This is a genomic window from Pedobacter sp. GR22-6, assembly GCF_037402555.1.
Lineage (GTDB): Bacteria > Bacteroidota > Bacteroidia > Sphingobacteriales > Sphingobacteriaceae > Pedobacter.
This window is the reverse complement of record NZ_JBBEUC010000001.1, coordinates 115,343-230,685: the sequence shown is the minus strand read 5'-3', so window position 1 is coordinate 230,685 and position 115,343 is coordinate 115,343. Positions and strand designations below refer to the sequence as shown.

Here is a 115,343-nt window from a genome sequence, read left to right as displayed (position 1 = left end):
CTGCTGTAACTTCCAGTTCACCTTTCAATAAGTCATTACCCTTCCATCCGTTTGCGGAAGTAAAGTCCTTATCGAAATACATGACGAAGTAATTTTTAAAGTTTGCAGGGAGCGGTCCGCGCGCATGCTTGGTGCTATAACCTACAATTTTACGCTCGGCAGGAATGATTTTGATGTAAGAACCTTTGTCCAAAGCATCAACAACGACATAAGCATCTTCTGTTTTGGGAAATGTAAAACGGAATTGCGCTGCACGCTCAGTTGGCGTGATTTCAGTGGTCACATCGGCATCAGCAAGGTAAACGCTATAATAGTAAGGTTTTACAATTTCAGCTTTATGGGAGAACCAACTCGCACGGTCATCTTGATTGAACCTTAATTTTCCGGTTACCGGCATCACAGCAAACTGGCCGTAATCGTTCATCCATGGTGATGGCTGGTGGGTCTGTTTGAATCCGCGGATTTTGTCTGCATCGTAAGTATAGGCCCAGCCATCGCCCATTTTACCGGTTTGTGGAGTCCAGAAATTCATTCCCCATGGCAATGCAATGGTTGGATAAGTATTGCCATTCGATAAAGAAGGCTTACTTTGAGTTCCCATCAAAGGGTTGATCCATTCAACAGGATCGGTGACTTTCCCTACTGTTTGGGCATAGCTACCAAAAGATGCCAGCACAAGGGAAGCGGTTAGAAATTGTTTGATCATATCTTATTTTTTGCGTGTGATTAAATTACGGGATTTTCTGAATAAGCTGCCCAGAGTTCATCCAGACTTTTTCCGGTTTGCTGCTTCCAGAAATCCCTGGTGTAGGTATGGTCGCGCATAGCAGCGTCCAGTTTTTGAACAAAATCTTTTGGGCCGTTCTTTTCGATCCAGACAAAGAACCTTGCGGTGATCCTATAGCTATTGTCATATTTGTGCGTAGACTTAAATTCAGGAAGTGCCCATCCGGCCCCTTTATTGTCTACACCAAATTTGTACCTGACATAGTCTGCAATACCTTCAGTGATCCATCCCGGCCCGGAACGACCTTTATAAGCTTGCACAACGTGCATGGCTTCGTGGGTCACTACGTCGATATCCCCTGGGTTCTTTTTGAAATAAGCGGGGCTATAGACAATCCTGCCACCTCCTGTGGCAGCAACGCCATCATAAGCCGGATCAATGACAAAATTGACTTCCTTATCGGCATTCTTGTTGTATTCCTTGATCAGTTTGGGGTAGATAACGAAAAAGGTTTCAATCATACGGGTTTTCAAAGCAGGATCGAAATCCGGATCAAGACTCGTAAAATTCAAAGTGAGTCCCTTCTTTTTGACTGTCTCTTTTTCCTGTGCATTCAGGCGCGGCGTGAACGACAGCAGAACAAAGGCTAAAAGTAATAATGTACTGGTTCTATTCATGTTTGGTTCAAATTTTAAAACGTTTTAGCAAAAACAAATAAACATAATAAAAAACAAAATACAAAGCAAAAAAAGAGACCTTCTATATGGAAGGTCTCTTAAAAATTACGTTTATCGATCTCAAACGATCAAATTTCCGTTCCGGGTGTGGCGCCTGGCTCATGACTGGCTCCCAGTGGTTTATGACTGCGGCCCGTTTTCTTGGTAAATCCCGACCTGTCGAGATCTGAGACAGATGAAGTTTCTCCGCTCGTCTCATTTTCTTTGTTATAATCGGTCTCTTTAATGACCGTCTTTTTTTTCTCTTCCTGATTTTCTTTATTCAAACTGCTCATGATTCATAGGTTAAGTAAAAAATTGAATTCCACTATAGAACATGACAAGCAGCAATATTGTTTAAAAAAGCTTAAGCAGGTACATTTTGACTCACAATCTGCTTCACTTTATCCACCACGAAATCCAGCTCTTCTTTCGTATTGTATTTACTAAAGGAGAACCTTACAGAAGGCCTGTTTGGATCAGCACCAATACCGGTCAGCACATGTGACCCAATGTTGGACCCGGATGAGCATGCGCTGCCACCTGAGGCAGAAATACCATTAATATCCAGGTTGAACAACAGCATGTCTGCCATATCCATTGCCGGAAAAGACACATTCAATACTGTATAGAGACTCTTTTCCGGAGCTATTTCTCCATTGAAGAACAGGTCGGGAATTTCATTGCTCAATTTATCAATCAGGTAAGATTTTAGTTCCTGAATGTGCACTTGATGCGCTGACATTTCAGCATAAGCCAGCTCCAATGCTTTCGCTAAACCTACGATACCGTATACATTCTCCGTTCCTCCCCGCATGTTACGTTCCTGCGCCCCACCAAAGATCATAGGACTGATCTTAATGTTGTGATTTACAAATAAAAAACCCACACCTTTCGGTCCATGTAACTTGTGTGCTGCGCAAACAATAAAGTGTGCTTTCAATTTGCGTACGTCATGTACATAATGCCCCATAGTCTGTACAGTATCACAATGGTAGATGGCATCATAGGTTTCGCAGAGCTCTCCTACCCTTTCCATATCTGTCAGCGTACCCAATTCATTATTGGCATGCATCAGCGAAACAAAAGAACGCTCATTGGTTTTCAATAGTTCTTCCAGGTGCTCTAAATCAATATTCCCTTTGCTGTCTACATTGACAAAACTCAGTTTATCAATCACGCCCTGCTTCAATAGCATCGTCAGGGTATGCTCTACTGCATGGTGTTCTATTTTTGAGGTAATGGCATGTTTGATGCTATAGGCTGCAATACCACAACGGATGGCGGTATTATCGGCTTCCGTTCCTCCGGAAGTAAAGAAAATTTCGGCAGGAGTAGCATTTAAAAGTCCGGCGACTGTCTTTCTGGCTTTTTCAATCAGCGTACGGACTTCCCGTCCCTGCGCATGTATAGAAGATGGGTTACCATAATAGGTGTTCATCACGCCCACCATTTCGGTGATGACGGCCGGATCCAAAGGGGTCGTCGCCGCGTTGTCTAAATAAATCCTGTTCATTTTTTTTACTAAGTCAGTTTTAATATTTCTTTGATGTCCGAAATAATCTTTGAAGCAAGGTTCTCCGCAACTGTCTCTGTGCTTGCTTCGCTGTATATACGAATAATAGGTTCGGTATTAGACCTGCGCAAATGTACCCATTGTTTATCAAATTCTATCTTCAAACCGTCAATTGTGGTATTGGGCTGATCTTTGTAACGCTCCTGAACTTTGATCAGCAGGGCATCGATGTCCATTTCCGGGGTCAGGGTAATTTTATTTTTAGAAATATGGTATTCCGGATAACTCGCACGCAATACAGAAATGGATTTACCAAACTTGGCCAGGTGTGTCAGGAACAAGGCAATCCCTACAAGTGCATCGCGGCCGTAGTGCAGTTCAGGATAGATAATCCCACCATTTCCTTCACCTCCAATGACTGCATTGGTAGCTTTCATCTGGTTCACCACATTGACTTCCCCTACAGCCGAAGCGTTGTAAGTACCTCCTGATTTCTCTGTAACATCCCTCAGAGCTCGCGTAGATGACAAATTAGATACCGTGTTTCCAGGAGTGTTTTTCAAAATATAATCAGCAACTGCAACCAGGGTATACTCTTCACCAAACATGCTACCGTCTTCATTGACAAAACATAGACGGTCTACATCGGGATCTACTACGATACCCAGATCTGCATTTTTGCTTTGTACGACTTTGGCGATCTCAGTAAGGTTTTCGGGAAGTGGCTCGGGATTATGTGGAAAATGTCCGTTTGGCTCACAGTACAATTCATATACTGTCTCCACACCAAGCGCTTTTAACAATGCCGGCACGAAAATCCCTCCTGTTGAATTCACACAATCTATTGCGATCTTGAATTTCGCTGCCCTGATGGCTTCCACATCTACCAGGGGAAGATTAAGAATCACATCAATGTGCTTTTGCAGGTAAGTGTCATTGCTGGTCACCGTACCTAGTGCGTCTACTTCAGCAAATTCAAATTCAGCGCGTTCTGCGATATCCAGCACTTCCTTCCCATCTGCATCACTGATGAATTCACCCTTTTCATTCAACAATTTTAAAGCATTCCATTGTTTAGGATTGTGACTTGCCGTCAGGATAATCCCTCCGCCAGCCTGTTCCATGGGAACAGCAATTTCTACAGTAGGTGTGGTAGATAATCCCAGATCAATTACCTCAATGCCCAGACCCTGAAGCGTACCGATGACCAGGTTATTCACCATTTCACCAGAAATCCGGGCATCGCGCCCCAATACGATCTTTTTGTTGTTGGTTTTTTCCACTACCCAAGAACCATAGGCAGCTGTAAATTTCACGATGTCGATAGGAGTCAGGCCATTACCAGCTATACCGCCGATAGTGCCCCTTATACCAGAGATAGATTTTATTAGTGTCAATTTTTTCAGATTTTTTCCAAACTTATATAAACTGCGCATCAGTTACGAACATTTTGTTAAAAAATGTATGGAGAATAGCTATAAAAGCAAATGCAACATTGTAAAATTACTATCTTTGCCCATTCCTAAAACATCAAAATACTGGCTTTATGCAGCGTAAATGGTTTCAATATTGGTTCAACTCTCCCTTCTATCATATCTTGTACAGCCAGCGTAATGATGCTGAAGCTGAGTTCCTCATTGACAATCTTTCTGCATACCTAAAACCAGCTGCAAATGCAAGGATCCTGGATATCGCCTGCGGAAGGGGCCGGCACGCTATTTACCTGAACAAAAAAGGTTATGATGTGACCGGGATAGACCTTTCAGAGCAAAACATCAAGTACGCACAGCAGTTTGAACAAAAGAGCCTTCATTTTTTCGTGCATGACATGCGTAAACTGGCCTTTATCAATTATTTCGATTTTGCACTGAACCTCTTCACCAGTTTTGGTTACTTCGAGACCGAAAAAGACCATGTAAATGCTTTAAAATCCTTTCGCAAAGGACTTAAAGCAGATGGAGTACTTGTACTCGACTATTTCAATACCCAAAAAATTTTAAAGAACCTCACCCAACAAGAGATCAAAACTGTAGAGGGCATAGAATTTCACCTCCACAAATTCGTTTCGGAAGGAAAGATCATCAAACACATTAATTTTGAACACCGGGGTAAACCTTATGCCTTTGAGGAACGTGTGCAAGCTTTTACACTAGCTGATTTTGAGCGTATGCTCGAAAAAAGCGGTTTGCAGATCTCAAAAACCTTCGGCAGCTACGGTTTGGATGAATACGATGAGACGCATTCTGACCGCTTGATCTTAATCTGTAAAAAAGCATGATCGAGAGTTTACAGCAATTCGATGCAGAACTCTTTCTGAAGATCCATAGGGGACTGGCCAATCCTTTCTTCGACTGGTTGCTGCCCCTGATGCGCAATCGTTTCTTCTGGTCACCGCTTTATCTCTTTATTGTGGTATTTTCTTTTATTGAATACAAGAAAAAAGGATGGTATATCGTCGGTATGGTCCTCTTTACTTTTGCCATTGGCGACATGCTGGCATCAAGGCTCATCAAACCTTTCGTGGCCCGTCTTCGCCCATGCAATGAGCTGAGCCTTGCAGACGACATCATTCACCGGGTACCATGTGGCAGTGGATTCAGCTTCCCTTCGGCACATGCCACCAATCATTTTGCCCTAGCCGTGTTCCTGATCATCGTCTTCTATCCTAAATGGAAGCCCGTATTACCGATCGGACTCGCATGGGCATCTATCATTGCTTTCTCGCAGATTTATGTGGGGGTTCATTATCCCATAGACGTCATGACCGGTACCGTTTTGGGTACGCTAATCGGGCTACTTACGGGTAAACTTTACAAAACATTACAACCTGAATTATAATGGAACTCTGGAAAATATTCATTCTATTTTTTAGCGCATTTCTTGGGGGAATTGCTATTTTCCTTGTGAAAAGTGATAAATCTCAATTGCTCAAACTGATCCTTTCTTTCAGTGGAGCCTATTTATTTGCCATCACTGTACTGCACCTTATCCCTGATGCTTACCACGGGCCGAATCATGAGGATATTGGAATTTTTATCCTGATCGGATTTTTGCTCCAGGTATTAATGGAGCAGTTTTCTGAAGGAGTAGAACATGGACATATTCATAAACATCATGATGGGGCACGTGTTTTTCCTTATGGCATTATGATCAGCCTTTGTCTTCATGCTTTTCTCGAAGGGATGCCTTTGGCGAAAGATCAGCACAATGCCCTGATCTTTGGAATTGCACTACATCATATCCCTGCTGCTTTCGCACTGGCGAGCATCCTGATGCAAAACCACTTTAACCGCGGGAATATCATACTATATATAGGACTATTCGCTGTCATGGCCCCCCTGGGTTTCTATGTCAGCTATGGAATCAGTACAGGAAGTATTGGTGGTATTGAGCAATACTTTAGCCGGATTATGGGTATTGTCATCGGTATTTTCCTACACATCTCTACCACCATTCTGTTCGAATCCAGTGTGGATCACAAAGTTACCAAACGCAAGATGATCGCTGTATTGTGTGGAATAGGCATTGCCTTGATCGGATATTTTAGCTCAGGCTCCGGGCATGCACACATGCACTGATCGCTCTTATCCCCTCATTTTATCCAATAAATTATTCAGGAGCTCTGCTTCTTCTATAGTCAGATTACTGGATACAGGTGCTGAAAGATCGACAGTTCCCTGCATCTGTTTTAACAGGTCCAGGCCATGTTCGGTGATGAGGATGTCCGCTGCCCTTTTGTCTGCCTTACTCATGCTTTTAACCACCAGCTCTTTCTGAACCAGACGATCTACAATCCTGGAAGCATCACACATTTTATCCAGTATTCTTGATTTCAACAAGCTTATCGTACAGGGATTGGGATGTTGTCCCCTCAAAATCCTAAGCACATTAAACTGTTGTGTAGTGATATTATAGGGCATCAAAGCTTGTTTGAGTTGGTCATTGCACCAATTGGATGTATAAACTACATTCACAATTGCTTGTTGATATCCACTTTCAAATCCGGAGGTTTGAATTTCTTTCTGCAGCTGCATCGTTTAGTTTTCTTTATGATCTTCTGGTGGGCTATCTTTCAATTTTGGCCTGCCAAAGCCCCACGGACAGTGCTTACATTTATTCTTACAACAGTAGCCCCTTTTTATGTGATAATGCGCTGTAAAAACCATAAATCCATCTTCATTGAAATAATAGTCTACTCCCAGTTCCATCAGTTAAGCAATTTAACTACCAAACTATTTTCATAGTGCATTTTTAATTGCATTCCATTTCCATGATTGGTCCATACCTGTTTTGGATTAACCTTTCCAATGGTAAAAAGTATGTCGTTCCAATCGGCATGATCAGAGATACAAAGTTGCAGTTCCCGGTTATTTTGAAGGTGTTTCCAACCGGAAGCAAATACCCTGACCACATTTATTGCCTTCAGATAGCTTCGAAATACCATAGGCGGGACGAGGTAAACCATATGCTCCGGGTGGTTCTTCATCACTTTTCTATCATAGATTTCATACTTGCCCAGGCTGATGTCCAGCTGTTCATAAATCTTAACAAAAGGCATCATACTATGGTGCACTAATATCCTTTTTTGTGGACAATATTCATTCATTAAACTGATCAGACGCTGGCATTTACCAAGAGCATAAGCGCCCAGCATAATATTATTATTGGTACTGTTCAGGTTTAAGATTTCCTCTTCGGCCACAGGGTGACGGGTTTCAGGATCAGCAAAAGTTGTTTCTGTAATGAGTACATCCGCTTCCACAAAGACTATGGCTTCACAGGTTTTGTCGGGCTGCAATTTATAATCGCCCGTATATAAATAGCGCACACCTTGATATACCATCAATACCATTGCAGAGCCCAACATATGTCCCGCCGGTACAAAGCTGATCTTCACACCCCCGAGCATAAAAGCTTGCTGATACCCATAAACGTGAAATTCACCGGCAGCAAATTTCCTATAGCGGTGCAGCATGAACAGCGAAGTCGCCTCTGTGCAATAAACTTCCTTATTACCTCCCACAGCGTGATCACCGTGTGCATGGGAAATTACAGCGTGGTTTACGGGCTCTTTTGGATCCAGGTAGAAATTACCATAACTGCAAAACAGACCGATTTTATCGATCACTATAAAATCGTCCAATATCATTATTGTGCTAAATTTAGGAAGAGGTGATGTAGTTTCAGCACCTGATCTATCAAAGAATTTATTTCGTTATTACTGACCAGGTAATCTGCCATTTTTTGCTTCTGCTCATCTGTAAATTGTTTGTCCATGCGTGCCCTTACCTGATCGGCACTTACGCTATCCCGTCGCATTACCCTCGCCAGTTTCAATTCAAGTGGTGCAGTTACGAGAATATTTTTATCGGATGTTTGGTAAGAACCACTCTCAAAGAGTAATGCTGCTTCTTTCAGGGCGTATGAAGTGCCAATGGGCAGCTGAGCAGTCCATGCATCGTAGGCACGAAAAACCGCTGGATGTACCAGAGCATTAAGCCTCGATAGTTCACTTTCATTATTAAATACAATGGATGCAATGTGTTTATTATTTAATCTTCCATCATCAAAATAACTATCCCTTCCAAAAGCCTCACGGACTCCTTCGATGAGCATTGTGTCGCTCATCATTATATTTTTCGCGGCTGTATCTGCATAAAATACGGGAATACCTAGCGTTTCAAAAATCTTACACACAGTGGTCTTTCCACTTCCAATTCCACCTGTAATTCCTATTTTAAGCATTATTTTTCTATGATAAAGTCTACCTTCTCGGGAGAAATCCTGACCAATTTGCAATGATCTGGAAATCGGAGCAGTTTCACACGTAGCTGACTGTGGTTTAAATTTTTCCATTCAGCCAGATCGACTACAGCATCCATAAAATTCTCATTGATCTGCTGATATTTTGACAAAGCCACGAGGAAAGTCACTTTCACTTTTTTAGGATATAATTTGATGCTATAGTACTCCTTGTTGCCAACCACTGTGAGTGGCAGTTCGACTGTTTTCTCCGTAAATTCATCTACCGGCACCTTTATTTCAGCACTGGTAGGGAAAATATTTACATTTTTTAACTTATTTTGGGCCATAGCAACACGTGCTCCGGTAGTGTTTTGCATATTTTTCAATGTCAACGTATCAGTAGGCCATTCTTTGATCTTCGTGAGCTCCTCCTCTGGCCCGGACAAAGTAACATATTCGGGAATAATCTCTATATCACTGGAAACGTCGAATTGCCTGCCAAAGGTGAAATTAGAAACCAATCGAACAGGGACTCTTTTCACAGTTCTTTCAGAAAAATCGAAATAAAGTGTATCCGGACGTACAGAGATAATATTCTGGGAGGTTTCCAATTGCCGGTTTACCTGAAACAGCTGTTCCGAGAAAAGAATGTAGTTCCTGTTGTTCAATTTCTCCAGACTGATACTGATTGACTGCGGCTTGATCCTCAACCTGGCAAATAGCAATTGCCAGCCTGTCCCTTCTACCTGAAGATCTACCGTATCTGATTGCAAAGCATGAAAGGCACGTTTCTGTGGAAAGTTCTTGTAAACCAATACCGTTTTAGCCGTGTACACATATTTATTGTTCAAAGCAAGAAACAGCCATGCTCCAATTGCCATCAATAAACAGGTAATTAAAACAAGGATGCGTTTGCGCTCTATTTTCGTGAGTTTAATAAACGGCATAATGGGTAAGGTAGGCAAACTTACTAAAACAAAAAAGCCGCTCCAAATACTGAAGCGGCTTTTATAGTAAATCGCTGAAAAGGTCTAGGCCTTTGTAGTATCGATTTTCGGAGTTTCTACTTTCGGTACAGCTGCTTTAGTTGCGTCCAGAGAAATAGCGGTTTTATCAAAACGGATTTTTGTTCCGCCTTCAACTTCTATCAGAAAAGTCGTTTCATTCATATCGACAATCCTTCCGTGAATACCTGCGGTAGTTACGATTTTATCTCCTTTTTTAAGTTCTCCTACTAATTTCTTATGGTCTTTTGCTTTCTTAACCTGAGGTCTGATCATGAAAAAATAAAACACGATCATGATCAATACCATTGGTACCAGTGTACCGATCATATTTCCACCACCTGCGGCTTGCAAAATTATTGTTGATATCATACTATTGTTTAATTAAATTATTGACGTTCCTTAATTTCTCCTGTCAAGTGCAATGCGATAACATTAGGTACTCCGTTAGATGTAACTGTGACCTGTTTATCCACTACCCCCATCTTACCTTCACTATTGAATACTACTTTGATCTCGCTCTCCGCTCCCGGTTTGATGGGCTCCTTTGGAACCTCAGGAACAGTACAACCGCAGCTCGCCTCTGCGTTGGTAATAATCAGCGGGCTTTTCCCGGTATTCTTAAATTTATAAGAATAGCTTACACGCTCTCCTTGTGTGATGGTACCAAAGTTGTAATTGAGGTTATCAAAGCTGATTACTGCGGCATCGCCAGGCTTGATTGCTTCAGCAGGAGCAGCAGATGAAGCCATACTCAGCTCAGCATCTGTATTTTTTGAAGTGTTCTGTTGGCACGAAGCAAAGGTCAACGCTGCTAATGCCACTAACAAAGTTTTTTTCATCTGATTAATAATTATTCTTCTATAAGTCCACGACCGATTTTTGTAATGCTGTTCGTTCTTTTCAGATCGCCCATGATTTTGTCCAAGATACCGTTAATAAATGAATTACTTTTCGGCGTACTGTAATCTTTTGACAGATCGAGGTATTCATTAATTGTAACTTTGACAGGGATAGATGGGAAATTCAGCAATTCGCAAATGGCCATTTTCATCAAAATGGTATCCATTAGGGCAATACGTTCTGACTCCCAGTTCTTAGTCCGGTCGGCAATCAAAGCCTGATAGTCTTTGTCATTTCTTAGGGTGTAGGCAAAGAGGTCTTCCACAAACTTGCTGTCCTCTTCCCAATCCTGACTGATTGGAGTCAGTTTATTAGCAAATGGATCTTCGGAAGTAAAATTTTTTAAGGTCTTGGCCACCATCCCCTGCATCACTTCTTTATCTACAGACCAGTTGATAAATTTATCTTCAAATGCCTGGATAATGTTGTGACTTTTCAGGATTACTTTTCTAAAGATATACTTGATGATAGTTTTGGATTCTTCGAGGCTATTGTCCTCATCGGCCAGATAAGCGGCATATTCCGGAGTGACCTTCAGGGTGTTGAAGATCGCTTTTACAAATTCAGGATCAGCCATCCAGTTGATCTTGTATTTATGTACTGCTGCATTGAAATCGGGATTGGCCTTTAATGTCACTGTAAACTTATTGTTTAACAGTTTCATATTGGGATTCAAGTCCTCTGCCGTTGGCAGGTGCTTATTAGCCCTTTCAATGGCGTCAATACTGGTATATTCGGTGACCTCTACCAATAGGGAGAGCATCCAAATGTACATCTCATAGACATTATCTATGCTGAGCATCAGCGCCTTCTTCGCGGAGGCGAGCTCTCTTTTGTCTGTCATGTGCCATGCAAAAATGTTTTGCAAAGCTTTAATTCTTAAGTGCCTTCTGTTTAACATGAATGTAAGAACGAGTGGTAAATTACCTGGTGATTAAAATGATGATTTTATTTTTTTGATGTCGATGATTCTTTGTTCTGCGATGCGATTGGCTGCCCAAACCGTAGGGATATTGTCTTTTTTAGACATTTTAATCACATCTCGTGTAGCATTATATATATTTTCTGTGAGCTGCATTGTCCTTTTTTTACCGAAACCGGTCAACTCTGAATAGCAACTGATTAAACCTCCTGCATTAATCAGGTAATCCGGAGCAAAGAGAATGCCTTTATCCAACAGCATTTTTCCATGCACCTGTTCATCAGCGAGCTGGTTATTGGCGGAACCTGCAATGATGGCAAATTTCATTTTTTCTATGGTCTTGGAATTGACAGTTGCTCCAAGTGCACAGGGCGCATAAATGTCAGCATTGATCCCAAAAATCTTATCGGCAGCAATCGGCTTAGCTTTATACGTACGTGCTACATGTTGTAACCGTTCTTCGTCAATGTCACTAATGTATACTTCGACATTTTCAGCTCTCAGCAATTCTACAAGATGCTCCCCAACATTACCGATGCCTTGTACAACCACTGAACGGCCTGCTAACATATCAGTACCAAAAACCTCTTTTACACAAGCTTTGATTCCAAGAAAAACCCCTTTTGCCGTTGTAGGCGAAGGATCTCCTGCTCCGCCCAGGGATTCAGGTACACCGGTTACATGCTGTGTTTCCATACGGATGTACTCCATGTCTTTGGTATTCGTACCTACATCCTCGGCTGTAATAAATTCTCCGTTTAAGTTTTTGATAAACCTGCCATAACTGCGCATCATCGCTTCCGATTTTCCTTTTCTGGAATCGCCAATAATGACAGCATTACCGCCGCCTAGATTTAAGCCAGTAATTGCCGCCTTGTAAGTCATGGCTCTGGATAGCCTCAAAACATCTTCCAATGCCTCCGCCTCTCCAGAATATCCCCACATTCTTGTCCCACCAATAGCCGGGCCCAAGGTAGTATCATGAATGGCAATTATTGCTTTCAGACCAGTATCCGGATCGTTGCAAAACACAACTTTCTTATGCCCTGAGGCTCCAATTTGATCTAAGACGGAATTCACTGCGGCGCTATTATCAGACATATCAATTAGTTTATCAGATAAGCCGCAAAACTAGTCAAAAAAACATTATTTTACCTAGTATTAACCAATTCTTTAAAAAAATTATCCCCGTTTGTCTAACTTTACCAGCCCATGAAACACCTCCGCTACTTAAACAAATACTTTTACAAATATAAATGGCGAATCATTCCCGGGGTTTTCTTTGTCATCGTCTCCAACATATTCGGTGTAATACCCGCTCAGGTGATTGGACACGCTTTTAATCTCATCACTGAAAATATACAGCTATATGTTCTTTTTGAAGGATTTGAACGAAGAGAAATCATCTACGATATCTTCAGTTACAGTTTGTTGTATTTTGGGGCACTGGTGTTAATTCTTTACTTACTCAGGGGACTATTCCTATTCTTTATGCGACAAACAATCATCCTCATGTCCAGGCACATCGAATACGATATGAAGAATGAGATTTACGCACATTACCAACGCCTAAGCCTTGGCTTCTACCGCAGGAACAATACCGGTGATCTGATGAACAGGGCCACTGAAGATGTAAACAGGGTGCGTATGTACGTAGGACCTGCAATCATGTACGCGATCAATACAGCTGTCCTATTTGCCTTGGTAATCTATGCCATGTTTTCGGTAAATGCAACCCTGGCTATTTTTTGTCTGCTACCACTGCCGGTGCTTGTTATTACCATTTACTTTGTCAATACTTTGATTAATCAGAGAAGCGAACAGATCCAGGAGCAACTCTCTAAATTGTCCAGCTTCGTACAGGAACGGTTCTCTGGCATCCGTGTGATCAAGTCCTATGTCCGTGAAGAATATACAAAAGCCATCTTTGCCAAAGAAAGCCAGGAATACAGAGAAAATGCCATGGGTCTGGTCAAAGTACAGGCACTTTTTTATCCGACCATGATTCTGCTGGTTGGCCTAAGTACCATCCTCACCATTTTTGTTGGAGGAAAACAGGTAATCAATGGCTCTATTACTTCCGGGAACATTGCAGAATTCATTGTGTACGTCAATCAACTCACTTTTCCCGTTTCTATGCTGGGATGGGTGACTACCTTGATTCAAAGGGCAGCAGCATCTCAGAAAAGAATCAACGAGTTTCTGGAACTACAGCCCGATATCAAAAACGAGGAAAACGTGAAGCATACTATCTCGGGCAATATCCGCTTTGAAAATGTGAGCTTCACCTATCCGGATACCGGAATTACAGCCATTCAGGAAGTCAGTTTTGAAATTAAAAAAGGTCAGTTCGTCGCTATTATTGGCCGTACAGGTTCTGGTAAATCTACATTGGCCAATCTGATCATGCGCATGTATGATGCAGATGAAGGTCAGATTAGTGTAGACAATATTCCTATAAAGGAACTGAACATGCAAAGTTATCGCGACCAAATCGGCTTTGTGCCTCAGGAAGTGTTTCTATTTTCAGATACCATAAGAAATAATATTGGCTTCGGAATGGATATTGTTACGGAACAACAAGTCGAGGAAGCGGCAAAAAATGCTGCTGTTTACCAAAACATTTTGGACTTTGAACATCAATTCCAAACCATGCTCGGTGAAAGAGGGATCACGCTCTCGGGCGGACAGAAGCAGCGCGTTTCCATTGCACGTGCCCTGATCAAAGAGCCGAAAGTGCTGATCTTCGATGATTGCCTGTCTGCTGTGGATACAAGAACTGAAGAAGAGATCTTGAATAACCTCGGGCGCGTCATGAACGGCAAAACCAGCATCCTCATTGCGCATCGCATTTCGACGATCAAGAATGCCGATAAAATACTGGTCATGGATCAAGGAAAAATTATCGAAGAAGGCAACCATGAAGAACTGCTGAAACTGTCGGGTACCTACACGGAAATGTATCAGAATCAATTGCTTGAAGAAGAAAGCAAATCTATATGATTTCTATTTTGAACTTTAACAATTATTCCTTTATATTTACCCGAACCAAAACCAAGAGCTATAGCAACCATGGGAGAATTTGACAACAAAGAGAGAGAAGAGGTTTTTTCAAAGAAAGTAAGAGCTGGTAAAAGAACTTATTTTTTCGACGTTAAAGCAACTAGATCAGGAGATTACTACTTAACCTTGACTGAAAGTAAGAAAAGACTGGAAGATGGAGTTTTTGTAAAGCATAAGATCTTTTTATACAAAGAAGACTTTGAAAAATTTGCTGAAGGGTTAAATGAAACTGTTGAATACATCAAAAACCATCAGGAAGTGGTAGAGAAACGCTACGAATATTCTGAGAACCACGAAGGTGTACCCAGCAGACTTCAAAACGACGATTTTTCATTTTAGAAAATATACTTTAAAAAGCCCTGTTTACAAAAAGTAGACAGGGCTTTTTTTATATCCGATAAGCAAGGAAGCTGATTTTAGGTTATCTTCGATATTGAATAGGGCAAAATAATGAAAGGAACCAAACGCTTAATACTCATCCTCACCTCCATTGTCGCACTGGTTTTCTCATTTTCTCAATGCATGAATAGCGAGGAAACTGAGTTTACAGCGACAGACAGCACATATTCAGGTACCCAAACCTGCATCAAATGCCACAAGAAAGTTTATGATGCATTTTTAGTAGATCCGCATTCCCGAGCCTCTGCATCAATTGAAAAAAAGGATTTACTAAATGGAAATCATCTGGCTTCTAAAACTTATGAATTTGATGAACACTTCAAAATTGCAGTGGAAGATAAGGACAGCGGAATGTATCAAACAGTTTACCTGGATGGAATTCCGGAATTTTCAAGACGATTTGATGTAGCTATCGGAGCAGGAAAAAACGCCATTACCTATGGTTCCTGGAATGAAAACCGTCTCTACCAAATGCAGCTTTCTTATTTTGCAAGTATCAACAGCTGGGCAAATAGCCCTGGTTATCCTTATAACAAAATCCATTTTGGCCGTGTGATTACTTCACGATGTCTGGAATGCCACGCTTCCCAAGCCAAACAAACCGTAAAGGAAGAGGGAGGCCTTATACTATCGGAGGAACTGGTTAAAGGTTCATTAGTATATGGCATCAACTGTGAAAGATGTCATGGCCCTTCTGCCAAGCATGTTGAATTTCACACGAAAACGCCAGAAGCAAAGACTGCTAAATATGTAGTGAAATACCAGTCCCTGAGTCGCAAACAAAAAGTGGATGCCTGTGCAATCTGTCACTCCGGAAGTGACATGACGATGAAGTCTACTTTCGGTTTCAGGCCTGGTGATAAACTTGAAGATTACGGCAGCAATTTCGCAGAAACAGTAGCCGATCCTGACGTACATGGACAGCAGTATCAAATGCTTTCCTCAAGTCAGTGCTACACAAAAAGTCAGCAACTGGATTGCTCTACCTGCCACAGTGTTCACGATCAGACTAAAGGAAGCCTGACTGCCTACTCAAAAAAATGTATGAGTTGCCATGCTACGGTTAAACATAGTGAGCAGACGTTAAGCAATGCTATGGTAAAAACCAATTGCATTGATTGCCACATGCCTAAGCAAGCTTCCAAAGTAATCAGTTTCCAAATGGCAGGAAAGTCTGAACTAAGTCCTTACCAATTACGCAGCCACCTGATTAAAATTTATCAGTAATCTAAAGGTTTTAAAAGATAAATCCGTATTTGGTTTTACCCAAATACGGATTTTATCGTTAATCTATTCCTTTAAGAAAAAAGAGGTTTACATAAAGCTGCCATCACCACGACGTCTGATATCACGTCCCCCTCTACCCTGAGCTCCAGACCATTTCTGTAAACGAACAGTTAACCCGACCATAAAGAAGCGGCTTATTGCATTTGATTTGGTATCGGTATACCCTCCACTATCATTGACATCCCGATTTACAAAGTTGTTCTGATTCAATACGTCAAAGGCTTGAAGGGTCACTTTTCCTCTTCTATCAAACAGTTCCTTTTCCAGGGTTGCATTGATCACAAATGGATTATTCGTGATATTTGCGTTAATACCGCTTACATAATTCTTTCTTGCCTCGTAACTGAATATCCAGCTCTTCAGAAAAAACACCCTACCATCGACATTAAAAGCTAAGGTATTCGTTTCAGATTGATTCTTAAGAACGGAGTTTTCAGAAGTCTCCTGATTATAGGAAATATATGGGTTGATTTCAAACCAGTCCGTTGGATTCATTCTCGGTCCAAAGCTTTCTCTGAAATTCTTAACCACATTGATATTCTGCTCCCCATTATTCATGGTAATCCTATGATTGTAATTAGCAGAACCACTAAAAGCCAGATTGTATTTTCTATTGCTCAATTGCTTACTAATATTGTAATTTCCACCAATTCTATATACACCATCCATATTAATAAACCTTGTTTCCCGGATTCTAACCGGCGTCTGACCAGGCAATACTGGAACGTTGGGGTCGATAATATCAATGGAACTTGAAATCACATCATTTTGATTGAATGAAGCATTGACATTTACGGAGTAATTTAATTTGGCATTAGCAATATAGTTGTTATATTCTGACCTTATGGTATGTACAAACCGAGCCTTAAGATCGGGATTTCCAATCACTGGATTGTTGGGATTGGTCACGTCACGCACGGGTTGAATCTGATCAAATGTGGGTTCCGATGCATTTCCAGAATAATTCAGGGAAATCTTATGTTGTCTAGACCACAAATATTCCATCCTGGCGATAGGAATCATGTTGAAGCTGGTTCTGCGGGTGGTGGTACCCAAACTTACTTTAGTACCGGACAGCAATGCCGGGACTGCAGTAATACCTGCTGAAAATCGAATCCTGGATGTACTACTCATTCCATACCTGAAATTTAAAGCAAATCGCGCCTGTGTAAAGGAATAATTAAAAATGTTACTCAATGAATCTATGACTCTGGAAACCCCACCATTGACACGGTTTCTAGTGGTTGCATTATTATCATAACCGTTATAATTGATCTGCGCATTTAATTCGACCTGAGTATTCGTTCCCAGTGGCTCAACGTAGGTCATACTTCCCCTATAAGTTGTACTTAAATTTTTGTTAAGCCTTAACCTATAAACAAGAGAATCGCGGAAAGCAGACTCGTCTTCATTCAAGAAATACCTGATCGCAATATCCTGGTCTGAATCATTGTCGCGGTTATTTGTTCTAACTTCTCCCTCAGCAAAGAAGTTCCTGCGGGGCTTATCGAACCTATGCTGATAACCAATAACCATGCCCAATTGCGGGCTTTTGTTACTCGAAGAATTTGCACCAATTTGGTATTGATGTCTATATCCTGTCTGATAAGAGGTATCTACTGAATTATTGGATGAAGAACTGAAATTAATTGATGGCTTAAAACTCATATAATCGTTACTATCGAGATCAATCTCAATTTCTGCTCTGAAATTGTGTCCTCTGGAATCGTTATTCCTTCTACTACCCCGAGTGGTGAATGTATTCACCAGTGAATCGTAACTTAGTTTAAGAATGTTACGTAGATTAGTCACCGACTTTGAAAAACTACTGGTTAAGTTGAGCTCATCTCTGGAATCATATTTATAGTTGACATTGTAATTGACTTTCTTTCCAATCTTGTCACGGATACTGAAAGAAGCTTCGCCGGTAGTTGTGGTGCCTCCAGTACCCCCTCCACCTACCCCGTTTACGGTGTTTCTGTATTTCGCGTCTACCCCGATAGTTTGATTTTGGTTTATTCTTGTACCATTGATCCCCGCCTCATAGCGATCATTGTTACCAGCCGAGCCATTTAGTCTAACTATATTTCCTACAGACTTATCAGTTCTCGTCGTAATATTTAATATTTTCTGTGGATCGCCATCCTTAACGCCGGTCCTAGCAGCTTGGTCACCATAATCGTCCACAATCTGAATCTTATCGACAATTTCGGCGGGAAGATTTTTAATTGCATTAGCAACATCTCCTCCCAAAAATTCCTTTCCATTCACCTTCGCCCGCAAGACGCTTTCTCCATTATGAACCAGGCTTCCATCTGTGCCTACTTCCATACCTTCCATCTTTTTCAACAATTCATCAACCGAAGCATTTTTTCTCACCACATAATCGCTGGCTTTATACTCTACAGTATCTGTTTTGTAGGTTATAGAAGGTGTTCCATTAATTACTACGGTATTCAAGGTATTTTTCTCTTCCTTCATCATGATAGGATCCATTACGATTCGGGGAAGCAGGTCATTTTGCTTGAAACGCATTGGTGCAGTTGTGGTATATCCTATACTTTGAACAACAATGGTATAAGTCGCAGACTTTACATTTTTGAATACAAATATACCGTCGTTGTTGGTCGATGTCTTTAAAGTATCCTTATCAGAAGTCAAAGAGACAGTAGCCCCGATAACCCCTAGATCTGTGCTATCCTTAACAATACCGCTGACTTCGCGGCTTGGTAAAGGTGGTGGTGGTGTTTTAGCTGGCTGCTGCGCGAAAGAGTTCTGCGCGCCGATAATCATGACGCACAGTAATACCGCGAGCTTTAAAGCCTTGGAAAAATAGTTCATTTGTGTGTTGTGTATTTGGTTTATTTGTGTGTGTGTGTGTGTTGTTAAGCTTTTTACTGGGGCTTCAGCTGTGACAAAATATATTTACCCCAAAAATCAGTAGGGCTCATCATCGCCTGAAAGTCCATGCCGCCGCCACCGCCGCCACCGAATCCTCCACGACCGCCGCCACCGCCACCAAAGCCACCAAAGCCACCGCGACCGCCGCCACCACCACCTGGACCATCAAATCCTGGTATTTGTAATCCGCTAAGCTTGATGTTATACGCAAATTCCTTTGTTGATGTAGGTGTAAGGCCAAGTTCCTCCAATGGAATAGACATTTCGTAGAAATAGCCATTTTCAGCATCTATAGTAGCAAAAGCTTTAATCCCCGATGTATTGTAAATAGAAACCAATGAATCTGTTGTCTTCTTGAAGCCTACAAGTCTGATTTCTTTTGCACCCGCCAGCTGCGTTTTCATCATCGCGGCCATTGCAGAGTCTCTCTGTTTGGTAGTCATTTGATTACCGCCACCACCGAAACCTCCGCCTCCTACTCTCATTGATACCATACCCCCACCTCTGTTTCCACCAGGTCTTTGAAAATGGATCACAGGATAGGTCAGGCTGATGCTTTCCTTTTCTTTTTTCTTTCCGTCCGGATTTACAGAGAAAGTAATTCCTCCGGCTAGAATCTTACGGTTGTTTGCCGCATCGGTCGACTTCACAACCAGGTAAAGATTTTTTTCATCGTTACTAATAATGTAAGAAAGACTGGTTCTTTTGCTCACAGAAAAATCTGTCGCTTTCCATTCAAAATTCTTACCATCTATTTTAACAGCGTGAGGTGCAGTAATGCTTACCTCTTGTAATTCGGTTACCTTCTGAGCCTGTGTGACCAGTACACAGCTACTCAATAACAATGTGCTGAATGTAATTTTTAAGGATCTTGCTTTCATAATTATACTAAAATGAATTTCTCGTTGCTTTCGGTTTAAGACTCTCCAAATAGGTTTAGGTTTAATTGGGCTATCAAAGTTTTATTTGGCTAATCTTTCGCGAATTAAAGACAAAATTCACTGTCTTAGCCATTGTGATGTGTATTTGTTACACTCAGAAGCCCGATTCGAACTTCTTATCATCATCTGCAGGATGACATAGAGTTCAAATCGGGCCTCGCACAGGACTCAACTCAACTAAATTGTTACAATTAAACGTGATGATTGCTTTCGCAATCCTTGATATGGGTGAGCTGAATTGGAATCCAGTTCTGTTGTTCCGAGACATTGGTGCCCAATGCAATATATTCATTTCTGCCAATCTGGTCTTCGATTTCTCCCAGAATTTCACTGCTAATAGATTTATTCATAATCCGTACCGGCTCATCCAGTCCATCAGTTTTGATCTCCAGGTCATAGATTCCACTTACCATGGTTTTGCAAATGACAAGGTCGATTGGGTGCTGTTCCGCTATTTTCCTGAGTTCAGCAAAAGCACGGATGATTTGGTCCATGTTGAGGGCTTTGAATCCCAATATTAATGTTGGTTCAGGGCTTACCGCCTCAACATTTTTCGATAAGAATATTTCATTTACGTCTTCAAGCGTAGCTTCTATGATCAATCTGTCCATGATGTTTCTAAGTTATAGCCTAAAAAGGAATGAAGTCCTCCTTTTGTTTCAACTATTTCAGCTAAGCCAGGCATCTTGTCCAAAATTACTTTTTAATCTCCTCCTGCTTATTCTGGAAACTATAAATCAGATAAATCAATGCAGGTAAAATAAATATACTTCCAATCAACAATGCGTAACCTAATGAAGCAATGGTTTTAGCCTGTCCCTGGTGTGTGAGTAATGACAGGTTATTTCCACCTTTGAGCAATACAATATCTGGAAAATGTGTATAAGTGGCAGCAAATAAGATCATCGTTACCTGAAAACCCGCCAGCAGCCGTAGTAAGATCGGTTTATTGCGGTTCAGGGCTGGCAACATCACCAGTAATGAAATGCTTGCTGCAAATATGGCAATCACACCTGGTGCATCTCCAAAAATCCACAATACCAATGGAATATTGTCAATATAGGCAGATATAAAAACCAGTGCTCCGCAGAGCATTACAACCATAATGGCACGATAGGCTTTTCTTACAAAATGATTTCTGTCTGATTCATTTTCGGTCTGACCAATGATAAAGATAGTCGCAAGATACCCACAGATACTCACCGTAAAAACACCAATAGCTACGGAAAACCAGTTTAGCCAACTGAAAACATACGCAGACAGAAAGTCTGTCGCCTGCGGGTCTATCCGCCCCGACACCGAACTTGCAGCGATTACGCCCAGAAAAAAGGGTGTAATCAAACTAGAGTATACAAATATGGGTGTATAGATATTTTGCATCTCATCTTTGACTGCATCATAATTCCGGAATACAAATGCAGTACCTCTGGCAATGATCCCAAGTAACATACAAACGAGTGGAATATGCAGATATACCGAAACAGTGGTATAGATCTTTGGAAATCCTACGAACAGGATCACAATGGCAATGATCAACCACATATGATTGGCTTCCCATATTGGACCAATGGCTTTGTACATGGTCTTTCGCGTTCTCGATTTGTTGGATTTCGCCGTCATCAGCTCAATGATTCCAGCACCAAAATCTGCTCCGCCAAGCAGAATATATAAGAGGATAGCGGCCCATAGAAAAACAATGACAACGTAAATCATGACAAAGGCTTTTGGATTGAGGAATCGTATAATTTACCAACCATGGTAATTTGTCTGTAAAGCAACAAGCTAACGATTATTGCCAGTGAAACATAGACAGCAGTAAACAGGTAGAAGGAATAAGCAATCCCTGGCATAGGTGTCACTGCATCCGCCGTACGCATCACTCCCCTGATGATCCAGGGCTGCCTGCCCACTTCAGTTACAGTCCAACCAGCCTCCAGCGCAATGAATCCCATTGGAATAGCTGCGACAAAAAGCTTCAGCAGCCAGCGCTGTTCCAGCCATTTTCTCTTCCTCCATAAAGCAAGGAAATACAATAAAGCAATTAACACCATCACCATACCAAAACCTACCATAATCTGGAAGGCATAATGCGTAATGGCAACCGGCGGCTGATCGGCCTTTGGAAATTCACTTAATCCCTTCACTTCAGCATTTAAATCCCCTGTTGCCATAAAACTGAGCAACTTTGGTATTTTAATGGCATAGTCTACACGCTGCTGAACTGTGTCGGGAATACCACCTATGATCAACGCTGCCCCTCTTTCCGTATGAAAATGCGCTTCCATTGCAGCCAGTTTTTCAGGTTGGCGCCTGGCTACATCCTTAGCAGAAATATCGCCGCTTAAAGGCTGAAGACAGGCTGCAATTGTTGCAAATATGGCAGCAATTTTAAATGCCTTATTGTGAAATGCCACATTCCTGCCCCTCAGGATCATCAGTGCATGAACACCCGCAACTGCAAATCCTGTAGACACAAAAGCGGCTACACACATGTGTAGCGATTGTGAAAACCAAGCCTCGTTGAACATTGCCTTCAGTGGGTCGACATTCAGGTATTCGCCATTGACATAATCAAATCCTGAAGGACTGTTCATCCAGGCATTCGCCGCAACTACAAGTATTCCGGATAAAAGGCCACTGATTCCAACAATCACTCCCGTAAACCAATGAAACCAGCGATTGAATTTATTCCAGCCATACAAATAAAAACCCAAGGCAATTGCCTCTATGAAAAAAGCCGTACCTTCTAAAGAAAAAGGCATTCCAAATATCGGTCCTGCGTGCTCCATAAATTTAGGCCATAGTAAGCCAAGTTCGAATGAAAGTACTGTCCCCGAAACTGCCCCTGTTGCAAAAAAAATAGCTACTCCTTTTGTCCAGGCCTTCGTCACATCCAGGTACACCGTTTTTTTAGTTTTCAACCAATAAAAATGTGCAACACACATGAAAAAGGGCATTACCATTCCAATACAGGCAAATATGATGTGAAAGCCCAGGGAAAAGGCCATTTGCAGACGTGCAGCTAGAAAATCGTCCATAGGATAAACGTGTTGGAACCATTAAATAATGCCATAAAAATACGGCATTATTGGACATCAAACTCCTTTTTAATTCATTTTTTAAACAGCTTTCCGTAAAAAAAATCAAATTTCATTATTAGCTCACAAAATTATTAATTATCAAACAAAGAAATTAAAAATAACATATTAGAAATAAAAATTTGCTTTTATAGAAATAAAAAATAAATTTGACCCGTAATTTATTCACCTGTCAAATTGAAAAACATGAATCTATATCAATCAAGCCGCTCAGCCCTTCTGTTGATGTTTCTCCTAAGTAATGTTCAATGCAAAAAGAAAAAACTAAACCAGCCGCTACCGGAAGAGCCGAAAGTAGAAACACATAATCGAAAAGTATTTCTACCAGTAAAATTCGAATCAAAAAATTTGACTGTCATTCTTGGATACCAGGATCAGACGGCATTACTGACAAGCTTGGAAAACTCAGGCAAAAAGAAAGTAGAGATCAGCTATAAAAATGAAATGCCATTCAAAATAAGGTATTATGATCAGGAAAAACCGATCGGTTTCCTGGATTTTCAGGCAAATAACAGGAAGATCATCAACGTGAATTCATGGAAAGAAGAGTTAAAAGTAAACATCTCCACCGGAAATTATACTTATAGCTACGATTCACAAAACCGAATAGCCGAAGTACATTATTATGGACCGGATCATGTCCTTTCCGAACAGAACACTTTCAGCTATGATGCTGAAGGCAACTTATCAGACATTAATACAGAATTCAATCAGAATTCGGGCATGGGTTTTAGCTATCATTACGACGTCAAACACGGGATTTTTAAAGATGTCGCTTTCTTTTGGATCCTGTTCAGAGAACTAGGTTACGATTTCTTTTATCCCACAAAGAACAACCCCGTAAGCGCAGAGGCCAAAGGACTTAAATCAGAACACATCACTTATAGTTATCGGTATAACGAGCAAAACTATCCTTCAGAGGTTACCATCACGAGAAACAATATCAACGAAGTCTACAAAATCAGTTATCGGGAACTTTCACAGTGATCAGGGTTTCAATAACTGTTCTGCTCTGAACAGATTATCCGCTGCCTGAAGGATTTTTGCTTTTAATTTTGGATTGTAATCTGGATGTTGCTGTAAAAATTCGCCAACAGTCTGTGCAGCAGTTGTACTCTGGTAACTACCAAAAGTTGACTGTAGCCAGTTATAAGGAAAGAAGATATCACCAGTCACCTGAATTTCGCTCAGCAACTCCAGACTCTTTCGCAGGTACTTTTCAGAAGTTACCTGCCTAAGTGGATGGTGGAGATAAGCTAATGCTGTAGCTACATTAGCTTCTTTTTCTCTGTTTGACTTTAAAGCCAAACTTTCGAAAAACTGGTTTCTTTCTTCTACATCAGCGGATACAGCAGGCATGATAAATTGAAATCTTTTTATGCGGTCCGGGTTACTGATTCTCGTCAATTGCTTCGCAAGAACGCCTGTGTTTTCCGTATCCCTTAAAGCGAGACTGAATGCCAGAGCAGTATAATCGTCTTCATTCATTTTCAAACCTTCAGGAGCTGGCTTACTTTGTTCCCATATCGCATACAATCTTGATTTAGCCGCAGCCGAAAGAAATACATCCTGGTAAGTTTTAAAGAGAATCCGTTTGTTATTGACTTTCGTCTGGGTCTGAAGTGCAGCCCAAATAGAATTTTCTAAAGTAACTGAAATGGCTTCACGGTCTTTTTGGGTCATAAAATTCCAGTAGATATTGTTTAGGTATCCACAGATCAGTTTCACATTTAATTCTTCCTGTTCTCTGGACAGACCTTCAATCAGTAGGCTCAATAATTCTTTTGGCTTTATAAACCTGCCATTGAGCATATTTTCATAAAGTGAGACATAAGCAGACGCCCGGTTAAGTGGCTTTTGCAACTGATACAATTGTGGATACATCTTGGCATCTACTGGCCATAGCCCATATCCCTGGCCGGACGAGTTGAACAATACAAATAACGGCACATCCATATCCTTGGCAGCGGTAAGATCTACATCTGCACTGTTCAGGTTAACTGTAAGCTCCCTTGTACGATCAGGATAAACCAGTAAAAGTTCAAATAACTGGGGCCAAATCCTTGCCTTGCCATACTCTGGACGTTGAAAAATGTTGAACTTCGTGATTTTTCCATCTTGCTGCTCCAGTTTATAATCTATGATTGGCCTTCCCGTTTCATCAACCCAGACTTTGTTCCAGCTCTGGAGATCTGCATCTGCGTACTGGTCCAGTATGCCGATTAAATCCGGCCATGAAGCATTCCCGTTTGAAAACTTCTTCAGATATTCCCTCACGCCCTGCTGAAATTTCTCTTTACCCATCAGACGCTCCAGCTGCCTCATCATAATTGGTGCTTTATGGTAGATGATATTTCCGTACAAAGTTCCGGCATCTTTGAGATTGTCCAGTGGTTGCCTGATCGGGTTTGAGCCGGTGGTACGATCTATACCATAGGCTGCAGGGAAATGATCAATCAAAAATTTAAGATCAAACACATCTGCACCAGTATTTCCCTCTGTGCTCTTATCGGCCATAAAGTTGGCAAAAACCTCTTTCATCCAGACATCAGTGAACCAGTTCATCGTCACCAAATCGCCGAACCACATGTGTGCAGTTTCATGGGCGATAAGATTACTACGTGCGTTTAATTGATCTTTCGTTGCGCCCCCGTCAAGAAACAGGGATGCAGCTTTATATTGAATAGCTCCGGGATGCTCCATCCCCCCAAATTGGAAATCAGGAATCGCCACAAAACCAAATTTTTGAAAGGGATACCGAATGGCCGTCCAGTCTTCAAAATACCTAAGAGATTGATCATGAATAGCAAATATCTCTTTCATGCTATTTTTCAACTTTGCGCTATCCGTTTCCCGGTACAGAAAATCCGTGGTCATCTGACCTACCTTATCTTGCTCAAGGCTAAATTTCCCTGCAGCAAATGCAAACAAGTAAGTACTGATACGCTCAGATGTCTTAAACTGAAGTGTTTTTCTTGTACCATTTATAGATTCCTGCTTCAGTCCACCATTTGTCATGGCACTCCAATCCGCTGCAAGACTTAGGCTCAGATCGTATCTTGCCTTCAAATCAGGCTGATCGAAACAGGGAAATACGGTACGCGCCCGGTCTGGTACAAATAGCGTATACAAATAATCTGCATTACGGTTCAGCGCCCCCTCCCCTGCTTCAAATTTGATCTCGATATGGTTACTACCTATTTTTAAATACTTCACCGCAATTACAATGTGCTCGGAAAGGTATTTTATGGCTATTGATGCTCCGTTTACTTTTATGCTTTTTAGTTTCTCCGGAGCAGCTTTAAAATCCAATTGCAGAGAATAAAGATTGGATTTCAGATTGAAACTCAATTTTTCGGATGCTGCAATTCCTGCATTTCTCTCTGCAGGAATGTCGAAGGACAATCCATAATTGACATTGCTGATGACACCTTTGCGGTAATCGGCAAGTTTTTTTGAAACTCCCGCTTCAATTCCCGGATCTTTCATCGCCAATGCCGGACAAAAAGAACATAAACATGCCGCTAGAAAAAGAGAGAAACAATACATTTTAGCCATGGAGGCTAATTTAGGGAATGATTTTCATTCCTCAGTCAAGTTTCAGATACATAAGGATTTTTTCAAGCATTAAATGCTCAAGAACTGTAATTTAGCAGCAACAAAACTTTAGTCTGATGAAAACGACATTAAAAACATTGTTGGTACTTGCCCTGGCAGTATCACTAAACACTACGCTGCAGGCCCAAGGCCTAAAAATGCCTCAGGCAAGTAGCGGCCAAACGATTAGCCAAAACTTTGGTTTAGGCAAAATTACACTGACCTATTCCCGCCCAAATACCAAAGGACGCAGCATTTTTGGCGGTTTGGAACCTTATGGTACAGTATGGCGCACCGGTGCCAACTCCGCTACCATCATCACTTTCTCTGAGCCTGTAAAATTTGGCGGTACAGAAGTCCCGGCTGGAGATTACGGATTATTCACCATACCAGGAAAAAGCGAATGGACCATTATCCTGAATAAGGGTGCGAAACAATGGGGAGCTTATGAATACAAAGAGGCTGAAGATGTCCTGCGTATCAAAGTAAAACCAGTTGCGCTCAAGGAAAAAATAGAAACTTTTACAATCCAATTTGCTAATGTGTACCCGACTTCAGCTAAATTGCAGTTGCTATGGGAAAATACATCCGTAAGCATTGATCTTGCTACTGACGTAGATGCGAAAGTAATGGCAGGAATTGAAGAAGCAATGAAAGGTGAAAAAAAACCTTATTTCCAGGCTGCTCAATATTATTTTGAGAATGGCAAAGACCTGAACAAAGCACTGGAGTGGATGAACGCAGCAGATGCAAACAATACGACTCAACCTTGGGTGAAACTTTGGAAAGGTCGCGTTCAATTGAAGTCAGGTGATAAAAAAGCCGCCCTGCAAACTGCTGAAGAAGGACTGAAAATTGCCACCGAAATTAAAAATGCCGAATACATCAGGTTGACTACTGCTTTAATTGCAGAAGCGAAGAAGTAGGAATAAAGATTAGAAGTGAGCGGATGTTTTTTTCAGAAAAACATCCGCTTTTTTATGTTTCAGCGCTCAGTGTTTTGGAAAGTCCTTGCAGCGTCACCGAAAATACGAGCACCAATACACAGCCGATCACATTCAGCCATAAATAGGCTACCAAGTCCAGCTGCCCGATTACAATAACCAGCAATTGAGCAAACACTCCAGCAACAAATACGGCTCTGCCCTTCACATATGGCACATAAAACGCTACCAGGAATACGCCGAGTATCGTTCCGTAAATGTAGGAACCCAAAATGTTCACCGCCTCCAATAGGTTTCCGATCTTACTGGCATACAGGGCCATAACAATACAAACCACACCCCAAAATACAGTTGCCAACCTGGATGCCTGCAGGTATTGACGATCGGAACCATCTTTTTTGATCAAGCGTTTATAGATATCAATCACCGTCGTGGAAGCCAGGGAATTTAGCGCACTTGCAGTAGAGCCCATAGATGCCAGGAAAATGATAGCAATCAACAAACCTATCAATCCCTTTGGCAGGTACTGCGTTACAAAACTCAAAAAGATATAATTATTATCCTTTACATTGGCTTGGTTATCGTTCTTCAGCATTAGCTCCGTGACTTGCGTACGGATTGCTTTTTCCTTTTCATCTGCAGCTTGCAAAGCTTTGCGCTGCAGACCAATAGCAGACTCATCTCCCAGATCCAGCGCCTGATTCATTTGCCTAACCACAGCTTGCTTTGCATCAAAAGCCCTGTCGTAGTCATTTTTGATTTGATTCAATTGCGGGCCGTACTTACTCTTTTCCAGCTTGTTCAACTCAAAACTATTGAAGAATACCGGCGGACGATTGTATTGATAAAAAGTGAATACCAATACACCGATCAGCAGGATCAGAAACTGCATTGGAATTTTAACTAATCCGTTCATCAGCAGTCCAAGGCGGCTTTGGCTCACGGAAGCACCCGACAAATACCGGCCAACCTGGCTCTGATCTGTACCAAAATAAGACAATTGTAAAAAGAAACCGCCTATCAAACCGGTCCAGACAGTATATTGATTGTTGAGGTCAAACTTAAAATCGATTGCATTGGTACGGCCCATTTTCCCTGCTATGCTGATCGCCCTTCCAAATCCCACATCGGCAGGAAGTAGCTGTACCACCATAATCCCCGCAGCAAAAAGTCCGCAAAAGATAATGCTCATCTGCAGCATCTGAGTATAGGAAACTGCCTTAGTTCCCCCATATACTGTATAAAAGATCACCAGACTACCAATGAAAAGTGTGGTATACGTGGTATTGATATCAAGTATCGTAGAGAGAATAATGGAAGGTGCATAGATCGTGATTCCCGTAGACAGTCCTCGCTGCACCAGAAACAAAAATGCGGTAAGTGCCCTGGTTTTCAAATCGAAGCGTTGCTCCAGATACTCATAAGCCGTGTAAACCTTCAATCGGTGAAATATGGGCACAAAAGTGATGCAAAGTACAATCATAGCCAGCGGCAAACCGAAATAGAACTGAACAAAACTCATCCCCGAAGAATATGCCAGCCCCGGTGCCGAGAGGAAGGTGATCGCACTCGCCTGCGTAGCCATCACGGAAAGACATACGTGATACCAGGGCAAAGATTGGTTACCCAGCAAATAGCCATGAATATTCTGCGCCCCTCTACTTTTGTAGATGCCATATACAACAATAACCACAAGGGTGATGATCAGGACAGACCAGTCTAAAATGCTCATTCGAAATATTTAGTAAAGGCGTAAAAAATCAGGATCAGAAAGACAAGCCAGCAAATCAGCAAACGGTAAAACTGCTGCCAGGATTTTACAAAAGGCGGAAGCTCCTGCGGTTCTGTTTTTTCCTCTAAATTCTTGTTATGCGCCATACCTGCCTAAATAAATATTATTTCTTTTTGCCGGAAAGGAGGTTGACAAATAACCTATAGGCACCCGGCACCCCCGCTGGCAATTGCCTGAAGAAGGAAATCCCGGTATATACATAACGGCCTTTGCCATAATCTGTGACAAGCAAAGCCCCATTCTTTGCAGGTTCCCCCGTATCATTCATACTCAGCAAGGGGGTATACCTCGAATCTGCGTCAGTAACGAAATACAAACCACGCTCCTGTATCCAGCCATCAAAATCTCCGGCAGTGATCTTATTCGGGTAATTCAGTGAAGCATCTTGCGGCGACAGCAAACTTACTTTAGCGTCTTCTTCCGTCACTCTGTCCCTGGATAGTCGGAAAGGATATGGCCCCAGATTTTCCAGGCGGAGCGGGCTGTTCACGTTATATTGCACCAATAGCACACCACCCTCTTCCACATATTTCATCAGCTTCGGTTGCATTGCTTTTGCATTGTCGTTCACATTATAAAGCCTTACCCCGGTCACTATCGCATCAAAGGAAGAAAGGTCTCCGTTGATCACCTGACCCTCGCTAAGATTGCTCACTTCATACCCAATCTGTTTTAAGGATTCGGGAATCAAATCTCCGGCTCCTGCAATGTAGCCGATCCTTTTTCCTGCAAGCTTCAGGTCGATCCTGTTTACACTTGCTTCAGCAAAAGGGAATAGTGTCTGTACAGGGATGTGTTCGTAGTCCAGTATACGCAATCCATGATGGTAAGTTTGTCCATCAATAGTCAAGCTCAGAGACAACGTTCCGCTGTTGGCATTTCCTCCGGGAGTAATCTTGAGTACTACTGTCTGCTCTTCGCCTTTCTTAAGCTGTTTAAAATCCAGTTTCTCTGGAGAGACTTTCCAGCCCGCAGGCAAAACCGGGACTAAAGTTCCGGAAGCATTCTCCTGAAAACTCTTCAACTGCAAAACAACCTGCTTCGGTTCATTGCCATTGAAAACAAAAGCTTTTTCAGCCATAGTTGCAGTCACAGGTGGGGCAATGACGAGTGGACGGTACAACTCACCTCTTACCTGATCGGTCGACTTGTAAACCACCGGTCGTTCAAAAGTGATGGACTTCCCTGCAATCGTAAAGGTAAATTTTGTGCGCAATACTCCCGGATCTTCAGGAAATCCAATCAATGCCTGATCCGGTACCTGATACATCCCTATCGGATGCTTTTCCCTCAGCCAATACGGTTGGGACAGCTGATGTGCAACCATGCTACCCTCAAAACTCAACAATTTATTGGTCTCTGTAATCCCTTTTACAAGGGGTACAGCCGTTGGCCAGATCTGAGTGAGGCTGACATCAGCACCGGGACGCATCACCACCTGAGAAGTCAAGGGAACAAATTGGTTTAAAGCATATTGCGACTGAGGTGCAGTACTTTCAAACCAAAGACCAGCAGCATTTACGATCAAATCTTTTAATGACTTTATCTTTTCGGTTTTCCAGTAGCTCTCCGGTAGCGTTTCCACTGCGTTTAATGTGGCGACCAACTGCGGAACAATTTTCGCAGGGGCAGATACCTGGTATTCCGTATTGACTTGATTGATCATTTGCGCAATGGCAGCCCCGCCTTTTACGCGGCCCCAGCTCAAGTCGACTCCTTCAAATATATCTTGAGCAGCTTTTTCGCCTGCGACAGGTACAAAGTATTCAGTGGATGCTCCTCTTTGTCTTGCTGTGCCGAAGCCCTGGCTCCGGTGATTCGAACGGCTTTCTGCAGCAATCTCGCCATAACTCTCTCCTAATAGTGCATTGTATACGCCTACATCCAGCTTTAGCTGATCCTCAGCAGTGGTATTATTCCCACCAAAATTAAAAGTATTCCATAAAATTCGTTTTGACTGCCATGGCTTTACAAAAGCCAGCTGTTCGGTAAACTGCTTGGGGTCTGCTGCTGCCACGAAGGCCTCACGTGCCAGGATCGCCGATCCGGAATGATGTCCATGCCCGGCTCTGGAATCTTCAGGGAAACGGGTAATGATCACATCCGGTTGAAATTTACGGATCACCCAAACGACATCGGCAAGGACTTTTTGTTTGTCCCAGATCTTAAAGCTCTCCTCCGGATTTTTCGAAAAACCAAAGTCATTCGCCCGGGTAAAAAACTGTTCGGCACCGTCTGTCCTCCTGGCTGCAAGCAGTTCCTGCGTACGGATCAGCCCCAATAACTCTGCCTGTTCGTTCCCGACCAGGTTTTGTCCCCCATCTCCCCTGGTCAGGGAGAGATACCCTGTCCTCAGTTTTTTCTCCTTTGCCAGATAGGCGAGCAAGCGTGTATTTTCGTCATCCGGATGAGCAGCTATATACAACACACTACCGTTCACCTTCAAAGCCTCCAGGCCTTGTTTGATTTCAGCGGCATTCAATTGTCGCTGCATTTGGGCACGTGTAAATAAAGGGGAAACCGCGGTAATGAGCAGCAGGTAAAAACGAAATTTCATATACAGATCTTAGTCTCCGAAATTAACCAAAAATCCGCAATCTGTACTTTTTAATCCCAACTAAAACCGTAACATTACTGCAAAAATACTACACTTTTTATAGGAGAATTTTACTGCTTACTTCTTTGTCTATAGTAATGAATCCCGGATATTTGACCAGGGAGTTACCTACCTTGATGCTAGGCCTGATCTTCAGCGTCAACATTCCTTTTTTCTCCGGACCGCCTTTTCCGCTCTTGATGAAATCACTGATCTCTCCCATTACTTTACTATTGGAAACAAAAGGATACACATTCACTTCCATATTGACTAGCACTACCGTAGCCTGTCCTGCGCCAACGTTGACCTCCTGATTGACAAAACCATTGGCCAGTTCCTGGTTATTGATCAATATTTTATATTCAAATTCATTGATCGCCGCATCATTAGCACTCGGATTTTTCACCTCCAGGTTCAGACGTGCCCTCAACGGAACATCTTTTCTAAGTAAACCCAGTGCAAGGCCCGGTAAGCTGGCCATATTGATGTCACCATCATTGATCATTTTTTTTACATCGGCACCGCCAATAGTCACCTGGTCCGCAGAAGTAATCCTGTAGGTACATTTTTCCAAGGCCTTGATCTGCTGTGCCTGTTTATTTATTCCGCAACCCGATACCACTACCAGTACTAAGCATGCCATTAAAATTCTTTTCATAACGCTATAACGGATATTGGTCAACAATAGATATAAGCAAACGAAATTAGCGTCTGCGTCCCGATTTTCCGATCAGGCTATCTACACTATATCTCCCGGGACCTGCCACCAACAGGAACAGGTATACAATCAGGTAATGAAGTCCCATTTCTTTCGTACCAAAATCATCTGCTGCATGAACTATAAATACCGCTACGATCATGGTGATGATTAAAGGAATCAAGGCGAAACGGGTGGCCAAGCCCAACAGGAGCAATATGGAACAGAAAAACTCCGCAAACACGGTCAGGTATAAAGAAACAGCAGTACCAATACCAATTGGGTCTCCAAACTGGATTGGCCCTCCTGAAGTGATCATCACCAGTTTTCCGTAACCGTGAGTAATCATAAATACAGCAAAAGCCACCCGTAAGAGGAGGAGCATGAAATGAACGCTGTTGTTATTAAAATTGGTATTGAATAACTTCTTCATTTTTTAGAATTCTTTGTCAGTTTATAATTATGAGTTAATCTTTACCTGTAAATATATAATTTTATAGCTAAACTGTAACGAGGGAACTGATAAATCCCGAAATCGCATCCTGAAGGATCATTTTTTTACTCTCGTCAGGTTTCCCCTCCTTCTGGATCATTTGTATAGATACCAGGCCATGCAGTATCGAAAGGTAAGTATGGTATTTTAGAAAAAAATCTGTGTCTTTCCTGCTGCTCATGGCAATCGCTTCTTTGATCGTGGAAATCATCACCGTAGCCATCTGCTTCATTTCGGCGATCTGGTTTACCCTGTCACAGGCTGGAATCCCCAGCCCAAACATCAGCTGATAATATTCTTTATGTTCAAATGCAAAGTCCCAGTAAGCATGCGCCATGGCCTCCAGCTGTGCTGCAGGCTCCAAATGCCTTCCCTTCACTTCTGCAAGTGTATCGGCCAGCTTTTCAAAACCTTCTTTTGTAAATTCAAGTAATATTGCTTCTTTGTTTTCAAAATGATTATAGATCACAGGAATGCTGTACTCAATGGCATCGGCTATTTTCCGTATTGACAAAGACTGCCATCCATCACTCAAAACCTGCAACCAGGCAGCTTCTAATATACTCGCCCTGAATTCTTCTTTTTGTCTGATTTTACGTTCTGCAATCCCCATGACCTGTCAATTTGGTTAACACTGTTATCAAAAATAAGCGGTATATCTTTTGAATAAAAATATACCGCTGTTTTCTGACTTAAGGAAAACAAATTCCCATCAGGGGTTACTAAGGCTGGATGTAAAATGTTTGGCTGAATGCACCATTTGCTGCAATATCCCAAGCCGCAACCCTTAACCATTTACGACCTTTCAGATTGGCCTTGAACTGGAAAAGCTGATCACCAAATGCTTTAGTCTTAGTCAGATCTATTTTTTCCTGGTATACGCGCAGTCCGTCACCAGACACCACCTCTATAAAGTTCATAGGAAAAGTCCAGCGCAGCTTTACTGCCACATCAGCAGTACCGTCTGCAGCCAGGCTTAAGGTTTCTCCCGAATGCTTACCATTCACCTTCAGCTCAGGCATCAGCACCTCTCCGGTACTGGAGAAGAATTTTCCTTTCTGCATCGCCTCTACTACCGGCTTCCAGCCTTCTTTATAGTCTGGTATCTTATCAAGCATCAGGTAGTTGACATTGTTGTGCGCATACATCTCATTCTGATGGGTAATCGTAAACAGATCTGCCTCTGCAATCACTGTCTTTTTCAGACCCCAATTATTCATATCGTCCAGCAGTCCCAGTACACGTCCGCCCAGACGAGGTTGCGACAGGTCTGCAGGCATGGCCTTCCAGGCAGCCCCCATAAAGCGGTCAGACAAGAAAAAGTCTTCCTGTGCGTATACATCGGGCGCGTTCACGGAACCTTTAGTACGCGCATGTGCCGTCCAGGCCAGCCCTTGCTCGTCTTCCAGCAATTTCAGCATGTCCTTTTTATCTCCCACATGGTACACCTTACCAAACCCAGGTCGGTCTTCCACATAAGGCACACCTTTATCTCTCGACATCACCCAATAAACCGGCTTAGGGAAGATTTGGAGCCAATGACCACCAAAGAATTCATTGGGTTCCTCACCTGGCATCAGGAGAAAATCCCGGTCAGACAAGCGCTCACATTGTTCAAAGAGCGCTTTCAACTCTTTGAGACGTTTCTCGTCCGGTCCTTTTGGGTTTGCGGTATAATGAAACTCACCCAAATGCACCATATCTACTCCCAGACGTTTAAAAACCTCTACAAACTCTGGCTTTTCGGGGATAGGCTTTCCTGCAAGTACTACATTCATAATGAATTCATTATGAAAGTGACTAGACATGGTTTTAAATCCAGGCAGCTTTACATATTTATCGTTATTAGTAAACCGCTTTACCGCTGTAAAAGCATCTGCAGCATCCTGATCGGTCAACAAGCAGAAGAAATTCATGCGTTGTTTGCTGTTTGGCGGGGCATTGAACCAAGGCACGAAACGGTTGTCTCCTTTTAGTTCCTGGCGGATTCCCATTCCATAACCGGGAGCCATATCCCGATAGTTATTGCCGTACCAGGTAAACTTTAAGTTGAAAGCTTCATCCAGGGGATAAAAATATTGATGTGGCGCGGGGAACAAGGCTAAAGTACCCTGCGCACTGCTGGCCGTAATGCTTCGGTATTTCACCGCCAGGTCTTTTGCAGCATTAGATTTATCCACTGTTGCATGTACCAAGGTGTCACCTGTATTGGTCCAGGAAATTTGCTTCCAGCTATCTGCCTTATTCAGCAAACCTGCATCGTAAACCACCGCAGTTGCATCTACATCTGTACTCATTACAGCTGCCACATTGAACAATGGACTCCCATTGTAGAAGGTGATTTCCAATACACCTTCGAAGCGTTCACACTGCATTTCACCAATTCGGATTATGGTATGGCTACCTTCAGTCCTCACAGCAGCGGTCTTCTTCTTAAACTGCACTGGAAAGCTCTTAAAAGGTTTTAGCGGAACTTTATCAAAAAAAATATTCCAGCCATTTTGAGACAACAGATCTCTTTTACCAATACTCAAAATAAAAGTAGGATCTAAATTTTCAGAGATTAGTTTCTGACTGGCACCTTTATTCAAAGCAATTTTTTGAAAGAGGGGTTTTGAAGCAGAAAGATCCAGGACAACAGTTCCTTTTTGTCCGGCGGCGGTTGGCCATTTAAACTCCAAAAGGTTGCCTTTAACCTGTAGTTCGGCTTCATTTTTTGGATTGAACTGGCGTGTATCTACCTTAATTTGGGCGCTACAAATGGTGATTTCGGCTAAAAAAAACAGAAGGGTAAAGTTTATTAGTTTCATATTCGGTTGTGTTAGAAGCCGTAACTTACGACTTTTAAAACTAGGAAGCAAGCATACAACTACGTCAGGTGGAAACCAAAGTCGAGGCAAAATGTTATAGAACTAGACGAATTTGTCATATAAATTTATGTTACGCGAATACAATTCTTCCATTAGTGACTGATTACATTTGAAGATGTGTTAAGGATGCGCCTATAATTGAAACGCATTCGCTTCCACCCGCGTTTTAGCCTGGATCGTTGCCGTATCATTCAAAGACGATCCAAGCTCGAACGTGCCACGTTGTAAACTTGAAGATGACCTAAAAGCATCCTAGGCACAGGTACATGAAAAACTACGACAGCAAGCTGATCAACTATTACCAAATGCTTGGTGGCACTGTAGGCCTTGGAATACTGATGCCCTTCTACCTTCACTTTTTTCCGGTCTCAACACTGCTTCCGGGTTTAGAAGATATAGGGTACTTATTACTACTATCGTTATTTTGTACCGTAGCATTGTACATCATGTTTGCAGAATCATTGAAACGGATTCCTGCGTTCACCGTTAACCTGAGCTTCAATCTGGAACCGATCTATGCGATCATCATGGCATTTCTGTTCTTCTCCGAAGGGAAACAAGTCAATTTGTCTTTTTATGCAGGACTATTCTTTGTCGGGACGTCTGTCCTTTTGCAAACGCTCATGAACATTAGCGGTAAGCAAAAGTTAAACTAAGAGCTAAAAAAGCGAAAGTTAAGTTCTATCCTTGACTTTCGCTTTTGAAATCACAATACATTTTTATTAAATATTCTTGGGATTGTAACTCCCGTTTTCCCGATCGTTTCCATAATTCAGTGCATCGTTCTGCTGATCTGCAGATGAGTCGCTTTCCTTCGTTTCTTTTTCTTTCGCTTCCCGCATTTCTTTGATGCTCAAATTCGCATCAATGTTATGTTCACGTTTGTCTTCTCTGCCTTTTAAAGGCTTATGCTCGTCCTGATGCCCCAAAAATCCAGGATCAACATCTGCATTTTCAAAATGGGCATCATCATTCAATTGATTGTTTTCAGGCGCTGTAGCCTTGTCTTTATCGTGGGTTTCCATAGTTTGATGTTTTAAGGTTTACACACTATAAACAAGCCTGGCAATCTATGGTTTTGAGTTTCGCAACGACCAGATACCTACAACATCAGATTTCCTAAATTCAAAAAAAATGTTATTTTTACGGTAATGGATTATTTTAACACCCTCGAACCGCTCTTACGCACCTTTTGGTATATCGCCATTCCCGTAAGCGCCATCTTTGCTATTCAGACCATAATGACCTTTTTAGGTTCAGATGCGGCGGACGGACTTGATGCCGATTTTGACGGCGATCTGGAACATGGCGATGAGCCTTTTCAACTGTTCACTTTCCGGAACCTGATTAATTTTCTACTGGGACTCAGCTGGACAGGAATTTCATTATACAATACCATTCCCAACAGAACCATATTAGTTGCGCTTTCGCTGGGCGTAGGAATGGCATTCATCACATTGTTCTTCATGATCATCAAACAGCTCCAGAAACTGGCCGAAGACAATACATTTAAAATAGAAAGCACTCTTAAAAAAACCGCCACAGTTTATCTGCGCATTCCAGCCAGCAGAACGGGCAATGGAAAAGTCCAGATCAGCATCAACGGTGCCTTCAGGGAACTCGATGCCGTCACAAACGGTGACTCAATAGAAAGCGGAGCAAGTGTCCTCATCGTCAATATAGTTAATCAAAATTTAGTACAAGTAGAAAGAATCTAGTATGGAAAACGCTTTACAGTCCCCACTGACCATTATTCTGGTCTTAGTCATTGTTATTTTTGTTACCTTTTCGGCGCTAATTGCCCGCTATAAAAGGTGTCCTTCAGATAAAATATTGGTCATCTATGGAAAAACAGGCGGAACTTCTGCCAAATGTATCCATGGCGGCGGCGCATTTATCTGGCCTGTCATTCAGGATTATGCTTACCTGGACCTCAAACCCATCTCAATTGAGGCTAACCTGGTGAATGCACTGAGCCGTCAAAATATCCGTGTGGATGTGCCCTGCAGATTTACCATTGCCATCTCTACCGAAAGCGACAGTATGAACAATGCTGCTGAACGTTTGCTCGGGCTGGCACCTGGTGATATCCAGGAACTGGCTAAAGATATCCTGTTTGGACAGTTGCGCCTGGTGATCGCCACCATGACCATTGAAGAGATCAACTCGGACCGGGACAAATTCCTGGACAACATCTCCAAGAACGTAGATACCGAACTGAAAAAAATCGGCTTAAAACTGATCAACGTCAACGTAACCGATATAAAGGACGAATCCGGCTACATTGAAGCACTGGGCAAGGAAGCTGCGGCAAAAGCCATCAATGAGGCCTTAATCAGCGTCGCGGAACAAACCAAGATCGGCGAAACCGGAAAGGCCATTGCGGACAGGGAAAAAGATGTACAGATTGCGGAAACGCTGCGTGAACGTGATGTCAAGATTGCCATCACCCAAAAGGACCGTGAGATCAGCATTGCAAATGCTTCCAAAGACGAGAAGATCGGTAAGGCAGAGGCAGATAGGGATTCCAGGATCAAAATGTCCGAAGCCAATGCCATCGCCGTAAAAGGAGAAAACGAAGCAAGAATAGATATTGCCAACTCCGATGCACTTCGTCGTGAAAAAGAAGCAGAATCGATGAAGATCGCAGTATCTGCAGAGAAAGTGCAACAGGCACAGGCCTTACAGTCAGCTTATATGGCTGAACAAAAGGCAGAGCTTGCCCGTTCTGAGCGCGAGCGTTCTACCCAGATCGCCAACATCGTGATACCCGCAGAAATTGCCAAGCAACGGGCAATCATCCAGGCGCAGGCCGATGCAGAGACCATCAGGGAAAATGCAAAAGGTGAAGCCGACGCTATTTTTGCAAAAATGGAAGCGGAAGCGAAAGGTTTATTTGAGATACTGACTAAACAAGCTGAAGGTTACCGCGAAGTAGTTGCTGCCGCAGGTGGCGACCCTACCAAAGCTTTCCAGCTGCTGCTGATTGAGAAACTACCGGAGTTGGTAAGAACGCAGGTAGAAGCAGTGAAAAACATCAAGATCGACAAGATCACCGTTTGGGATTCCGGTAATGGTGGTGCTGAAAATGGCAATTCATCAACAGCGAATTTTGTATCGGGAATGATGAAGACTGTCCCTCCGTTGAATGACCTGTTCAATATGGCCGGACTCAACCTCCCGACGTACCTGAAAGGTGCGGAAGAAAGTACTTCAGCTCCAACAAATGCAACAAACGATAAACCAGTGGTTTAGATGAGCAATAGATTACCCATGCAAAGCCCCCTGATGAAGACACCAGAGGGCTTTGCATTTATATGAGATTTTGCTTAGGCTGTTGCCAGCTTAGCTATATTTCTGTAAGGAAATTCGTTGAAGATGTGACGACGTGCGAAACGGCCCGGAGAATCTGCATTCACCAATTTCACGTACACTGCTTTTGGTACACCAAAATACTCGTAAGCGCTGCCATCTAGAAATTTCACGGTCAGCACAAGCCCTTTCCATTCGTAATCTGCGATTCCGCAGCTTGCAGTGGTCTGGTCATATTCTTCTTTAGAAAGCGCCAGTGTTTCCGGAGCAATACTCACCAAAAAATGATAAGCTTCGATGATCTCCTTGCTTTTGATCTCCGCCTCCAGTTTAGCCTCCTCGCTATCCTGAAATTTATCAGGATGAAATTCTTTCATCAAATTCCTGTAAATGGTCTTTAACTCTTTCAATTCGGCATCCTTCTGTACACCCAATAACTTCCTATAATCTACTATCTTTTTCATAAAATTTGCGCAAAGATAAGTCAAAACTTTAGGTAAACCTATTGTTTTCAATTAATTAAAAAGATTGACCTCTGAGCTACAAATCCTATAGTCCACACACTTATATTTAAAGCAGAACCAATTCCTGATAAAATGAAGAACCTCAGCTTAAGATGGTCTGATCTGGATGCAAACTACCATTTGAGACATAGCGCTTATTATGACCTTGCAGCACAAGAAAGGATAGAAATCCTTCATCAATATGGCATCAGCATCTCCATGATGAAAGACCAGCATGTTGGCCCGGTCTTATTCAAAGAACAATGTGAATTTAAGAGAGAAATCCACCTCAATTCTAAGATACATATCCTGACCAAACTATTAAAAATGAAAAGGGATGGATCATTTTGGGTGATTCAACACGAATTTCTTTCAGAAGATCATCAGCTCCATGCCGTGCTGAAAGTCGAGGGAAGCTGGATAGACACGGTCAAAAGAAAACTGGCCAGACCCGTGCCTGAAGTGATTTTTAATGGTCTGGAAAGCTTTCCAAAGACGGATGATTTTGAATACCTGTAAGCACATCTTTGCTTACAGGATTCTTTCTCCTGGGGGATTAGCGATTATAGGTATCTACCGCATTTTCCAGATTCAGCGAAGCTTTGCGGTGGACGAAAAAACCAGCGATGCTGAATCCGCCCCCTATCCCCAATAATGCTAAACTGGGTACAAAATTTGGGCTTTTATGGTTTATGGATCCCGGTGGTCTGTTAAAGAACTCTTCTGAAGACTCGCCTCCTTTTGTTCCGGTAATGACAAACGAAACCAAACTCGCAACCAGAGAGGCACCCCCCGCAGTATACAACAGGTTCCTGGTATTCAGGCTTCTTCTGTAGGCTTTGAGAAAGTCCATACTGGCCGCATGATCTGCCATATCTGCACTTAGGTTTCTGTAATTCACTCTCTTAAGGTCGGAATAGCCTTTATTATAGTACATACTTACGTTAATAGACTGATCAAACTTACCTGGATATGCGTACCTCCGGTCATACCAGCTATCATCGTATACCACTTCTTGAAAAAGGTTGATTTTTCCTTCGACAATGCGTTCTGAAAAACTGGTTTCTCCAAGTATACTCGTCTTTCTGGTATTCGCAAAAAAACCATTTCGGTTGTTGAAGAATTTCACGCCCCTTAGAGGAACAACTCTTGAATCGGCCCTTAACTGCCATCCCCCCATGATGTCCGGGCGCAGTCGAACCTGCTCAGCATAGATAACTGAGTCGGAATAGAGGTAAATAAAATTTCGGGATCCGTCCACCTGGGCGCGGGCGCTTAGGCCATAGCAAGCCATGGCGATAATGAGCATTTTTTTCATATCGGTTTCTATTTGTGTGTAACCAATACTACACAAATAGTTTCCCACATATCAGATTGTAAACAATAAAATACAAAAAATAATCTGCCTCTAGTGCTCAGAAGGGCATTTATGCAGTTTGCATACAATGGAACACACCTTCACCCCCATGTACCAAAATAAAATACTGAAAACGGGGGCTGCAATCACATCGAGGCTATAATGGATGTGTTGCACCAAAACAAGTATGGCCATCATAGCGGAAGCCGAAAAAGCAATCATCTTGTCTTTCTTGCCTGGCAGACATAAGCCAATTAAAAACAAAGTTGAAACATGACCAGAAAAGAACAGGTCCTTTGTAATGTTTTCCGCATGATAAAAGATGATTGTGAAAGGATCTACCAGGTCAATCAGCCCTTCAGGAGGATCTAGTGAGACAATACTGATCGTGAGCAAACGGGTCATGCATAAAAAAATATAGGCCCAGCTGAGCCTCACAAATATCTCCGGGGACCTTACCATCCTGGTAATGGCAAGCGCAATGGTAGCGTATAGCACAACAAATATCCAAATGGAAACATCTCTTGCAGGCACCATACGCAAAACCGGATCCATGAGCAACTTGCCCTGACGTTGTTGTACAAAGGAGAAGAATACAGGGAAACCAATAACAATTAAGATGAGAATGCTCCCGGATAGAAAAATGCTTTTTCTGAAAAATGAATTACTCCATTGGTTTGCCCACAAATTCTTACCCGTGTTCATGTAGATCTTAGCATTTTTCTGCTAAAGATAAAGAACTAAAATTAAAATGGAATTAAAATTAAATTAACATGAGCCGGAGCTTCTCTGCAACCTGCAGTCAGAGAATTGACATCACAAAAACGAGGCAAAGCCACGCCGCAGTACATAAAATATACGCGGGTCGGTCAAAACCCGCTTTCTTCAACTTTAAGTTCAAGCCTTTCCAATTGGTAGTCGCCAAGCCAAATAATATTTCTAAAATTGCACCCATACCTTAATGATTTGATACTAAGATAACAAAAATCTAGTCAGCCTCAGCACCTATTTTGTTTTTATAAAACCTAGCCTTAGATTTGCAGATATGTCAAAAAGAACCTACTTCCTCTCATTAGTGATGTTACTGCTTTTCATTTCGGCCTTTACGTTTGGCCCATTGAATGCTCAAAATGCAAAAAGCGATGCCCCGACGAAGACGCATTACTTCTTAAATAAAACTGAAATTGCCCCACAGTCCATTCAGTTCTTCAATGTAAGACACATCGATTCGATCAAGACCATGTTGAAAAAAAGCACAAGGGGTATCGATACCACTGTGGTTTTATATTCGAGCAAAAGAGACAGCCTCATTAGCTTCGATCAAGTCATGGACGATTATTTCGTAGAACCTGAAGTCAGGCATTTCAAAATCAACACACCAAATTACCTTGGCGTAGAAGAACCTGCGAAACTCCTGTTTTCAGCAGACGGCGTGAGCAACCTGATCGTTTACAGACCTAAAGACCACAATCCAGGATACATCAATATTTCCAGCGAACTGGAATTTACGGGGGGAAAACCGGAGGTTAGGGAAAAAATGATCGCCCTGATCAATAAATGGAACAATTTGCCGAAGCCAGTGCAATAAAAAGTTACTTTATAAAAATAGACTGCCATAGGGTTGTCAGTAGCGGTTGTTTTCTTTGTAATAGAAAATAATTGATAACCTTAAAAGCATCACATCATGACTACTTCAGCTGTAACTACCGCATTCTCTACTACTTCAGACATCCTCAACGCATGGCTGGGACACCGCCGCCTGACCCGCCGTGTGATAGAAGCCTTTCCCGAAAAGGAGCTCTATGAATTCAATATCGGCGGAATGCGTTCATTTGCTGATATGGTAAAAGAGCTGATCGACATTTCCGGGCCGGGCGTGAAAGGACTGGCAACGCAGGAATGGCCCGATGGCAGCAATTTTAGCCATGTAGCTAAAGAAGTGGCTCCAACAAAATCGGATTTACTGGCTTTGTTTGATCAGGGAACTGAGCAGATCAGCACTTATCTGCCCCAAATTCCGGAAGAATATATGCAGGAAACAGTGATGGCTTTTGGCGCTTATGAAGGCCAGGTCTATTCAACCATTTTGTATTTGATCGACAATGAGATTCACCACCGCGCACAAGGTACTGTATATCTCCGTGCACTTGGAATCGAGCCTCCTGCATTCTGGAACAGGGACTAATTTCCTTAAAATAATTATCTGCTATATTTGCATCCTATGATTAGGATAGGACTAGCAGAAGATGATATCAAAATTGCCGAGCTGATAAAAACCGGTTTGGAAGAACACCAGTACCATGTGACTTCCAAACCGGATGGCAATGCTGCATTGAGCGAATTCCTGACCAACGAGTATGAACTGCTCATTTTGGATGTGATGATGCCCGGAATGGATGGCGTAGAGCTATGCCGTAAACTAAGGGCTGAGGGACGACAAGTCCCGATCTTATTGCTTACTGCTTTGGGAGCTATTGACGATAAAGTGCTTGGGTTCAAATCTGGTGCCGACGACTACCTGGTGAAGCCCTTTCACTTCAAAGAATTATTGGTCAGGATCGAAGCGCTCTTAAGAAGAAACACACCTATACCACTACCAGGGGCAGGTCACCTGCTTATATTTGAAGACATCAGCCTGGATACGCTGAGCAAAGAGGTTTTCCGCGATGGCAAAAGCATCTCGCTTACAGCCAAGGAATTTACACTTCTGGAACTGTTCCTAAGAAATCCAAACAGGCTATTGTCCAGGCAATACATTGCCGAACAGGCTTGGGACATCAATTTTGAAACCGGTACTAACGTGATTGATGTGTATGTCAACTTTCTCCGCAACAAAATAGAAAAGGGTTTTGGCCGTAAAGTAATTCACACTAAGATCAATATGGGTTACATCCTAAAATAGTGCAGTATGAAAATCAAAGACCGCCTGGCACTTTATTTCACACTCACCAGCACTTTAATGCTACTCTCGGTCCTCTGTGCAGTTTATTTTATATTCCTGAAATTTATGGAATCCGATTTCTTCGCCAGGCTCACCGACCGGACTATGGTGACAGCCAAACTGTATCTGGAAGCCGACGAAATATCACAGGAGGCCCTGGAGAAAGTCCGCAACCAATACCTTGTAAAACTCAATGGCGAAGTCATCCGCATTTACAATTCGAAAAATAATGCTTCGTTTATAGGTGACGACCAACAGTACTGGACCAATCAAACCATCAACAAGGTACGGAAAGAAGGCCGCTTGCAGTTTAAAGACGGGAATAGGCAGGTAGTAGGCATTTTTTATAAGGACAACCAGGGTGATTTTGTCATTCTGGCTTCAGCCGTAGACCAGAGTACCTTTTACCGCTTGGAGAAATTACGCAACATCATGGTGATTACCTTCGTGATGATTTTTATCATACTCCTGCTCTCTGCAAGATGGATCGCCAGAAAAATCCTGCGTCCGCTTGATTATTTTATCGATGATGTGAAGCAGATCAAATCCAACAACCTCGATTTCAGAGTAGCTGAACGCGAGAGTAAAGATGAGATCATGCTGCTGGCCAAAAACTTCAATAACCTGATGGCTCACCTCGAAAATGCTTTTGTATTGCAAAAAACCTTCATTTCCAATGCGTCGCATGAACTCAGGACACCAGTGACGCGGATGATGATCGGTGCAGAAATCAGTCTATCCAGGGAACGGGAAAAGTCTGACTATAAAAAAGCACTGGAGGAGGTACTGGAAGAAGCAGAAAAGATGAACAACATCATATCTGGCCTCGTAGAGCTGGCGCAATCTGACCTCGAATTCGGCTCATCGCAAATACAAACCGTAGATCTGGAAGCCCTGCTCAATGAGCTGCAAAAAGAATGGACGGCAAAAATTAATAAAGGAAAACTGCATTTGAAAGTTGATCAAATGGCCGGCAGAGGATTTGAGATCCAGGCAAATCCCACACTACTGATGATAGCCATCAACAACATCGTCAGTAACGCTTTTAAGTTCTCTGACAACCAAGATGTATCTTGTCTGTTATCAGCCAGGGGCAAGCAACTGCTACTGACGATCACAGACCAGGGGCCAGGTATTCGACCGGAAATACGCAAAGACATCTTCAAACCTTTCTTCAGCGGAGCAGAACTGGAAGCACAGCGCGGAAATGGTATGGGCCTGTACATGTCTTCTAAAATCATTCAGCTTTTCAAAGGCCAGCTGGAAGTCAGTTCGGAGCTGGGCAAAGGCAGCACCTTTAGCATTTTAATCCCCTTTTAATTTCGGTTTAATTCGACTTTAATCCGGCTCAAATAGCTTTGCCGGAGATGAAAAAACAACTTACCCTACTTGGCCTGTGCCTATGTGGTTTTATTTCCTTCGGTGTAGCACAGGATACTCTGAAGCTGGATCTCCGTGCCGCGGAGAAAATGTTCCTGGAAAAAAACTACCAGCTCATCGCTCAGCACTATGAGACTGAACAGGCCAGGGCCGAGGTAATCACCGCCAAACTATTCGACAATCCAGAGATTGGCTACGAAAGTTTATTGTACAATCCCGAAACAAAGAAGTTTTTCCAGAACCGTATGCCCAATGGCCAGTTTACCGCAGAAATTTCCTGGCTCCTTAAACTGGCTGGCAAAAGAAATAAGAACATACAATTGGCTGGAACGGGAGTGCAATTACAGGAATATGCCTATTTCGACCTCATGCGCACCTTACGTTTTGATTTACGTACGGCATTTTACAAAGGGCATTACGCACAGGAATCTGCCAAAGTATACCGACAACAACTGAATGCCTTAGAGCAGCTGCTCGTTAGTTCTGAGCAACAGCTCAAAATGGGCAATATCGCATTAAAAGATATCCTCAGAATAAAATCTCAGGTCTATGCGCTCCGTTCAGAATACCTGAGCCTTTCCAATGAAATTGCCGGACTGGAGAGTGAGCTGAAGACACTGACAGGCATCAACACTGTAATACCTATCGCTTTCATCCTACCGAACGACCTGTCGGTAAATACTAAAATTGAAATCCCTCCTTATCAAGAGCTGTTAGAAACAGCAAGAACACAGCGTGCGGATTTAAAAGCGGCCAACGCAACCATCAGCTACGCAGAAAAAAACTTGCAGTTACAAAAAGCGATGGCCGTACCGGACATTGAGTTGTCACTTACCTACGACCAGCAGGCTAACTATCCGATACATTATAGCGGATTAGGCATTAAAATGCCCTTGCCATTGTTCAACAGGAATCAAGGCGAGATCAAAAAGGCGAAAATTGCAATTGATGCGGGAAGAAATGCGCTGAAGCAACAGCAAATGACCGTAGAGCAGGAAGTTTTCAAGAGCTATTCGGCTGCACAACGTACAGAGCAGCTGTACGAGGGGATGGATCAGCAATTTGGAGTTGATTTCACCAAGCTCATCGGCGAGGTGACCCGAAATTTTAGCAGCAGGAACATTAGTCTCCTGGAATTTCTGGACTTCTACGACTCTTATCGGGAAAACATGCTCCAGCTAAATAACCTGAAATATGAACGTATGAATGCTAAAGAAGAAATCAACTACGTAACCGGTTCTACCATTTTTAAATAACAGAAAATGCATATCTTCATCAAATACACCGGCAGATTTGCCCTGGCTGCCAGCTTATCATTTTTAGCCAGTTGCAGCAATTCCAAAACTGAACCTGTTTCTGATCATTTCGAAATTACGGATTCGCTGATTAGTAAATTACTGGTAGATACAGTAGCCCCGGCAAATAAAACCACAAGCCTGACCTTCTCTGCCAAAATCACTGCAGACGAAGAACGTAAAGCAGAAATCTTTCCCATGGTCAGCGGCACGGTGCAGCATGTAGCGGTGCGTTCCGGCGATAAAGTAAGCAAGGGACAGGTACTCGCTAGTGTGATCAGCGCAGAGATGGCCGGTTACGATAAAGAGGTGATCAGCTCAGCAGCAGAACTCAACAATGCAGAGCGCAACCTGATCCAGGCCAGGGATTTATATAAAAGTGGTCTTTATTCTGCCAGAGAACTGAAAGATGCTGAAAACGACTTTCTGATCAAGCAGGCAGAAAACAAACGTGCTAAGGCTACCCTAAAATTGAATGGTGGAAATAACAATGGCCTCTACACCATTAAATCTCCATTAAACGGTGTGATCATCGAAAAGAATGTCACGAGCAGCATGCAGTTAAGGCCCGATAATGACAACAGCCTGTTTACCATAGCTGACCTGTCCAATGTCTGGGCGCTCATCAATATCTATGAATCTGACATATCAGGCATCAGTCCTGGAGACATTGTAGACCTTTCCGTGCTCTCCTATCCCAACAAAACTTTCCAGGGCAGCATCGAAAAAGTATACAACCAGCTAGACGATGAAAGTAAGGTGATGAACGCAAGGGTCAACATACAAAACCCCGGTCAGCTGTTGAAACCTGGTATGATGGCTACCGCAAAAGTAGCCGCCAAATCGGGCACAGATCTACCTGTAGTCAATTCCAGAGGGATCATTTTTGATGACAATAAGCACTATGTACTGGTGCTGAATGCAAATAACAAAATCAGTATCAAACCGGTAGAGATCTGGCGCAAGGTGGCCGACAAAGTATACATCAGCAAAGGGCTTCAGGCAGGTGAGCGCATCATTGCCTCCAAACAAGTTTTCTTATATGAGAGCTTGAAAAACTAACCTGATTTCATTTCCTTAAGACTTTACAATGAATAAATTCATTAAGAACATCATTGGCTTTTCCCTGAAGAACAAATACTTCATATTCTTTGCCACCTTTATAATGATCCTTTCCGGATACCTTAGCTTCAAGAAAACCACCATAGAGGCCTTTCCTGATGTGACCAACACCAACATTACAATAATTACTCAATGGCCGGGCCGCAGCGCCGAAGAAGTAGAGAAGTTTGTGAGCAGGCCGCTGGAGATTGCGATGAACCCCACGGAAAAAAGAACAAGCATCCGTTCCTCTTCCCTATTTGGCTTGTCCATTGTGAAAATCACATTTGAAGATGACGTCGACTATGCTTTTGCAAGGGTGCAGGTCAACAACCACATTGAAGAAGCAGACCTGCCAGATGGACTTCAACCGGAGATCCAGCCTCCTTACGGTCCTACCGGAGAGATTTTCAGGTACACATTGAGTAGCGATATAAAAACTGTGAAGGAACTAAAGACACTGCAGGACTGGGTGATCCAGCGCGAGCTGCTCTCTGTTCCCGGCATCGCCGATGTGGTGAGCTTTGGTGGAGAGGTAAAAACCTACCAGATTACGGTAGACCCTCAAAAATCTATACAATATGGTGTAACAGCAACAGAGCTCTTTGAAGCGGTATCTAAAAGCAATATCAATGTAGGTGGTGATGTGATTGTTCAAAGCGGACAAGCCTATGTAGTACGCGGAATCGGAATCTTGAACAATATTGACGAAATCCGAAATGTGGTAGTCGATAATTTCAACGGTACTCCGATTTACGTAAAGACCATCGCAGAAATATCAGAATCGGCCCTGCCACGTCTCGGACAGGTAGGCCGGGATCTGGATCCCGATGTCGTAGAAGGTATTGTAGTGATGCGCAAAGGCGAGAATCCCAGTGAGGTGATATCCCGTCTGAAAGATAAGATCGCAGAAGTCAATGCCAATGTGCTTCCCGATGATGTAAAAATCCATTCCTTCTATGATCGCGAGGACCTCGTCAATTACGCCACCCACACCGTAATGGGCAATATGCTGGAAGGGATCATTTTCGTAACACTGATCGTCTTTCTGTTTATGGCCGACTGGCGTACGACCCTTATCGTTTCCATCATTATCCCACTGGCGCTGCTGTTCGCTTTTATTTGCCTCAAATTGAAAGGTATGTCGGCCAACTTACTGTCGATGGGCGCAATTGATTTTGGAATCATCATTGATGGTGCAGTGGTAATGGTCGAAGGCATTTTTGTGGCGCTGGACCACAGAGCGAAACAAGAAGGGATGGAGAAGTTCAACAGGATTAGCAAGCTGGGCCTGATCAAAAAGGCCTGCCTGGAAAATGGAAAGGGCATCTTCTTTGCCAAGCTCATCATCATTACCGGATTACTGCCTATTTTTACCTTTGAAAAAGTGGAAGGTAAAATGTTTTCCCCACTGGCATGGACACTGAGTTTTGCCCTTCTCGGCGCCCTGCTGCTTACATTTACCCTGGTACCGGCACTGGCCAGTGTACTGCTCCGGAAAAATGTACGTGAGAAGCATAACCTGTTCCTGGATTTCATCAGTAAATATGTTATGATGTTTTATGAACGTTGCTTTAAGTTCAGAAAACTGGCCTTTGGCTTTTCCATGGTCATGCTGGTATTGGGCCTGTTCAGCTTCAGATTTCTCGGTACGGAATTCCTGCCTACACTGGATGAGGGTTCTATCTATGTTCGCGCTACCGGTCCTCTGAGTATTTCCCTGGATGAGACAAAAAAACTGTCCAACGAGATGAGAAAGATCTTTTTGAGTTTCGAGGAGGTTAAGCAAGTGATGTCGCAGACCGGCAGACCCAATGATGGTACCGATGCCACAGGTTTCTACAACATGGAATTCCATGTAGACATTTACCCAAAAAAAGAATGGAAACGGAAACAAAGCAAGGAGCAGTTGATCGAAAGGATGCAGGAAAAATTAAAGCGCTTTCCCGGCATCAGCCTCAATTTTTCCCAACCGATCTCTGATAATGTGGAAGAAGCAGTTTCCGGAGTAAAAGGCTCCATCGTCGTAAAGCTATTTGGCGACGATTTCCAGTTCATAGAACAGGAGGAAGAAAAAATTGAGAAGATACTGAAAACGGTAGAGGGAATTGAGGATCTGGGTATCCTCAGGAACCTGGGCCAACCCGAATTACAGATCAACCTGGATCAAAAGAAAATGGCGCTCTACGGTGTGAGTACTGCAGACGCGAATGCCGTCATAGAAATGGCCATAGGTGGAAAAGCAGCAACGGAAATATATGAAGGCGAAAGGAAATTTGACCTCATCATCCGCTATCCGGAAGATTTTAGAAAAGATGAGACAGACATAGCCAAACTACGCATCCCGACCTTATCAGGATCAAAGGTGCCACTTTCAGAGATCGCCTCCATTAAAAAGATCACAGGGCCAAGTATGATCTACCGCGATAAACACAAGCGATATGGTGCCATCAAATTTTCCATCCGGGGAAGGGATATGGGCAGTGTGATTGCCGAAGCCCAGTCTAAAGTGAAGGCAGAGATCAAGTTACCAAAAGCCTATCAAATGGAATGGGCAGGCGATTTTGAGAACCAGCAGCGGGCAACCAGCAGGTTATCACAGGCTGTACCAGTGAGTCTGCTCCTGATTTTCTTCATCCTGTTCGTATTGTTTGGCAATATCAAAGATTCCCTGCTGGTGCTCAATAATGTTCCTTTTGCAATGATCGGCGGCATACTGGCGCTGTTGATTACTGGTGTCAATTTTAATATTTCCGCTGGCATTGGCTTCATTGCGCTGTTCGGAATCTGCGTACAAAACGGGGTCATCCTGATCTCAAGATTTAAAAGCAATATGGCAGAACTGAAGCAGCGCGCTGACTGGAGCTTTGCAGATGCGCTGAAAGATGGAGTGGCCAGCAGGATGCGGCCTGTAATCATGACTGCTATGATGGCTGCAATAGGTCTAATGCCGGCTGCACTGTCGACGGGCATCGGTTCAGAAGCTTCTAAGCCCCTGGCTATTGTAGTCATCGGTGGTTTGATCACCAATACCCTGTTTAATCTTTTTGTGTATCCCATCGTCTTTTACTGGTCTTATCAAAAGAAGGCTTCCCAGGTAAAACCGGATCGGATCATTGAAGGCATTTAAAACTTATCGGCCTGCAGAATGTTATTGCTAAACAAAATTTAGCTTATGCAAACACCTGAAAGCCATATGGAATTGAAATCGGGCAGATTCTCAATAGAAAAATATCATTACGAAAACATTGGCCTGTCCGAACGCATGGTATCTATGTTCCTCAGCGGGGTATTGATGACGCGCGGGATTAAAAAGCCCTTCAAAGGTCAGTTCTTATGCGGAGCTTATATGGCTTACAGGGCGTTTACTGGACGATGCCTGATTTACGAACAACTGGGCATCGACGCCAGCAAGCCCCGCGCAGTCAACATCAGGGGCTCATTTGAAATCGCAAGGCCAGCGGCGGAGGTATATGCCTATTGGAGAAACCTCAAAGATCTCCCGGGAAGGATAAAGCATCTATTAGATATAAAAATTAAAGACGATCAACTTTCCCATTGGAAGGCCGCAGTGATGGGCAATTTATTTTCAGTGGACTGGGACGCAGAGATCGTAAAGGATGAACCGGGTCAACTCATCGGCTGGAGAGCCGCACAGGGTTCCATTTTCCAGCATGTGGGCAGAATTCAGTTTGAAGAAACAGAAGACGGACAAGCCACTGTGATGAAAATGGTGCTTTCCTACCATCCCCCTATAGGAGGCCTTGGTCTGGGACTAGCCAGGCTGCTGAACCCATATTTTGAAAGTTTGCTAAAGAAGGAGATCAAAAATTTCAAGTATGCCATCGAATCTGTAAACGGCCGCAGCCAAGTGGAACTTGTTCCTCCGGTTTTGGTTTAAATTCCTGTGCTTACTGTCGCATAGATGGCCACAACGATGGAGAGTCCATAAAATGCAATCATTACTATGGTAAGTATGGCCCAAAACTTGAAGAAAGACTTCATTTTGGCAGTTGCGGTAACCAGGCTTTCCTGATCGCCATAAAGTACTGCATTTTTTGTTGCAGTAGCGTATTTAAAGAGCATCAGGCTCGGATAAAAATAGATCAGTGCACAGAGCAACATCATGACCATCAACATCGTACTTCCCAACTGCGCCATTTGTTGCCCGCCTGGAGTTTGGTTCAGCGCGGTTTCGAAAGCGGAGGCACTAAAGGCAATCATGATCAGCACACCAGTCATCAGAAAACCAATAATTGCCAAAAACCTGGCCCATTTAGCAGTCTCATAAAGGTAACTGCGCATGTCTTCTGTGACTACTAATGTAATTTGTTCCTGCTGTAAATTTTCCTGGTCCTCTTCCTGTAAATGCTCCATATTTAGTTGCGCTAGTTTTTTAGGCTTGTTCGCCTTGCTAAACATAAAGAATATTTTTAAAAAATTGATACCTTTGCGCCAAATCAAGAAAAAAATCATACATGGCATTACAATGTGGTATAGTAGGTTTACCAAATGTTGGAAAATCTACCTTATTTAACTGTTTATCAAACGCAAAGGCTCAGGCTGCAAATTTTCCTTTTTGTACCATCGAGCCCAATATAGGGGTAATCACTGTTCCTGACGACAGGTTGACGAAATTGGAAGAGCTGGTTAAACCAAACCGTGTAGTGCCAAACACCATCGAGATTGTAGATATTGCTGGCCTTGTAAAAGGAGCTTCTAAAGGAGAAGGCCTTGGAAATCAGTTTTTGGGAAACATCCGTGCCACCAATGCGATCATTCACGTATTGCGCTGTTTTGATGATGGCAATGTGATCCACGTAGACGGTTCTGTAGATCCCATACGCGACAAAGAAATTATCGATACTGAATTGCAACTGAAGGATCTGGATACTGTTACCAAACGCATCCAGAAAGTTGAGAAGATGGCGAAGACAGATAAGGATGCAAAAAGGACATTTGATATCCTGAGCATCATCAAAACGCATATTGAGTCTGGAAAATCAGTCCGTTCGGCAGCAGTAGAAGCTGATGATTTTGAGTACATTCAGGATCTTGGCTTACTCACTCAAAAACCAGTGATGTATGTTTGTAATGTAGATGAAAATTCTGTCGTCACTGGAAACGCCTACGTAGAACGCGTAAAAGAGGCCGTAAAAGATGAGAATGCAGAAGTATTGGTCATCTCCGCTAAAATAGAATCAGAAATTGCGGAAATGGACAGCTACGAAGACCGTCAGGAATTTCTTGCTGATCTGGGCCTAACAGAATCCGGTGTCAATAAGTTGATCCGCGCTGCCTACCGCTTACTGGATCTCTATACTTATTTCACTGCAGGTGTACAGGAAGTACGTGCCTGGACCATCACCAAAGGCTTTACTGCTCCTCAGGCAGCAGGCGTAATCCATACCGACTTTGAAAAAGGTTTTATCCGTGCAGAAGTGATTAAATATACTGACTTTGTAACCCTTGGATCTGAAGCCGCATGTAAAGATGCCGGTAAACTTGGCGTAGAAGGAAAAACCTATATTGTAGAAGATGGCGACATCATGCACTTCCGTTTTAACGTTTAGTTCCAGACCTTCAAGTCTTAAGCTTCGGTACAGTTTGTTGTTCATCATGGCAATCTGTACCGTTCAAATGAAGGCACAGGGGGTTATAACACCGAGCGTAGCCAGGCCCATTCGTGACCCATTTGACTTCAAAGTTAATCCGCGAAGCTTAAAGACGATCGAATTTGAAGCCGGAAAAACAGCCAGCTTTAGTGAGGTAGACAATCGTGTGATCGACTCTCTGTTTCTTCTGGATAAGAATTATGATTTTGAATTTCGCCTCTGGAGCAGGTATTCGAGTATGAACTTCAACAATGTATTTATCTTAAGATTGAGCAACAATACCTGGACGGCAAGGTATTTTGATCTAAACGAGTGTTATGGCGACCCTAAAAAGTTTAAGGAGCGAACGGTAGACCAGTCTAAAGTCCATCAACTCTGGTCAATGCTCGTACGAAATAAGGTTTTGACATTGCCAGATATGAAAGAGTTGCAAAGTCAAATGGTCAACTACGAGATCGATACAACAGCACTGCTTATCCAGGGCAGGGGTACCCAGGTGATGGATGGCGTACTATATTCCTTTGAGTTGCTTACACCTGCAAAGAAAAGATATTACAGCTATGCAAATCCTAGTATATACATGAAACTCTACAGCAGCATAGCAGCATTGGCCTATGCCCAGCTTAATGTGTTAGTGATTCAAAAGTTCCTCGGAAAAACTGCTTCCAGGTAAACCGTTACAGCAGTACCCCTTTAAGAAACAGCATGGCCATAGAAAAATAGATAATCAGGCCGGTAACATCTACAAGCGTAGCTACAAAAGGTGTGGAAGACACCGCTGGATCAGCCCCTAATTTTTTAAGCAGCAATGGCAACATAGAGCCCATCAATGTGCCCCAGAGCACTACCCCAATCAATGAACACCCCACAACCAGGCCAATAAGTACAGGCTCATCCAGCGAGCCGGAAATCAGTTGCCAGCAAATGATCACCGAGAAGCTCAGCAAACATAAAGTAGTACCCAGAAAGATACCGGAGAAAATCTCTCTTCGCATTACCCTCCACCAGTCGCGAATGGTGATCTCGCCCAGAGCCATCGCCTGAATAATTAGTGTAGCCGCCTGAGAGCCACTATTACCGCCACTCGAAATGATCAGCGGGACAAATGTCGCCAGCATCACTACTTTCTTGATCTGGTCTTCAAAATTAGACATGGCAAAAATAGTGAGCAGTTCACCGAAAAACAGCACGATCAACCATACGACCCTTTTTTTGTATAGTTCAAAAACCGGTACATCCAGGTAAGGCTCATCGAGCGCCTGTGTACCCCCTATCTTGTGAATATCTTCTGTATATTCTTCATTGGCAATCCAAAGGATGTCATCTACCGTAACAATGCCCAGCAATACATTACTGTCATCCACCACGGGTAAAGCCACCCGGTTGTTCATCCGGAACACATTGATGGCTTCCTCCTGAGGGTCGGTTACTTTTAATGCAATGAGCCTGTGATCCGTGAGTTCTCCTATTTTGGCTTCCGGATCAGCCAGTAAGATTTCCCTGATCCTCATATCATCAAGCAGCACTCCTTCTTTATCGATCACATAGATCACATCGATGGTTTCAGAATTTTTACCATACCTCCTGATGTGTGCAAGCACCCTGCTGACAGTCCAGTCTTTCTTTACTGCGACATAATCCGGGGTCATCAAGCGTCCTACGCTATCCTCTTCGTAACCGAGCAGCGACAATGCCTCTACCCTGTCCTTTGCGGGCAGTAAAATGATCAGTTTGGCTACAGCATCCCCTTTCAGCTCACTAAATAAAGAAGTTCTGTCGTCCGGCGGCAATAAATTGATCAATTGGGCCAGTTTGGTTCCGGGAAGCTTTTTAATGATCCGCTCCTGCGTGGGAAAGTCCAGGATTCGAAAGACGTTGACAGCTCGGTTGACTGAAAGCGTGTCTATGAACTTAACGGCATGTTGCGGGAGTTCATCTATAAGATGTTCTACATCTGAGATGTTCAGATCGTCCAGAAAAACCTTCAACTGAGCATCGTCCTCCAGCTCCAAAAGCTTTTCGATTTCTTCCACAACCATTTCTTCCATATGCACCGCGTTTTGTTTACATGACCTTATTGCCTTATTGCTGCAAAAATGCCTTTTTTATTTTTAAATGCGGCCATATAGAACGTTTTTTATGTTTTTTTAACAGGATTTCAGGCTTTAGTTATTTGATGTTTTATTATACGGATTAGTTTCCTATTTTTGCAGTCCCAAGATTACTTGTCTCCGTAGTTCAATGGATAGAATTTTGGTTTCCGGTACCAACGATATGAGTTCGAATCTCGTCGGGGACACAAAAGGCCTTACCATCAGTAAGGCCTTTATTTTTCCTTAGCCCTGTATCTTCAATTTTACAAAAACATCTTCCGCGATCAGTTAAATTAGCCCTCTGTTACCAACTAAAACGTTTTTCTCTACGCATTGCAATTAAACACACAATAAACTATATCAAGCAACAAACCCATGTTAAAAAAAATCACACCATTTGCATTACTGCTGATATTGTCTGCAACTGCTTTTGCTCAAAATGCGGTTACACCAAGATCCAATGGCCAGGGCCAAAATCGTCGTTCCCGGGGTTACCAGGTTGAAATCATCAATCATTCCAGTACCCCCCTGGATACAATTACTACGCAGGCACTCAACAAAGCCTTCCAGACCATCTATCCAAAATTTGCGCAGGCAGACGGATACAGGACGAAAAGAGAGGCAACATTAGAACTTTCTGATCAGTTTGAAGGAACCATTAGTGCAAAGGCTGGAGCGATCATCATCAATCGAAGCTGGCTGCAAAAAAATGGAAAGAAACTGGAAAAGGAGCTGATGTATCAGTTTTCCAGAAGCTGGGTCTCTGTAGATACCATCAACAAAAAAGGATACAGCCTCGTTTTCATTAGCAAAGATCCCAACCTGGATCAGAAAGTAAAGCAAAACCTGATTGATACCTATTTTAAAGTATACCCCGTCCTGGTAAAAACATTCAATAAGAAATCTACGAAAGATGTACTTTTCGTGGTAGATACAGCTTACGGCGGTGTAGCAGAGGCGAGTGGCAACAGGATCCTCTTCAGTTCCAAATACATGAAATCCAACCCCACAGATATCGATGTGGTGACACATGAAACTATGCACATCGCTCAGGGATACGGCTATAGTGCAGGCCCTGTATGGCTTACAGAGGGTATTGCAGATTATGTGCGCTATAAATATGGAGTGGATAATATTGGTTCAAAATGGAGCCTTCCTGAATTTAATACCAGACAAAATTATACAGATAGCTATCGCATCACTGCCCGTTTTTTCGAATGGATCGAACAACATGTAAAAAAAGGGATGATCTCTGAATTGGATCAGCAGCTGCGTGCCCATACTTATACTGAGAAATCATGGGCCGCCCTCAGCGGAAAAACTGTTGACCAGCTCTGGCAGGATTATGCAAAATCACCAGATTTAAAATTAACCTATAGCGGAAAATAAATTGGCTTCATTCAGTTTGTTCATTTCAATAACACTACATTTGAATTGACAACTTATCTTTTATATTTATTCCAGTTCACGTGACGGTATTGGATTTTCATAAAAAATCTACCCTGTCACGTGACGATTAAAAAATAAATATATGAAGAAATTTTTAACGCTATTTCTATTGACAGGCCTGTTACTCTCCTGTAAAAAAGAAGATCAAACAGCTGGTTTCAGTCTGACCGGCACCAGTTGGGAACATTCATGGTACAACAGCGACAATGTCATTTGGTTCGGCAGGCTCGATTTTACCTCAGAAAATCAAGTGGTCTTCTCCAATTCATTTACCAAAGATAAACTCATGTCTGCTACGGGACGCGCAGTCCTGACTTATACCATTGAAGATATCAGCTCTGCATCTCCCAAAATTCACATCACAGGAAAATATAACAATATAGCTGGCGAACCCGGCAAAGGGGCCACTGTTGACTATACCCTTTCTTACATTCCTCCCTCCGGTTTAGAAGAAGCAAAGTTAAGTGCAGAAAATGCTGGTACTTTTATCAAAGTCGTGTACAAGTAAACATCAGGAATGCTGGGGATGAAGTGTGGAATAGTATTTCAGGGCGATAATGTCATTTGGGAGTGTCTTGGTATTCCAGGCACTGTGGATCGCTAATGCTGCTCCTACAGCCGTTGCCTGTGCCATATGGGCTGCAAAAACCTCCAAGCCAGGAAATGCTGCTGCCAGCAGATTCATGAAAATGATATTCTTACTGAATCCTCCGTCTACAAATATCCTTTTTACGGCAGTTCCTTTCAATACCAGGTTGGTGGCTACCAATTGCTGTGCGACAAGATCTTGTATCAACTGGTGATAAGCTGCAACATCATCTGCATATTCATTCAGATCCCGTTCAGAAAAGCTGTCTGCCTTTTCCTTTTTTGAAAGTGCGGCTATAACGGAGGGATCATAAGCGATATTGCGGTAATTGAAGGCATCTGTATTGAAATGCGTTGCAATCCGCTTCACTTCCTGCTCATGTTCATATCCCGAAAAAAGCCGGGATGCCTTTACTGGTCTTCCCTGATATTCCAGATAACATAAGCAATCCTGTTTCAGTTCCTCTTCAGTCAGTGCCTCAGCATTAAATGGATTTAAACTAATGCTCCAAGTTCCGGTCGACAACAAGACAAAGGGTTCATGGAAACTAACCAGGTAAGGGATCAGTGCTGCAGAACTATCGTGGAGTCCGGCACCGACCGCATAATTATTACCTGGAAATGCAGCCGGCACGACCTGATCTGAGCCAATGACAGGAGCCAATTTTTTGTCAATCCCCTCCGCTCTGACCCAATGGTGGTAGTCATGCCGGTTAAAATCCCATAAATGAGTATGACATCCAATACTGGTAATGTCGGAATAAGCCTCCCCTGAAATCAGGTAACTCAGGTATTGAGGCAGGTGTAAAGCGTATTGTATGTCAGCAAAGAGCCCCGGTTTTTCATACTTCAACCGGTAAATCTGCATCCCGGAATTCAGGCTTCCCAAAACGGGTGAAGCTGTTTCTTTACTTAAGGTATATTCTCCACCATATTGTTTATAAAATTGTTCCTTTAGCGCATCCGGGTACGCTTTCAGATAATTGTATAGGGGAGTCAAAGGTTTTCCCTCCTTATCAATGTAAACAAAGCTAGCTCCGTAAGTCGCGAAATTGATGGCCTTGATCTCAAACTGAGGATTCTTAAAAACTTCTCTCAATGAATCAAAGACAGAAAGCCTCAAGCTCTCTAAATTCTCGCATGGATCACCATCCTCATCTTCTGTCTCCGTAAATCGTGCAGACCTTTCAAATACGATCCTGTAATTTTCATCGAACAGAAATAGTTTCTTGTTGGTTTTACCTACGTCAAAAATCGCGATAACCGGAATTGCTTTCATCATCTCCACTTTATTACAAACCTGTTGCTACAGTTTTTAAGCCACGACTGCTGATCAATTCCTTTCTTACGTTCAGTGTTCTGAACAGTTGCAATGGTGCTAAGGCAGCACCTGCACGCAAACGTGCTTCTGCTACCAGGGCGCGAAGATCTGTACGGAATGCCTGTTGAAGGATTTCCTGGGCACGCACCACATCATTATTGGCCTGGGCCTGCTTCAAAGACTCCCGGTCTACAGATAAAGCCTGTGCATAAGCCAACATAATTGCCTCCACAGACTGCAATAGGTCTTCAAGTGGGTCTTTCACATTATGGGAAGCGTCGATCATCCAACCCAGATCCTCTCTGTGGTTCATGCCCCTTGCATCCATACCTTCCACCAGTTCATTAAAAATCAGGAACAGTTGGTAAGGCTTCATGCTACCTGCAGTCAAATCATCATCCCCGTATTTGGAATCATTGAAATGAAAGCCACCGAGCTTTCCTTCCATCAGCAGCAGCGCGACGATTTGCTCGATGTTGGCGTTAGGTAAATGGTGACCAAGATCAACCAGCGTAAAAGCTTTTGGGCCTAACTTATTGGCATACAATAGTGACTGTCCCCAGTCTCCTACAGTGGTGGAATAGAAATTCGGTTCGAAAGCCTTGTACTCTACAAAGACCTTCCAGTCGGCCGGAAGTGAAGCATAGATCTCCTGCAGACTTTCCAAAGTATTCTGAAATGCAGTTCTGAAATTCAATTGCCCAGGAAAGCAGGATCCGTCTGCCAGCCAAACCGTTAAGGCTTTGGAACCCAGCTCCACGCCTTGACGAATGACCTCAATATTGTGCTCAATCGCTTGTTTACGAACGGCTTTGTTTACATGTTGCAGGGAGCCAAACTTATAACTGTACTCCTGGTTTTGCTGATCCTGAAAGGTATTGGAATTCATCGCATCAAAACCCAGCCCATGCTGGGCTACCAATGCCTTGATCGCCGGAACATTTTCGGCCGTATCCCATGGAATATGCAGAGAGATTGTTCCACTCGCGGCATTTAGTTTGTGCAACAAACCAATGTCTTCTATCTTTTCTTCAATATTGCGCGGCTCGCCTCCTGAAGAAAAACGTCCAAAGCGGGTTCCCCCCGTTCCGAGAGCCCAGCTTGGTATGCCGATCTGGAAATCAATCAGTTTCTGTATGATTTCTTCAGCATTGGAAACTTCATCCTTCGTAACAGCGAGCTTGCGCTGGTGTTTTGGTAAAAGATCCGTATTGTGCGATTCTATATGATAATTCTCTAACTTCATGTTGTTTATATTTTGGTTAACGGACAAAAGCTGTTGCTACGCCTCCGTCCACATTCAATACATTACCTGTCGACTTATTCAAAAGCCCCCCGGCGAATGCAAAGCAGGCATTGGCGATATCTTCAGGCAGGATGATTTCATTTAGCAAGGTACGCTTTGCATAATAAGCGGGCAACTCTTCTACTGTAATCCCATATGCTTTAGCACGACCTTCTGCCCAGCCACCAGCCCAGATATTACTGTCGCTGATCACCGCATCTGGATTGACCACGTTGACGCGGATACTGTCAGTACCCAATTCTGCTGCATTCAATCTGCTCAAATGCAACTGTGCTGACTTGGCACTACCATAACCTGCGTTATTCGGACCACTGACCAATGCATTCTTACTCACAATATTGAGTATATCTCCACCGATATCCTGCTTCCGCATCACTGCTGTTGCGGCTTGGGTTACAAAGAACTGCCCTTTTACCAACACATCATATAAAAGATCCCAATCCTTCTCAGTATGGTCAGCAATGGTTTTGGAAATGGAAAGACCTGCATTGTTGACCACAATATCAATCCCTCCAAAGGCAAGTGCTGCAGCATCAAATGCATGATCTATCTCTTCCTGACTCGTGACGTTCAATACTGCTGTACTATAAGCATCCTTCCCGAATTGTTGCTCAAACTCAGCTCCTGCTTCCGTTAAACGTTCAGCATTCATATCATTTAAGACAACCACTGCACCTTCTGCAATGAATTTTTTCGCTATGGCCTTACCTATGCCACCCGCACTTCCTGTGATCAGTGCAATTTTCCCGGTCAGTGGTTTTGGCTTAGGCATGCGCTGTAATTTAGCCTCCTCCAACAACCAGTATTCAATATTGAAAGCCTCCTGATGCGGTAAAGATGTATATTCAGAGATGGCTTCAGCGCCTTTCATGACGTTGATGGCATTGATGTAAAATTCTGCAGCAACCCTTGCAGTCTGTTTGTCTTTGGAAAAGGTAAACATCCCTATTCCCGGATATAAGATCACTACAGGGTTGTTATCCCTGATCGTCGGACTGTTCGGATGCTTACAGTTTTCATAATAAGCGGTGTACATTTCCCTGTAAGCTTCAAATGCTGGAAGCAAGGCAGACTTAATGGCTTTGGTATCCGATAAGTCGGCATCAGTTTCGAGATCCAAAACCAGTGGACTGATTTTGGTCCTCAGGAAATGGTCAGGGCAACTTGTACCCATTGGTGCAAGACGGAAAAGGTCATTTGAGTTCGTGAACTCCAGAACACGTGCATCATCTGTAAAATGTCCGATCATGTGTTGCTTTGAAGAACACAGTCCACGCAACACCGGCGCTAAGGTAGCGGCTTGTTTTTTGCGTGTTGCTGCATCGGCACTTTCTATCTTCTGTCCACCAAAAACAGGACCTTTTTTACCATAGTTCTGGGCGAGGTATTCCGAACAGATTTCAATGACATCCAAAGTATTCAGGTAACTTTCATAAGCGGTATCTCCCCAGGTAAACAAACCATGGGAGCCCAGCATAATGCCACGGATACCTGGATTTTCATCCAGACATTGCTTCAATTGTAAGCCAAGTTCAAATCCGGGCTTTTTCCATTCTACCCAACCGATCGTACCGCCAAAAAGTTCCTGGGTGATTTTTTTTCCATCTTTCGCCGCAGCTATGGCAATAGCCGCATCGGGATGCAAGTGATCGATATGTTTAAATGGCAGGAAGCCATGTAAAGGCGTATCAATAGAGGGTGCTTTAGAGCTCAGATCAAAGATGCAATGATTGAACAATTCTACCATCTCGTCCTCATGTGCTACACCACGGTAGATGTTCTTAAGACTGCGCAGGCGATCCACATAAAGTGCGGCCAGACCACTTTTCTTCAATGTACCTAAATCACCACCTGAACCCTTAACCCACATGACTTCAGTTTCCAGTCCGGTCAGGGGATCTTTTTCCATCAATTTACAAGAGGTATTTCCACCGCCATAGTTGGTTAAGCGCAAATCTGCGCCCAGCAAATTAGAACGGTAAATGAGTAACGCAACTTCGTCCCCGGCCAATTTCGCGGCTTCCTCTTCATTCCACAAATAGCTGACGTGATTATAACTTTTCGTTTCGATTGACATTATAGTATTTTATTTATTTTTTTAAGATTTAAGCTTTAATTGAGTTCCCGTAACCAACAATAAGGACAGACAAGATAATGGTCAGGATTCCCACCAATACCGTGACCAGGGTCTTTTTAGACACCCCTTTCCATTCCTTTAGTATAAGACCCCAAACGTTTGCGATTAAGATGATGAAAGCCATATGCAGAATCCAGGAACTGGCACCATTTCCCATTTTACTTTCGCCCATTCCATAGAAAAAGAACTGAAGGAACCAGGTAGTACCCGCCAGTGCAGAAAACGCGTAGTTTTTCAACAATGGTGTAGCAGCATTGGTGTAATCACCGAACGTTTTGTTTCTCGCATTCAGAATCATACACCAGATAAAGTTGGTGGTCAGCCCACCCCACAGTACAATGATATACGTCACGTTATTTGAAAACAAAAAGTTCCCGCTCTCCCCGGGATTTGCGGCCTTCCATATGGCATTTGCTGCATCCGCCATAGGTTTACCTGCTTCTATACCGAAATTGAAACAGGCACTCAGTACACCCGAAACAATTCCCACAAACAGGCCCAGGCCAAATTTATATTCTGTCTTTACCGTCAGCCCGTGCGGATCTGTAATGTCAGCCTTGATTTCCTTTTCTTTCATCATGCCCGCTTTACCACAGATAATGATGCCCAGCACACAGACAAACAGGCCTAACATCACCATGCGTCCCCAATCTGTCTGCAGAAACATGGTAAAAGTATCCTTTCCGGCTTGCGGAAAAATATCGAAATAAATAGAAGGCAATATGGATCCCAGAACCATGCAGAGCCCCAATATGATACTGCTTCCCAGGGAAACGCCAAGGTAACGGACCCCGAGTCCGTAAGTCAGTCCACCTACTCCCCACAATACGCCAAAGAAATAAGCCAGACCTATGGTATTTCCCTCGGCAGCTGTGATGATCGCAGTAAAGTTTGGGATCGTCAGATAAGCAGCCAGGGGCGGAACAATTAGCCAGGAGAAAATCCCGCCTACAATCCAATAGCTTTCCCAGGACCAGCCTCTTACCTTTTTATAGGGTATATAAAAACTACCGGAGGCAAACCCTCCTATAAAATGAAAAATGATCCCGAAAATGGCCTGCATAAATGTGAGTTATTATATTTGGTTTATAATTCTCCTAATTTATACAAGAACTTATGCCCAACTGTCATGTACTATCATGATAGAGGCCATAAATTTCAAATTTATTTAGATAGATGCGCGTTTGGTGTAATAGAAAGGTACCTCAACATGTTTGGTCGAATGCTCCAGAATTAACTGAGCCGCGACAGTCCCCATAAACCTGAAGTCTGTAGATATGGTAGTAATGCCGTTAAGAATGATCTTCTTCAATGGGGTTTCATTGTATGAAATCACTCCTACATCTTTGCCAATCTTATATTCCATACCAATCAGTCTTTCTAAGAGGATGACCAAATCGTCTTCCATCAAATTGATGAACACTTCCCCCTGGTTGATGGGTTCATCTAAGATATTGCTCACGATTTTAGGCGTAAAAGCATACTGCTGGCAAAAGCGGTGAAAGCCATCCAATATCTCCTTGGGAAAATAACTGAGCTTCGGAAAAATGATCTTTAAGGTGTGGTACTTACTCAGATGAGTCCTTGCCTGCTCCAGAGCATCATAGATATTCTGTTCAAAATTCTCATAGGCCGCGGCATACATTCCATCAATGCCTGGAATTTTCTTGTCTAATAGAATGAGCTTTTCTTTTGGCAAAGCATTGATAATATCCCTTGCTTGTTCCTCTCCCTCTATAAAATGAGGAATGATTACATAATGAGAATAATCTTCCTTTCTGTTGGTCAGGAAACGCTTGAATAAAGTAAAATCATTATTGTAAATATAGAAGTCCACAGACACATCGTCACCTAAGGCAGCGATAAAAGCATCATAGACGATTTTCTTGTGGGCACTTAACTTATTAAAAAGCAGGAATATCTTTAGCTTCCTTTTGAAATCAATGTTCGATATATAATACCCTTTACCAGGCACAGAATTGATCACCCCGATGTTCTTCAGGTATTTGTATCCTTTCTCCGCGGTATCCCTTGAAATGTCGAGCTTATAACTCAGTTCGTTGATCGAGGGCAGAAGGCTTTCCTTCTTTAGTGTCCCCTGCTCTACTGCCTGGATGATCGCATTGGAAAGCTGCAAGTATTTGGGCGTTGCCGAATACTCGTCTACGTGTATAAAATCAAAAAAATCAGGTACCTTCATCGTTTTGTGATGATGAAGGTACAAAATTTAGGAATCATTTAATTTCAAACTGATATTTCCCCGCTTTTATTTCCGTTTTGATACCGATCGATTTCCCGTACTGATAAGCTTTTTTACCTTCTGGCAATGGCAATATCACTGTAGCTGTAGAATTCGCAGGAACCACGACCTCGTAGATTACCGTATTTCCCGACCGTTTCCAGGCAGAAGAAATAACGCCATAGGGTCCATCGTGACTGGCTTCAAAATGGTTCAGTCCACTCACAAAATTGGGTTTCAGGATCACGTTCTTAAAACCGGGCTGTTGCTCATCAGGTTTAATACCGCCCAACCCTTTGAAGAACCAGCCTCCGATTTCACCAAACATCATATGGTTCAGAGAAATATCCCTTTCTGCCTTAATGTTCCAGTTTTCATAGAGTGTGGTTGCACCGTTTACAATCCACCATCCCCAGGAAGGATAAGTATCCTGAGCGGCGAGCCTATAGGCCGTTTCGGCCTGACCATTGTCACTAAGCGCATTTAGAATCGCTTTCGCCCCAAGAACGCCTACGTCAAGGTGCATGCCATCGGCAGCAACACGCTTAGCCAGGTTATCCGCGATCTTTGCTTTCAACTCTTCAGGTGCAATACCCCATTGCAGTGCGACGCTCAGTTCGGTCTGTACACCAGAACCATAAATGCCAGTCTCTCTATTCAGGTATTTGTCATTAATCGCTTTTTTGATCTTCTCTGCGAGATCCCGATAGTAGGCCTCATCCTCTGGTTTCCCAAAGAGCTTTGCAGCTTTGGTTAAAATCACTGCATCTACATAAAAGTAAACGGAAGAGGTATATTCCAGCGAAGACTGGGACTTCACAGGTACCCAATCCCCCCTTCCGAAAGTCGTCAGATAACCTTTGCTGATGCTGTTCACATAGTCCACATATTTCTTGATACTGCCATAACTGTCAAATAACAGCTTGCTATCTCCGTAAAACTGGTAAATTTCCCATGGAATAATGGCAATGGTGCTCGTCCAGTCGGTTCCATTTGCAGTACCGTAACCCCATCCTCCAGTCGGAATAATATCTGGTAAAACACCATTAGGGCGCTGCTCGTCCCGGTGGTCTGCCAGCCATTTTTCGTATACCGTAATTCCGTCGTAATTGTACAGTCCGGTTTCAATTGCGAAATGACCATCCCCTGTCCAGCCGTTCTTTTCACGTTGAGGACAATCCGTAGGGTAGCCATACAGGTTAGAAAGATAGGAGTTATTAGTTGCCCACCATAAGCGGTTGATCAGCTCATTGGAGGAATTGAGCTTACCTACGGCAGGAACGTCACTATGCATAAAGTAACCGGTAATACTCTCTTTGTTCAGCTCGACTGGCTTGCTACTGCTCACTTCTACATACTGAAAACCTTTGTAATTGAACTTAGGCATGAATTCTTCCACTCCCTCCCCGTTCAGGGTAAAAATATCCGTACCAAAGGGATCGCTCTTATCTTTAGGACGGTAGTACACATCAATATTGGAAAGGTCCAGCCGGCCATTGTCATATAAGCGTTCTCCATGTTTAATGCGGAGCACAGTTCCCCGTTCTCCTTTTAGCCTTATCCTGGTAACACCGGCGATATTCTGCCCCAGATCAAACAGATAAGTTGTATCATTGATCTTCTTTACTGATTTTACGGCAAGGGTTTGAACATTCCGGATCGGGTGCATCAGTTGGCTTACGATATTATTGGATGGTGCTGTTCTGGACACGGAGGACTGCCAGTTGCCATCATCAAAACCGGGAGTATCCCAACCCTTCTGGGCAAGCCTTGCGTCATAGTGTTCACCAGTATAAATGCTGTTCAGGGTCAGCGGACTAGCTGAGGTTTTCCAGTCGGTTCCGGACCTGACCAACTCAGTGCTGCCATCTGTATAACTGATGCGCAGGTCCATACAGAAAGTTGGCCTGGCCCTCCAGGGTGCCCTGTCAAAGTTCCAGACTGCGATCGACTGGTGGTTATACCAGCCGTTTCCCAACAATATACCTACAGCATTTTGCCCATTTTGCAGGTAACCTGTCACATCATAGGTCACGTACAGCGTGCGCCTGTCAAAACGCGTATACATTGGGTCCAAACGATGGTCTCCAACCTTTTTTCCATTGAGGTAAAGCTCATACAGACCTGCTACCGCCACATAAGCCCGGGCAGATTTTATTTTCTTTGCAGCAGAAAAGCGCTTACGGAAATAAGGGGCCGACCTGTCATCGATGCTCTTCCCATCACTGATCCAGCTTCCCTTCCAATTGTCCATCTTCATCATTCCGGTTTCAAAACTGGCAACAGCAGTGGGCATTGGCTTTCCATCCTTATCCCATACTTCCAACAGCCAATAGTATTTGCTAAAGGCTTCAAGTGGCTTTCCCTGATAGTTGACCAAACTGGAACCTGAAAGGAGCTTTCCGCTATCCCAGGCTTCACCTTTTCTTTTAGTGACAGCAATGGAATCCTTGCCTACAATCAGTCTGTATGCGGTCTGTCTCGCGGCTTTGCGGCTATCCATCATCTTCCAGGATAGTCTCGGCGAGGGGTTATCCAAACCTATCGGGTTGACCAAATGTTCACATTGAAGTGATACCGGCTTGGTAGGTTCCGCAGCAGAAGCTCCTATGCTTCCGCATAATATCCCCAGCAGCAGGCCTAAAGAAGTCCTTCGTAATAAGTTAAAATTCATTAGTATGTTCGTGTTTGTGTGTGTTATATTTTGCTTTCAAAATGGTATGTTCCTGAACCTGACTGCTCCGTTTTTCCATCTGGAAGAATGACGGTAGCCTGGGTATTTGCCGGAATGACCACATCCAGTTTAAACAATCCATTTTCAATTTTCCAGGACGACTTCACAAGACCATAGCTCGTCATCAATTCTGCCGCTGCATGGCTGATCTTTCCTCCGGGCTGTGGTTTTATGATGATTTTCTTATAACCAACGGCCGACTCATCGGATTGGATCCCGGTCATCGTACGGTACATCCAATCGCCTATAGCACCGTATGCATAGTGGTTGAAAGAATTCATCGATTCGGTCTGAAAACTGCCGTCTGGTTTGATGCCATCCCAACGCTCCCAAATGGTTGTAGCCCCCATTTTTACGGGATACAGCCAGGATGGGTAACTTTCCTGCAACAACAGATCATAGGCGACATTGGTATGTCCAAAGCGACTCAATACATGACAAAGGTAAGGCGTTCCCAGAAAGCCGGTAGTGAGGTGATTGCCATAACTTCTCACATTATCTACCAGACGTTGTGCAGCCTGTGCCCTTAGTTCTTCCGGTAGCATATCGAATTGTAATGCCAATACATAAGCAGTCTGGGTACCGGAAACCAATCGGCCATTTCCAGTCAGGTATTCTTTTACAAAAGCAGATTTGATGTCCCCCAGTAATTTAGTGTATTCAGCTACGTCCTCCTGCTTTCCTAAAACCTTCGCTGCATTGATCAGCAACTGCGTAGAATGGGCATAAAAGGTCTGGGCAATCAGGAATTTGTCAGTTACTGCAGCCCTTCCATCTGTATCATCATCGGGTCCATAGAATAGCCAGTCACCAAAATGCCTCCCGCTGTTCCATAACCCGTTCCTGCTGGTGCCTTTGATGTAGTTCACCCAGGCCTTCATACTGTTGTATTGTTCTTCCAGTATCCGCTGGTCCCCATAAGCGACATACATATCCCAGGGAACAATAGTGGAAACGTCTGACCAGCCACTGGACCCTGCTTCCCCACTGCCGATTACATTCGGAATGACGTGAGGGATGCTGCCATTCTGAAACTGTTCGGCTTTGACGTCCTTGAGCCATTTGGTAAAGAAACCTGCCACATCCATATTGTAAGCAGCGGTACGGTAAAATGCCTGAGCATCACCTGTCCAGCCCAGGCGCTCATCCCGCTGGGGACAGTCTGTGGGTACATCCAGGAAATTACCCTTTTGTCCCCACTGAATATTGTGCTGTAACTGATTGATCAGAGGGTTGGATGTTGTAAATGTACCGGTCTGCTTCATATCTGAATGCAATACGATCGCTGTGAGTCCGGCAGTATCTACCTGCCCTGGATATCCCTCCAATTTCACATATCTGAAACCTTGAAAGCTAAAATGTGGTTCAAAAACCTGATCGGTACCATTCAGGATGTAAATATTCTGTGCCCTGGCGCTCCTCAGGTTTGTCGTGTAGAAATTACCTGCTTTATCCAGTACTTCGGCATGGCTCATCGTGATCTTCGTTCCCGCAGGTCCTTTTATTTTCATCCTTACCCAGCCCACCAGGTTCTGACCAAAATCGACTACTGTTTCTCCTTTAGGGGTTTTGATCAGCTTGATCACTTTTAAACGTTCATGCATGGTCACCGGCGGGCCAGTCATGCTCACCAGCTCTGATTTCCCATCGGGAAGTACTTTAACCGGAAGCCATGAGGTATCTTCCTGGTAACCAGTATTATTCCACCCGGTACGTTCTAATCTCGAATCGTAAATTTCTCCATTATAAATATCTGAGGAAAGAATTGGTCCATAACTGGTCTTCCAGCTCTCGTCAGTCTGAATAACTTGTTTTGTACCATCTGTAAAAGTCAGTTCAATTTGCAGCAATAGGGCTCGGGTATCGCCATAAAAATTATGCTGGTGTCCAAATCCGATATGGCCGGTATACCAGCCATCGCCAAGGCTTACACCAATTGCATTGCTGCCCTTTTTGATGGCCGCAGTCACGTCATAAGTCTGAAACTGCAATCGTTTTTTATAACTCGTCCAGCCAGGTGCAAAATAACTGTCGCTAACGCGTTGCCCGTTAATCGCAGCTTCATACAATCCTTTAGCGGTAACATAAACCAGGGCCTGCTGTACCTTTTTGGCCACCGTAAATTCTTTTCTAAATATAGGGCTTCGATCGGAGGTATCTTTCCCAGGTACCGAAATCCATTGTGCTGTCCAATCCTCTGCCTTTATGCCCATCTGCCAGAATTTAACCGCTGTCCAGCCAGCTGTATTACCATGATTGTCCTTTATCCTCAGCTGCCAGAAATACCGGGTTCTCGACTCCAGTACCGGACCGGTATAATTGATATGCACAGACTGATCAGTATTTTTTGAATCCTTCCAAAGTATTTTTTTACCTGATGCCAGCGCCTTTGCATCTAGTCCAACCCTGATTTCATAAGATTGCTGCAGTGTGTTTTTGGTCGAAGTATTGAGTTTCCAGCTGAACCTTGGGCTTTGCGTTTCCACACTGAGCGGGTTGTCCTGATATTCAACTTTCAGATCGTAAAGACTCAGCTTCTGAGCTGAAAGCGATGTAGAAAATGCAATTGACAGCAAACACACTGTCAATTGCACTAACCTTTTAGCAAATCGTTTTTTAGATATTTGTATCATGTTTTAAATATATTCGGATTCTACTAGTATCCGCAATATATTTTAAACCGGCATCATGCACTATCCTGCTGAGCCTGTAATAAACCTGTGATCAATCAAATTGGATCTGGCTCGCACCGGATACCTTTTCTATGTGACAGGCACACTTTCCACCCCTGATTTTTACCGAAGCAGATTTAGTCTGGTTGGTTTCCATTGAGGTTCCGGTCACTTTTAGTTGATCGCCATCATTGGACAGGTTCAGCAAATGACCATCGTCTGCCACGATATAAGTTCCCTTAATCAGGTTTACAGTGGCACTTAAGGAAGACTTCAAAACCTCCCCGGTCCTTTCATTGACCACACTGTAACTTTTCAACTCTGCCGCTTCACCCTTATTGTCCACAAACTGAATGGTTACCGAGGTAAAAACTTCTGTGCAAATCTTATTTTCACAGTCCTGGTTTTCCTCTTTACATGAGCCCATTAAAGCGGCAAATAGCAACAATAGTAATGTCTTTTTCATAATCGATCTGTTTTAGAAACAATACGTATCAACTGGACCAAACGCTACAAATAAATTACCATACTAGGGTAATTTCAGTATTTTTTCCTGTCCGGAGTTAAAAGCATCTACTACAATCATTCGTTTGGATCCTGGAGCTACACCGCTGTAGTCTATACTGATTGTCTTATGCTCTCCCGGTAAAAGGCTAAAAAAGTTATCCGAATAAAATGCCGGCCTCAAGCTTTTACCTGCTTCGTCCTGCAATTTGATTTGGGTAAAAAAAGCAATGGCATCAGAAGGGTTATGCACCTTCACCAATAACTTAGATCCTTTTTGCTGGGTATAATCCACATTTAAGGCAACCTTCTTCAGCTCATTCAACTGTTGGAAGCCAGAAACTGCCGGACCTGTCAAGGTCCATGCCCCCTCATATTTGTCTTTAGACCTCCAGTAAAAAGAATCCGATACTTGCTTACCGCTTTGATCTTTTAAGATCAGCTTAATGAAATGAACCTGTGAAATGTTTTCCGGAAATTCCAATTTAAGGGCATCTTTAACCAGCCCATCAGCCGGTATGTCGACCACAACGTCCTTTACCGCTATTTTTTTGGAATGGATATCATAAATCTCTGCGTAGACATGGTAAGCCTTGAATGATTTACGAAGGTCATTATAGACCGAAACCGTATTCTTTAAATAATCAAACTGAGCATGCAGCGGCTCAAGGCCATCCTGTGAATAATACAAAGCAGCTGTGGGTTCCAGACTCCAGTCGTACATTCTGCTACCAGTCTGCTTCACCGGACTGTTGTGGTACCAGAATAAAAATCCTGAAGCCCAGCGGTCTCCAAATCCAAATTTATTATAGTTCCATACCTCCCAGATCGCCCTGAAGTTGAGCGCACCTACGAATTGTGCCTTTTTTGCAAATTCCGCTATCGAACCAGATGTGCCAAACTGGTTGACCGCATCAGTATATTTGGTCGTTACCTGGTGAAAACCTCCCCCGTCCATATAATCCCACACCGATCTATTCATTGGCCATAGGTCTTTAGCGGGCATCATCTCCCGTAATGACTCTACAGTAGGAAGACAAGGTGTGCCGTATTCCGGATTGAAACCATCGACCCTACTCCCTCTTTTTGATGCTGTATTTTCAAAATACTGCATCGGATTTTCATATTTATACGGACTTCCGTCGTGTACGCCACAACATTCCGACTGCATCTGGTAACCTCTGCTTGGATCCAGTTCCCTAATCAGCGCCGCAGCACCTTTTACTTCTGTAGATTCATTGGAAGAAACATGATAGGCTAAAGAAGCATGGTTCCTGATGCGTTTCACCGTACTTGCTACATTCTCCAGGTAAAGTGCTTCATCGCTGGGAAAACGGGTATCCCCGGTAAGCCAATATTCATTCCAGACCAAAAATCCCAGTTCGTCACACCTGTCAAAGAAGTAATCGGACTCTGCTATACCACCACCCCATAGCCGCAGCAAATTTAGCCCCGACTGCCTGGTATACCGCAATTCGGCTTCTGTACGGCTTCTGTCGTTTCTTAACATGGCTTCCGGAATCCAATTGGTTCCCCTGATAAATACCGGATAACCGTTCACTAAAAAGCGGCGGGATTTATCAGGTGTATCCTGATCGGAAGTAATCTCACGCACACCGAAACGCAGAGATTTGCTATGGCTTACCACGTTTCCTTTTACGAAACTCAATTGCAAGGTGTATAAATATTGGTTTCCTTTATTCAAAGGCCACCATAATTTAGGTTTTTTCAAATTCAACTGGGCATAGGCTTCTGGTGTAAAAACCACAACTTTCCGCTCTTTGGGCTGAAGGCTCACATTTTTTTGGAACGTAATGCCAGATTCTTTGATCAAGCCCTTGACCAGTCCCGATTGTGCCTTGGAACTGGCATTGTAGACCTCTACCGAAACCTGTTGTTTGGCAGAACTTGTATCCGGAAGAGGCAGTTTAGAATAGGTAAAGGGATGCTCCAATACCACATCTCCGGTCGCATAAACCTCGATATCTCTCCAAATCCCCGTGTTTCGGTCACGCACACCATCCGGCTGCGTAAAGTCCCAGCCTACGCTCATGAGCATGGTTACATTCTTACCGATTTCCCCGTTTCCACCGTTCCTGTTTTCACCAATGGCACCGGTAGCATTATTGCCTTTGGTATTACTGGTACCTGGAACATCTACGGGTGTAATGTCGATTGCAAGAACGTTCTGTCCCTGCTTTGCGAGCAGATCTGTGATGTCAAAAGAACGGGTATTAAACATACCTTCCAGCCTGCCTAATTTTTTCCCATTGAACCAGATTTCACTTTTGTAATTGATCCCGTGTAATTTCAGCCAGGTCCGTTTACCTTTAAAGCTGGCAGGAACGCTAAAATTCGTCCTGTACCAGTAATGGTAAAACTCACGTCCTGCATCGGCCATATCGGGAATGATATTGTTGGTCCGCCGGTTTACATCTCCGTAGTAGGGATCCGGATAGGTTTTATTTTCTACCAGACTGGTCAATACAGTGCCGGGAACAACGCCGTTGACCCATGATGTAGTAGCAAAAGAACTGCTGGAAATTGCTGCGCCATCTGCCGAAATTTTTCCAGCCTGCTGGATCTTCCACTGGTGTGCTGCACCATGCTTGGCTTTTGAAGTTAAAAAAAAGGAATAGGAAGAGGATGGCTTAGACAGCCCTGTATCCTGCGCAAACGCAGTACTCCCTATGATGACGAATAAAGCTGCAACTAAATGTCTCATAATTGATTGGTTTGTATTTGATTTTATGGCCCGAAGATAGGAATATATTTCTATCCGTGCGAAGGCGCAATGATCTTGGCTTCATCGAAATCGAGCTGATATTCCTGTCGCCGGATTTCCTCATCGCTGAATTGCTTTTCTTTACGGATCAGAAATAATTCCCGGCGCTGAACTTCGTACAGATCCAACAATACGCTATTGTAAACTTCGAGTTCCTCTCTCTCCATATCCACACATTCCAGTGAATCGAGTCTTTGCCTCATGATGGCAATATCATTCTCCAATTGCTGCTTCAGGAAACCTACCAGTTCGTTTTCTGCTGATTCCCTGGCATAGCGTTCATTGATCCTTTGGAGCGCAACGCCCATCAATCTCGACTTAATCGCCGCCTCTTGTTCTCCTTCGGGTGGGAAATCAGGAATGTCCTTGATCTTGATCCACTTGATAATCAGGGGCAGTGTAAGTCCCTGAAAGACCAGTGTGACCAATATCACGATGAATGTAATGAACAGGATCAGGTTCCTGTGTGGAAAAGCAGATCCGTCCTTCATCAATAAGGGTATAGATAAAGCCGAAGCCAGAGATACCACTCCCCTCATGCCTGCCCAGCCAACAATCAAAGGCCCCTTCCAAAGTGGGTTTTCGGTATCCATGCGTTTCTTATTGCCCAGCCATACCGGTACATAGGCGATTGGAAATACATAGATCAGCCTCACCAGGATCGTAATCAGACTGATCACCAATCCATATCGTACAGCATCGGCTATAGAATAATGTCCCAGATCTTCAATCACTACAGGGAGTTCCAGCCCGATCAGAATGAAAACCAGTCCATTTAGGGCAAATCCCAGGGTGGCCCAAACCCCAACGGTCTGTATTCTGGAATTGCTGTGCGAAAAGATTTCATGTGAGCGGTAAGACAGGAACAGTCCTCCACTCACCACCGCCATGACACCTGAAAAATGAAAATGCTCCGCGGCGATGTACATAAAATAGGGAGACATCAGGGTAAGCGTCGCATCTATACTCGGGGTGGTGGGCAGAAAACGGTGAATGACATACATCACGTGGGCAATGGCCAGACCAATGAGCACCCCCATAACTGCCGCACTAAAAAACTGGCCTACAGCTTCGCCAAAGGAAAACTGCCCGGACAAAACTGCCGCTAAAGCAAAGCGGAATACAATTAAACTGGAGGCATCATTGATCAGGCTTTCACCTTCCAGCACTTTTGTGAACCTCGCAGGTATTTTAATGTTTTTCAGCACAGAGGTAGCCGCGACTGCATCGGGCGGAGAAATAATACCCCCAAGTAAAAAACCCAGCGCCAGCGTAAAACCAGGTATCATCGATGAAGAAACATATGCGATGATGACAGAGGTAAAAAACACCAGTCCAAAGGCAAGCATCCCGATAGGCCTCCTCCACTTCCAGAAATCATTCCATGAGGTATACCAGGCCGCCTCATAAAGTAAGGGCGGTAAAAAGATCAGGAAGATCAGTTCTGGCTCCAGCTCTATCTTGGGCATCCCGGGAATGAAGCTTATGGCCAATCCGGCAAGTACCAGGAAGATCGGATAGGATATTTTGAGCTTTTGCGCCAGCATAATGAGCATAAACATGGCGAACAGCAGTACGAGGACGAAAAGTATATTTTCCTGAAACATAAGAGATAGTGGTGGTATGGCGTATGATTTGGATTTCTTGTTAAGGAAGGGCAATTTAAAAAAGTTTTTCCGTTTTATAAGGCTACTTTTACGCCTCGGTTTCAGCATACCATCAGCAACAATATGAACAGCACTAAATTCAATCCTGTAGCCTTCATCCTCAACCTGGCCATTACACTTTTTGTGGGGTACCTTGGCAGTTGGTTTACCCTTTCATCCGTAAAAACATGGTACGTTACCATCAACAAACCTTCTTTCAACCCTCCGGACTGGATTTTCCCGCCGGTATGGACCAGCATTTTCATCCTGATTGCTATAGCAGCTTACCGCATCTGGCAAAAAAAAGATCAGATTCAGCATTTCCCCCGCACCGTTGCAGTCTACCTGATTCAGCTGATCCTGAATTTGCTTTGGTCTTTTATCTTCTTTTACAGCCGTCAAATCGGCGTAGCCCTCTTTGAAATAGTTGTCCTGCTGATGGTCGTGGTCTTTAACGCCTGGGTATTTTATAAAATCGATAAGCCCGCCGGACTACTGTTCATTCCATATATCCTATGGCTGAGTTTTGCCACAGTATTGACCTATAATATCTTCGTTTTGAACTAATTTCCCTATTTTTAGGATGTGATCCGAGTTTATCTGCTACTGATATTTGCCATAGGCCTTTCTACCCGTACTGCTCATGCGCAGAAGGTAGGACTGGTATTGAGCGGAGGGGGAGCAAAAGGGCTCGCTCATATTGGTATCCTGAAAGCACTGGAAGAAAACAACATTCCCATTGACTACATCACCGGCACTTCTATGGGCGGCATTGTAGGTGCAATGTATGCCGCCGGATATTCGCCGACCCAGATTGAAAAAGTAGCACTCAGCAGCGATTTTCAGGATTGGGTAAGCGGCCGGTATAACAGTGACTTCAGTTTCTTTTTCCAGAAGAAAAGCACCAATGCAGCTATACTGACGGCAAAACTGGCCATAGATACCAACTTGCGGCTCAACTTCAGGTCCAATCTTGTGAATGACATCCCCCTGAATTTTGCACTGATGGAACTCTTCTCCCAGGCTTCTGCACTTTCTAAAGATAATTTTGATAACCTCTTTGTTCCTTACCGCTGTATGGTATCCGACGTCCTGTCCCAAAAGAGCATCACCGTTAGCAAAGGTAGCCTTGCGGAGGCAGTAAGGGCCACCATGACGGTACCGCTGATCTATAGACCCATCAGACTGGATGGAAAATATGTATTTGACGGCGGTTTGTATAATAATTTTCCCGCCGATGTCATGAAAAGCAATTTCAATCCAGATATCATCATTGGATCAAATGTATCTTCGAAAACCTATAATGAATATCCGAAAAGTAATGACGACCGGCTCATGAACAGGGTCATGGTCTTCATGTTCCTGTCCAAATCCGATTCCACGCTGATTGGAAAAAATGGGGTTTATATCCAGCCGGAACTCGGCAACTACAGCGTTGCAAATTTCAGCCCGGTAGCCGCACTCATTCAAAAAGGATATGATGCAACCATTGCAGAAATGGACCAGATCAAAGCAAGGATCACCAAACGGGTCACTAAAATGGAGCTGGCAAAAAGAAGAAACGAATTCAACAATAAAAAACCAAACCTCATATTTAGCAGTGTAACCGTCTCAGGTGTAAACACCCAGCAAAAAAAATACATTGAACGTGTATTTAAAAGAGATCAGGAAACCTTCAACCTGGAGGACATCAAGACCGGCTATTATAAGCTCGTGGCGGATGAAACATTTGAAACCGTGTACCCGAAAATATCCTATAACCCGGTAAGCGACAGTTACAATTTTGAGATTGTGGCACGCCCGCAGAAGAGCTTTAAAATCGACTTTGGAGGCAACATATCAAGCAGGCCGATCAGCAATGTCTTCCTGGGAGTCCAATACAATTACCTCGACCGAAAATCCTATACTTTTGGCACAAATGTCTATTCCGGCCGTTTCTATGAGTCGGTTCAGTTGAGCGGACGCATTGATTATCCCTCCAGGTTACCGTTGTTTCTAGCCGCTGAAATGACCTATAATAACTTTGACTACTACAATACGAGTTCAATATTCATTGAGAATCCACACCCCACCTACATTCAGCAGGCGGACAGAAAAATTGACCTCAAGATCGGATTCCCGCTCAACCGGAACACCCGCGTGACCCTGAATACCGCCTTCATCAACAATAGCGACCGATATAGTCCGAATGATCAGTTTTCCATAGGTGATATTTTAGATAAAACGGTATTCAACGGCTCCAGGTCTACCCTGGCTTTCGAACAATATACATTCGACCGCAAACAGTATGCTTCCAAAGGCAGGCATTTTCTATTTAGCCTAAATTATTTTACAGGCAGAGAGAACTATTCACCGGGTAACATCACAGCAAACGCAACGCTTACCACTCCACCGGTAATCAGGAAAGACAGGCATTGGCTAAACATCAAACTGAGCGACGAAAATTACTTCTTCAGCTCTGGCAGATACACCGCCGGCTATTTGGCTGAAGGCGTATATTCCAATATGCCCCTATTTTCAAATTACCACTCTACACTGCTGACTGCTCCTGCATTCTACCCCTTGCAAGACAGCCGCTCCATCTTCCTGGAGAATTTCCGTGCCATCAGCTATCTTGCCGGAGGCATCAAAAACATCTATGTACTTCGAAAAAACCTGAACCTCCGGGCAGAGGCTTACGTATTCCTGCCATATCAAAAGTTTCAAAAGGATGGATTCCGGGGGATCAGTTCTATGAAACCCCTCAGCAAATGGCAATACGCCGCAACGGCAGGACTGGTATACCATACGCCTGTAGGTCCAATCAGCCTGAGTTATAATATCTACGATGACCCCATAAAAAGAAACGGCGTTTTATTACATTTGGGCTATCTGATTTACAACAAACGATCTATAGAATGAGAACGATATACCTGCTGATTTTACTTTGCACAAGCTATACCTTATCTTTTGCACAATCTGCCAATGCAGACATCAATAATTTTATCGTCAAAGAAAGCCTGCTCAAAAACAGCAAGCTCGCGATCATTGCGACAGATTCACTGGAAAATCCCCTCGAACAGATCAACGGATTATATACATTTACCGTGAGCGGCTTTACCCAACCCCTCAACTTTAATGGTGGTGTCGCCATACTTCCCCTGAAGCTGGAACGCTCCGCATTTGTCTACATCAAGCATGAAAACGACAAGGGCACCCACAGCAAACTGGTCTATGTCTATAAAAACGACAAATCCTTAAATCCTTACAGTTTTAGCAGCATGTGGCTCATCTTATTTCCAGCCATCATCATTCTGCTTGCTTTTACATTCCGCAAATTCATCATTGCTGCCGTCATCATCATGCTGGTATGGATTTATTTCAACCATAGCAATGGCTTAAACCTGTCTACTTTTTTTGAAACGATCCTGGATGGACTGAAGGCAATGTTTTAGAAGGGCATGCCAATCCCAAAATTGTATTGAACAAAACGATAACGGTCCGGGCTGTTCCTCAGGTAATAATCATCCTTGAATGTTTTAGAACCGCTAAAAAACTTACTGATCACCCACTGGTCTGAGCCGGAAAACTGCGGATCTTTAAGCTTAAGACCGATATCAAATCTGAACACAAAATATTCAACATCATAACGGAAACCCATACCGGTGCCCAGTGCAATCTGGCTCCCCAGCTTGCTGAAATCGAAATAGGTCGACTTAATCTGACTGCTGGAGGAAACGTTCCAAACGTTACCTGCATCCAGGAAAAAAGCGCCTTTCAGTTTGGCGCCAAAGAATTTATTCAACAGTTTATACCTGTATTCCAGGTTGGCCTCAAGGTGCATTTCACCCAATTGATCCAGTCCATAAAGTGCTTTCCTCGTTTCTTCATTCGTCAGCTCATCTCCACGATTGTAGTTTCCAGGCCCCAATGTCCGTGCCTGCCAGGCGCGGATTCCTTGAGATCCACCTGCAAAGAATAATTTCTCAAAGGGCATTGCAATCGAATTTCCATAAGCATAGCCAATCCCTGCATTCAATCTACTAACCAGCTGCTTCTCCCCACCCAGGCTCTTATACCACCTGACATCTATTTCCGGCCGCACATACTGATTGAAAGGAAGGCCCAGAATTTCCGAATAGTCACCTACGGCAGGATTGTGCTTATTCCCTGAAATCTTACTGGCCAGGTACAAGCTATTTCCCGCGATATCGATATTCCCCCTGAAATAGACAAAAGTCTGGTTCGTAAGCAATTTATCTGCATTTAAGGAATAGGTGTATTTGGAGCCAAGGGTAATGTTCCTCCTGTCCAGCAACAGGATGCTGTAAATGTTGGCCCGGATGATGTCCTGATTTTGGGAACTGGTAGTATCCAGCAAAAGATTTCCAAAACGGTATTCAAAGTTTAGCGGCGTGAGCGAGTGAAATTTAGATTTGGACTCTACAAATTCATAAGTCACAGAAGTCAGGTAAACATGGCGTGAAAATACATCTTTCTGCAAGGCGTAAACATAACTTCCTGAAAATATTGTTCGCGGCATACCACCCCGCCTACTGGGCTGCGCCGTGATCAAAGGCACCATCAACCGCGGAACGGTCAGATTGGCACTTACTGAAAAATCCCGCTGATAAATATCTTTAAACACAGAACCACCCTGCCCTATCCTCGACTGCAGCCCTCCCTTAACCTGAAACTCGAAACGTTCAGCACCCCTGAACAAGTTGTTATTCGTATAGGTATTACTCAATGTAAAACCTACCGTACCTGCATTAAAAGGCACCTCTCCTTCTATCCGGTTGCTCATGATTTTCTGAGGAATCAGCTGAATAACAGGCAAAACCTGATTAGAACTGTCTTTCGGTCTATTGTAGTCGATTTTTACGTTTTTAAAAACATTAAGTTCGTACATCCTATCGTAAGTCAGGTTTTCGTTGGCCACACTATAGGTTTCAGGTTCACGAAGAAAATTGTACCTGACAATGGGGTTCCTCCTGAACTTCCCGGAAAGGTCTGTATAACGCAAACCCCGGAACACTTTTGGATTTAGTTTCAGGGTATCCGAAAAACCGTCTGCATAGGTATCTGGAAAACCATCCGCATCCGGAGCAATGATCACGTTAGTCTCTCCTATCGTGAATTGTTGATGACCGGCCTTGTCTGCGGGATTGTCGATATAAAGGGTCACATTGGCCTTACTCGCATTAAGATTGGAATCCACATCATACTTCACATAAGGCCTGGCAAAATCAAAGTAGCCATGCCCTTTCATCAACTGGTAAATCTGGTCACGTTCATAAGCGAGCGAATCATCGTCGTAACGCATCCCTTCCCTCAAATGGGTAAAGGTAGGTTTCACAGACAAATACAGCTTTTTCACAAGTGTATCAGCAATCTGATATTTCACCTTATTTACAGAAAAAGAAGGACCTTGATTGACATTAAAATGAACATGTGCCCTTTTATTTTTCACTTTTATATCGGCACTCACTTTTGCTTTAAAATACCCTTTACTGTTTAGAAACTTCTCAATCTGATTTCGTGAAATTTCCACAAGCGTACTGTCCAGTATAGGCGGCGGGGTCCCCAAAGGCCTGATGTTACTGGTCTTATATTTACCATCTTTAGTATTGAATATATTGTAAATTAATACATTGATCCCGATTGTAGAGGTTGGTCTGATGTCCTTCTGAATGTAGTTCAGCGCCTCTTCATCAAATTTTTTATCGACACTATCAATGTCTACATGTTTCACAATTGCCTGGTAGTCGGCGATGTATTTTGTTGATGAACATCCGGCAACAAACACAATAATAAATAGTAATATTGCACAGAATTGGACACTGCTTTTATAATTATAGTATGCTTTCAAAATCTCAGATCAGTTTTATAAAATCGTTACATCAAAAAAAGTACCGTAAAGAAAATGGGATGTTCATTATTGAAGGCATCAAGTCTATTGTGGAATTTATCGATTCTCCTTATCAGATCCACAGCATCTTTTACCTGCCTCAATATCAGTCATTACTTCCAACTTTAGCCGCAAATATAAAGTTATTTGAAGTAAACAACGCTGATCTGGACAAGATTAGTACCTTACAGAGTCCGCAGGGAATTTTAGCACTTGTACATATCCCTGAAAATCCGGTCCTGGATCTTAAAAAGCTCAAAGGGAAATTTTCATTGGTACTCGATGGAGTGCAGGATCCCGGAAATCTGGGGACCATCATCCGCACCGCCGACTGGTTTGGTTTCAAACAGCTCATCTGCTCACAGCATACCGTTGAAGCTTATAACCCAAAGACAGTACAGGCCACAATGGGTTCATTGAGCAGGGTAAATGTCCATTATACAGATCTGGAAGCATTCCTGCCCAGCGCCCAACTCCCCGTATTCGGTGCAGTGCTCAACGGAAAAAGTCTTTATGAAACCAATTGGGCTGAGGAGGGATTGGTAATTTTAGGAAACGAAGGCCAGGGAATTAGCGAAGAGCTGCTAAAATTAATTACAGATCCAGTCACCATTCCAAAGGTCGGAGGCGCTGAGTCTTTGAATGTTGCCATCTCCGCCGCAATATTATGTGCAGATATTAATAGAAATTTGCAGAAATAAATTGCATCCTAAAGATTAATTGCTATTTTTGCAACCTGAAATTTTAACAGGGTCGAGTGGCCGAGTGGCTAGGCAGAGGTCTGCAAAACCTCCTACAGCGGTTCGAATCCGCTCTCGACCTCAGGATTTAATACATTAAATTAAAAAGACATGGCAGTTACCAGATTAAAAAGAAAAGACAGAAGGAACAAGACTTTCGCAAAATTAGATGTGAAAAACTTGAAGTTAGCTACCAACATTGAATTGGGAAGCCGCTCAAAACAATCTACTAAAGATCAATTGGCTAAAAACAACGCCATTCTAGCTCAACTTACTGCTCAGGCATAAGTTTAGAGTTGCTAAAGAACTTAAAAAGTCCCTGTAATACAGGGACTTTTTTCGTATACAATAAATTTAAAGCAGCAGCATATTAATGCTGCTTTTTAACCAATGCCCTACAAATGCGCTTAATAAGTCCGGGGCCCTCATAAATAAAGCCAGTATACAACTGGATCAGCGAAGCGCCAGCATCCAGTTTATCCTGTGCATCTTTCGGCGTATGAATCCCGCCCACCCCAATGATAGGAAACGCTTTACCTGACTTTTCCGAAAGATACCGGATTACCTCGGTAGACCGCTGAGTAAGCGGCTTACCGCTAAGCCCACCCATTTCTGTTTTTACCGAATCCTGGCTTACCAGGCTACTTCTGTCAATAGTTGTATTGGTAGCAATCACTCCGGCAATCCCAGTCTGTAATACAATTTCTATAATGTCATCTAGCTGCTCATCACTCAGATCCGGAGCAATCTTCAGCAGGATCGGCCTTGACAAATTATTTTTTGAATTGCGCTGCTGCAAGGTATTCAACAATTGCATCAGGGGCTCTTTTTCCTGCAATTCTCTCAGTCCGGGCGTATTTGGAGAACTTACATTCACCACAAAATAATCCACCACATCAAATAGCCTGTCAAAGCATTTGATGTAATCATCTACAGCCTCTTCATTTGGGGTGTTTTTATTCTTACCAATATTTCCACCAACCACAATATCAGTATTCTTAGCCTTCAACAAGCGCAGTCGCTCTGCAAGAGTGTCTACTCCTTTATTATTGAAACCCATTCTATTGATCAGCGCCGCGTCTTCCTCCAGTCGGAACATGCGTGGCTTATCATTGCCTGGCTGCGGCAGGGGTGTTACTGTGCCAACTTCAATAAAACCAAAACCAAGGTCGCTCAAAGCCTCAATATACTCCCCGTTCTTATCGAATCCCGCGGCTAGACCTACCGGATTTCTAAATTTGATGCCGAAAACTTCGCGTTCCAGTCCTTTGATGTTCACATCAAAGCTGCTGCGCAACAGGGTTTGTCCCAGTGGAAAATGATCATGAAACCATTTCAACCGTTTCACTACAAAATAGTGTACTTTTTCTGGGTCAAATTGGAAAAATATGGGTTTAATCAGACGGTACATGAGACGAAGATAGGAATTTGTTTGTATTTTTGCGGCCACATGATTTCGATAAACGACTTAACTTTCTTAATAGGTTCCAGAGCGCTGTATGATGAGGCAAATTGGCACATCAAACCGGGTGACAGAGTGGGCCTTATTGGTGCCAATGGAACAGGAAAATCTACATTATTAAAAATAATTGTCGGGGAATATGCCCCTTCCTCTGGTACAATTTCGATGTCGAAAGACTTGAAGATCGGCTACCTGAACCAGGACTTATTGTCCTATGATTCCCACCACAGCATCTTACATGTAGCTATGGAGGCTTTTGAACGCCAAAACCAATTGCATGACGAAATTGAGGCCCTATTAAAAAAGATCGAAACAGATTACTCGGAAGAGGTTTTATACAAACTGAGCGACAAACAGCAAGAGTTTGAAGCATTAGACGGTTACAACATTGAATACAGGGCAAATGAAATCCTTGCCGGATTGGGCTTCAGTACAGAAGATCAACTGAGGCCATTGAATACTTTCTCCGGAGGTTGGCGCATGCGTGTGATGCTTGCTAAAATCCTGCTGCAGACCCCGGATATCCTCTTGCTGGATGAGCCGACCAACCACATGGACTTACCCTCCATTAAATGGCTGGAAACCTACCTGATGAGTTTTGAAGGTGCCATTGTGATTGTATCCCATGACCGGTACTTCCTGGACAAGGTGGTCAACAAAACCGTAGAATCAAGAAAAGGTAAACTGACTTCATATGCCGGCAACTATTCCTTCTACCTGGAGGAAAAAGCACTAAGAGGTGAGATCCAAAAGGGTGAGTTTAAAAACCAGCAGGCCAAGATCAAACAGGAAGAGCGTTTGATCGAACGTTTCAGGGCCAAAGCTTCGAAAGCAAAAATGGCGCAGTCGAGAATGAAGGCCCTGGACAAAATGGAACGTGTGGAAGATGTAGATGACGACAATCCAACCGTAAACTTCCAGTTCAAATTCTCCAAGCCTTCCGGCAGACACGTGATACGGATCGAAGAAGCTTACAAAAGTTATCCAAACATAGACATATTGCACAATGCAGATGGCGTGATTGAAAAAGGCGATAAAATCGCTCTGATTGGTGCCAATGGTAAAGGTAAATCGACCTTACTCAGGATTATCGCCGGAGCTGAAGGTTTTGAGGGTAAATGTGAAACAGGTCACAACGTAACCACTACATTCTTTGCACAGCACCAGTTAGAATCCCTCCACCTCGACAATACCATTCTTGAAGAGCTGCAGGCTTTCGCACCCAAACATACTGACACAGAACTGAGGGGCATCCTGGGATGCTTCCTGTTTACAGGTGATGATGTATTCAAGAAAATCCGCGTACTATCCGGAGGAGAAAAATCAAGGGTGGCACTAGCCAAATCCCTGACCACCGACTCTAATTTCCTGATTCTCGATGAGCCTACCAACCACCTGGACATCCAGTCTGTAAATATCCTGATCCAGGCTTTAACTCAATATGAAGGTACCTTTATCGCCGTATCCCACGACAGGTATTTTCTGGATAACGTGGCCAATAAGATTTGGTTCATAGAAGATCAAGACATTAAAGAATACCCGGGAACGTATGCCGAATACGAGGAATGGAACGCAAAAAGACCTCCCGCAAAACCAACTAATGTTCCGGTGAGGCCCGACAAAGAAGTCAAAAAAGTAGAAGAGAAAGTCGCACAGGCTCCCAATACACAACAGGTATTGAAAAAGCTAAACGATCAGTTGAAAAAGATTGAATCTGATATCGCCAGCCTGGAAGGCAATGTAAAAACGATCGAAGCTGAAATTGCGGACGAAAAAATATATTCGGACAGCGCTAAACTCGCTGAAACGAACAAGAAATACCTGACCGCTAAAAATGAACTCGACGCAGCCCAGAACATCTGGGAAAAACTGGCCTCAGAGATCATGGAACTTGAAAGCTAATGATCAAAAAAACCGCACTGTTTCTGATCGCATTGATCCAACTACAAATTGCTGCTGCCCAAACGCAGCAGCAATTTGTATATGACAACAAGGTCTACCAGCCCCAGATCAAAACAGTACAGTGCTACAGTTCCCAAAAAGAACAGTCCATGCCGGTCATTACCCTAAAATCAAATGATCAGCTGTTGTTTTCCTTCGATGACTTAAACGGCGGAAGCAAAATCTATTGGTACACCATTGAACACTGCACTTCCGACTGGAAATCTTCCCGACTATCGCAATTGGATTACCTGGAAAGCCTGCCGGAAGATCGCATCATGGATTATAAATACTCCTTCGGTACCATCCAAAAATATACACATTACCAACTAACGCTCCCTAACAACCAGATCAGACCGAAGATCTCCGGCAATTACCTGCTGAAGGTATATGAGGACGGAAACCAACAAAAACCGGTCATTTCACAACGGTTCTACGTGGTGGAAAACCTCGCTGGAATAGCAGCAGAAGTACTGGCCAGCCCACAGGTTGCCAGCCGGTTCAGCAATCAAAAAATCAACTTTACCATCAATCATCAGATCTCCATTCCCAATCCTTATACGGATCTGAAAGTACTGTTGATGCAAAATGGGGACCCTGCTACAGCAGTACTCAATACCCGGCCAAACTTCATCAAGCCGGGCAGCCTGGTTTACAATGAAATGAAGAGTAACGACTTTCCGGCAGGCAATGAGTTCCGGAAATTTGACATTCGAAGTCTGCGTTATAAAGGTGAAAACGTGCAGAACATCATCAAAGATAGTGTCAATAACGTGATCCTGTTCCAGGATGTAAACACCAATAAGGCCAAATACAGCAATCTTGTGGATGAAAACGGCAATTTCTTTATCCGCAACCAGGAGGGCCGGGATGATGCTACAGAAAGTGATTACGCCAATGTGATGTTTACACTAAATGCCCAGCCCCCATCTCCGGAATCTGAAGTGTATGTCGTAGGCCGGTTCAACAATTACCTCCTCAATCAGCAAAATAAATTGAACTACGATGCATCACGAAAACGCTTCTATGTAAACCTCAAACTGAAACAGGGGCTTTATGATTACAAATACGTGTCGCTCGACAAAAGCACAGGCAAAGTTGATGGAACCGTCTTCGAGGGGTCCTTTTTTGAGACAGCCAACCTCTACCAGATTTTTGTATACTATAGAAAACCAGGATCCAGATGGGAGGAACTCATTGGCTATAGTCAGCTCAATACGCTGAAACGCTAGCTTAAATTACCATTCTATCTCCTATTTTATGTACTTTCGTGAACAATGAGCACTAAAGTAAAAAGCCCAAAGGAATCCTTTACCATCATGAATGAGTTGGTATTGCCGAATGACACAAATACCCTTAACAATTTAATGGGTGGAAGATTACTCCATTGGATGGATATTGCGGCAGCCATATCTGCGCAAAAGCATTGCAACCGCATAGTAGTGACCGCCTCTGTCGATAATGTTTCATTCAAACAGCCCATTAAGCTAGGAGATGTCATCACCATAGAGGCAAAAGTTACCCGTGCTTTCCATACATCAGTCGAGGTCAGACTGGATGTCTGGGCGGAAAACATTCCCTCAGGAAGCAGGGTCAAATCCAATGAAGCCTATTACACTTTCGTGGCATTAGATCAGGACGGTAAAACGGTACCTGTGGCCGAGTTGAGCCCGGAAAGCCCGGAAGAAATTGAATTGTACGATGGCGCTTTACGGAGGAGACAATTGCGTTTAGTTCTTGCCGGAAAAATGCATCCCGACGATGCCAAAGAACTCAAAGCCTTGTTTTTCAAGATAAAGGAAGATTGATTAAAAGTGTTCCAGTTGAATCACTTTAATGTAGGGCTCCAGCTTTCTGTAATTGCGTTCAAATAACTTTGGTGATTTGTTGATGTAAAGATTATGTTTGACATTGACCGCTTCCGCAATTAAGCCCGTTATGGTTCCTGCAGTAACTCCGATAACGGTAGCCCATGCCGCGATCCTATAACTATCATTACTGATATTTTCATTTTCAATTGACAAGATCGCAGCAGCTGTCAATGCCCCTGCCAATGCACCTGTACCTGCGGATCTCCCAAGAGAAAGACCGCGCTTTTTCACCTTTATTTTTACAATATCTTCTGCTTTAAAAATGAAATAATTACCGCGGTAATCTAAAATAGCCAGGCCATCTTTATTCACTTTCTGCAACATGCCTTTTACATTTTGCATATGCACAGAAACTACTTTTACCTCATAGTCTCCTTTCTGTGCTTTCAATGATACCATCATGAAAAGGCAGAGTAGCGTTAACCCTATAGTTTTCATCTTTAGCTGCCCATTTCCAGAATTTTATCAAACTCTTCCGCTTTCAGGGGCATGACCGATAAACGGCCTTGCCTGACCAGAGAAATGTCTCTCAGGCTTTCTTCTGCCTTGATCTGCTCCAGTGTCACCGGGTTTTTCAGGGGCTCTACCGGCACCAGGTCTACCACTACCCAATTCGTATCATCCGTAGTCGGATCCTGATAGGCTTCTTTTACTACTTTCGCTACGCCCACCACATGCTTGCCTTCGTTACTATGGTAAAACAACACCAAATCTCCTTCCTGCATTTCTCTCAGGTTATTCCGCGCCTGGTAATTGCGCACGCCATCCCAGAAAGTCTTTCCGTCTTCGTTAAATTTTTCCCAGCTATATTTAAAAGGCTCTGATTTTACCAGCCAATGTTTGTGTTTTTTCATGCTTTAAAGCGCGTATATCGTGTTTTATGAAAGATTTGTCTTGATACTTGATGCAAAAATAACAATCTCCAACTAACCTTTGATATATTTAATAGGTCCATTAACGATCACTTGAAAATTAGACCGGGCATTTCGACAATAATGGATAGTAATAGCTTAGCTTTAAGAACTTCCTGAAGATGCTAATCCCTTTGCAAAATCAATTCCTGAGCGTAGAATTTCTGATGATCAGTTCCGGACGAACACTGATGGTTCTAGGCTGCACATCAGCTTTTCCTGACAAGATCTCCTCAAAATAAAGCTTAGCTATGGTCTCTCCCATTTTCACACTATGCTGATCCACCGTAGTGATAGAAGGGCTTGTAATTTCCGTAAAATCTTCGTTCGAATATCCGCAAATGCCCAATTCCGAAGGTACATCCAATCCCATTTGACTGGCCACATCCAGCACGCCCAGTGCAGAAAAGTCAGATGTCGAAGCAAATATCGCATCCGGGCGCTCAGACAAATTCAGTAATTCTTTAGTCGCCACAGCACCCAATTCCTTCGTCCAGGCATTCTCTTTAATCAATTCCGGCAGCACCGCACGCTGATGGCGCTCCATAGCTTTCAGGTAACCTCTTTTCCGCTGTCGAAAAATCTCCAGGTTCTGCGGTCCCTCCAAAAGCGCAATGCGTTGATATCCCTGGGCAATCAAATGGGAAACCACTTCAAAGGAAGCCCGCTCATTGTCATTGATCACTTTGAAAGTATCCAGCATTTCATCTACCCGATCAAACTGGATCAGGGGAATGCCCTGCCCCATCGCATTTTTCAAATGTGCTCCTTCCTGAAAATCGGCACTGACGGAGATCATGATACAACTTACCTGTTGCCGCACCAGGGAATTTATGCAGTCCACTTCTCTCGCGAAGGACTCATTAGACTGGCAGATTACCAGGTTAAAGCCTTTTTCATAGGTTACCGCTTCAATCCCGGCTATGATGTTGGAAAAAAAATTCTGATTGATTCTCGGAACCACTACCCCAATGGTCTGATTATGCCCTTTCCTGAGATTGGCAGCCAGATTGTTGGGCTTATAGTTGAGCTCCTCAGCAGTTTTGAGAATCAACTGCCTCGTGCTTTCGCTCACACTCTTATCGTTGCTCAAAGCTCTGGATACAGAAGAAGCATTGAGGTTCAATTTCTTTGCAATATCGTATATCGTGGTCTTTTTCTGGGGCTTCATAAACAAACAAATATGATTAAATATAATTAAAGCAATCGATTGCGCAATCTTGAAATAATTATGTAATTTGCTGTAATCAATCACCATTATATTAAACTATAGCTCCCATGCACTTACTCGGCATCGATATCGGTACTTCATCCATCAAGGCATCAGTAGTTGATGCCTCATCAGGCAGCATTTTGGCTAGCGCACAATATCCCGATAACGAATCTGCGATCATCGCCCCGCAAGCAGGCTGGGCAGAACAAGATCCATCCGCTTGGTGGAGCGATGCACAACAAGCCATACTCCGCCTGCAGCACAGCCTCAACCTGGAAGAGGTTTCTGCTATCGGGATCGCCTATCAAATGCATGGCCTCGTTGTTGTCGACAAAGACCAACAGGTGCTGCGCAACAGCATCATTTGGTGCGACAGCCGTGCAGTGGCATTGGGCGATGCAGCCTTCGACGCCCTGGGTCACGAACACTCCCTTCAGCACTTGCTCAACTCTCCCGGAAACTTCACCGCATCCAAACTGGCATGGGTCAAAAACAACGAACCTGAACTTTATGCCAAAATCTATAAAGTGATGTTACCTGGTGATTTCATTGCCATGAAGCTGACAGGAAATATTTCCACAAGCATTCAGGCCTTGTCGGAAGGCGTGTTCTGGGATTTCCAGAAAGACGAATTATCCAAAGAACTCATGGAGTACTATGCCTTGTCATCGGACTTGATTCCCGAAATCAAGCCGCTCTTTTCTGAACACGGCCAGCTCAAGGCTGATGTTGCTGCTCTTCTCGGATTGAAAGCCGGAATTCCCGTAGCCTATAAATCTGGCGACCAGCCCAACAACGCCTTGTCGCTAAACGTACTCCAGCCCGGAGAAGTAGCCGCCACAGCGGGTACCTCGGGTGTCATCTACGGCATAAGCGACGCCCTCACTTATGACCAACAGTCGAGGGTCAATACTTTCGCCCATGTCACCTATACGCCCGAAAACAAACATACCGGGGTTTTACTTTGCATCAACGGGACGGGAAGCATGTACCGTTGGGCCAAACACAATTTTGCTGCCGAACTTTCCTACGGGGAGCTCAATGCACTTGCCGCCCAAGCTCCCATCGGCAGCCGTGGCTTGCTCAGCCTCCCTTTTGGAAACGGGGCCGAACGTATGCTCAACAACACCTATACCGGCGCCCGCCTGCAGGGGATCGACCTCAATGTCCACACCAAAGCAGATATTTTCCGCGCTGTACAGGAGGGCATCGCTTTCGCATTCCGCTATGGGCTCGACATCATGCGTGAGAATGGCATGCAACCTAAAGTGATCAGGGCCGGCAGGGCCAATTTATTCTTAAGCGACTTGTTTGCTCAGACTTTCGTCGACGTAACGGGCATACCCGTAGAATTGTACGACAATGATGGCAGTGTCGGCGCAGCCCTCGGTGCTGGAATTGGCTCAGGAATCTTCGGGGATCCCTCCGAAGCGTTCATCAATCAAAAACAGATCAAATACCTCGAACCTATAAACTCCGCTGCCTATGAACCGATCTATGGCAACTGGAAACAATTGTTAACTCAAGCATTAGCTAATCCATAAAAACATGACTAAAGTAATAACAGGAACAAAAGCCTTTTTCAAAGACATCAGCCAGCTGCAGTATGAGGGACTGGAAAGTGACAATCCCTTAGCCTTCAGATGGTATGACGCCAATAGAATCGTCGCAGGCAAAACAATGGCCGAACATTTCAAATTTGCCTGTGCCTACTGGCACTCTTTCAATGGAAATGGCAGCGACCCTTTCGGTGGCGCTACCCACATCTTTCCCTGGGATGAAAAAAAAGATGCCGTTGAACGGGCAAAGGACAAAATGGACGCAGCCTTTGAATTCATCACCAAAATGCAAATTCCTTATTATTGCTTCCACGATGTGGATGTAGTAGACTACACGGACAACATCGCAGAAAATGAACAGCGCCTGCAAAAACTGGTCGACTATGCCAAACAAAAGCAAGCAGATAGCGGGGTCAGATTACTCTGGGGAACAGCCAACCTGTTCAGTCACCAGCGCTACATGAACGGTGCGGCCACCAATCCCGATTTCCATGTCCTGGCACACGGAGCGGCACAGGTAAAGGCCGCCCTGGATGCTACCATTGCCCTGGGTGGCGAAAATTATGTATTCTGGGGCGGACGTGAAGGTTACATGAGTTTGCTCAACACCAACATGAAGCGGGAACAGGAGCACATGGCCAAATTCTTACATACCGCCAAAGATTATGCGCGCAAACAAGGTTTCAAAGGCACATTCTTTATAGAACCCAAACCCTGCGAGCCTTCTAAACATCAGTACGATTACGATGCAGCTACCGTCAAGGGTTTTCTGCAGCAATACGACCTGCTGGATGATTTCAAACTGAATCTGGAGGTCAACCACGCCACCCTCGCCGGTCATACCTTCCAGCACGAACTCCAGGTGGCTGTCGACAATGGCTTGCTGGGCTCTATCGATGCCAACCGCGGCGATTACCAAAACGGATGGGATACCGACCAGTTTCCAAATGACATCAATGAACTCACCGAAACCATGATGATCATCCTGGAAGGCGGCGGACTGCAAGGTGGCGGCGTCAATTTTGATGCAAAGATCCGTCGCAATTCTACCGATCCCGCAGATTTGTTCTATGCACATGCAGGCGGCATGGACATCTTTGCCCGGGCCCTGATCACCGCAGACAACATCCTCCAAAAATCCGACTATAAAAAGATCAGAGCAGCACGTTACGCTTCTTTCGATACTGGAAAAGGGGCAGAATTTGAGCAGGGGAAACTAACGCTTGAAGAGCTGAGGGACTATGCCGCCGAACACGGCGAACCTGAAATCCGCAGCGGCAGACAGGAATACCTGGAAAACCTGATCAACAGGTATATCTAAAACAAAAAAAGAGTGCTTCCGATCCAGAAGCACTCTTTTTTTGCCATTCAATTAATGGTTATTCTTTAGCTTTCAAAGCCGAATCGATACGGTCCGACAAATCTTCCAGGTGATATTTACTCATACCTGTAGCGGAAGGTGTAGCCGATTTTACCATAGCAGAAATCTCACGCAACTGCGCCCTTACAAAAGAGGAAACGTCAGTCTGACTAGCAGGTAATCCTGCCGATCTGCCCATCATACCACCCTGAGCAGCTGCTGGTGCGGCTGGCTTCACGATCGAGATCAGCACATCGATGTAAGTCTTCTGCAGGTTACGACGGTAAATGTCAATCTCTGCATTAGATTTTAGCTCAGTCAAGATCCCTGCGTTCAGGTCTGAAAACAGATCTGTGATCTTGTAGGCGTCTTTTCCATCAGTGACCTCAGCGTTGATCAGTTTGGTCATTGTACTGGTGGTAGTTAATCTCGCCAGCGCAGCGATCTGCAGGCGATTTACAATGTCAGTTGGATTTTGACCAATGTTGTTCAGGATATTCTGATCTACCAACCATGTCGGTGTAGTAAACACATTCCTGTTAAAGAAATCCATGGCCTCTTTTTGGATCGCATATGGTGTACGGGAATAAACGGTACCTTTTTCTTCCACAGTTTTTGGTGAAGTATAGATTCCACCTACATTTTTTGCGACGTGGCCTATGTACCTGCCAAACTGGCCTACCAGTTCTCCATACAGCGTAGATAGATCGTCGTAACCTTCATTGTCCGTTTTAGTCCATTCCGGCATTTTAGCGATGATGCGCTTCAGGTTCTTGATACCATATTCACTCGCTTTCATTGCATTATCGCCTAAATCTTCACTTTGGTTACGTGGATCATTCGGATCCGTTTCTGTCCCGAAAGTCAGACGGTTGTTGGCAGAAAGCCTTTTGATGATGGTCTTGTTCGAGTATTCATCTTCAGCTGCAGCTGTTTTATACTGCGGCAACCATTTGTAACCCCATTCAATGGCCCATTTATCGTAATCACCGATACGTGGGAATATCCCTTTTTCGGTAATGTTGTCTTCAGGTTGAGCCACATAGTTGAACCTTGCATAGTCCATGATCGAAGGTGTATGTCCATTGGCTTCCACCCATTTTTTGTCCCTCAGTTTCTCTACAGGCACTGTAGCCGAAGAACCAAAGTTATGGCGCAGACCAAGTGTGTGACCAACCTCGTGAGAAGACACAAAACGGATCAGTTCGCCCATTAATTTATCATCAAACTTAGTTTTGCGGGCAGCAGGATCAATTGCCGAAGCCTGGATGAAGTACCAGTTTCTCAACAACAACATGATGTTATGGTACCAGTTTACGTGCGTCTCCAGGATCTCACCTGTACGCGGATCGTGTACATGCGGACCACTTGCATTTGGAATATCAGACGGTTTATAAACAATCACACTGTGTCTTGCATCATCAATGCTCCAGCTTGGATCCTTCGGTGCTTCCAGTGCATAGATTGCATTTTTAAAACCTGCTTTCTCAAAAGCCGCCTGCCAGTCATTTACACCGGCGATCAGGTAAGGTACCCATTTTTTAGGCGTAGCCGGGTCGATATAAAATACAATTGGTTTCGCAGGCTCTACCAGTTCACCTCTTTTGTATTTCTCTACATCCTGAGGTTTTGGTTCCAGTCTCCAGCGGGTGATGATAGACTGATTTTTAATCCCTTGTGGATTGGCATCAAAGTCTACATAGCCGGTTGCAAAGTAACCTACACGCGGATCAAAATTACGTGGCTTCATCTGGTTAGATGGCAGCAGCACCATAGAACTGTTCAGTTCATAGGTTGCAGGTGTAGATGCACCCGGAGCACCGCCCCCCATCATGCCTCCCATTGGAGAAGCAGGAGTTTTAGTGTATGTTTTCAGGGTACGGATTTCGATGTTCATCGGGAAAGATTTGATTTCCTTGATGTAACTGCGGTCAGTCATCAGTCCACCTAGTGAAAGGCTTCTTTTTGCTCCTGAGGAGAAGAAAAAGATGTCATTGTCGCCATTCATGTAATCTGTGACATCAATCACAACTCCACCTCTTCCTGAAATCGAATCTTTAGCAAATGCTTTGATGTCAAATGAAGCGACCAAAGGCTGGATGTTCGAATTCATCAGGGTCTTGAACAGTCCCTGAGCGGTAGTGTCCTGCGAACGCTCATCAAAAGAGATGCTCTTCAGGTATAATTTATTGCTTGGCCCTTTTTCAAAAGAGATCACATTGTCTCCAATATGGTCACCTCCATAACCCATCATCTGGGCACGGTTGCCTGCAGCAGCTTTACTGATCCTGTTGACCAATAAGATTTCCCTGTTCAGCAAAGAATCCGGGATTTCGAAGAAATAGCGGTCTTCGATGTTATGTACCCAGAAAAGTCCTTTATCAGTTTTCGCTTTGGCCGTGATCACCTCTTTATAAGGTTTTGGACCTGGTTTAGCCGGAGCCGCCATTGGTACTGCTGGGCCTTTTTTAGTGGTGTCGGCTTTAGCAGGGGCTGTTCTTCCGGGATTTGTTGGCCTGGTCTGCGCATCGGCATAAGAAGCTGCCGCGATTCCAAGCATCGCAAAAAGTATGGTTTTCTTCATTACAGAATAATAGTTTAGGCAGCAAAGATATTTACTGGACAGCAAATAAAAAGGTGGGAATGATAACTTTACAGTTACACTAGTGGATCATTTTAAAAAGCAGCTCTTTCAGCAGCTCACCATCTGTCGTATTGCCGGTACTGTCCACCCCCTTACTCTTCAGGTCGTACTCCCGCAGCAGGCTGATGATCTCGAAGGTCTTATTCAGATTATAGCTTCTTGCTGCTGTTTCATAATCCTTTACGAAATAAGGATTTACCCCCAATTCTTTGGCTGCATCCCCCTTATTGGGCAGGTAATGGTATTTCAGGATCTTCGAGAAATAGGCATTCAGATTGGCCATTACCATCATCATGGGATTGGCTTTGGGATTGTCCGCAAAGTAGTTCACGATCTGGTTGCACTTCAGTACATTCCTCGTAGAAAGGGCTTTCTGGAGCTCAAAAACATTGTATTCTTTACTGATCCCGATATTCTTTTGCACCAGGTCGGTATCAATGGTCGTTTCTTTGGAGATGTTGAGCATCAGCTTCTCTACCTCATTGGCAATCTTGGAAAGGTCTGTCCCCAGGTATTCCGCCATCAGGGCCGAAGCCTGCGGTGCGATTTTATAGCCTTTCTCCTTTACCAGTTCTTCAATCCAGGCAGCCAGTTTGTAATCGCGTACCAGGTCCGACTGGAAAACCACTCCGCCCTTGTCTATCGCCTTATAGATCTTCTTCCGCTTATCGAAATTCGCATATTTGTAGGCCAGTACCAAAATGGTGCTGGGCATCGGCTTCTCGAAATAGTTCAGCACAAACTCAGCCTGCTTGCTGCTGCCCTCAGTTTCCTTGGCCCATTTCAGGTCCTGCGCTTCCTTGACAATGATCAACTGATAATCCGACATCATCGGATAGCGTTTGGCGGCATTCATGACCGTAGCCATATCCGTGTCCTTACCGTACAATACCGTTTGGTTGAAGCCCTTTTCCATATCGTTCAGCACATTAGCTTCCATGTAATGCACAATCTGGTCGATATAGTAAGGTTCCTCACCGTGTAACAGGTAAAGGGGTTTGAACTTTCTGGCTTTTATGTCCTTGATGATGTCTGAAGCACTCATATATGATTAGCCAAACTTAGAGAAAATTTTTGCCTATTTTTACACAAAATGTCATTTAAACCAACACCCTTAAACTTACCACAGTACCCTTTCAAGATCACTTTAAAGGAAAATAACCATTTCATCTTCGACGAGATCCGCAAGAAACACCTCCTGCTCACGCCGGAAGAATGGGTGCGTCAGCATTTCATCCAATACCTCATCCTGCAAAAGAAATTCCCCCGCTCCCTGATCCAGATCGAGGGCGGACTGAGCCTCAATAAATTACAGAAACGGACAGACCTGGTCATTTTCAGCACTTCCGGAGAAAGGATCATGGTGGTAGAATGTAAAGCACCCTCGGTAAAAATCAGTCAGGCCACATTTGACCAGGCTGCACGCTACAATTCGGTACACAAAGCCAAATGGCTGGTCGTGACCAACGGACTGCAGCACTGTTATGCGCAAATTGACCATCAACTGGAGAAATTCCTGTTCATCGAGCACTTACCGGAATACCCATTGCTGTAACCCACTATTCATCGTAGACAGCAGTCATCGCACTGGCAATTTTTCGGTTGAAGCCTCCGTCTGCATCGTACCCTGCCGAAAAGATACGGACCAGATCTTCAAATTGACGCTGATGGCGCTGGTCGAAATTCCGTTTCAAGGTGCCCTGAGCGGTCAAAAAATGATACAGAAAATAAACCAGCTTCCCTCCTTCATTCCAATAGATTTTGGTATACAAACGAAGCGGTGGTTCGCATTGGTAATTCTGTTTTTTCAAAAAATGTCCGAGCTTTTTTAAAGTAAGCGCATGATGGTTCTCATTTTCTTCCACATGCCTCCTGAGCGCAGCCGTATCCAAACCTGCAGCATGACCATAAATGCTGTCGAGCTGTTGATAATGCAATCCCTTAGCAGATGCCTTTTGAAAGGTAAATACCTCCTGTGCCGACAGATCGCAGCCTGAACAAAGGAGTAGAATAAAAAAGATTTTTTGGATGGAGCGCATAGGTATCTTACTAGTAGAATGAGCATTAACAATTGCAAACATAAAACTATTCCGGCTGCTTTAAAAACTAAAAGAGCCTTGCATTTAGCTTTTTGAGCTGGAGTTGCTAAATTTAACCCGCTAAATATTCGAAATTTGTATTCAAAAGATCAGGCATCACAACTCAAACAGGCTTTCTGGACCACATTCGGGCAGTACATCGCACCACAACTTTCCGCAGAGGGATTAAGGGTCAACTGGATCAATTATAAAACCGGACTCAAAAACCTATTCTTCAAAATGCAGGCAGATGGCAAATCGGCTTACATCGCAATAGAGCTGACACATGCCGATCCCGGAATGCAGGAACTCCTCTACGAGCAGTTCAGGGAATTCAGAAGGCTCCTGGAAAATCAGCTGGAAGAAGAATGGGACTGGCAGCTCCACACGCAGGACGAATATGGCAAAACCATTACCAGGATCGGAATCACGCTGCAGCATGTAAGTATCTTTAAACAGGAAGACTGGCCGGCACTCATCTCCTTCTTCAAACCTAGGATCATCGCCCTGGATGAGTTCTGGACTGATGTAAAAGATGCATTTGAGGTGTTCAAATAAAAATACCATTATCATATCATTAAATGATGGCTTCGGGCGTTCAGATCTCCCCGGCGTAATTTAGATTTGGACATGCAGTCAATCTGCATCGCCCAGACATGAAGAAAATTAAGGTTGCTTTCTTTGCCGAAATATTATTTAAGGATTTTGACGGGGCCTCCCGTACCATGTTCCAGCTGATCGAGCGGATCGATAGAAAACGCTTCAGGTTCCTGTTCATTTACGGTGCAGGTCCAGATGAAATTGCCGACGCTGAATGTTTCAAAGTCCCTACCATCCACCTGCCCATCAACACCAATTACACCATGGCACTCCCTTCCCTCGCCAAAAAGGAGCTCAAAAAGAAGCTGAAGGATTTCGGCCCCGACCTCATCCACATCGCTACGCCCTCTCTTTTGGGGGCCTATGCCATCAAATATGCCAATAAAAGGGAAATCCCCGTCATCTCCATCTACCATACCCATTTCATCTCTTACATCGACTATTACTTCAAATACGCTCCCTTTCTCGTAGGCAAAGTGAAACAGGCCATCGCCGGCAGTCAAAAGGCGTTCTATAACAACTGCCAGCAGATTTATGTTCCGGCAGAAAGCATCCGCGAACAACTTGAAGGGATCGGAGTGGAAAGAGAAAGAATGAAGATCTGGAAACGCGGAATCGACACCACACTTTTTTCACCTGAAAAAGCAGATGCCAACCTGTTGTACAAACTCACCGGCAACCGGTATCCGAGCATCATCTTCGCCAGTCGACTCGTTTGGGAAAAGAACCTGGAAACCTTATTCAGGATTTACGATAAGGTGGAGGCATCCGATCTAAAAGTCAACTTCATCATTGCAGGAGATGGCATCGCCCTCAAAGCCTGTAAGACAAAGATGAAAAATGCAGTGTTCACAGGTATGGTAGATCACGAGACCCTGGCGATCCTTTATGCCAGTTCCAACCTATTTTTATTCACCTCCGTATCAGAAACCTACGGCAATGTAGTACTGGAAGCCATGTCTTCAGGTCTGCCCTGCATCATCGCCGATGGTGGCGGCTCTGCAGATTTCATCAGCCAGGGCATCAATGGCTTTAAATGTCAGCCCTTCGATGAAACCGACTATCTCACAAGAATCATGGAAGTGCTGAACAACGAAGAACTACGGACTCAATTTATCGATAAGGGACTGGAATTTAGCAGGGAGATGAGTTGGGAACAGCTGGCTACAACTTACTTCGACGATGTGGCCCGGCTCTCCGGCAAAATCCTGTCAGAGCCTGTATAAAAAATGAAGAAAGTCCTGATCATCCTGCTCACGCTCTGCCTTCTGGTATCGCTGTTCTTTTTTATACAGGCTACCGATATGGGCATGGTGCTGGTATTGATCGAAAAGATCAGGTACAAATTCCTCATCCTCCTGCTGATCACTTTTGTCGCTTACCTGATGGCGACCATAAGCTGGCAGTTCACTTTGGGGAAACATTTCCGTAGCATCTCTACTGGCCGGCTATTCCTGATCCGGCATTTAGGCGAAACCGTAGGGATGTTCAACCCTACCAGCATCATCGGCGGCGACGCACTGAAAGCGTTCCTGCTGGAAGATCAGCACATCCCCAAAAAGACAGCATTATGGTCCGTTTTCTTCTCCCGAATGATCCTCATCCTGAGCCAGGTTCTGCTCTTTATCAGCAGCCTGATCGCGCTGTTGATCCAGCATCCCCATTTACAGCAAGCAGGGATGCAGCTGCGACAAGCTGCACTGTATCCACTCCTGCTTAGCAAATGGAAAACACTCCGCTTGAAATGCAGGGAAAGCTTCAAGGAATTGCCCTTGCAGCTCCGGGAAAACAAAAAGATGCTCGTTTTTTCAGCACTCTTTGCCATCCTGCATTGGGTATTTGGCGGACTCGAATTCTATTTCATCCTGAAATTCCTGGGCCTGAAAGTGAGCATGACTGAAGCATTGGTCGTGGATCTCGGCGTGGTGTTGTTCAAATCAGCCGGGGCATTCATCCCCGCACAGATCGGTGTAGAAGAATATGGCAACAAGTTCATGTTGCTGGCCATAGGCATCCCATCCGCCCAGATCTGGATCACGGCTTCTATCCTGCGGAGGGCCAGGCAACTGGTCTGGATCGCCTTCGGGATCCTCATCTACTTTATCCTGTTCCGGAAATCCAAATACCTCAACCCAAGTCATGATGGAAATATTGTTCGTCAGTCATAAATATCCTCCCGCAACCGGGGGCATGGAAAAGCAAAGTTTCGAACTGATCAATGGCATGAAGCCACTTGCTAAAGTCCACACCATCCTCTACGAAGGAAAAGGCAGCCGGATCAGTTTCTTTCTCAGCCTCAACAAGCGCATCCTGCAAACACTAAAAGAAAATCCTGGCATCCAGGTCATCCATTTTAACGACGGACTCATTGCCGCAGCTTCACTAATGCATAAAGGCTATTCGCAAATCAAGCGTACAGCCACACTTCATGGCCTGGATGTGGTATTTCCCGCGCTCCCCTATCAGCGGCTCATTTTCCCTTTGTTCAATCGATTCGACCTACTCTTTGCAGTGAGCAGGGCGACAGCCCAGGCTTGCCGCGACCGCAAAATTGCCGATGAAAAGATCGTCGTGTTAAACAATGGGGTAGATCCCCGGATCGCCTATACGGCGGCTCCCGCAGCGGTCATGCAAATGCTGACCGACAAATATGGAGTATCCGTACAGAGGAGAAAAATTCTACTGGCTATGGGCAGACCCGTGAAGCGTAAAGGCTTCTCCTGGTTCATTAAGAACGTGATGCCCCAGCTGCATCCCGACTTTATACTGCTGCTGATCGGGCCAGTTCAGGACCCAAAAAGTAAAGAAGCGAAACTGTTAAAATTCATTCCCCCCTTCTTGAAACACAAAGCAGAACTCTTCCTGGGTTATCCGAGCGACGAAAGCAACATCGAAAAACTACTGCGTAAAAGCCCCTCAAACAAAGCAGTGCACAGGCTGGGAAAACTTCCGCTCCATGAAATCACTGACATTCTCAGCATTGCTGATGCCTTCATCATGCCCAATATAGAGGTCGAGGGCGATATGGAAGGCTTTGGTCTGGTCTGTCTGGAGGCTGCCATGTGCGGCACCAAAGTATTTGCCTCCGCCAGCGGCGGCATTACCGATGCCATCATCCATGGTAAGAACGGCTATCTCCTACCCCCCGGACATGTCAGTTCCTGGGTCCATCAGCTCAACCTGTTGAGTGCGCAACCAGAATCATTTGCATTAAAACCAGGCGAAATAGCAGCCTTTACTGCATCAAAGTTCAACTGGAAGAAGATGTGCGAGGAATACCTGCAACATTTCCAGCGCCTCCAACAAGCAGCGAAGCAATGAGAAACAGTCCCCTTAGAGCCCATGGATCCATGAAGCATCACCGATCACTCCCCCAAACTTTGGCCATGGCATGCTGTTCCGGATCCATACAGCTATTCAGGTAGCTTTGCCATTGGTTTTCCTTGCATCGCCTCGCTTACCAGATGCGCAATGAATTGTGAGAACCGGTTGATGTCATGTTCTGTGCTTGCCTGCTCTAGCGCTTCCATATATGCCTCTCGTTTTTCAACAGGAACAACCGTCCAAGGATATCCTCCAGAAGCCAGCATTGTATTCATTAAAAATCTCCCGATTCGACCGTTGCCGTCCATATAAGGATGTATAAACACAAAGATGAAATGTCCCATGACCGCACGTACCGATGGTTCTGTTTCCGATTCCAGCAGTTCAAACAATACCGGCATACAATCGCGCATTGCATCTACACCTAAGGGTACATGTTGTGACAACCTGAAAAGCTTGGAAATATCCTCGCGCAGCCATAGCGTCTTTTTGCTTTCGATCTTCTTCATTCTGCTCTGTATTCCAATTCCCGGAGCTCGCCCGCTCAATTAGCTCCGGCGTAACCCTATACCGTTCAATTGATAAAGAATGGTATGCATCGGTCACATAGTTAATGCCGTGCCATTTCTACTTCGTTCTATAATTAGTAAATAAAGTTGTGATAGTTTTAGTAATTATTGATGTGACAAACTTCGCAAATAATGTTGTATTTAATTTAGTATTTGTTGATGTGTCTATTTTAGTATTCAGCAAGCCTGTCTAATCAGCCTATTTGTAGAAAGACCTTTTATACTTGTTTTAGTATATTTGTAATACCATAATGTTAGTAATTATAAAAAAATACATTTAAATACTATCATGATATCACTTATATCGACACCAAAAGCACAAAAGAAAATTGCAGAGAGCGTTCGGGATAGGAGACTATCCATGGAGTTGACCCAGGAGGGCCTTTCTGAACGTTCAGGCGTTCCATTGGCTACTTTAAGGAAATTCGAACAAAAAGGAGTGATCTCCCTCAGCTCTTTCTTGAAACTTTTAATGGTCACCGGCGGACTTGAAGAAATCATCACCATACTAAAACCCTCAAAGCCGAGCTTTAAATCGATAGATGAAGTACTTGAAGACAATAACGGTTCCCGTAAAAGAGGAAATAGAAAATGACAGTGCCCATTACACAATTTAGCGTTGGTTTGGATTTTGGAGATAAAATCTACTCAATCGGCCGTTTAGCCATCCGAAATGGCATCATCTATTTTGAGTATAATGTTTCAGTTTTTTGATGAATCAAAGTGGAGAATGGAACCTTGCCCCTGCATATGACCTTACTTATTCAAATGGGCCGAATGGCGAACAAAGTATGAATTTTGTTTACATAGGAACCGATTAAGGAATGATTATAAAAAAGTATTAATTAAACACAATTGCCGATATTGCTGTATGAATAAAGCTTGCGTTATATTGGTATTGACCCTACTTTGCAATATTAATCTTCTTGGCCAGACGAGGAACCCAAAAGCAAAAGATGCAATCCCCAACAAGTCGAAAACGGTTCGTACTGATACCGACAGCGATTGTATGCTATACAACACTTATAGCCCTAGCCAGAGACTGGTAAAGTATCCTTTTTCTAAGGCATTACAAGTGTTCGCTGTTTCTTTTAAAAGTAATGCAGGACAAAAGACAGATACTACAAACCTTCAGAACGAATATAATAAAAGAGGCCTACAAATAAAAAAAGGAATTTTAGATACAACAACCCTCATTGAAAAGAAGAAGTTGACAATGGATCAAATAGACCATCTCACAGCACTGCTTTATAATATCGACTATAAATATAAGAAACGTAGTCACATCATCGAGACAATGAGCTGCTATGAACCTCGAAACGCTTTAATCTTTTTGGACAAGAATGAACAGGTATTTGATTATTTAGAGATTTGCTTTAGCTGCCTCCGTAGCAATTCACAAAACGATAAGTTCGACATCGGATCGGAATGCACACAAAAGTACGAGTTGATGAGCAATTATTTTAAGAAAATCGGTGTAAATTATGGCACGCTAGGTAGTGATTACCATTTTGAGGAACTGAACGGTATTTACTGCATTCTCATGCGGCAAGATGCATATCTTTAAAGTGAATCTGCCCGAACGCAGTAGGCGAGAACTATTTGATAGATCAGATACCTTCCAGGTATATTTGTTAAAATATCGTTTTATAAAATAGGTGATTTTTTTATCATAGCTGCCGCCTTCCGAATATAACTGTGGTATAATTTTTCCACTCTTAGAAACATAAAATTCATAAATATATTCAGATTTACCTAAATCTTCAACATCGTGATCATAGCTATATCTATCGCTAGTAACTACATTCTTAAGTTTTAGGTAAACACCTCCTAATCCGCTTTTACTTTTAAAATCCGACAGAAAAACATTACTATCAATAAAGATTGGATCTGAAACATCAAAAGTAAACATCGTATTTATCTGACAAATTCCTTTTTGAAGAATTCCAAAAAAAAGAAAAAGTCCCAAAAACACTAGTTTTATCATAACTGTTAATTTTACATCTGAATTAATAAAGATCAGTGAAAACATCTTTATATTTCTCTGATCTTTATTAAATAACTTTCATTTATTTAACCTTGTTCAGCGTAACTGGTGGACTTCCAACTACAGCATTCAATGTTATAGTTCGATCCTGAATTTGACTACCATTTGGCAAAATGTGCAAAAACTTTTCGGTGAACATTCTTGAGAACCAAGGGCCTCGCTGACCACTAGATGGATCAGCATAGTAACGCGGTTGCACTGTCTGCTTTGCAAAAAATAGATTAATTCTTCCTCCTACTAACTTATTCATATTGGAACCAAAATCAATTCCAGCTTGCCCCGCTCCAACGCTACATGCTCCAAATATCAAATTTCCACCATCCGTTAATTTATTAGCTAATGCTTGGAATAAAGCAGCTTTCTTTGCTATTTGCGGATTATCTTCCAATCTACCGTTTTTCCAGCAAAGCAACCAAACATCAGTAGGAAATAATACGACAATGAATCAGTTAAGACAGAAAAGGAAAACCAAACTTTATTTCAAAAAACACAGTTCGGAACACCAAAAACAACTATAAAAATCTGTCAAAAATTAAATTCAATCACTATTACAGGAATTACACCGCAATAGTTCGTTTGTGAATTATTTTATAAATTGTATGAAAAGCTTCCATCCTGTTTGTTAATGCAGCCACCTCGATCGTACTTGCAAATCCCATAAAAACTACAAAATTAAGAGCATCAAAACGCAGCTTCTGGATGACAGTTGCACTTTTTACAAATTCTAATTACTTTTGTCTTAATTAATTCGCAAATCACTTAAAAATCAGATTAGCAGAGTTAAGGTCTTATTAAGGATGCGCTTTGGCTGTCTGCACAGTGAGTCCACGTTGAGTCCACCTTGAGTCCACGTTTTTCTAGAAAAAAGGTGGACTCAATATGATTACAAAATGGATAGATTGTGGATTCAGCCAAAACTCATCCTTAATGATGTTAGAAGACATATAGTAACCAAATAGAAAACAAATGGGAAAATTCGACGGAAAACAAATTACCGGAGTGCTCGGTAATCACGTAATTAAAAAAGCCGCAGGGGGCAAAGGTTCCATCATCCAAATGAAACCAGTAGTGGTCAAGCAAACTGCAGAAACAAAAAAGGCAGCTTCCGTAATGGGAAATGCCAGCACATTATCGGCAGCGATCAGGCGCAACTTAGGCAGATTGTTCGTCAAAAATTATCAGGGAACAATGATCAACCAGTTGAACAAAGCCAATCAAACCATTCTTGGACATTGCTTTAACAAAGATACAGAAACTTACAGCTTCCAGCAAGATAGCTTCCATAACCTGGAAGGTTTTGAGTTCAACACCAAATCGCCCCTGGCTGCATACTTATGGGTTCAGCCTACCATTGCCCTCCAGGGCAGTACCCTCACACTGACGATCCCCGCATTTGAAATCCCGGCTCAGATAAAAATACCTAAAGAAGCCACTGGATTTGCTATGGGCGTACAGATAGGGCAATACGCATTGCATGAAAGTAAAAAGTGGAGAGATAATTATTTCAACCTGGAGATAGCGGACGGACAGACACATGTTCCTGAACAGCAAATTAGTTTTGAGGTGCAGAACGGGTGTCTGTGTGTAGTAGGTCTGGGCATTCAGTATCACAAAGTCTCCAATCAATACAAGACTCCGCTGAATCATAAGGATTTGAATCCTGCTGCTATTGTGGGAACCATTGTTACTCCCGGTGATTTTGTAGAACCGGCACCACTGGTAGTGGGAGGCAGACACAGGGCTCCCGAATGGACGTTAATGGATAAATTGAAATTAAAAAAAGGCCATATCGATTGATATGGCCTCGCTATAAAATTATAAAAAAACCTTATGCTCCTAAAGCTGCAAGGCTTTCTTGTATAATGCTGATCTTAGACTCGGCATCTGCTTTCTTATTTCTTTCGTTCTGAATGATCTCCGGCTTGGCATTCTGTACAAAACGCTCATTGCTGAGTTTCGCGTCTACCGATTTCAGGAAGCCCTGCAGGTAAACCAGATCGGCATTTAAACGTGCGCGCTCTGCATCTACATCGATGCTTTCGTTCAATTGGATGAAAAACTCGTCGTGGCCAACCATAAAGGCCGCAGCGCCTGCGATCTTATCATTGACCAATTCTGCTTCCTTGATATTGGCCAGTTTAAACACAATGTTCAGCCATTTCTCGTAGTCCAGGCCAGAGTTGACCTTAATGGCCAGGGGCAAAGCTTCTTTCGGTGAGATCTGCTTCGTATTTCTCACATTCCTGATCTCAGCAACCAATCCTTTGATGACCTCTACTTCTTTCAGTAAAACGGCATCTGCCGGAGCCACTACCGGATAGGCCGCTACAATACAGCAATCCATTTCCTCAGTATGGCCAAATAATTCATCATGCCACAACTCTTCTGTCAGGAATGGCATAAAAGGATGCAACAGTGTCAATATTTTCTCGAAATAGCCGAGCGTCACTTTCAAAGTCTCTGCATCGACCGGGTGTTGGTATTCAGGCTTCACCATTTCCAGGTACCAGGCGCAGAAATCGTCCCAGACCAATTTATAACAAGTCATCAGGGCTTCTGACAAACGGTACTGCCGGAAGTTGTCTTCAATCTCAGCCAATGCATCATTAAAGCGGTTCTCAAACCACAGGATCGCCTGCTGATTTGGATTCTCCAGTTCTTCGCTGACTTCCCATCCTTTTACCAGACGGAAGGCATTCCAGATCTTATTGGCGAAATTACGGCCTTGTTCACAATAGCTTTCGTCAAACATCAGGTCGTTGCCGGCTGGCGAGCACAGCAGCATACCTACACGTACACCATCCGCGCCATATTTCTCGATCAATCCGATCGGGTCAGGCGAATTGCCAAGGGATTTAGACATTTTACGGCCCATTTTATCCCTTACAATTCCGGTCAGGTATACGTTGGTAAAAGGCTTTTGGCCCCTGAATTCGTGGCCTGCCATGATCATCCTGGCTACCCAGAAGAACATGATCTCCGGCGCAGTGACCAGGTCATTCGTCGGATAGTAATAGTTGATATCCTTATTATCGGGATCCTTAAATCCATCGAACACCGAGATCGGCCACAACCATGAAGAGAACCAGGTATCCATCACATCAGGGTCCTGGTTGACGAATGGTGCCAACTGGTGTTTGAAACCTGCGGCTTCCTCGGCTGTAAATACGCCGTCGATGTCTTTTTGTTTCAGGAACTCGTCCAAAGCTTCTTCCTTGGTTTTGGCAACTACCCAATTGCCTTTATCGTCGAACCATGCCGGGATTTGCTGACCCCACCACAGTTGCCTGCTGATGTTCCAGTCGCGCACATTTTCCATCCAGTGGCGGTAGGTGTTCAAAAATTTCTCCGGGATCAGTTTCACGTCGCCGTTCAGTACATCTTCCAGTGCAGGCTTAGCCATCTCGTCCATTTTGCAGAACCATTGCATAGAAAGCTTGGGCTCTATAGCCGCATTGGTACGCTCAGAAAAACCTACCTGAGATTTGTAATCTTCTACTTTCTCCAGGTGTCCGGCTTCATCCAGCAATACCGCAATCTTCTTGCGGGCAACAAAACGGTCTTCACCAACCAGCACGACGGCCAGTTCGTTCAAAGTACCGTCGTCATTCAGGATATCGATGATGGGCAGTTTGTGCCGCTGACCCAGCTCATAATCGTTCAGGTCATGCGCAGGTGTTACTTTCAAACAGCCTGTACCGAAGTCCATGGTTACGTAATCATCTTCGATCACCGGAATCTCCCTGTTGATCAAAGGCACAAATACAGTTTTACCTTTCAGGTGGGTATAACGCTCATCATTCGGGTTTACGCAGATGGCGGCATCGGCCATGATCGTCTCCGGACGCGTAGTCGCTATGGTCAGGAAGTCACCACTTCCTGCAACGGTGTATTTGATGTAGTATAATTTCTGGTTGACTTCCTTACGGATGACCTCTTCATCTGATACAGCGGTCTTTCCTGCCGGATCCCAGTTGACCATCCTTACACCACGGTAGATCCTGCCTTTTTTATACAGGTGGATGAAACTGTCGATCACGGCATCTGAAAGGTCATCTTCCATGGTGAAACGCGTACGCTCCCAATCACAGGATGCGCCCAGTTTTTTCAACTGTTCCAGGATGATGCCTCCGTACTTTTCTTTCCATTCCCAGGCATATTTCAGGAATTCTTCCCTGCTCAGGTCTTTTTTGCTGATGCCGCGCTCGGCCAGCATTGCCACCACTTTAGCCTCTGTCGCAATGGATGCATGGTCTGTACCGGGTACCCAGCAGGCATTTTTGCCCTGCATGCGCGCCCTGCGGATCAGCACATCCTGAATCGTGTTGTTTAGCATGTGGCCCATGTGCAGCACCCCGGTCACATTTGGTGGGGGGATCACAATGGTATAGGGCTCACGCTCGTCGGGTTCAGAGTGGAAAAAGTTTTTGGACATCCAGTAGCTGTACCATTTGTCTTCGGTTGCTGCCGGATCGTATTTAGTGGAAATGCTCATTATTTGAATAAAATATCAGATTTTGCTGTAAAAATAAGAATAAATGGACGCAATTACTTCAAATTCTGCATAAAGTAATCCGTCACCTTCTGGTACAAATGCACCCGGTCCTTGCCGGTCACATTGTGCTCATGTCCAGGGTAGATCATGTAATCGACCTGTACACCTTTATCGACGGCATGTTTCACAAAATCTACAGAATGCTGCTGTACCACTACAGGGTCTTGCTGACCATGGATCAGCAATAGCTTTCCTTTCAGTTGATCTACCCTATCGCTCAGGTAAGTAGCCGCATAGCCTTCAGGATTTTCCTGTGGGGTGTCCATATAACGCTCGGTATACATCACTTCGTAAAAAGCCCAGTTGATCACCGGTCCACCCGCTACTGCAGCTTTAAATACACCAGGATGCGTCAGCATAAAATCTGTAGTGGCAAAACCACCGAAGCTCCAGCCAAAAAGGCCCATATTTTCTGCATCTACATAAGGCTGACTTTTCAAATAATCCACTGCGCTCATCATGTCTTCCATTTGTACCTCGCCGGCCCGTCTGAACATCGATTGCTCAAAGGCCTTGCCCCTATTGTCGCTACCCCTTACATCTACGGTAAGCACTACATAACCACGCTCCGCCATGTACCTGAACCAGTAATCGCCTGCTCCGGCATTCCAGCTGTTGGTGATCAGCTGGGCATGCGGACCGCCATACCAGTACACGACCACAGGATATTTTTTACCAGCTTCGTAGCCTACAGGTTTATACAGACTGGCATACAAATCGTCACCAGACTTACTTTTGATCTTCAATATGCTGGAGTTCTCTGTGGCATAGGCCGAAAGCGGGTTTGCCGCTTTCAGCAGCACTTTAGCGGCTGCAGGTGCAGCGGTAGAGAACAGCTGGATCAGCCTTGGCTGTTCAGGACTACTAAAATTGTCGATCACCGAAAGTCCGGAGCTGCTGACCTGTGCATTGTGCACTGCAAAACCCTGGGTAATCCTGCGGCTTTTGCCCGATTTCGGGTTCAGTGCATACAGGTTCCTGGTGATGGGCGATTCCTCTGTCGACACGTAAAACAGCTGTTCGCCTTTGGCATCAAAACCCTTTACTTCCAAGACTTCCCAGGCACCTTTGGTCAGTTGTTTGATGAGCTTCCCGTTTACACCATACAGGTACAGATGGTTCCAGCCGTCGCGGTTGCTCTGCCAGATGAATTTAGAAGGATCGTTCTTTAAAAACAGCATGGGTACCAGGGGTTCTGTATATTTCTCGTCCTTTTCTTCAAAGAGTGTCTTCACAAACTCGCCGCTGGCCGCATCAAACTGGTTCAGTTTCATGTGGTTTTGTTCGCGGTTCAGCATGGCTACATAGATGTATTTATCGTCAGGGCTCCAGGCGATGTTCGTCAGGTATTGCTCTACCGGTTCTCCGGTTTTCAGGTATACCGTCTTTTTAGTAGCGGTATTGAGCACACCGATGGTCACCTGGTGGCTTTTGTCACCGGCCATCGGATATTTAATGTTGACGTTCTTTGCCGGTCTGCTGGTCCAGTCGATGATCGGATAGTCCGTCACCATGCTCTGGTCCATGCGGTAGAAGGCCAGCTGAGTACCCGAATTGCTCCAGAAAGTACCTTTAGAAATGCCAAACTCATCGCGGTGTACCGAAGAGGCGTAAACAATGTCTTTGCTGCCATCGCTGGTTACCTGGGTAACATCAGCGCCTTTGGCTACGAACAGGTTGAAATTTTCCAGGTAGGCTGTGAAGCCTGCGTTGCCGGATTCCACGTTCTCTTTGGCAGCCAGTTGCTGATCCATCAGGAGTTGCGAGGTATTTTTTACCGGATCCAGTGCATATTTGCTTCCGTTAAGGTATATGATCCAGTCCTTGCCCTGGTTGAACTGTACCATGGGCATCATTTTAGCTGCATCCAGACCAGCGGCTTTCAACTTTTCGTTGAGTTGCTCCAGGGATAAAAATGAGCTTTCTTCTTTGCTTTTCAAATTGCCACTGAACCACACAGGAACATTTCCCACGCGCTTGGCATATACATAGTTTTCGGTTCCGTAGATAAACTGGAGCTGGGAAAGGTTTTCCGGCGCCAGTGATGTGCGGGCATTGCTCATCGCATCCTGCATGCTCAGTTGCTTTTGCTGCGCCCTGCCGATGACGACAAAGGCCGACAAAGCGATACATAAAATCAGTTTCTTCATGATCATTTAGTTGTGCGGCAAACTTAGATAAAATGTAGCAAAAACACACGCTTTCTGCCTTACCTTTGGGGCAATGAAAACGATCCTTGCCGGCCTGGTCTTTGCCATGCTATGGGCCTCAGCCTCTGTAGCCACCAAATTTGGCATTCTGTCTGCACCACCGCTGATATTGGCGAACCTGCGCTTCTTTATCGCAGGCATTGTGCTGTTGATCTATGGCTATGGATTGAGCAAACAGAAATATGGCTGGCCCAGCAGGGAAGAGTGGAAAAAGCTGAGCATTTTTGGATTTTTAAACACCACGGCTTACCTCGGCTTATACGTCTATGCGATGAAGTATACCGCTGCGGGCATTGGCAGCCTATCGACCTCTACCAATCCTTTGCTGATTGTTTTGCTTTCCTCCTGGCTGATGGGCCGCAAAGCTTCAACAGCTGAGATTTGGAGCATACTGATCGGCATGACCGGCATCGGCATTGCCAGTTATCCACTAATCAAAGGCAGCAGCAGTTCGGTGCTGGGACTCTGCATCCTCATGCTGAGTATGGTCACGGTTTCTTTCGCCAGTGTGTATTATGCGCAGGTAAAATGGAAAATGCCCAACATCCTGATCAATGGCTGGCAAGTGAGCCTTGGCGGCATCTTCCTCGTACCTGTGACTTTAGTGATGAGTGACTTTGCAGCAGTCCAGGTTGACGACAGGCTCATCTATGCTACACTTTGGCTCAGTCTGGCGGTTTCGGTAATTGGACTGATCTGCTGGTTTTACCTGCTGAAGATCGATACGATCAAAGCCTCACTTTGGCTGTTCCTATGTCCCGTGTTTGGTTTCTTTTATGCCTGGTGGTTATTGGACGAAGCCATTACCGTGTATACAGTAGTCGGTACGCTTTTCGTGATCTCGGGACTGTACCTGGGCCAGCGACAAAAATTCCGAAAGGCTTCATAAACATAAATTACCACATGACACAATAAATAATGTTAAAATATGTTAAATACATACTAACTAACAGTCATGAAAACGATACGTGTTTTTTCTTTCACCAACAACATACTCAGAAAACTGGGCATTGCCAAGTTATATTATTGGTTTAACAAATAAAAAAGGTGATAAACCTAAAAATATGTTAAAAAAATAATATGTCACCACTTGGCAATATTTTACGTCTTATTTTTAGGAAAGTTTTTACTCTACCTGCTTTTGCAGAACTACTGGATTGGATAACACCAGTATAAGGAATTGATTAGTACGCTCAAAATAAGAAAGAGGGTGTCGTCAGCCTATTTGGCACCCTCAATCTTTAACTTATTGTCCGATCTGTTGATAAGCTAAATCCACTATACCATCTAATGCATCAAGCAGCCTGTTCAAATCTCCGGGGTTATTGATATCTATTCCGCAGAAAGGACTCCCATTGGCCTTGGCCTGAAGAATGATAAAAATGATTCCCGAAACCTGGAGCGCCAGGGTAGCGCGGATGTCGACTTTAGTGTCTTCGAAATAAGGCTCGATGAGTTTAAACACTTCATTTCCAAACTCCTCTCGTTTCGCCGAAATCTGTTTTAAAAATTTATTCTTTTCACTCAATTCCCAGATGATGATTCGCTGCATTTCCAGGTCGGTCAGGAAGTAATTGAAATGCGCGCGCAGTACGGCTTTAATGAGGGGTTTACCTTTTTCTATCTGTGCCCCAGCCACAATCTCGTCCATATTTGCAGAGAGACCGATCCAGTAATCTTTAGTTTTGATATAAGTTTCAATGAGGTTGTTGACGCTATTGAAATAACGATAAATTAACTTTTTATCCACTTCAGCTTTTTTGGCGATGCGATTGACGCCAAGTGCGGTGTATCCCTCCGTTTTGATGATCTCCCCTACTGCATGAATTAATTTAAGTATAGTCCTTTCCTTATCCCGGATTTCTCCGGAAACTCTTTTTCTTGATGTAGCGTTCATTAATTTTAAAATTAGTAAATATCTTGCATATGTCACCACTTTTTAAACTTTGACGATTTATATTTGACCAAATCTGTTATAAAATCATCCTGCTAATCCTATGAATTCAGTGCCAGAACCAGCCGAATGCTTAAAATCGATTTCCATTTCAACGTTAGTTGCAGGAGATATCCTTGTGAACCTGGGTAATGTGTTAGAAATTTCCGAAGAAGCGGAGGCCTATTGCCTGGTCATTGAGCGTATGCAGGAAAGGCAAGTGTGGCGGTTCAGGAAAGATGAAGAACTTTTCATCAAGCGCGGGGGAGCGTATTAAAAAAAGGTTTCGCCCGAAATTAATCAGACGAAACCCGGGAGCGTATTATATCTTATCTTTAAATATAGCCTCTAACTGTGATTTCGTTTTAGGGCTAAAACCAGTGTATTTCTCCACAATCTTTCCCTCTCTGTCAATCAGATACAAGGTTGGAATTCCTATAATCATAAAGTCTGCCAAGGTTTTGTTTTTATCGGGGCTGAGTACCTGAGTCCAGGGCATTTGTTCTTCCTCCATGGCTTTCCTCCAGGCGGCTTTATCGGTATCTACTGATACGCTCAGCACTTCAAAACCCTTATCCTTGTATGCACTATACAATTCTTTGATCTCTGGTATCGCTTTTCTACAAGGCCCGCACCAGCTTGCCCAAAAATCTACTAAAACATATTTCCCAGCATAGGATTTGATGTCCACTTTATTTCCCTGTGGATCATCATACACAATTTGGGGAATTTTACTCCCATTTTTCAACGAGTTACGGAGTGCCAACTGAGAGAGGAACTCTTTCTTGGTGTAATATTGTACACTTCAACCGATTATACTCATAATGCCCAGCACGACTCGGTCTTTATAGCTTCAAAGATTTCGTCAGATTTTTTAATATTCGATAAAAAATAGACTTGTCTTCAGTTATAATTTCAGCTTCCGCATGAATACCTGGTTTAAGCTTAATTATTGAATCCTGCGCACACCTTATAATTTTCACCTTTGAATAAAAAACTGAATCCTGCAAAGCAATGTCAGAGATATAACTAACTTTACCATCTAAATAACCATATTCCTGATATGGATAACTTTGAACCTTGATTAATACTCGCTGGCCTAAATGGACTTTAGAAGAGCTTTGCTGATGTATTAACATTTCACCGTAAAATTCTTCATCCAAACCGTAACTATAGAACAGCTCTTGCCCATTTTGTATTAATTGACCTTCCTGCAGAAATGCCCCATAAATCAGCTTCCCTCTAGACCCACTAGATACAACGTATGTTTTTTTCCAGCTTTCCGCAATGCTGATAAAGCTGTTCAGCGCTTGCAAGAATTTTTTTGATTCTTCAAGCATTTGATTTTCGACCTCCGATAGTTCTTTTGTCTTCAACAACACGCTACTTCTATTCGCTATTAAACTAATTTCCATTTGTGGAATGGTTTGACGCTTGGCTAGTAAGGATGCTTCTTTAACCTGTAGCTCCATCTGACTTAGCACCTTTTTATCAGCTAATATTTTATATTTTTCATACTCTTCCTCAGCTAAGGCAAGTTCCTTTTTCTGTAAATTAAACGTTTCATTAATATATATGGCTTGAGCATCCGTATTTGCAAGCTCTTCTACCAGAACAGCCCTCCTTTTACTATATACACCTTCCTTTTCTGTAGCTTTAGAATTTAAATATGAAATATAAAAACTCTCATAATCACTCTGTATTTCTCCCAGATTCACACTTTGAGGAGGAACCACATCCTCAATGTCAAGAAAAATACTATTTCTAGCACGAATTGTCTTTAATTTCATTAGCAGTGCTAAAACTTGTCTATGATCAGCAGTACTTTCAATATAGGCGAGATCATCTCCAGGATTAACCCAAGAACCTTCTTTGACCAATAGTTTGACAAGATATCCTGCAGTGCGGCTAACAATAACTTTAGGGCCATTTTCTGTAGTGAGTTTCATATTTGCTTGCACAATTTCGGGATATCGTATGAAAACTGACAATCCAATTATAATGATGATGACTAGAAACACGATAGATATCCCCCTTTCTAATAACCATGACGGCGGTTTGGAAATTACATCTTGTAACTCCTCTGAATGTATTTCTTCTTCTATATTATCAATCTTCGCCATGCCTTTAATTACCTAATTCCAATTGGTTTCGAACCAATTCAAAATAATGACCTCTGTTTTTGGTCAATTCATCGTGAGTACCCTGTTCTACTACTACTCCTTTGTCCAATACGACTATATTATCTGCATGCTTGACTGTACTTAGTCTATGGGCGACAACAATTACAGTTTTATTTTGGAAAAACCGAGCTAGGTTCTCAATAATGATCTTTTCATTATTTGCATCTAATGACGCTGTGGCTTCATCTAGAAGAATGAAGGCAGGCTCTTTATAAACAGCACGCGCAATCATAAGGCGTTGTCGCTGTCCCTGACTGACACCCCTCCCTGCTGTACCTACTTTTGTTGCTAGTCCGAAGGGCTGCTCATCAATAAAATCTCTCAAATTAGCAACTTCAATTGCAGTTTGAAGTTTTACTTCGTCTGTAAACTCTTCGTTAATTGCTATGTTTTTTTCAATAGTATCGGCATAAATATAGGTATCCTGCAATACTGAACTGCAATTCTCTCTCCACATAGAGAAGGAATACTGTTCAAGCTTCCTACCTCCGACTAGAATCTCGCCATCTTCATAGTCGTAGAAACGAAGTAAGAGTTTCAGCATGGTTGTCTTACCACTACCACTCATTCCCACTATAGCAGTTGTTCTTCCCTCGGGAAATGTTAAATTTAGCTTATTAAAAATAGGTTCGTTACCAGCGCCAAAGTAGCGAAACGTAAGATTTCTGATCTCAATGGTCCTGTCTATAGGTAATACATTAGTGTATTGATTCCTTACATCTTCTTCCTCCTTAGCTTCATAAATCTCATTCAAACGCTCTAAGCTGATTTTGGCATCCTGATAGGATTGCATAAACATCAGTAACGTTTCAACCGGATTACTCACCATACCTACGATATATTGTATCGCGATCATACCGCCTAAAGTTATCTCGTTATCTATTACAGATCTCGCAGAAACATAAGTAATCAAAATACTCTGAACTTGGTTAATTGCCATAGAACCTGCAGATTGATACTGTGTTAGCGCTAAACTCTTAACTTTGAATTTAAATAATCTTGTTTGAAGAGCCTCCCATTTCCATCTTTTCTGCTTCTGGGCATTATTGAGCTTAATATCCTTA

At 43.5% G+C, this 115,343-nt stretch carries 102 protein-coding genes and 2 tRNA genes (2 of these 104 running past the window's edge); 45 read left to right on the top strand and 59 right to left on the bottom strand.

Annotated features, from left to right (window positions below; translation table 11 throughout):
- The 5 genes from WAE59_RS00970 to glmM form a co-directional block, all read right to left on the bottom strand.
- Positions 1–706, bottom strand: partial view of a GH92 family glycosyl hydrolase gene (locus tag WAE59_RS00970; protein WP_337854049.1) — the beginning only. It extends 1,583 nt beyond the left edge of the window; the window shows 706 of its 2,289 coding nt (coding positions 1–706); it begins with the start codon at positions 704–706; its stop codon lies beyond the left edge, outside the window.
- A 20-nt stretch (positions 707–726) separates the two neighbouring features.
- A complete protein-coding gene (locus WAE59_RS00965; protein WP_337854048.1) occupies positions 727–1,404 on the bottom strand; it encodes a basic secretory protein-like protein in 678 nt (225 codons plus the stop codon).
- 128 nt (positions 1,405–1,532) lie between these two features.
- Positions 1,533–1,739, bottom strand: a complete 207-nt coding sequence (locus tag WAE59_RS00960) for a hypothetical protein (RefSeq protein ID WP_337854047.1) — start codon at positions 1,737–1,739, stop codon at positions 1,533–1,535.
- A 71-nt stretch (positions 1,740–1,810) separates the two neighbouring features.
- A complete protein-coding gene (locus WAE59_RS00955) occupies positions 1,811–2,959 on the bottom strand; it encodes a cysteine desulfurase family protein (RefSeq protein WP_337854046.1) in 1,149 nt (382 codons plus the stop codon).
- 8 nt (positions 2,960–2,967) lie between these two features.
- The gene (gene glmM, locus WAE59_RS00950; RefSeq protein WP_337854045.1) at positions 2,968–4,356 is read right to left on the bottom strand and encodes a phosphoglucosamine mutase; all 1,389 of its coding nucleotides are present in this window, start codon (positions 4,354–4,356) and stop codon (positions 2,968–2,970) included.
- 149 nt (positions 4,357–4,505) lie between these two features.
- Between glmM and WAE59_RS00945 the strand changes: the two genes are divergently transcribed.
- From WAE59_RS00945 to WAE59_RS00935, 3 genes are read left to right on the top strand one after another with little or no spacing between them, the layout of a single operon-like run.
- Positions 4,506–5,237, top strand: coding sequence for a class I SAM-dependent methyltransferase (locus WAE59_RS00945; protein WP_337854044.1), 732 nt, complete (start codon positions 4,506–4,508; stop codon positions 5,235–5,237).
- Positions 5,234–5,797: a phosphatase PAP2 family protein gene (locus tag WAE59_RS00940; RefSeq protein WP_337854043.1), complete on the top strand. Its 564-nt coding sequence runs from the start codon at positions 5,234–5,236 to the stop codon at positions 5,795–5,797. Before WAE59_RS00945 ends, WAE59_RS00940 begins: the two co-directional genes overlap by 4 nt.
- Positions 5,797–6,537, top strand: a complete 741-nt coding sequence (locus WAE59_RS00935) for a ZIP family metal transporter (RefSeq protein WP_337854042.1) — start codon at positions 5,797–5,799, stop codon at positions 6,535–6,537. The genes WAE59_RS00940 and WAE59_RS00935 overlap by 1 nt, the downstream gene beginning before the upstream one ends.
- 6 nt (positions 6,538–6,543) lie before the next feature.
- On the opposite strand, the gene WAE59_RS00930 is transcribed toward WAE59_RS00935, so the two are convergent.
- The 9 genes from WAE59_RS00930 to WAE59_RS00890 all read right to left on the bottom strand — a co-directional run bounded on the left by WAE59_RS00930 (position 6,544) and on the right by WAE59_RS00890 (position 12,634).
- Positions 6,544–6,993, bottom strand: coding sequence for a MarR family winged helix-turn-helix transcriptional regulator (locus tag WAE59_RS00930; protein ID WP_337854041.1), 450 nt, complete (start codon positions 6,991–6,993; stop codon positions 6,544–6,546).
- Positions 6,994–6,996: 3 nt separating this feature from the next.
- Positions 6,997–7,167, bottom strand: a complete 171-nt coding sequence (locus tag WAE59_RS00925) for a DUF5522 domain-containing protein (protein ID WP_337854040.1) — start codon at positions 7,165–7,167, stop codon at positions 6,997–6,999.
- Positions 7,167–8,108: an MBL fold metallo-hydrolase gene (locus WAE59_RS00920; protein WP_337854039.1), complete on the bottom strand. Its 942-nt coding sequence runs from the start codon at positions 8,106–8,108 to the stop codon at positions 7,167–7,169. The genes WAE59_RS00925 and WAE59_RS00920 overlap by 1 nt, the downstream gene beginning before the upstream one ends.
- Positions 8,108–8,704 (bottom strand): dephospho-CoA kinase, encoded by a 597-nt coding sequence (coaE, locus tag WAE59_RS00915; protein WP_337854038.1) that lies wholly within the window; start codon positions 8,702–8,704, stop codon positions 8,108–8,110. Before coaE ends, WAE59_RS00920 begins: the two co-directional genes overlap by 1 nt.
- Positions 8,704–9,585, bottom strand: coding sequence for a YbbR-like domain-containing protein (locus tag WAE59_RS00910; RefSeq protein WP_337854037.1), 882 nt, complete (start codon positions 9,583–9,585; stop codon positions 8,704–8,706). The genes coaE and WAE59_RS00910 overlap by 1 nt, the downstream gene beginning before the upstream one ends.
- Before the next feature lie 150 nt (positions 9,586–9,735).
- On the bottom strand, positions 9,736–10,080 hold the full coding sequence (gene yajC, locus WAE59_RS00905) for a preprotein translocase subunit YajC (RefSeq protein ID WP_337854036.1): 345 nt from the start codon (positions 10,078–10,080) through the stop codon (positions 9,736–9,738).
- 17 nt (positions 10,081–10,097) lie between these two features.
- A complete protein-coding gene (locus tag WAE59_RS00900) occupies positions 10,098–10,550 on the bottom strand; it encodes a DUF1573 domain-containing protein (RefSeq protein ID WP_337854035.1) in 453 nt (150 codons plus the stop codon).
- 11 nt (positions 10,551–10,561) lie between these two features.
- Positions 10,562–11,512, bottom strand: coding sequence for a transcription antitermination factor NusB (gene nusB, locus WAE59_RS00895; protein ID WP_443147238.1), 951 nt, complete (start codon positions 11,510–11,512; stop codon positions 10,562–10,564).
- 33 nt (positions 11,513–11,545) lie between these two features.
- Positions 11,546–12,634, bottom strand: a complete 1,089-nt coding sequence (locus tag WAE59_RS00890; protein WP_337854033.1) for a Glu/Leu/Phe/Val family dehydrogenase — start codon at positions 12,632–12,634, stop codon at positions 11,546–11,548.
- Between the two features lie 111 nt (positions 12,635–12,745).
- On the opposite strand from WAE59_RS00890, the gene WAE59_RS00885 reads away from it, so the two are divergent.
- From WAE59_RS00885 to WAE59_RS00875, 3 genes are all read left to right on the top strand, one after another.
- Positions 12,746–14,536 carry an ABC transporter ATP-binding protein gene (locus WAE59_RS00885; protein ID WP_337854032.1) on the top strand — a complete coding sequence of 597 codons (1,791 nt, stop codon included), beginning with the start codon at positions 12,746–12,748 and terminating at the stop codon, positions 14,534–14,536.
- Positions 14,537–14,605: 69 nt separating this feature from the next.
- A complete protein-coding gene (locus tag WAE59_RS00880; protein ID WP_337854031.1) occupies positions 14,606–14,935 on the top strand; it encodes a DUF3276 family protein in 330 nt (109 codons plus the stop codon).
- Between the two features lie 111 nt (positions 14,936–15,046).
- On the top strand, positions 15,047–16,222 hold the full coding sequence (locus WAE59_RS00875; RefSeq protein WP_337854030.1) for a cytochrome c3 family protein: 1,176 nt from the start codon (positions 15,047–15,049) through the stop codon (positions 16,220–16,222).
- 87 nt (positions 16,223–16,309) lie between these two features.
- Here WAE59_RS00875 and WAE59_RS00870 read toward each other — a convergent pair whose 3' ends face one another.
- From WAE59_RS00870 to WAE59_RS00850, 5 genes are all read right to left on the bottom strand, one after another.
- The gene (locus WAE59_RS00870; protein ID WP_337854029.1) at positions 16,310–19,123 is read right to left on the bottom strand and encodes an outer membrane beta-barrel protein; all 2,814 of its coding nucleotides are present in this window, start codon (positions 19,121–19,123) and stop codon (positions 16,310–16,312) included.
- Between the two features lie 53 nt (positions 19,124–19,176).
- Complete coding sequence (locus WAE59_RS00865) at positions 19,177–20,064, bottom strand: hypothetical protein (protein ID WP_337854028.1); 888 nt, start codon at positions 20,062–20,064, stop codon at positions 19,177–19,179.
- Between the two features lie 251 nt (positions 20,065–20,315).
- Positions 20,316–20,735: a hypothetical protein gene (locus WAE59_RS00860; RefSeq protein WP_337854027.1), complete on the bottom strand. Its 420-nt coding sequence runs from the start codon at positions 20,733–20,735 to the stop codon at positions 20,316–20,318.
- A gap of 85 nt (positions 20,736–20,820) precedes the next feature.
- Positions 20,821–21,837: a cytochrome d ubiquinol oxidase subunit II gene (locus WAE59_RS00855; protein WP_337854026.1), complete on the bottom strand. Its 1,017-nt coding sequence runs from the start codon at positions 21,835–21,837 to the stop codon at positions 20,821–20,823.
- The gene (locus WAE59_RS00850; RefSeq protein WP_337854025.1) at positions 21,834–23,162 is read right to left on the bottom strand and encodes a cytochrome ubiquinol oxidase subunit I; all 1,329 of its coding nucleotides are present in this window, start codon (positions 23,160–23,162) and stop codon (positions 21,834–21,836) included. The genes WAE59_RS00855 and WAE59_RS00850 overlap by 4 nt, the downstream gene beginning before the upstream one ends.
- A gap of 408 nt (positions 23,163–23,570) precedes the next feature.
- Here WAE59_RS00850 and WAE59_RS00845 point away from each other — a divergent pair, with 408 nt between their 5' ends.
- Positions 23,571–24,209, top strand: a complete 639-nt coding sequence (locus WAE59_RS00845) for a hypothetical protein (RefSeq protein ID WP_337854024.1) — start codon at positions 23,571–23,573, stop codon at positions 24,207–24,209.
- Here WAE59_RS00845 and WAE59_RS00840 read toward each other — a convergent pair whose 3' ends face one another.
- Positions 24,210–26,780, bottom strand: a complete 2,571-nt coding sequence (locus tag WAE59_RS00840; protein ID WP_337854023.1) for a M1 family metallopeptidase — start codon at positions 26,778–26,780, stop codon at positions 24,210–24,212.
- A 116-nt stretch (positions 26,781–26,896) separates the two neighbouring features.
- On the opposite strand from WAE59_RS00840, the gene WAE59_RS00835 reads away from it, so the two are divergent.
- A complete protein-coding gene (locus WAE59_RS00835; RefSeq protein ID WP_337854022.1) occupies positions 26,897–27,745 on the top strand; it encodes a DUF2911 domain-containing protein in 849 nt (282 codons plus the stop codon).
- Positions 27,746–27,797: 52 nt separating this feature from the next.
- On the opposite strand, the gene WAE59_RS00830 is transcribed toward WAE59_RS00835, so the two are convergent.
- The 6 genes from WAE59_RS00830 to WAE59_RS00805 form a co-directional block, all read right to left on the bottom strand.
- Positions 27,798–29,495, bottom strand: coding sequence for a sodium:solute symporter (locus tag WAE59_RS00830; protein ID WP_337854021.1), 1,698 nt, complete (start codon positions 29,493–29,495; stop codon positions 27,798–27,800).
- Between the two features lie 163 nt (positions 29,496–29,658).
- Positions 29,659–32,112: a PIG-L family deacetylase gene (locus WAE59_RS00825; protein WP_337854020.1), complete on the bottom strand. Its 2,454-nt coding sequence runs from the start codon at positions 32,110–32,112 to the stop codon at positions 29,659–29,661.
- Between the two features lie 97 nt (positions 32,113–32,209).
- Positions 32,210–32,809: an LEA type 2 family protein gene (locus WAE59_RS00820; protein ID WP_337854019.1), complete on the bottom strand. Its 600-nt coding sequence runs from the start codon at positions 32,807–32,809 to the stop codon at positions 32,210–32,212.
- A 46-nt stretch (positions 32,810–32,855) separates the two neighbouring features.
- Positions 32,856–33,281 carry a DoxX family protein gene (locus WAE59_RS00815; protein ID WP_337854018.1) on the bottom strand — a complete coding sequence of 142 codons (426 nt, stop codon included), beginning with the start codon at positions 33,279–33,281 and terminating at the stop codon, positions 32,856–32,858.
- A gap of 67 nt (positions 33,282–33,348) precedes the next feature.
- Complete coding sequence (locus WAE59_RS00810) at positions 33,349–33,954, bottom strand: TetR/AcrR family transcriptional regulator (protein WP_337854017.1); 606 nt, start codon at positions 33,952–33,954, stop codon at positions 33,349–33,351.
- Positions 33,955–34,063: 109 nt separating this feature from the next.
- Entirely contained in the window at positions 34,064–36,151 is a 2,088-nt protein-coding gene (locus WAE59_RS00805) for a hypothetical protein (RefSeq protein WP_337854016.1), read from the bottom strand.
- 326 nt (positions 36,152–36,477) lie between these two features.
- Here WAE59_RS00805 and WAE59_RS00800 point away from each other — a divergent pair, with 326 nt between their 5' ends.
- Complete coding sequence (locus WAE59_RS00800; protein ID WP_337854015.1) at positions 36,478–36,867, top strand: DMT family transporter; 390 nt, start codon at positions 36,478–36,480, stop codon at positions 36,865–36,867.
- 66 nt (positions 36,868–36,933) lie between these two features.
- Here the strand turns inward: WAE59_RS00800 and WAE59_RS00795 are convergent, their stop codons facing one another.
- A complete protein-coding gene (locus WAE59_RS00795) occupies positions 36,934–37,236 on the bottom strand; it encodes a hypothetical protein (RefSeq protein ID WP_337854014.1) in 303 nt (100 codons plus the stop codon).
- 126 nt (positions 37,237–37,362) lie between these two features.
- On the opposite strand from WAE59_RS00795, the gene WAE59_RS00790 reads away from it, so the two are divergent.
- Both WAE59_RS00790 and WAE59_RS00785 read left to right on the top strand, forming a co-directional pair.
- Positions 37,363–37,929 (top strand): hypothetical protein, encoded by a 567-nt coding sequence (locus tag WAE59_RS00790; protein ID WP_337854013.1) that lies wholly within the window; start codon positions 37,363–37,365, stop codon positions 37,927–37,929.
- A gap of 1 nt (position 37,930) precedes the next feature.
- A complete protein-coding gene (locus WAE59_RS00785; RefSeq protein ID WP_337854012.1) occupies positions 37,931–39,466 on the top strand; it encodes a flotillin family protein in 1,536 nt (511 codons plus the stop codon).
- Positions 39,467–39,540: 74 nt separating this feature from the next.
- On the opposite strand, the gene WAE59_RS00780 is transcribed toward WAE59_RS00785, so the two are convergent.
- On the bottom strand, positions 39,541–39,987 hold the full coding sequence (locus WAE59_RS00780) for a KTSC domain-containing protein (RefSeq protein WP_337854011.1): 447 nt from the start codon (positions 39,985–39,987) through the stop codon (positions 39,541–39,543).
- 132 nt (positions 39,988–40,119) lie between these two features.
- On the opposite strand from WAE59_RS00780, the gene WAE59_RS00775 reads away from it, so the two are divergent.
- Complete coding sequence (locus tag WAE59_RS00775) at positions 40,120–40,545, top strand: acyl-CoA thioesterase (protein WP_337854010.1); 426 nt, start codon at positions 40,120–40,122, stop codon at positions 40,543–40,545.
- Positions 40,546–40,582: 37 nt separating this feature from the next.
- On the opposite strand, the gene WAE59_RS00770 is transcribed toward WAE59_RS00775, so the two are convergent.
- Together WAE59_RS00770 and WAE59_RS00765 are read right to left on the bottom strand one after the other, a co-directional pair.
- Positions 40,583–41,344, bottom strand: a complete 762-nt coding sequence (locus tag WAE59_RS00770) for a hypothetical protein (RefSeq protein ID WP_337854009.1) — start codon at positions 41,342–41,344, stop codon at positions 40,583–40,585.
- Positions 41,345–41,434: 90 nt separating this feature from the next.
- Complete coding sequence (locus tag WAE59_RS00765; protein ID WP_337854008.1) at positions 41,435–42,088, bottom strand: phosphatase PAP2-related protein; 654 nt, start codon at positions 42,086–42,088, stop codon at positions 41,435–41,437.
- 340 nt (positions 42,089–42,428) lie between these two features.
- On the opposite strand from WAE59_RS00765, the gene WAE59_RS00760 reads away from it, so the two are divergent.
- The 8 genes from WAE59_RS00760 (at position 42,429) to WAE59_RS00725 (ending at position 52,001) form a co-directional block, all read left to right on the top strand.
- Positions 42,429–42,971 (top strand): hypothetical protein, encoded by a 543-nt coding sequence (locus WAE59_RS00760; RefSeq protein ID WP_337854007.1) that lies wholly within the window; start codon positions 42,429–42,431, stop codon positions 42,969–42,971.
- A gap of 96 nt (positions 42,972–43,067) precedes the next feature.
- Positions 43,068–43,568: a DinB family protein gene (locus WAE59_RS00755; protein ID WP_337854006.1), complete on the top strand. Its 501-nt coding sequence runs from the start codon at positions 43,068–43,070 to the stop codon at positions 43,566–43,568.
- A gap of 36 nt (positions 43,569–43,604) precedes the next feature.
- The gene (locus tag WAE59_RS00750; protein WP_337854005.1) at positions 43,605–44,285 is read left to right on the top strand and encodes a response regulator transcription factor; all 681 of its coding nucleotides are present in this window, start codon (positions 43,605–43,607) and stop codon (positions 44,283–44,285) included.
- Between the two features lie 6 nt (positions 44,286–44,291).
- Complete coding sequence (locus WAE59_RS00745; RefSeq protein WP_337854004.1) at positions 44,292–45,644, top strand: sensor histidine kinase; 1,353 nt, start codon at positions 44,292–44,294, stop codon at positions 45,642–45,644.
- Positions 45,645–45,691: 47 nt separating this feature from the next.
- The gene (locus WAE59_RS00740) at positions 45,692–46,960 is read left to right on the top strand and encodes a TolC family protein (protein WP_337854003.1); all 1,269 of its coding nucleotides are present in this window, start codon (positions 45,692–45,694) and stop codon (positions 46,958–46,960) included.
- Between the two features lie 6 nt (positions 46,961–46,966).
- Positions 46,967–48,061, top strand: coding sequence for an efflux RND transporter periplasmic adaptor subunit (locus WAE59_RS00735; RefSeq protein ID WP_337854002.1), 1,095 nt, complete (start codon positions 46,967–46,969; stop codon positions 48,059–48,061).
- Positions 48,062–48,089: 28 nt separating this feature from the next.
- A complete protein-coding gene (locus WAE59_RS00730) occupies positions 48,090–51,230 on the top strand; it encodes an efflux RND transporter permease subunit (protein ID WP_337854001.1) in 3,141 nt (1,046 codons plus the stop codon).
- 45 nt (positions 51,231–51,275) lie between these two features.
- Complete coding sequence (locus WAE59_RS00725; RefSeq protein WP_337854000.1) at positions 51,276–52,001, top strand: SRPBCC family protein; 726 nt, start codon at positions 51,276–51,278, stop codon at positions 51,999–52,001.
- Here the strand turns inward: WAE59_RS00725 and WAE59_RS00720 are convergent.
- Positions 51,998–52,522, bottom strand: a complete 525-nt coding sequence (locus WAE59_RS00720) for a DUF5362 family protein (RefSeq protein WP_337853999.1) — start codon at positions 52,520–52,522, stop codon at positions 51,998–52,000. The genes WAE59_RS00725 and WAE59_RS00720 overlap by 4 nt on opposite strands.
- Before the next feature lie 56 nt (positions 52,523–52,578).
- On the opposite strand from WAE59_RS00720, the gene ychF reads away from it, so the two are divergent.
- The gene (gene ychF / locus WAE59_RS00715; protein WP_337853998.1) at positions 52,579–53,673 is read left to right on the top strand and encodes a redox-regulated ATPase YchF; all 1,095 of its coding nucleotides are present in this window, start codon (positions 52,579–52,581) and stop codon (positions 53,671–53,673) included.
- Positions 53,674–53,719: 46 nt separating this feature from the next.
- Positions 53,720–54,388 carry a hypothetical protein gene (locus WAE59_RS00710; protein WP_337853997.1) on the top strand — a complete coding sequence of 223 codons (669 nt, stop codon included), beginning with the start codon at positions 53,720–53,722 and terminating at the stop codon, positions 54,386–54,388.
- A gap of 4 nt (positions 54,389–54,392) precedes the next feature.
- Here WAE59_RS00710 and mgtE read toward each other — a convergent pair whose 3' ends face one another.
- Positions 54,393–55,763, bottom strand: a complete 1,371-nt coding sequence (gene mgtE / locus WAE59_RS00705; protein ID WP_337853996.1) for a magnesium transporter — start codon at positions 55,761–55,763, stop codon at positions 54,393–54,395.
- Between the two features lie 179 nt (positions 55,764–55,942).
- Here mgtE and WAE59_RS00700 point away from each other — a divergent pair.
- The 3 genes from WAE59_RS00700 (at position 55,943) to WAE59_RS00690 (ending at position 57,765) form a co-directional block, all read left to right on the top strand.
- Positions 55,943–56,014 (top strand) — tRNA-Arg (locus tag WAE59_RS00700).
- Positions 56,015–56,183: 169 nt separating this feature from the next.
- A complete protein-coding gene (locus tag WAE59_RS00695; RefSeq protein ID WP_337853995.1) occupies positions 56,184–57,197 on the top strand; it encodes a basic secretory protein-like protein in 1,014 nt (337 codons plus the stop codon).
- Positions 57,198–57,339: 142 nt separating this feature from the next.
- On the top strand, positions 57,340–57,765 hold the full coding sequence (locus tag WAE59_RS00690; RefSeq protein WP_337853994.1) for a hypothetical protein: 426 nt from the start codon (positions 57,340–57,342) through the stop codon (positions 57,763–57,765).
- Between the two features lie 3 nt (positions 57,766–57,768).
- Here WAE59_RS00690 and WAE59_RS00685 read toward each other — a convergent pair whose 3' ends face one another.
- The 10 genes from WAE59_RS00685 to WAE59_RS00640 form a co-directional block, all read right to left on the bottom strand.
- Positions 57,769–59,124 carry an FGGY-family carbohydrate kinase gene (locus WAE59_RS00685; RefSeq protein ID WP_337855350.1) on the bottom strand — a complete coding sequence of 452 codons (1,356 nt, stop codon included), beginning with the start codon at positions 59,122–59,124 and terminating at the stop codon, positions 57,769–57,771.
- A gap of 13 nt (positions 59,125–59,137) precedes the next feature.
- Positions 59,138–60,412 carry a TIM barrel protein gene (locus WAE59_RS00680; RefSeq protein ID WP_337853993.1) on the bottom strand — a complete coding sequence of 425 codons (1,275 nt, stop codon included), beginning with the start codon at positions 60,410–60,412 and terminating at the stop codon, positions 59,138–59,140.
- A 16-nt stretch (positions 60,413–60,428) separates the two neighbouring features.
- Positions 60,429–62,549 (bottom strand): bifunctional aldolase/short-chain dehydrogenase, encoded by a 2,121-nt coding sequence (locus WAE59_RS00675; RefSeq protein ID WP_337853992.1) that lies wholly within the window; start codon positions 62,547–62,549, stop codon positions 60,429–60,431.
- A 28-nt stretch (positions 62,550–62,577) separates the two neighbouring features.
- Positions 62,578–63,672, bottom strand: a complete 1,095-nt coding sequence (gene rhaT, locus WAE59_RS00670; protein WP_337853991.1) for an L-rhamnose/proton symporter RhaT — start codon at positions 63,670–63,672, stop codon at positions 62,578–62,580.
- A 105-nt stretch (positions 63,673–63,777) separates the two neighbouring features.
- Positions 63,778–64,809 (bottom strand): GntR family transcriptional regulator, encoded by a 1,032-nt coding sequence (locus WAE59_RS00665; protein ID WP_337853990.1) that lies wholly within the window; start codon positions 64,807–64,809, stop codon positions 63,778–63,780.
- A gap of 34 nt (positions 64,810–64,843) precedes the next feature.
- Positions 64,844–67,522, bottom strand: coding sequence for a glycoside hydrolase family 78 protein (locus tag WAE59_RS00660; protein ID WP_337853989.1), 2,679 nt, complete (start codon positions 67,520–67,522; stop codon positions 64,844–64,846).
- Between the two features lie 23 nt (positions 67,523–67,545).
- Positions 67,546–70,215 (bottom strand): glycoside hydrolase family 78 protein, encoded by a 2,670-nt coding sequence (locus tag WAE59_RS00655; protein ID WP_337853988.1) that lies wholly within the window; start codon positions 70,213–70,215, stop codon positions 67,546–67,548.
- 91 nt (positions 70,216–70,306) lie between these two features.
- Positions 70,307–70,720 carry a hypothetical protein gene (locus WAE59_RS00650; protein ID WP_337853987.1) on the bottom strand — a complete coding sequence of 138 codons (414 nt, stop codon included), beginning with the start codon at positions 70,718–70,720 and terminating at the stop codon, positions 70,307–70,309.
- Between the two features lie 63 nt (positions 70,721–70,783).
- Positions 70,784–73,483, bottom strand: a complete 2,700-nt coding sequence (locus tag WAE59_RS00645) for a glycoside hydrolase family 2 protein (protein WP_337853986.1) — start codon at positions 73,481–73,483, stop codon at positions 70,784–70,786.
- 50 nt (positions 73,484–73,533) lie between these two features.
- Entirely contained in the window at positions 73,534–75,150 is a 1,617-nt protein-coding gene (locus WAE59_RS00640; protein ID WP_337853985.1) for a Na+/H+ antiporter, read from the bottom strand.
- Positions 75,151–75,273: 123 nt separating this feature from the next.
- On the opposite strand from WAE59_RS00640, the gene WAE59_RS00635 reads away from it, so the two are divergent.
- From WAE59_RS00635 to WAE59_RS00625, 3 genes are read left to right on the top strand one after another with little or no spacing between them, the layout of a single operon-like run.
- The gene (locus WAE59_RS00635) at positions 75,274–75,756 is read left to right on the top strand and encodes a TspO/MBR family protein (protein ID WP_337853984.1); all 483 of its coding nucleotides are present in this window, start codon (positions 75,274–75,276) and stop codon (positions 75,754–75,756) included.
- Between the two features lie 18 nt (positions 75,757–75,774).
- Positions 75,775–78,090 (top strand): patatin-like phospholipase family protein, encoded by a 2,316-nt coding sequence (locus tag WAE59_RS00630; protein WP_337853983.1) that lies wholly within the window; start codon positions 75,775–75,777, stop codon positions 78,088–78,090.
- Positions 78,087–78,623: a hypothetical protein gene (locus WAE59_RS00625; RefSeq protein ID WP_337853982.1), complete on the top strand. Its 537-nt coding sequence runs from the start codon at positions 78,087–78,089 to the stop codon at positions 78,621–78,623. Before WAE59_RS00630 ends, WAE59_RS00625 begins: the two co-directional genes overlap by 4 nt.
- Here the strand turns inward: WAE59_RS00625 and tamL are convergent.
- On the bottom strand, positions 78,620–81,040 hold the full coding sequence (gene tamL / locus WAE59_RS00620; RefSeq protein WP_337853981.1) for a translocation and assembly module lipoprotein TamL: 2,421 nt from the start codon (positions 81,038–81,040) through the stop codon (positions 78,620–78,622). The two genes, WAE59_RS00625 and tamL, sit on opposite strands and share 4 nt — an antisense overlap.
- Between tamL and WAE59_RS00615 the strand changes: the two genes are divergently transcribed.
- The 3 genes from WAE59_RS00615 to WAE59_RS00605 all read left to right on the top strand — a co-directional run bounded on the left by WAE59_RS00615 (position 81,031) and on the right by WAE59_RS00605 (position 82,107).
- Positions 81,031–81,780 (top strand): TrmH family RNA methyltransferase, encoded by a 750-nt coding sequence (locus WAE59_RS00615; RefSeq protein ID WP_337853980.1) that lies wholly within the window; start codon positions 81,031–81,033, stop codon positions 81,778–81,780. The genes tamL and WAE59_RS00615 overlap by 10 nt on opposite strands.
- A gap of 50 nt (positions 81,781–81,830) precedes the next feature.
- A tRNA-Cys gene (locus tag WAE59_RS00610) sits at positions 81,831–81,901 on the top strand.
- A 29-nt stretch (positions 81,902–81,930) separates the two neighbouring features.
- Entirely contained in the window at positions 81,931–82,107 is a 177-nt protein-coding gene (locus WAE59_RS00605) for a spore protein (protein WP_337853979.1), read from the top strand.
- A gap of 82 nt (positions 82,108–82,189) precedes the next feature.
- On the opposite strand, the gene WAE59_RS00600 is transcribed toward WAE59_RS00605, so the two are convergent.
- On the bottom strand, positions 82,190–83,230 hold the full coding sequence (locus tag WAE59_RS00600; RefSeq protein ID WP_337853978.1) for a quinone-dependent dihydroorotate dehydrogenase: 1,041 nt from the start codon (positions 83,228–83,230) through the stop codon (positions 82,190–82,192).
- Positions 83,231–83,269: 39 nt separating this feature from the next.
- On the opposite strand from WAE59_RS00600, the gene WAE59_RS00595 reads away from it, so the two are divergent.
- Genes WAE59_RS00595 through WAE59_RS00585 form a run of 3 tightly spaced genes read left to right on the top strand, consistent with a single transcriptional unit; the run spans position 83,270 to position 87,030 of the window.
- A complete protein-coding gene (locus tag WAE59_RS00595; RefSeq protein WP_337853977.1) occupies positions 83,270–85,183 on the top strand; it encodes an ABC-F family ATP-binding cassette domain-containing protein in 1,914 nt (637 codons plus the stop codon).
- Positions 85,183–86,454, top strand: a complete 1,272-nt coding sequence (locus WAE59_RS00590) for a type IX secretion system plug protein (RefSeq protein WP_337853976.1) — start codon at positions 85,183–85,185, stop codon at positions 86,452–86,454. Before WAE59_RS00595 ends, WAE59_RS00590 begins: the two co-directional genes overlap by 1 nt.
- A 45-nt stretch (positions 86,455–86,499) precedes the next feature.
- Positions 86,500–87,030, top strand: coding sequence for an acyl-CoA thioesterase (locus WAE59_RS00585; protein WP_337853975.1), 531 nt, complete (start codon positions 86,500–86,502; stop codon positions 87,028–87,030).
- Here the strand turns inward: WAE59_RS00585 and WAE59_RS00580 are convergent, their stop codons facing one another.
- From WAE59_RS00580 to WAE59_RS00570, 3 genes are all read right to left on the bottom strand, one after another.
- Complete coding sequence (locus WAE59_RS00580; RefSeq protein ID WP_337853974.1) at positions 87,031–87,531, bottom strand: hypothetical protein; 501 nt, start codon at positions 87,529–87,531, stop codon at positions 87,031–87,033.
- A 2-nt stretch (positions 87,532–87,533) separates the two neighbouring features.
- Positions 87,534–87,947, bottom strand: coding sequence for an EVE domain-containing protein (locus tag WAE59_RS00575; protein ID WP_337853973.1), 414 nt, complete (start codon positions 87,945–87,947; stop codon positions 87,534–87,536).
- Between the two features lie 199 nt (positions 87,948–88,146).
- On the bottom strand, positions 88,147–89,175 hold the full coding sequence (locus WAE59_RS00570; RefSeq protein ID WP_337853972.1) for a LacI family DNA-binding transcriptional regulator: 1,029 nt from the start codon (positions 89,173–89,175) through the stop codon (positions 88,147–88,149).
- A 107-nt stretch (positions 89,176–89,282) separates the two neighbouring features.
- On the opposite strand from WAE59_RS00570, the gene WAE59_RS00565 reads away from it, so the two are divergent.
- On the top strand, positions 89,283–90,761 hold the full coding sequence (locus tag WAE59_RS00565; protein ID WP_337853971.1) for a xylulokinase: 1,479 nt from the start codon (positions 89,283–89,285) through the stop codon (positions 90,759–90,761).
- A gap of 4 nt (positions 90,762–90,765) precedes the next feature.
- The gene (xylA, locus tag WAE59_RS00560) at positions 90,766–92,097 is read left to right on the top strand and encodes a xylose isomerase (protein WP_337853970.1); all 1,332 of its coding nucleotides are present in this window, start codon (positions 90,766–90,768) and stop codon (positions 92,095–92,097) included.
- 58 nt (positions 92,098–92,155) lie between these two features.
- Here the strand turns inward: xylA and WAE59_RS00555 are convergent, their stop codons facing one another.
- Both WAE59_RS00555 and holA read right to left on the bottom strand, forming a co-directional pair.
- Entirely contained in the window at positions 92,156–94,720 is a 2,565-nt protein-coding gene (locus tag WAE59_RS00555; RefSeq protein WP_337853969.1) for a zinc-dependent metalloprotease, read from the bottom strand.
- A gap of 79 nt (positions 94,721–94,799) precedes the next feature.
- Positions 94,800–95,825: a DNA polymerase III subunit delta gene (holA, locus tag WAE59_RS00550; RefSeq protein WP_337853968.1), complete on the bottom strand. Its 1,026-nt coding sequence runs from the start codon at positions 95,823–95,825 to the stop codon at positions 94,800–94,802.
- A 48-nt stretch (positions 95,826–95,873) separates the two neighbouring features.
- Here holA and WAE59_RS00545 point away from each other — a divergent pair, with 48 nt between their 5' ends.
- Positions 95,874–96,335, top strand: a complete 462-nt coding sequence (locus WAE59_RS00545) for a type I restriction enzyme HsdR N-terminal domain-containing protein (protein WP_337853967.1) — start codon at positions 95,874–95,876, stop codon at positions 96,333–96,335.
- A 4-nt stretch (positions 96,336–96,339) separates the two neighbouring features.
- On the opposite strand, the gene WAE59_RS00540 is transcribed toward WAE59_RS00545, so the two are convergent.
- Complete coding sequence (locus WAE59_RS00540) at positions 96,340–96,819, bottom strand: hypothetical protein (RefSeq protein ID WP_337853966.1); 480 nt, start codon at positions 96,817–96,819, stop codon at positions 96,340–96,342.
- Positions 96,820–96,954: 135 nt separating this feature from the next.
- Here WAE59_RS00540 and WAE59_RS00535 point away from each other — a divergent pair, with 135 nt between their 5' ends.
- From WAE59_RS00535 to WAE59_RS00520, 4 genes are all read left to right on the top strand, one after another.
- A complete protein-coding gene (locus tag WAE59_RS00535) occupies positions 96,955–97,416 on the top strand; it encodes a DUF4268 domain-containing protein (RefSeq protein ID WP_337853965.1) in 462 nt (153 codons plus the stop codon).
- Between the two features lie 98 nt (positions 97,417–97,514).
- The gene (locus WAE59_RS00530) at positions 97,515–98,684 is read left to right on the top strand and encodes a glycosyltransferase (RefSeq protein WP_337853964.1); all 1,170 of its coding nucleotides are present in this window, start codon (positions 97,515–97,517) and stop codon (positions 98,682–98,684) included.
- Positions 98,685–98,687: 3 nt separating this feature from the next.
- Positions 98,688–99,626 (top strand): lysylphosphatidylglycerol synthase transmembrane domain-containing protein, encoded by a 939-nt coding sequence (locus WAE59_RS00525; RefSeq protein ID WP_337853963.1) that lies wholly within the window; start codon positions 98,688–98,690, stop codon positions 99,624–99,626.
- A complete protein-coding gene (locus WAE59_RS00520; RefSeq protein ID WP_337853962.1) occupies positions 99,598–100,779 on the top strand; it encodes a glycosyltransferase family 4 protein in 1,182 nt (393 codons plus the stop codon). The genes WAE59_RS00525 and WAE59_RS00520 overlap by 29 nt, the downstream gene beginning before the upstream one ends.
- Positions 100,780–100,871: 92 nt before the next feature.
- Here WAE59_RS00520 and WAE59_RS00515 read toward each other — a convergent pair whose 3' ends face one another.
- Positions 100,872–101,291: a Fic family protein gene (locus WAE59_RS00515; protein ID WP_337853961.1), complete on the bottom strand. Its 420-nt coding sequence runs from the start codon at positions 101,289–101,291 to the stop codon at positions 100,872–100,874.
- 349 nt (positions 101,292–101,640) lie between these two features.
- On the opposite strand from WAE59_RS00515, the gene WAE59_RS00510 reads away from it, so the two are divergent.
- Entirely contained in the window at positions 101,641–101,946 is a 306-nt protein-coding gene (locus WAE59_RS00510) for a helix-turn-helix transcriptional regulator (protein ID WP_337853960.1), read from the top strand.
- An 897-nt stretch (positions 101,947–102,843) separates the two neighbouring features.
- Here WAE59_RS00510 and WAE59_RS00505 read toward each other — a convergent pair.
- On the bottom strand, positions 102,844–103,338 hold the full coding sequence (locus WAE59_RS00505) for a hypothetical protein (RefSeq protein WP_337853959.1): 495 nt from the start codon (positions 103,336–103,338) through the stop codon (positions 102,844–102,846).
- A gap of 82 nt (positions 103,339–103,420) precedes the next feature.
- Complete coding sequence (locus tag WAE59_RS00500; protein WP_337853958.1) at positions 103,421–103,786, bottom strand: hypothetical protein; 366 nt, start codon at positions 103,784–103,786, stop codon at positions 103,421–103,423.
- 578 nt (positions 103,787–104,364) lie between these two features.
- On the opposite strand from WAE59_RS00500, the gene WAE59_RS00495 reads away from it, so the two are divergent.
- Positions 104,365–105,195: a hypothetical protein gene (locus tag WAE59_RS00495; protein ID WP_337853957.1), complete on the top strand. Its 831-nt coding sequence runs from the start codon at positions 104,365–104,367 to the stop codon at positions 105,193–105,195.
- A gap of 31 nt (positions 105,196–105,226) precedes the next feature.
- On the opposite strand, the gene WAE59_RS00490 is transcribed toward WAE59_RS00495, so the two are convergent.
- A complete protein-coding gene (locus WAE59_RS00490) occupies positions 105,227–107,893 on the bottom strand; it encodes a valine--tRNA ligase (protein WP_337853956.1) in 2,667 nt (888 codons plus the stop codon).
- A gap of 53 nt (positions 107,894–107,946) precedes the next feature.
- Positions 107,947–110,103: a S9 family peptidase gene (locus WAE59_RS00485; protein WP_337853955.1), complete on the bottom strand. Its 2,157-nt coding sequence runs from the start codon at positions 110,101–110,103 to the stop codon at positions 107,947–107,949.
- A gap of 73 nt (positions 110,104–110,176) precedes the next feature.
- On the opposite strand from WAE59_RS00485, the gene WAE59_RS00480 reads away from it, so the two are divergent.
- Positions 110,177–111,052 (top strand): DMT family transporter, encoded by an 876-nt coding sequence (locus WAE59_RS00480; protein WP_337853954.1) that lies wholly within the window; start codon positions 110,177–110,179, stop codon positions 111,050–111,052.
- 357 nt (positions 111,053–111,409) lie between these two features.
- On the opposite strand, the gene WAE59_RS00475 is transcribed toward WAE59_RS00480, so the two are convergent.
- Positions 111,410–112,060, bottom strand: a complete 651-nt coding sequence (locus tag WAE59_RS00475; RefSeq protein ID WP_337853953.1) for a TetR/AcrR family transcriptional regulator — start codon at positions 112,058–112,060, stop codon at positions 111,410–111,412.
- Between the two features lie 100 nt (positions 112,061–112,160).
- On the opposite strand from WAE59_RS00475, the gene WAE59_RS00470 reads away from it, so the two are divergent.
- Entirely contained in the window at positions 112,161–112,373 is a 213-nt protein-coding gene (locus tag WAE59_RS00470; RefSeq protein WP_337853952.1) for a hypothetical protein, read from the top strand.
- 45 nt (positions 112,374–112,418) lie between these two features.
- On the opposite strand, the gene WAE59_RS00465 is transcribed toward WAE59_RS00470, so the two are convergent.
- From WAE59_RS00465 to WAE59_RS00455, 3 genes are all read right to left on the bottom strand, one after another.
- Entirely contained in the window at positions 112,419–112,844 is a 426-nt protein-coding gene (locus tag WAE59_RS00465) for a TlpA family protein disulfide reductase (RefSeq protein ID WP_337855349.1), read from the bottom strand.
- A 97-nt stretch (positions 112,845–112,941) separates the two neighbouring features.
- Entirely contained in the window at positions 112,942–114,219 is a 1,278-nt protein-coding gene (locus WAE59_RS00460) for an HlyD family efflux transporter periplasmic adaptor subunit (RefSeq protein WP_337853951.1), read from the bottom strand.
- 4 nt (positions 114,220–114,223) lie between these two features.
- Positions 114,224–115,343, bottom strand: partial view of a peptidase domain-containing ABC transporter gene (locus WAE59_RS00455; protein ID WP_337853950.1) — the 3' portion only. The gene runs 1,064 nt beyond the window's last position; 1,120 of the gene's 2,184 nt are visible here — the last part of the coding sequence; the start codon falls outside the window, past its right edge; its stop codon occupies positions 114,224–114,226.

Excerpts from the sequence above, each read along its gene's own strand:
- WAE59_RS00965 (WP_337854048.1), bottom strand. The coding sequence starts at position 1,404 with ATGAATAGAACCAGTACATTATTACTTTTAGCCTTTGTTCTGCTGTCG.
- WAE59_RS00960 (WP_337854047.1), bottom strand. The coding sequence starts at position 1,739 with ATGAGCAGTTTGAATAAAGAAAATCAGGAAGAGAAAAAAAAGACGGTC.
- WAE59_RS00955 (WP_337854046.1), bottom strand. The coding sequence starts at position 2,959 with ATGAACAGGATTTATTTAGACAACGCGGCGACGACCCCTTTGGATCCG.
- WAE59_RS00945 (WP_337854044.1), top strand. The coding sequence starts at position 4,506 with ATGCAGCGTAAATGGTTTCAATATTGGTTCAACTCTCCCTTCTATCAT.
- WAE59_RS00940 (WP_337854043.1), top strand. The coding sequence starts at position 5,234 with ATGATCGAGAGTTTACAGCAATTCGATGCAGAACTCTTTCTGAAGATC.
- WAE59_RS00935 (WP_337854042.1), top strand. The coding sequence starts at position 5,797 with ATGGAACTCTGGAAAATATTCATTCTATTTTTTAGCGCATTTCTTGGG.
- WAE59_RS00930 (WP_337854041.1), bottom strand. The coding sequence starts at position 6,993 with ATGCAGCTGCAGAAAGAAATTCAAACCTCCGGATTTGAAAGTGGATAT.
- WAE59_RS00925 (WP_337854040.1), bottom strand. The coding sequence starts at position 7,167 with ATGGAACTGGGAGTAGACTATTATTTCAATGAAGATGGATTTATGGTT.
- WAE59_RS00920 (WP_337854039.1), bottom strand. The coding sequence starts at position 8,108 with ATGATATTGGACGATTTTATAGTGATCGATAAAATCGGTCTGTTTTGC.
- coaE (WP_337854038.1), bottom strand. The coding sequence starts at position 8,704 with ATGCTTAAAATAGGAATTACAGGTGGAATTGGAAGTGGAAAGACCACT.
- WAE59_RS00910 (WP_337854037.1), bottom strand. The coding sequence starts at position 9,585 with ATGGCAATTGGAGCATGGCTGTTTCTTGCTTTGAACAATAAATATGTG.
- yajC (WP_337854036.1), bottom strand. The coding sequence starts at position 10,080 with ATGATATCAACAATAATTTTGCAAGCCGCAGGTGGTGGAAATATGATC.
- WAE59_RS00900 (WP_337854035.1), bottom strand. The coding sequence starts at position 10,550 with ATGAAAAAAACTTTGTTAGTGGCATTAGCAGCGTTGACCTTTGCTTCG.
- nusB (WP_443147238.1), bottom strand. The coding sequence starts at position 11,512 with ATGTTAAACAGAAGGCACTTAAGAATTAAAGCTTTGCAAAACATTTTT.
- WAE59_RS00890 (WP_337854033.1), bottom strand. The coding sequence starts at position 12,634 with ATGTCTGATAATAGCGCCGCAGTGAATTCCGTCTTAGATCAAATTGGA.
- WAE59_RS00885 (WP_337854032.1), top strand. The coding sequence starts at position 12,746 with ATGAAACACCTCCGCTACTTAAACAAATACTTTTACAAATATAAATGG.
- WAE59_RS00880 (WP_337854031.1), top strand. The coding sequence starts at position 14,606 with ATGGGAGAATTTGACAACAAAGAGAGAGAAGAGGTTTTTTCAAAGAAA.
- WAE59_RS00875 (WP_337854030.1), top strand. The coding sequence starts at position 15,047 with ATGAAAGGAACCAAACGCTTAATACTCATCCTCACCTCCATTGTCGCA.
- WAE59_RS00870 (WP_337854029.1), bottom strand. The coding sequence starts at position 19,123 with ATGAACTATTTTTCCAAGGCTTTAAAGCTCGCGGTATTACTGTGCGTC.
- WAE59_RS00865 (WP_337854028.1), bottom strand. The coding sequence starts at position 20,064 with ATGAAAGCAAGATCCTTAAAAATTACATTCAGCACATTGTTATTGAGT.
- WAE59_RS00860 (WP_337854027.1), bottom strand. The coding sequence starts at position 20,735 with ATGGACAGATTGATCATAGAAGCTACGCTTGAAGACGTAAATGAAATA.
- WAE59_RS00855 (WP_337854026.1), bottom strand. The coding sequence starts at position 21,837 with ATGATTTACGTTGTCATTGTTTTTCTATGGGCCGCTATCCTCTTATAT.
- WAE59_RS00850 (WP_337854025.1), bottom strand. The coding sequence starts at position 23,162 with ATGGACGATTTTCTAGCTGCACGTCTGCAAATGGCCTTTTCCCTGGGC.
- WAE59_RS00840 (WP_337854023.1), bottom strand. The coding sequence starts at position 26,780 with ATGGCTAAAATGTATTGTTTCTCTCTTTTTCTAGCGGCATGTTTATGT.
- WAE59_RS00835 (WP_337854022.1), top strand. The coding sequence starts at position 26,897 with ATGAAAACGACATTAAAAACATTGTTGGTACTTGCCCTGGCAGTATCA.
- WAE59_RS00830 (WP_337854021.1), bottom strand. The coding sequence starts at position 29,495 with ATGAGCATTTTAGACTGGTCTGTCCTGATCATCACCCTTGTGGTTATT.
- WAE59_RS00825 (WP_337854020.1), bottom strand. The coding sequence starts at position 32,112 with ATGAAATTTCGTTTTTACCTGCTGCTCATTACCGCGGTTTCCCCTTTA.
- WAE59_RS00820 (WP_337854019.1), bottom strand. The coding sequence starts at position 32,809 with ATGAAAAGAATTTTAATGGCATGCTTAGTACTGGTAGTGGTATCGGGT.
- WAE59_RS00815 (WP_337854018.1), bottom strand. The coding sequence starts at position 33,281 with ATGAAGAAGTTATTCAATACCAATTTTAATAACAACAGCGTTCATTTC.
- WAE59_RS00810 (WP_337854017.1), bottom strand. The coding sequence starts at position 33,954 with ATGGGGATTGCAGAACGTAAAATCAGACAAAAAGAAGAATTCAGGGCG.
- WAE59_RS00805 (WP_337854016.1), bottom strand. The coding sequence starts at position 36,151 with ATGAAACTAATAAACTTTACCCTTCTGTTTTTTTTAGCCGAAATCACC.
- WAE59_RS00800 (WP_337854015.1), top strand. The coding sequence starts at position 36,478 with ATGAAAAACTACGACAGCAAGCTGATCAACTATTACCAAATGCTTGGT.
- WAE59_RS00795 (WP_337854014.1), bottom strand. The coding sequence starts at position 37,236 with ATGGAAACCCACGATAAAGACAAGGCTACAGCGCCTGAAAACAATCAA.
- WAE59_RS00790 (WP_337854013.1), top strand. The coding sequence starts at position 37,363 with ATGGATTATTTTAACACCCTCGAACCGCTCTTACGCACCTTTTGGTAT.
- WAE59_RS00785 (WP_337854012.1), top strand. The coding sequence starts at position 37,931 with ATGGAAAACGCTTTACAGTCCCCACTGACCATTATTCTGGTCTTAGTC.
- WAE59_RS00780 (WP_337854011.1), bottom strand. The coding sequence starts at position 39,987 with ATGAAAAAGATAGTAGATTATAGGAAGTTATTGGGTGTACAGAAGGAT.
- WAE59_RS00775 (WP_337854010.1), top strand. The coding sequence starts at position 40,120 with ATGAAGAACCTCAGCTTAAGATGGTCTGATCTGGATGCAAACTACCAT.
- WAE59_RS00770 (WP_337854009.1), bottom strand. The coding sequence starts at position 41,344 with ATGAAAAAAATGCTCATTATCGCCATGGCTTGCTATGGCCTAAGCGCC.
- WAE59_RS00765 (WP_337854008.1), bottom strand. The coding sequence starts at position 42,088 with ATGAACACGGGTAAGAATTTGTGGGCAAACCAATGGAGTAATTCATTT.
- WAE59_RS00760 (WP_337854007.1), top strand. The coding sequence starts at position 42,429 with ATGTCAAAAAGAACCTACTTCCTCTCATTAGTGATGTTACTGCTTTTC.
- WAE59_RS00755 (WP_337854006.1), top strand. The coding sequence starts at position 43,068 with ATGACTACTTCAGCTGTAACTACCGCATTCTCTACTACTTCAGACATC.
- WAE59_RS00750 (WP_337854005.1), top strand. The coding sequence starts at position 43,605 with ATGATTAGGATAGGACTAGCAGAAGATGATATCAAAATTGCCGAGCTG.
- WAE59_RS00745 (WP_337854004.1), top strand. The coding sequence starts at position 44,292 with ATGAAAATCAAAGACCGCCTGGCACTTTATTTCACACTCACCAGCACT.
- WAE59_RS00740 (WP_337854003.1), top strand. The coding sequence starts at position 45,692 with ATGAAAAAACAACTTACCCTACTTGGCCTGTGCCTATGTGGTTTTATT.
- WAE59_RS00735 (WP_337854002.1), top strand. The coding sequence starts at position 46,967 with ATGCATATCTTCATCAAATACACCGGCAGATTTGCCCTGGCTGCCAGC.
- WAE59_RS00730 (WP_337854001.1), top strand. The coding sequence starts at position 48,090 with ATGAATAAATTCATTAAGAACATCATTGGCTTTTCCCTGAAGAACAAA.
- WAE59_RS00725 (WP_337854000.1), top strand. The coding sequence starts at position 51,276 with ATGCAAACACCTGAAAGCCATATGGAATTGAAATCGGGCAGATTCTCA.
- WAE59_RS00720 (WP_337853999.1), bottom strand. The coding sequence starts at position 52,522 with ATGTTTAGCAAGGCGAACAAGCCTAAAAAACTAGCGCAACTAAATATG.
- ychF (WP_337853998.1), top strand. The coding sequence starts at position 52,579 with ATGGCATTACAATGTGGTATAGTAGGTTTACCAAATGTTGGAAAATCT.
- WAE59_RS00710 (WP_337853997.1), top strand. The coding sequence starts at position 53,720 with ATGGCAATCTGTACCGTTCAAATGAAGGCACAGGGGGTTATAACACCG.
- mgtE (WP_337853996.1), bottom strand. The coding sequence starts at position 55,763 with ATGGAAGAAATGGTTGTGGAAGAAATCGAAAAGCTTTTGGAGCTGGAG.
- WAE59_RS00695 (WP_337853995.1), top strand. The coding sequence starts at position 56,184 with ATGTTAAAAAAAATCACACCATTTGCATTACTGCTGATATTGTCTGCA.
- WAE59_RS00690 (WP_337853994.1), top strand. The coding sequence starts at position 57,340 with ATGAAGAAATTTTTAACGCTATTTCTATTGACAGGCCTGTTACTCTCC.
- WAE59_RS00685 (WP_337855350.1), bottom strand. The coding sequence starts at position 59,124 with ATGAAAGCAATTCCGGTTATCGCGATTTTTGACGTAGGTAAAACCAAC.
- WAE59_RS00680 (WP_337853993.1), bottom strand. The coding sequence starts at position 60,412 with ATGAAGTTAGAGAATTATCATATAGAATCGCACAATACGGATCTTTTA.
- WAE59_RS00675 (WP_337853992.1), bottom strand. The coding sequence starts at position 62,549 with ATGTCAATCGAAACGAAAAGTTATAATCACGTCAGCTATTTGTGGAAT.
- rhaT (WP_337853991.1), bottom strand. The coding sequence starts at position 63,672 with ATGCAGGCCATTTTCGGGATCATTTTTCATTTTATAGGAGGGTTTGCC.
- WAE59_RS00665 (WP_337853990.1), bottom strand. The coding sequence starts at position 64,809 with ATGAAGGTACCTGATTTTTTTGATTTTATACACGTAGACGAGTATTCG.
- WAE59_RS00660 (WP_337853989.1), bottom strand. The coding sequence starts at position 67,522 with ATGAATTTTAACTTATTACGAAGGACTTCTTTAGGCCTGCTGCTGGGG.
- WAE59_RS00655 (WP_337853988.1), bottom strand. The coding sequence starts at position 70,215 with ATGATACAAATATCTAAAAAACGATTTGCTAAAAGGTTAGTGCAATTG.
- WAE59_RS00650 (WP_337853987.1), bottom strand. The coding sequence starts at position 70,720 with ATGAAAAAGACATTACTATTGTTGCTATTTGCCGCTTTAATGGGCTCA.
- WAE59_RS00645 (WP_337853986.1), bottom strand. The coding sequence starts at position 73,483 with ATGAGACATTTAGTTGCAGCTTTATTCGTCATCATAGGGAGTACTGCG.
- WAE59_RS00640 (WP_337853985.1), bottom strand. The coding sequence starts at position 75,150 with ATGTTTCAGGAAAATATACTTTTCGTCCTCGTACTGCTGTTCGCCATG.
- WAE59_RS00635 (WP_337853984.1), top strand. The coding sequence starts at position 75,274 with ATGAACAGCACTAAATTCAATCCTGTAGCCTTCATCCTCAACCTGGCC.
- WAE59_RS00625 (WP_337853982.1), top strand. The coding sequence starts at position 78,087 with ATGAGAACGATATACCTGCTGATTTTACTTTGCACAAGCTATACCTTA.
- WAE59_RS00615 (WP_337853980.1), top strand. The coding sequence starts at position 81,031 with ATGCTTTCAAAATCTCAGATCAGTTTTATAAAATCGTTACATCAAAAA.
- WAE59_RS00605 (WP_337853979.1), top strand. The coding sequence starts at position 81,931 with ATGGCAGTTACCAGATTAAAAAGAAAAGACAGAAGGAACAAGACTTTC.
- WAE59_RS00600 (WP_337853978.1), bottom strand. The coding sequence starts at position 83,230 with ATGTACCGTCTGATTAAACCCATATTTTTCCAATTTGACCCAGAAAAA.
- WAE59_RS00595 (WP_337853977.1), top strand. The coding sequence starts at position 83,270 with ATGATTTCGATAAACGACTTAACTTTCTTAATAGGTTCCAGAGCGCTG.
- WAE59_RS00590 (WP_337853976.1), top strand. The coding sequence starts at position 85,183 with ATGATCAAAAAAACCGCACTGTTTCTGATCGCATTGATCCAACTACAA.
- WAE59_RS00585 (WP_337853975.1), top strand. The coding sequence starts at position 86,500 with ATGAGCACTAAAGTAAAAAGCCCAAAGGAATCCTTTACCATCATGAAT.
- WAE59_RS00580 (WP_337853974.1), bottom strand. The coding sequence starts at position 87,531 with ATGAAAACTATAGGGTTAACGCTACTCTGCCTTTTCATGATGGTATCA.
- WAE59_RS00575 (WP_337853973.1), bottom strand. The coding sequence starts at position 87,947 with ATGAAAAAACACAAACATTGGCTGGTAAAATCAGAGCCTTTTAAATAT.
- WAE59_RS00570 (WP_337853972.1), bottom strand. The coding sequence starts at position 89,175 with ATGAAGCCCCAGAAAAAGACCACGATATACGATATTGCAAAGAAATTG.
- WAE59_RS00565 (WP_337853971.1), top strand. The coding sequence starts at position 89,283 with ATGCACTTACTCGGCATCGATATCGGTACTTCATCCATCAAGGCATCA.
- xylA (WP_337853970.1), top strand. The coding sequence starts at position 90,766 with ATGACTAAAGTAATAACAGGAACAAAAGCCTTTTTCAAAGACATCAGC.
- WAE59_RS00555 (WP_337853969.1), bottom strand. The coding sequence starts at position 94,720 with ATGAAGAAAACCATACTTTTTGCGATGCTTGGAATCGCGGCAGCTTCT.
- holA (WP_337853968.1), bottom strand. The coding sequence starts at position 95,825 with ATGAGTGCTTCAGACATCATCAAGGACATAAAAGCCAGAAAGTTCAAA.
- WAE59_RS00545 (WP_337853967.1), top strand. The coding sequence starts at position 95,874 with ATGTCATTTAAACCAACACCCTTAAACTTACCACAGTACCCTTTCAAG.
- WAE59_RS00540 (WP_337853966.1), bottom strand. The coding sequence starts at position 96,819 with ATGCGCTCCATCCAAAAAATCTTTTTTATTCTACTCCTTTGTTCAGGC.
- WAE59_RS00530 (WP_337853964.1), top strand. The coding sequence starts at position 97,515 with ATGAAGAAAATTAAGGTTGCTTTCTTTGCCGAAATATTATTTAAGGAT.
- WAE59_RS00525 (WP_337853963.1), top strand. The coding sequence starts at position 98,688 with ATGAAGAAAGTCCTGATCATCCTGCTCACGCTCTGCCTTCTGGTATCG.
- WAE59_RS00520 (WP_337853962.1), top strand. The coding sequence starts at position 99,598 with ATGATGGAAATATTGTTCGTCAGTCATAAATATCCTCCCGCAACCGGG.
- WAE59_RS00515 (WP_337853961.1), bottom strand. The coding sequence starts at position 101,291 with ATGAAGAAGATCGAAAGCAAAAAGACGCTATGGCTGCGCGAGGATATT.
- WAE59_RS00510 (WP_337853960.1), top strand. The coding sequence starts at position 101,641 with ATGATATCACTTATATCGACACCAAAAGCACAAAAGAAAATTGCAGAG.
- WAE59_RS00505 (WP_337853959.1), bottom strand. The coding sequence starts at position 103,338 with ATGATAAAACTAGTGTTTTTGGGACTTTTTCTTTTTTTTGGAATTCTT.
- WAE59_RS00495 (WP_337853957.1), top strand. The coding sequence starts at position 104,365 with ATGGGAAAATTCGACGGAAAACAAATTACCGGAGTGCTCGGTAATCAC.
- WAE59_RS00490 (WP_337853956.1), bottom strand. The coding sequence starts at position 107,893 with ATGAGCATTTCCACTAAATACGATCCGGCAGCAACCGAAGACAAATGG.
- WAE59_RS00485 (WP_337853955.1), bottom strand. The coding sequence starts at position 110,103 with ATGAAGAAACTGATTTTATGTATCGCTTTGTCGGCCTTTGTCGTCATC.
- WAE59_RS00480 (WP_337853954.1), top strand. The coding sequence starts at position 110,177 with ATGAAAACGATCCTTGCCGGCCTGGTCTTTGCCATGCTATGGGCCTCA.
- WAE59_RS00475 (WP_337853953.1), bottom strand. The coding sequence starts at position 112,060 with ATGAACGCTACATCAAGAAAAAGAGTTTCCGGAGAAATCCGGGATAAG.
- WAE59_RS00470 (WP_337853952.1), top strand. The coding sequence starts at position 112,161 with ATGAATTCAGTGCCAGAACCAGCCGAATGCTTAAAATCGATTTCCATT.
- WAE59_RS00460 (WP_337853951.1), bottom strand. The coding sequence starts at position 114,219 with ATGGCGAAGATTGATAATATAGAAGAAGAAATACATTCAGAGGAGTTA.